General features: G+C 66.2%; 104 protein-coding genes (2 of these 104 running past the window's edge). 27 read left to right on the top strand and 77 right to left on the bottom strand.

Going from position 1 to position 112,079, the window contains the following annotated elements; all coding sequences use genetic code 11:
- Together ACF8NF_RS07845 and ACF8NF_RS07840 are read right to left on the bottom strand one after the other, a co-directional pair.
- Nucleotides 1-518, bottom strand: the beginning of a protein-coding gene (locus ACF8NF_RS07845; RefSeq protein WP_012203282.1) for an aromatic ring-hydroxylating dioxygenase subunit alpha. The gene continues 574 nt to the left of window position 1, outside the view; the window shows 518 of its 1,092 coding nt (coding positions 1-518); it begins with the start codon at nt 516-518; its stop codon lies off the left edge, out of view.
- A 126-nt stretch (nt 519-644) separates the two neighbouring features.
- Nucleotides 645-1,403, bottom strand: a complete 759-nt coding sequence (locus ACF8NF_RS07840; RefSeq protein ID WP_012203281.1) for a GntR family transcriptional regulator — start codon at nt 1,401-1,403, stop codon at nt 645-647.
- A 230-nt stretch (nt 1,404-1,633) separates the two neighbouring features.
- Between ACF8NF_RS07840 and ACF8NF_RS07835 the strand changes: the two genes are divergently transcribed.
- Nucleotides 1,634-3,526 carry an alpha/beta hydrolase family protein gene (locus ACF8NF_RS07835; protein WP_392450408.1) on the top strand — a complete coding sequence of 631 codons (1,893 nt, stop codon included), beginning with the start codon at nt 1,634-1,636 and terminating at the stop codon, nt 3,524-3,526.
- Nucleotides 3,527-3,578: 52 nt separating this feature from the next.
- Here ACF8NF_RS07835 and ACF8NF_RS07830 read toward each other — a convergent pair whose 3' ends face one another.
- Nucleotides 3,579-5,405 (bottom strand): ABCB family ABC transporter ATP-binding protein/permease, encoded by a 1,827-nt coding sequence (locus ACF8NF_RS07830; RefSeq protein WP_392450377.1) that lies wholly within the window; start codon nt 5,403-5,405, stop codon nt 3,579-3,581.
- A 41-nt stretch (nt 5,406-5,446) separates the two neighbouring features.
- On the opposite strand from ACF8NF_RS07830, the gene ACF8NF_RS07825 reads away from it, so the two are divergent.
- On the top strand, nt 5,447-5,923 hold the full coding sequence (locus ACF8NF_RS07825) for an acyl-CoA thioesterase (protein WP_012203278.1): 477 nt from the start codon (nt 5,447-5,449) through the stop codon (nt 5,921-5,923).
- A gap of 71 nt (nt 5,924-5,994) precedes the next feature.
- On the opposite strand, the gene ACF8NF_RS07820 is transcribed toward ACF8NF_RS07825, so the two are convergent.
- Nucleotides 5,995-6,660, bottom strand: coding sequence for a polymer-forming cytoskeletal protein (locus tag ACF8NF_RS07820; protein WP_016446423.1), 666 nt, complete (start codon nt 6,658-6,660; stop codon nt 5,995-5,997).
- A gap of 218 nt (nt 6,661-6,878) precedes the next feature.
- On the opposite strand from ACF8NF_RS07820, the gene ACF8NF_RS07815 reads away from it, so the two are divergent.
- Both ACF8NF_RS07815 and ACF8NF_RS07810 read left to right on the top strand, forming a co-directional pair.
- A complete protein-coding gene (locus ACF8NF_RS07815; protein ID WP_013804191.1) occupies nt 6,879-7,346 on the top strand; it encodes a MarR family winged helix-turn-helix transcriptional regulator in 468 nt (155 codons plus the stop codon).
- A complete protein-coding gene (locus tag ACF8NF_RS07810; RefSeq protein ID WP_392450376.1) occupies nt 7,343-8,722 on the top strand; it encodes an MATE family efflux transporter in 1,380 nt (459 codons plus the stop codon). The genes ACF8NF_RS07815 and ACF8NF_RS07810 overlap by 4 nt, the downstream gene beginning before the upstream one ends.
- Before the next feature lie 40 nt (nt 8,723-8,762).
- Here the strand turns inward: ACF8NF_RS07810 and ACF8NF_RS07805 are convergent, their stop codons facing one another.
- From ACF8NF_RS07805 to ACF8NF_RS07735, 15 genes are all read right to left on the bottom strand, one after another.
- Entirely contained in the window at nt 8,763-9,254 is a 492-nt protein-coding gene (locus ACF8NF_RS07805) for a thioesterase family protein (protein WP_043819902.1), read from the bottom strand.
- Nucleotides 9,248-10,042: an enoyl-CoA hydratase gene (locus ACF8NF_RS07800; RefSeq protein WP_392450375.1), complete on the bottom strand. Its 795-nt coding sequence runs from the start codon at nt 10,040-10,042 to the stop codon at nt 9,248-9,250. The genes ACF8NF_RS07805 and ACF8NF_RS07800 overlap by 7 nt, the downstream gene beginning before the upstream one ends.
- A gap of 16 nt (nt 10,043-10,058) precedes the next feature.
- Nucleotides 10,059-10,889 (bottom strand): acyl-CoA thioesterase II, encoded by an 831-nt coding sequence (locus tag ACF8NF_RS07795; RefSeq protein ID WP_016446427.1) that lies wholly within the window; start codon nt 10,887-10,889, stop codon nt 10,059-10,061.
- A 37-nt stretch (nt 10,890-10,926) separates the two neighbouring features.
- On the bottom strand, nt 10,927-11,829 hold the full coding sequence (locus tag ACF8NF_RS07790; protein ID WP_392450374.1) for an alpha/beta fold hydrolase: 903 nt from the start codon (nt 11,827-11,829) through the stop codon (nt 10,927-10,929).
- 191 nt (nt 11,830-12,020) lie between these two features.
- Entirely contained in the window at nt 12,021-13,217 is a 1,197-nt protein-coding gene (locus ACF8NF_RS07785; RefSeq protein WP_061287125.1) for an acetyl-CoA C-acyltransferase, read from the bottom strand.
- A 168-nt stretch (nt 13,218-13,385) separates the two neighbouring features.
- Nucleotides 13,386-15,788, bottom strand: coding sequence for a 3-hydroxyacyl-CoA dehydrogenase/enoyl-CoA hydratase family protein (locus ACF8NF_RS07780; RefSeq protein ID WP_017405914.1), 2,403 nt, complete (start codon nt 15,786-15,788; stop codon nt 13,386-13,388).
- Between the two features lie 54 nt (nt 15,789-15,842).
- Nucleotides 15,843-16,283, bottom strand: a complete 441-nt coding sequence (locus tag ACF8NF_RS07775) for a DUF2147 domain-containing protein (RefSeq protein WP_016446431.1) — start codon at nt 16,281-16,283, stop codon at nt 15,843-15,845.
- A gap of 80 nt (nt 16,284-16,363) precedes the next feature.
- Nucleotides 16,364-18,169, bottom strand: coding sequence for an acyl-CoA dehydrogenase C-terminal domain-containing protein (locus tag ACF8NF_RS07770; protein ID WP_016446432.1), 1,806 nt, complete (start codon nt 18,167-18,169; stop codon nt 16,364-16,366).
- Between the two features lie 62 nt (nt 18,170-18,231).
- The gene (locus tag ACF8NF_RS07765; protein WP_016446433.1) at nt 18,232-18,939 is read right to left on the bottom strand and encodes a TetR/AcrR family transcriptional regulator; all 708 of its coding nucleotides are present in this window, start codon (nt 18,937-18,939) and stop codon (nt 18,232-18,234) included.
- A 183-nt stretch (nt 18,940-19,122) separates the two neighbouring features.
- Entirely contained in the window at nt 19,123-19,818 is a 696-nt protein-coding gene (gene slmA, locus ACF8NF_RS07760; RefSeq protein WP_012203254.1) for a nucleoid occlusion factor SlmA, read from the bottom strand.
- A gap of 82 nt (nt 19,819-19,900) precedes the next feature.
- Nucleotides 19,901-21,388: an ATP-binding protein gene (locus ACF8NF_RS07755; protein WP_016451814.1), complete on the bottom strand. Its 1,488-nt coding sequence runs from the start codon at nt 21,386-21,388 to the stop codon at nt 19,901-19,903.
- 37 nt (nt 21,389-21,425) lie between these two features.
- Complete coding sequence (locus ACF8NF_RS07750; protein WP_016446445.1) at nt 21,426-22,145, bottom strand: response regulator transcription factor; 720 nt, start codon at nt 22,143-22,145, stop codon at nt 21,426-21,428.
- Between the two features lie 121 nt (nt 22,146-22,266).
- Nucleotides 22,267-23,157: an acetylglutamate kinase gene (gene argB, locus ACF8NF_RS07745; RefSeq protein WP_012203251.1), complete on the bottom strand. Its 891-nt coding sequence runs from the start codon at nt 23,155-23,157 to the stop codon at nt 22,267-22,269.
- A 109-nt stretch (nt 23,158-23,266) separates the two neighbouring features.
- Nucleotides 23,267-24,370: a glycosyltransferase family 4 protein gene (locus ACF8NF_RS07740; RefSeq protein ID WP_203401067.1), complete on the bottom strand. Its 1,104-nt coding sequence runs from the start codon at nt 24,368-24,370 to the stop codon at nt 23,267-23,269.
- 5 nt (nt 24,371-24,375) lie between these two features.
- Nucleotides 24,376-25,149 carry a glycosyltransferase family 2 protein gene (locus tag ACF8NF_RS07735; RefSeq protein WP_392408271.1) on the bottom strand — a complete coding sequence of 258 codons (774 nt, stop codon included), beginning with the start codon at nt 25,147-25,149 and terminating at the stop codon, nt 24,376-24,378.
- A gap of 348 nt (nt 25,150-25,497) precedes the next feature.
- On the opposite strand from ACF8NF_RS07735, the gene ACF8NF_RS07730 reads away from it, so the two are divergent.
- A complete protein-coding gene (locus ACF8NF_RS07730; RefSeq protein WP_392450373.1) occupies nt 25,498-29,289 on the top strand; it encodes a methyltransferase domain-containing protein in 3,792 nt (1,263 codons plus the stop codon).
- Here ACF8NF_RS07730 and ACF8NF_RS07725 read toward each other — a convergent pair.
- The 22 genes from ACF8NF_RS07725 to ACF8NF_RS07620 form a co-directional block, all read right to left on the bottom strand.
- Nucleotides 29,267-30,367 carry an acyltransferase gene (locus ACF8NF_RS07725; protein WP_154835777.1) on the bottom strand — a complete coding sequence of 367 codons (1,101 nt, stop codon included), beginning with the start codon at nt 30,365-30,367 and terminating at the stop codon, nt 29,267-29,269. The genes ACF8NF_RS07730 and ACF8NF_RS07725 overlap by 23 nt on opposite strands.
- Nucleotides 30,368-30,390: 23 nt before the next feature.
- Nucleotides 30,391-31,422 (bottom strand): acyltransferase family protein, encoded by a 1,032-nt coding sequence (locus ACF8NF_RS07720; RefSeq protein WP_392450372.1) that lies wholly within the window; start codon nt 31,420-31,422, stop codon nt 30,391-30,393.
- A gap of 7 nt (nt 31,423-31,429) precedes the next feature.
- Nucleotides 31,430-32,290: a bifunctional 2-polyprenyl-6-hydroxyphenol methylase/3-demethylubiquinol 3-O-methyltransferase UbiG gene (locus ACF8NF_RS07715; protein WP_043789924.1), complete on the bottom strand. Its 861-nt coding sequence runs from the start codon at nt 32,288-32,290 to the stop codon at nt 31,430-31,432.
- 42 nt (nt 32,291-32,332) lie between these two features.
- Nucleotides 32,333-33,232, bottom strand: a complete 900-nt coding sequence (locus ACF8NF_RS07710) for a bifunctional 2-polyprenyl-6-hydroxyphenol methylase/3-demethylubiquinol 3-O-methyltransferase UbiG (RefSeq protein WP_154835781.1) — start codon at nt 33,230-33,232, stop codon at nt 32,333-32,335.
- Between the two features lie 42 nt (nt 33,233-33,274).
- Entirely contained in the window at nt 33,275-34,336 is a 1,062-nt protein-coding gene (locus ACF8NF_RS07705) for an acyltransferase (RefSeq protein WP_392450371.1), read from the bottom strand.
- A gap of 3 nt (nt 34,337-34,339) precedes the next feature.
- Nucleotides 34,340-35,626, bottom strand: coding sequence for an ABC transporter ATP-binding protein (locus ACF8NF_RS07700; protein ID WP_392450370.1), 1,287 nt, complete (start codon nt 35,624-35,626; stop codon nt 34,340-34,342).
- Nucleotides 35,623-36,423, bottom strand: a complete 801-nt coding sequence (locus tag ACF8NF_RS07695) for an ABC transporter permease (protein ID WP_392450369.1) — start codon at nt 36,421-36,423, stop codon at nt 35,623-35,625. Before ACF8NF_RS07695 ends, ACF8NF_RS07700 begins: the two co-directional genes overlap by 4 nt.
- A 174-nt stretch (nt 36,424-36,597) precedes the next feature.
- Entirely contained in the window at nt 36,598-37,506 is a 909-nt protein-coding gene (locus tag ACF8NF_RS07690; RefSeq protein ID WP_392450367.1) for a peptidylprolyl isomerase, read from the bottom strand.
- 900 nt (nt 37,507-38,406) lie between these two features.
- Nucleotides 38,407-38,472 (bottom strand): hypothetical protein, encoded by a 66-nt coding sequence (locus ACF8NF_RS07685; RefSeq protein ID WP_392450407.1) that lies wholly within the window; start codon nt 38,470-38,472, stop codon nt 38,407-38,409.
- Between the two features lie 1,037 nt (nt 38,473-39,509).
- Nucleotides 39,510-39,941 carry a hypothetical protein gene (locus ACF8NF_RS07680; protein ID WP_392450366.1) on the bottom strand — a complete coding sequence of 144 codons (432 nt, stop codon included), beginning with the start codon at nt 39,939-39,941 and terminating at the stop codon, nt 39,510-39,512.
- A gap of 63 nt (nt 39,942-40,004) precedes the next feature.
- Nucleotides 40,005-42,503: a type II secretion system secretin GspD gene (gene gspD, locus ACF8NF_RS07675; RefSeq protein WP_392450365.1), complete on the bottom strand. Its 2,499-nt coding sequence runs from the start codon at nt 42,501-42,503 to the stop codon at nt 40,005-40,007.
- Between the two features lie 38 nt (nt 42,504-42,541).
- Nucleotides 42,542-43,228: a hypothetical protein gene (locus ACF8NF_RS07670; RefSeq protein WP_392450364.1), complete on the bottom strand. Its 687-nt coding sequence runs from the start codon at nt 43,226-43,228 to the stop codon at nt 42,542-42,544.
- Nucleotides 43,225-43,800, bottom strand: coding sequence for a type II secretion system protein GspM (gspM, locus tag ACF8NF_RS07665; protein WP_152547181.1), 576 nt, complete (start codon nt 43,798-43,800; stop codon nt 43,225-43,227). The genes ACF8NF_RS07670 and gspM overlap by 4 nt, the downstream gene beginning before the upstream one ends.
- The gene (locus tag ACF8NF_RS07660) at nt 43,797-45,041 is read right to left on the bottom strand and encodes a PilN domain-containing protein (RefSeq protein WP_392450362.1); all 1,245 of its coding nucleotides are present in this window, start codon (nt 45,039-45,041) and stop codon (nt 43,797-43,799) included. Before ACF8NF_RS07660 ends, gspM begins: the two co-directional genes overlap by 4 nt.
- The gene (locus tag ACF8NF_RS07655) at nt 44,996-45,736 is read right to left on the bottom strand and encodes a type II secretion system minor pseudopilin GspK (protein ID WP_392450359.1); all 741 of its coding nucleotides are present in this window, start codon (nt 45,734-45,736) and stop codon (nt 44,996-44,998) included. The genes ACF8NF_RS07660 and ACF8NF_RS07655 overlap by 46 nt, the downstream gene beginning before the upstream one ends.
- A gap of 50 nt (nt 45,737-45,786) precedes the next feature.
- The gene (locus ACF8NF_RS07650) at nt 45,787-46,449 is read right to left on the bottom strand and encodes a prepilin-type N-terminal cleavage/methylation domain-containing protein (protein WP_392450358.1); all 663 of its coding nucleotides are present in this window, start codon (nt 46,447-46,449) and stop codon (nt 45,787-45,789) included.
- Entirely contained in the window at nt 46,446-46,850 is a 405-nt protein-coding gene (locus tag ACF8NF_RS07645) for a type II secretion system protein (protein ID WP_265334597.1), read from the bottom strand. The genes ACF8NF_RS07650 and ACF8NF_RS07645 overlap by 4 nt, the downstream gene beginning before the upstream one ends.
- The gene (locus tag ACF8NF_RS07640) at nt 46,850-47,296 is read right to left on the bottom strand and encodes a GspH/FimT family pseudopilin (RefSeq protein ID WP_046240069.1); all 447 of its coding nucleotides are present in this window, start codon (nt 47,294-47,296) and stop codon (nt 46,850-46,852) included. Before ACF8NF_RS07640 ends, ACF8NF_RS07645 begins: the two co-directional genes overlap by 1 nt.
- Nucleotides 47,297-47,348: 52 nt before the next feature.
- On the bottom strand, nt 47,349-47,789 hold the full coding sequence (gene gspG / locus ACF8NF_RS07635; RefSeq protein WP_017405949.1) for a type II secretion system major pseudopilin GspG: 441 nt from the start codon (nt 47,787-47,789) through the stop codon (nt 47,349-47,351).
- A gap of 32 nt (nt 47,790-47,821) precedes the next feature.
- Nucleotides 47,822-49,039, bottom strand: a complete 1,218-nt coding sequence (locus tag ACF8NF_RS07630; protein WP_016446466.1) for a type II secretion system F family protein — start codon at nt 49,037-49,039, stop codon at nt 47,822-47,824.
- Complete coding sequence (gspE, locus tag ACF8NF_RS07625) at nt 49,032-50,738, bottom strand: type II secretion system ATPase GspE (protein WP_016446467.1); 1,707 nt, start codon at nt 50,736-50,738, stop codon at nt 49,032-49,034. The genes ACF8NF_RS07630 and gspE overlap by 8 nt, the downstream gene beginning before the upstream one ends.
- Before the next feature lie 199 nt (nt 50,739-50,937).
- Nucleotides 50,938-51,750, bottom strand: a complete 813-nt coding sequence (locus tag ACF8NF_RS07620; protein ID WP_016446468.1) for a type III pantothenate kinase — start codon at nt 51,748-51,750, stop codon at nt 50,938-50,940.
- Between the two features lie 185 nt (nt 51,751-51,935).
- Here ACF8NF_RS07620 and lysM point away from each other — a divergent pair, with 185 nt between their 5' ends.
- On the top strand, nt 51,936-52,406 hold the full coding sequence (gene lysM, locus ACF8NF_RS07615; protein ID WP_016446469.1) for a peptidoglycan-binding protein LysM: 471 nt from the start codon (nt 51,936-51,938) through the stop codon (nt 52,404-52,406).
- A 168-nt stretch (nt 52,407-52,574) separates the two neighbouring features.
- Here the strand turns inward: lysM and ACF8NF_RS07610 are convergent, their stop codons facing one another.
- The gene (locus tag ACF8NF_RS07610) at nt 52,575-53,333 is read right to left on the bottom strand and encodes a maleate isomerase (protein ID WP_016446470.1); all 759 of its coding nucleotides are present in this window, start codon (nt 53,331-53,333) and stop codon (nt 52,575-52,577) included.
- A 1-nt stretch (nt 53,334) separates the two neighbouring features.
- Nucleotides 53,335-54,309, bottom strand: a complete 975-nt coding sequence (locus tag ACF8NF_RS07605) for a tripartite tricarboxylate transporter substrate binding protein (RefSeq protein WP_016446471.1) — start codon at nt 54,307-54,309, stop codon at nt 53,335-53,337.
- A gap of 105 nt (nt 54,310-54,414) precedes the next feature.
- Between ACF8NF_RS07605 and ACF8NF_RS07600 the strand changes: the two genes are divergently transcribed.
- Nucleotides 54,415-55,350: a LysR family transcriptional regulator gene (locus ACF8NF_RS07600; RefSeq protein WP_392450356.1), complete on the top strand. Its 936-nt coding sequence runs from the start codon at nt 54,415-54,417 to the stop codon at nt 55,348-55,350.
- 22 nt (nt 55,351-55,372) lie between these two features.
- Here ACF8NF_RS07600 and ACF8NF_RS07595 read toward each other — a convergent pair whose 3' ends face one another.
- From ACF8NF_RS07595 to glyQ, 6 genes are all read right to left on the bottom strand, one after another.
- The gene (locus ACF8NF_RS07595) at nt 55,373-55,813 is read right to left on the bottom strand and encodes a rhodanese-like domain-containing protein (protein ID WP_012203223.1); all 441 of its coding nucleotides are present in this window, start codon (nt 55,811-55,813) and stop codon (nt 55,373-55,375) included.
- A 90-nt stretch (nt 55,814-55,903) separates the two neighbouring features.
- On the bottom strand, nt 55,904-56,842 hold the full coding sequence (locus tag ACF8NF_RS07590) for a M48 family metallopeptidase (protein ID WP_392450355.1): 939 nt from the start codon (nt 56,840-56,842) through the stop codon (nt 55,904-55,906).
- A 13-nt stretch (nt 56,843-56,855) separates the two neighbouring features.
- Complete coding sequence (locus ACF8NF_RS07585) at nt 56,856-57,596, bottom strand: 1-acyl-sn-glycerol-3-phosphate acyltransferase (RefSeq protein WP_016446474.1); 741 nt, start codon at nt 57,594-57,596, stop codon at nt 56,856-56,858.
- 150 nt (nt 57,597-57,746) lie between these two features.
- Entirely contained in the window at nt 57,747-58,316 is a 570-nt protein-coding gene (locus ACF8NF_RS07580; RefSeq protein WP_013804243.1) for an HAD-IIIA family hydrolase, read from the bottom strand.
- 167 nt (nt 58,317-58,483) lie between these two features.
- Nucleotides 58,484-60,595, bottom strand: a complete 2,112-nt coding sequence (gene glyS / locus ACF8NF_RS07575) for a glycine--tRNA ligase subunit beta (RefSeq protein WP_392450354.1) — start codon at nt 60,593-60,595, stop codon at nt 58,484-58,486.
- A 34-nt stretch (nt 60,596-60,629) separates the two neighbouring features.
- Complete coding sequence (glyQ, locus tag ACF8NF_RS07570; protein WP_277849383.1) at nt 60,630-61,568, bottom strand: glycine--tRNA ligase subunit alpha; 939 nt, start codon at nt 61,566-61,568, stop codon at nt 60,630-60,632.
- Between the two features lie 358 nt (nt 61,569-61,926).
- Between glyQ and ACF8NF_RS07565 the strand changes: the two genes are divergently transcribed.
- Nucleotides 61,927-63,039: an SPFH and helix-turn-helix domain-containing protein gene (locus ACF8NF_RS07565; RefSeq protein ID WP_016446478.1), complete on the top strand. Its 1,113-nt coding sequence runs from the start codon at nt 61,927-61,929 to the stop codon at nt 63,037-63,039.
- Between the two features lie 73 nt (nt 63,040-63,112).
- Nucleotides 63,113-64,288 carry a zinc ribbon domain-containing protein gene (locus ACF8NF_RS07560; protein WP_016446479.1) on the top strand — a complete coding sequence of 392 codons (1,176 nt, stop codon included), beginning with the start codon at nt 63,113-63,115 and terminating at the stop codon, nt 64,286-64,288.
- 12 nt (nt 64,289-64,300) lie between these two features.
- On the opposite strand, the gene ACF8NF_RS07555 is transcribed toward ACF8NF_RS07560, so the two are convergent.
- From ACF8NF_RS07555 to ACF8NF_RS07530, 6 genes are all read right to left on the bottom strand, one after another.
- Nucleotides 64,301-65,416 carry a TIGR03364 family FAD-dependent oxidoreductase gene (locus ACF8NF_RS07555; RefSeq protein WP_016446480.1) on the bottom strand — a complete coding sequence of 372 codons (1,116 nt, stop codon included), beginning with the start codon at nt 65,414-65,416 and terminating at the stop codon, nt 64,301-64,303.
- A gap of 33 nt (nt 65,417-65,449) precedes the next feature.
- On the bottom strand, nt 65,450-67,222 hold the full coding sequence (locus ACF8NF_RS07550) for a putative 2-aminoethylphosphonate ABC transporter permease subunit (RefSeq protein ID WP_016446481.1): 1,773 nt from the start codon (nt 67,220-67,222) through the stop codon (nt 65,450-65,452).
- Complete coding sequence (locus ACF8NF_RS07545) at nt 67,219-68,292, bottom strand: ABC transporter ATP-binding protein (RefSeq protein WP_016446482.1); 1,074 nt, start codon at nt 68,290-68,292, stop codon at nt 67,219-67,221. The genes ACF8NF_RS07550 and ACF8NF_RS07545 overlap by 4 nt, the downstream gene beginning before the upstream one ends.
- A 14-nt stretch (nt 68,293-68,306) precedes the next feature.
- A complete protein-coding gene (locus ACF8NF_RS07540; protein WP_016446483.1) occupies nt 68,307-69,350 on the bottom strand; it encodes a putative 2-aminoethylphosphonate ABC transporter substrate-binding protein in 1,044 nt (347 codons plus the stop codon).
- Between the two features lie 178 nt (nt 69,351-69,528).
- A complete protein-coding gene (locus ACF8NF_RS07535) occupies nt 69,529-70,269 on the bottom strand; it encodes a GntR family transcriptional regulator (protein ID WP_160852885.1) in 741 nt (246 codons plus the stop codon).
- 10 nt (nt 70,270-70,279) lie between these two features.
- Nucleotides 70,280-71,731, bottom strand: coding sequence for an NCS1 family nucleobase:cation symporter-1 (locus ACF8NF_RS07530; protein WP_338498409.1), 1,452 nt, complete (start codon nt 71,729-71,731; stop codon nt 70,280-70,282).
- Between the two features lie 213 nt (nt 71,732-71,944).
- Here ACF8NF_RS07530 and ACF8NF_RS07525 point away from each other — a divergent pair, with 213 nt between their 5' ends.
- Nucleotides 71,945-72,826, top strand: a complete 882-nt coding sequence (locus ACF8NF_RS07525; protein WP_016451843.1) for a LysR substrate-binding domain-containing protein — start codon at nt 71,945-71,947, stop codon at nt 72,824-72,826.
- A gap of 6 nt (nt 72,827-72,832) precedes the next feature.
- Here the strand turns inward: ACF8NF_RS07525 and rfbC are convergent, their stop codons facing one another.
- The 10 genes from rfbC to ACF8NF_RS07475 form a co-directional block, all read right to left on the bottom strand.
- The gene (gene rfbC / locus ACF8NF_RS07520; protein WP_392450350.1) at nt 72,833-73,381 is read right to left on the bottom strand and encodes a dTDP-4-dehydrorhamnose 3,5-epimerase; all 549 of its coding nucleotides are present in this window, start codon (nt 73,379-73,381) and stop codon (nt 72,833-72,835) included.
- The gene (rfbA, locus tag ACF8NF_RS07515; RefSeq protein ID WP_392450348.1) at nt 73,378-74,268 is read right to left on the bottom strand and encodes a glucose-1-phosphate thymidylyltransferase RfbA; all 891 of its coding nucleotides are present in this window, start codon (nt 74,266-74,268) and stop codon (nt 73,378-73,380) included. The genes rfbC and rfbA overlap by 4 nt, the downstream gene beginning before the upstream one ends.
- Nucleotides 74,269-74,309: 41 nt before the next feature.
- Nucleotides 74,310-75,212, bottom strand: coding sequence for a dTDP-4-dehydrorhamnose reductase (gene rfbD, locus ACF8NF_RS07510; protein ID WP_392450347.1), 903 nt, complete (start codon nt 75,210-75,212; stop codon nt 74,310-74,312).
- On the bottom strand, nt 75,209-76,279 hold the full coding sequence (gene rfbB, locus ACF8NF_RS07505; protein ID WP_392450346.1) for a dTDP-glucose 4,6-dehydratase: 1,071 nt from the start codon (nt 76,277-76,279) through the stop codon (nt 75,209-75,211). The genes rfbD and rfbB overlap by 4 nt, the downstream gene beginning before the upstream one ends.
- A gap of 163 nt (nt 76,280-76,442) precedes the next feature.
- Entirely contained in the window at nt 76,443-77,666 is a 1,224-nt protein-coding gene (fabB, locus tag ACF8NF_RS07500; RefSeq protein WP_016446491.1) for a beta-ketoacyl-ACP synthase I, read from the bottom strand.
- Nucleotides 77,663-78,187, bottom strand: a complete 525-nt coding sequence (gene fabA, locus ACF8NF_RS07495; protein ID WP_016446492.1) for a bifunctional 3-hydroxydecanoyl-ACP dehydratase/trans-2-decenoyl-ACP isomerase — start codon at nt 78,185-78,187, stop codon at nt 77,663-77,665. Before fabA ends, fabB begins: the two co-directional genes overlap by 4 nt.
- A gap of 178 nt (nt 78,188-78,365) precedes the next feature.
- Nucleotides 78,366-79,973: an apolipoprotein N-acyltransferase gene (gene lnt / locus ACF8NF_RS07490; protein ID WP_017404270.1), complete on the bottom strand. Its 1,608-nt coding sequence runs from the start codon at nt 79,971-79,973 to the stop codon at nt 78,366-78,368.
- 91 nt (nt 79,974-80,064) lie between these two features.
- Nucleotides 80,065-80,946, bottom strand: coding sequence for an HlyC/CorC family transporter (locus ACF8NF_RS07485; protein ID WP_016446494.1), 882 nt, complete (start codon nt 80,944-80,946; stop codon nt 80,065-80,067).
- Nucleotides 80,947-81,052: 106 nt separating this feature from the next.
- Nucleotides 81,053-81,778: a GNAT family N-acetyltransferase gene (locus tag ACF8NF_RS07480; RefSeq protein WP_016446495.1), complete on the bottom strand. Its 726-nt coding sequence runs from the start codon at nt 81,776-81,778 to the stop codon at nt 81,053-81,055.
- A gap of 135 nt (nt 81,779-81,913) precedes the next feature.
- A complete protein-coding gene (locus ACF8NF_RS07475; RefSeq protein ID WP_016446496.1) occupies nt 81,914-82,396 on the bottom strand; it encodes an Lrp/AsnC family transcriptional regulator in 483 nt (160 codons plus the stop codon).
- 374 nt (nt 82,397-82,770) lie between these two features.
- On the opposite strand from ACF8NF_RS07475, the gene ACF8NF_RS07470 reads away from it, so the two are divergent.
- Entirely contained in the window at nt 82,771-83,889 is a 1,119-nt protein-coding gene (locus ACF8NF_RS07470; RefSeq protein ID WP_392450345.1) for a Bug family tripartite tricarboxylate transporter substrate binding protein, read from the top strand.
- A 64-nt stretch (nt 83,890-83,953) separates the two neighbouring features.
- On the top strand, nt 83,954-84,865 hold the full coding sequence (gene phhA, locus ACF8NF_RS07465) for a phenylalanine 4-monooxygenase (protein WP_016446498.1): 912 nt from the start codon (nt 83,954-83,956) through the stop codon (nt 84,863-84,865).
- Here phhA and ACF8NF_RS07460 read toward each other — a convergent pair.
- Entirely contained in the window at nt 84,799-85,788 is a 990-nt protein-coding gene (locus tag ACF8NF_RS07460; protein WP_312840035.1) for a serine aminopeptidase domain-containing protein, read from the bottom strand. The genes phhA and ACF8NF_RS07460 overlap by 67 nt on opposite strands.
- A gap of 201 nt (nt 85,789-85,989) precedes the next feature.
- On the opposite strand from ACF8NF_RS07460, the gene ACF8NF_RS07455 reads away from it, so the two are divergent.
- From ACF8NF_RS07455 to ACF8NF_RS07440, 4 genes are all read left to right on the top strand, one after another.
- Nucleotides 85,990-87,690 carry an AMP-binding protein gene (locus ACF8NF_RS07455; protein WP_392450344.1) on the top strand — a complete coding sequence of 567 codons (1,701 nt, stop codon included), beginning with the start codon at nt 85,990-85,992 and terminating at the stop codon, nt 87,688-87,690.
- Nucleotides 87,691-87,771: 81 nt separating this feature from the next.
- Nucleotides 87,772-88,731: an MBL fold metallo-hydrolase gene (locus ACF8NF_RS07450; protein ID WP_343739783.1), complete on the top strand. Its 960-nt coding sequence runs from the start codon at nt 87,772-87,774 to the stop codon at nt 88,729-88,731.
- Between the two features lie 673 nt (nt 88,732-89,404).
- A complete protein-coding gene (locus tag ACF8NF_RS07445) occupies nt 89,405-91,705 on the top strand; it encodes a catecholate siderophore receptor Fiu (RefSeq protein ID WP_046983877.1) in 2,301 nt (766 codons plus the stop codon).
- 110 nt (nt 91,706-91,815) lie between these two features.
- Nucleotides 91,816-92,496: a Fe2+-dependent dioxygenase gene (locus tag ACF8NF_RS07440; RefSeq protein WP_016446503.1), complete on the top strand. Its 681-nt coding sequence runs from the start codon at nt 91,816-91,818 to the stop codon at nt 92,494-92,496.
- Between the two features lie 14 nt (nt 92,497-92,510).
- On the opposite strand, the gene ACF8NF_RS07435 is transcribed toward ACF8NF_RS07440, so the two are convergent.
- Complete coding sequence (locus ACF8NF_RS07435) at nt 92,511-93,074, bottom strand: DUF4124 domain-containing protein (protein WP_047217751.1); 564 nt, start codon at nt 93,072-93,074, stop codon at nt 92,511-92,513.
- 108 nt (nt 93,075-93,182) lie between these two features.
- Nucleotides 93,183-95,162: a lytic transglycosylase domain-containing protein gene (locus ACF8NF_RS07430; RefSeq protein WP_016446505.1), complete on the bottom strand. Its 1,980-nt coding sequence runs from the start codon at nt 95,160-95,162 to the stop codon at nt 93,183-93,185.
- A 15-nt stretch (nt 95,163-95,177) separates the two neighbouring features.
- Here ACF8NF_RS07430 and ACF8NF_RS07425 point away from each other — a divergent pair, with 15 nt between their 5' ends.
- Nucleotides 95,178-95,750: a 5-formyltetrahydrofolate cyclo-ligase gene (locus tag ACF8NF_RS07425; RefSeq protein ID WP_016446506.1), complete on the top strand. Its 573-nt coding sequence runs from the start codon at nt 95,178-95,180 to the stop codon at nt 95,748-95,750.
- Nucleotides 95,751-95,891: 141 nt separating this feature from the next.
- On the opposite strand, the gene queC is transcribed toward ACF8NF_RS07425, so the two are convergent.
- Entirely contained in the window at nt 95,892-96,650 is a 759-nt protein-coding gene (gene queC, locus ACF8NF_RS07420; protein ID WP_047217753.1) for a 7-cyano-7-deazaguanine synthase QueC, read from the bottom strand.
- Nucleotides 96,651-96,738: 88 nt separating this feature from the next.
- On the opposite strand from queC, the gene ACF8NF_RS07415 reads away from it, so the two are divergent.
- Together ACF8NF_RS07415 and ACF8NF_RS07410 are read left to right on the top strand one after the other, a co-directional pair.
- Complete coding sequence (locus ACF8NF_RS07415; RefSeq protein ID WP_016446508.1) at nt 96,739-97,431, top strand: glutathione S-transferase family protein; 693 nt, start codon at nt 96,739-96,741, stop codon at nt 97,429-97,431.
- A gap of 213 nt (nt 97,432-97,644) precedes the next feature.
- On the top strand, nt 97,645-98,898 hold the full coding sequence (locus tag ACF8NF_RS07410) for a multifunctional CCA addition/repair protein (RefSeq protein ID WP_392450343.1): 1,254 nt from the start codon (nt 97,645-97,647) through the stop codon (nt 98,896-98,898).
- A 25-nt stretch (nt 98,899-98,923) separates the two neighbouring features.
- Here ACF8NF_RS07410 and ACF8NF_RS07405 read toward each other — a convergent pair whose 3' ends face one another.
- A complete protein-coding gene (locus tag ACF8NF_RS07405; protein WP_392450342.1) occupies nt 98,924-100,876 on the bottom strand; it encodes a 7TM diverse intracellular signaling domain-containing protein in 1,953 nt (650 codons plus the stop codon).
- Between the two features lie 73 nt (nt 100,877-100,949).
- On the opposite strand from ACF8NF_RS07405, the gene ACF8NF_RS07400 reads away from it, so the two are divergent.
- Nucleotides 100,950-101,633, top strand: coding sequence for a response regulator transcription factor (locus ACF8NF_RS07400; protein WP_016451856.1), 684 nt, complete (start codon nt 100,950-100,952; stop codon nt 101,631-101,633).
- Between the two features lie 42 nt (nt 101,634-101,675).
- Here ACF8NF_RS07400 and trxC read toward each other — a convergent pair whose 3' ends face one another.
- Nucleotides 101,676-102,110: a thioredoxin TrxC gene (gene trxC / locus ACF8NF_RS07395; protein WP_016451857.1), complete on the bottom strand. Its 435-nt coding sequence runs from the start codon at nt 102,108-102,110 to the stop codon at nt 101,676-101,678.
- Between the two features lie 76 nt (nt 102,111-102,186).
- Complete coding sequence (locus ACF8NF_RS07390; protein WP_012203183.1) at nt 102,187-102,381, bottom strand: DUF2905 domain-containing protein; 195 nt, start codon at nt 102,379-102,381, stop codon at nt 102,187-102,189.
- A 133-nt stretch (nt 102,382-102,514) separates the two neighbouring features.
- Between ACF8NF_RS07390 and ACF8NF_RS07385 the strand changes: the two genes are divergently transcribed.
- A complete protein-coding gene (locus ACF8NF_RS07385) occupies nt 102,515-103,405 on the top strand; it encodes a hypothetical protein (RefSeq protein ID WP_392450341.1) in 891 nt (296 codons plus the stop codon).
- 26 nt (nt 103,406-103,431) lie between these two features.
- Here ACF8NF_RS07385 and ACF8NF_RS07380 read toward each other — a convergent pair whose 3' ends face one another.
- On the bottom strand, nt 103,432-104,445 hold the full coding sequence (locus ACF8NF_RS07380; RefSeq protein ID WP_016451859.1) for a class I SAM-dependent methyltransferase: 1,014 nt from the start codon (nt 104,443-104,445) through the stop codon (nt 103,432-103,434).
- Between the two features lie 116 nt (nt 104,446-104,561).
- On the opposite strand from ACF8NF_RS07380, the gene ACF8NF_RS07375 reads away from it, so the two are divergent.
- The 6 genes from ACF8NF_RS07375 (at nt 104,562) to ACF8NF_RS07350 (ending at nt 108,325) form a co-directional block, all read left to right on the top strand.
- Nucleotides 104,562-105,347, top strand: a complete 786-nt coding sequence (locus ACF8NF_RS07375; protein ID WP_016446515.1) for an SDR family oxidoreductase — start codon at nt 104,562-104,564, stop codon at nt 105,345-105,347.
- A gap of 42 nt (nt 105,348-105,389) precedes the next feature.
- Complete coding sequence (locus ACF8NF_RS07370; RefSeq protein ID WP_016446516.1) at nt 105,390-105,761, top strand: dihydroneopterin aldolase; 372 nt, start codon at nt 105,390-105,392, stop codon at nt 105,759-105,761.
- The gene (ttcA, locus tag ACF8NF_RS07365) at nt 105,755-106,726 is read left to right on the top strand and encodes a tRNA 2-thiocytidine(32) synthetase TtcA (protein WP_016446517.1); all 972 of its coding nucleotides are present in this window, start codon (nt 105,755-105,757) and stop codon (nt 106,724-106,726) included. Before ACF8NF_RS07370 ends, ttcA begins: the two co-directional genes overlap by 7 nt.
- Before the next feature lie 77 nt (nt 106,727-106,803).
- Nucleotides 106,804-107,499 carry a DUF4136 domain-containing protein gene (locus ACF8NF_RS07360; protein WP_016446518.1) on the top strand — a complete coding sequence of 232 codons (696 nt, stop codon included), beginning with the start codon at nt 106,804-106,806 and terminating at the stop codon, nt 107,497-107,499.
- A 146-nt stretch (nt 107,500-107,645) separates the two neighbouring features.
- Nucleotides 107,646-108,005: a type II toxin-antitoxin system RelE/ParE family toxin gene (locus tag ACF8NF_RS07355; protein WP_016451862.1), complete on the top strand. Its 360-nt coding sequence runs from the start codon at nt 107,646-107,648 to the stop codon at nt 108,003-108,005.
- Nucleotides 108,002-108,325, top strand: coding sequence for a DNA-binding protein (locus ACF8NF_RS07350; protein ID WP_012203174.1), 324 nt, complete (start codon nt 108,002-108,004; stop codon nt 108,323-108,325). Before ACF8NF_RS07355 ends, ACF8NF_RS07350 begins: the two co-directional genes overlap by 4 nt.
- Nucleotides 108,326-108,352: 27 nt before the next feature.
- Here ACF8NF_RS07350 and ACF8NF_RS07345 read toward each other — a convergent pair whose 3' ends face one another.
- The 4 genes in view from ACF8NF_RS07345 to ACF8NF_RS07330 are tightly spaced (at most 6 nt apart) and all read right to left on the bottom strand, a layout consistent with a single transcriptional unit that may run on beyond the window.
- Nucleotides 108,353-110,080: an ABC transporter ATP-binding protein gene (locus ACF8NF_RS07345; protein WP_288896816.1), complete on the bottom strand. Its 1,728-nt coding sequence runs from the start codon at nt 110,078-110,080 to the stop codon at nt 108,353-108,355.
- Complete coding sequence (locus ACF8NF_RS07340; protein ID WP_012203172.1) at nt 110,077-111,015, bottom strand: ABC transporter permease; 939 nt, start codon at nt 111,013-111,015, stop codon at nt 110,077-110,079. Before ACF8NF_RS07340 ends, ACF8NF_RS07345 begins: the two co-directional genes overlap by 4 nt.
- On the bottom strand, nt 111,012-111,977 hold the full coding sequence (locus ACF8NF_RS07335) for an ABC transporter permease (RefSeq protein WP_016446522.1): 966 nt from the start codon (nt 111,975-111,977) through the stop codon (nt 111,012-111,014). The genes ACF8NF_RS07340 and ACF8NF_RS07335 overlap by 4 nt, the downstream gene beginning before the upstream one ends.
- Before the next feature lie 6 nt (nt 111,978-111,983).
- On the bottom strand, nt 111,984-112,079 hold the 3' portion of the coding sequence (locus ACF8NF_RS07330; RefSeq protein ID WP_047326233.1) for an ABC transporter substrate-binding protein. The gene runs 1,497 nt beyond the window's last position; 96 of the gene's 1,593 nt are visible here — the last part of the coding sequence; the start codon falls outside the window, past its right edge — the gene reads right to left on this strand; its stop codon occupies nt 111,984-111,986.

Genomic DNA, 112,079 nt, shown 5'->3' with positions numbered 1-112,079 from the left:
TCGTCGATCTCGGCCTGGCCGATGGAGCTGGCGTGCACATAGGTCTCGTGCGTCAGGTCCATGAGGTTGTCGATCATCAGCCGGTAGTCGGCCTGGATGTGGAACATGCCGCCGCCATAGGCCCATTCGGGGTTGTCGTGCCAGGGCAGCTTCGGGATGAGCGCGGCATCGGCCAGCGCCTTGTCGCCGGGCCAGACCCAGATGAAGCCATGGCGTTCCTCGACGGGATAGCTGCGGATCTCGGGGAAGCCGCGCACGCGCTGGCCCGGCATGGCAATGGTCTTGCCGTCGCAGCCCATCTCCAGCCCGTGGTAGCCGCAGACCAGCTTGCCCTCGCAGACAAAGCCCAGCGACAGGGGCGCGCCGCGGTGCGGGCAGAAATCCTCCACGGCGGCAATGCCGTGCTGCGCGCGGTAGAACGCGATGCGCTCGCCGCAGATGCGACGGCCCAGCGGCTTGTCCTGGATCTCATCGGACGTGGCGGCCACGTACCAGGTGTTCTTGGGAAATGTGCTCATGGGGGTCTCCTTTATGGGTGGGGTCCGCAGTCCTTGGCGCTGCGGTGGCTGGGGCACGGGCGGCCGAGGCCGCCGGCGCACATCAAGGGCAGATCAAGCGCATATCAAGCGCGGGTCAGACTCGAATCAGGCTCGGATCAACTGCACGCCAGGAACCGCATGGCTGCCGGGCTCGCTCACGGCTTCGCGCAGGTTGCGGCGCGCAATGCGCGAGTGCTCCTTCATCAGCGCCTCGGCCCGCGCGCCTTCGCGTGCGGCAATGGCGTCCAGCACCTGGCGGTGCTGGTCCTGGGCCACCATCAGGCTGTGGCGCGCACGCGGGGATTCGGCCCGCGCCAGCACAAAGCCCGAAGGCGAGGCGAAGGGCATGCGCACCACGCGCTCCAGCTCGCGTTGCATGACGCTGCTGCCGGCCATGGAATGCAGCAGGTCGTGGAATTCGGAGTTCAGCGCCACATAGCGCGAGAAGGCCTCGTCGCCCCAGTCGGCCGTCTCCAGCACACGGTCGATGGCATCCAGGCAGCGCCCGGCCTGCGCCAGCAGCGGCTCGGCCACGCCGCGCTCGGCCGCCCAGCGCGCGGCCAGGCCTTCCAGCGTGCCGCGCAGCTCGATGGCATCGGCCACGTCGGCCTCGGAGAACAGCCGCACGCGGTAGCCGCGCCCGCCGGCCATGGCTTCGAGCAGGCCTTCCTGCTCCAGCCGCATCAGCGCGGCGCGCACCGGCGTGCGCGAGATGCCCAGGCGCTGCACCACGGTCAGCTCGGCAATGCGCTCGCCTGCGGGCAGTTCGCCCGCAAGAATCATCTCGCGCAGTTGCAGCTGGGCCTTGATGACCTGGGAATGGCTTTCCGCTTCGGAGGCGGCGGGGGCAAGCTGGGGGCTCATGGGGCTTTGTCTGGATGGAATGGCGTGAATGTATACATCCAAGGCGATTCATGGTGCACTTTTCCGCAAAAACACGGGAAAACACCAATCAAATGTATACAACCAATCCCAGCAAAGACAGTGGCCCGCCTGTTTGTATACATCGCCATGGCATCATGGCCGGCTCCCTTTTTCCCCTGCCGCTGCAACCCAGGAGGTCACCCTTGCCGACGTTTTCCCGACACCCCGCCATGGCCGCCCACATCCTCAACCTGGCACGGGATGCCAGCGCCGATGCGCAGGCTCCGCAGGCCTATCCGATCAAGGACTTCTTCCGCAATCCGGAACGCGGCTTCTTCCGCCTGGCCGATGACGGAAGCATGCTGGGCTTCATGCAGCCCGTCAGCGTGGACGGCCATCCGGCGCGCATGAATATCCATGTGCAGGCGCTGGAGGGCAGCACCCCTGTGGGCGAGCCGCGCCGCATCACGGCAGAGACCGAGCGCGACATCAGCAACTTCTTCTGGAAGGGCCCGGATGTGGTGCTCTACCAGAAGGACTTCGGCGGCGACGAGAACTTCCACGTGCTGGCGGTCAACGCGCGCAGCGGCCAGGCCACCGACCTGACGCCCTGGGAAGGCGTGCGCGCCAGCATCGAGGACGACCTGGAAGACGACCCCGACCATGTGCTGATCAGCCACAACCGGCGCGATGCCGAGGTCTTCGACGTGTACCGCGTGAACGTGCACACGGGGGCGGCGCAACTGGTGGCGCAGAACCCCGGCAACATCGTCGGCTGGCAGACCGACCACGCAGGCCGCGTGCGGGCCGCCGTGGCCAGCGACGGCCTGAACAGCGCCCTGCTCTACCGTGACGACGAGGCCGGCGAGTTCCAGCCCCTGATCACCACCGACTACCGCACCAGCGTCAGCCCGGCCTTCTTCACCTTCGACGACCAAAAGCTCTACGCCCTGTCCAACCGGGGCCGCGACAAGCTGGCCCTGGTGGTCATCGACCCGGCCCGGCCCGACGAGGAAGAGGAAATCTTCGTGCCCGAGGAAGTCGATCTGGGCGCGGCGGCCTATTCGCGCAAGCGCCGCGTGCTCACCCTGGCCGCCTACCAGACCGACAAGCCGCAGTACCGTTTCTTCGATGCCGAGACCGAAGCCCTGTACGGCCGGCTGGCTGCGCAGCTGCCCGGCTACGACTTCGCCATCCAGGGCGCCAACCGCGCCGAGGACAAGTTCATCGTCGCCGCCTTCAACGACCGCACGCCGGGCGCGCGCTACATCTACGATGCGGCCGCCGATGCGCTGACCAAGCTGGCCGACATCAACCCGGCCATTCCCGAGTCCGCCATGTCGCGCGTGCAGCCCGTCAGCTACACCAGCCGCGACGGCCTGACCATCCACGGCTACCTGACCTTGCCGGCCGGCCGAGAGCCCAGGAACCTGGCCTGCATCATCAACCCGCACGGCGGCCCCTGGGCCCGCGACGGCTGGGGCTACAACCCCGAGGTGCAGTTCCTCGCCAACCGAGGGTTCTGCGTGCTGCAGGTGAACTTCCGGGGCTCCACGGGCTATGGCCGCGCGTTCTGGGAAGCGGGATTCGGCCAATGGGGCCTGAAGATGCAAGACGACATCACCGATGGCGTGCACTGGCTGATCGACCAGGGCATTGCCGACCCTGCGCGCATCGGCATCTACGGCGGCAGCTATGGCGGCTATGCCACGCTGGCCGGCGTGGCCTTCACGCCCGACCTGTATGCGGCGGCCGTGGACTATGTGGGCGTGTCCAACCTGTTCACCTTCATGAAGACCATTCCGCCCTACTGGAAGCCGCTGCTGGACCAGATGCACGCCATGGTGGGCGATCCCGAGCGCGACAGGGAGCGCCTGGCCGCCACCTCGCCGGCCCTGCATGTGGACCGCATCAAGGCCCCGCTGTTCATCGCCCAGGGCGCGCGCGATCCGCGCGTGAACAAGGACGAGAGCGACCAGGTGGTGAAGGCGCTGCGCGAGCGCGGCGTCGAGGTGCAGTACATGGTCAAGGACAACGAGGGCCACGGCTTTCACAACGACGAGAACAAGTTCGAGTTCTACGAGGCCATGGAGCAGTTCCTGGTCACGCACCTCAAGCCCTGAAGCCGTCCAGGCACCCGGCCACCCGGCCGCCCGGTCCCTCGGCCGCCCCGCGCTACAGCACGGCGGGCTCTCCGCTTTGCTGCAGCGCCCACATGTCCGCATAGCGCCCGCCCGCCGCGACCAGCTGGGCGTGGGTGCCGCGCTCGACGATGCGGCCCGCGTCCATGACCAGGATCTCGTGCGCATCGACCACGGTGGACAGGCGGTGGGCAATCACCAGCGCCGTCTTGTTGCGCGCGGCGCTTTGCAGCTCGGCCTGGATGGCGCGTTCATTGGCCGAGTCCAGCGCCGACGTCGCCTCGTCGAAGATCAGGATGGGCGGGTCCTTGAGCAGGGTGCGCGCGATCGCCACCCGCTGCTTTTCGCCGCCCGACAGCTTCAGCCCGCGCTCGCCCACGCGCGTGGCATAGCCCTGGGGCGTGGCCTCGATGAAGTCGTGGATGCGCGCGGCGCGCGCGGCCGCCACCACCTGCTCGCGGCTGGCGCCAGGGCGGCCGTAGGCGATGTTGTATTCCACCGTGTCGTTGAACAGCACCGTGTCCTGCGGCACGATGCCCACGGCGTCGCGCACGCTGTCCTGGGTCAGCTCGCGCAGGTCGTGCCCGGCGATGCGCACATGGCCGGACTGCACGTCGTAGAAGCGGAAGATCAGCCGCGCCAGCGTGCTCTTGCCCGAGCCCGAAGGGCCGACCACGGCCACGGTCTTGCCGGCGGGAATGGTGAAGCTCACGTCCTTGAGGATGGGCCGCTCGGGGTCATAGGCGAAGTCCACATGCTCGAAGCGCAGCTCGGGCGGTGCGCCATGGGTCTGCAGCGGCTGGGCGCCGGGCGCGTCGGCCACCTCGCGTTCCTTGTCCATGAGGGTGAACATGCGCTCCAGGTCGGTCAGGCTCTGCTTGATCTCGCGGTAGATCACGCCCAGAAAGCCCAGTGGAATGTAGAGCTGGATCATGAAGGCGTTGACCATGACCAGGTCGCCCAGCGACAGGCGGCCATCCACCACGCCCTGCGTGGCCCGCCAGAGGATGGCGACCAGGGCCGTTGCGATGATCAGCTGCTGCCCGCAGTTGAGCAGGCTCAGCGTGCTCTGGCTCTTGAGGCGCACGCGGCGCAGCGCCTCCAGGTTCTCGTCGTAGCGCCGCGCCTCGAAGCCCTCGTTGCCGAAGTACTTGACGGTCTCGTAGTTCAGCAGCGAGTCGATGGCCTTGGTGTGCGCCGCCGACTCCTGGGCATTGGCCTCGCGCCGAAAGCGCGTGCGCCACTCGGTCACCGTGACCGTGAACGTGATGTAGAACACCAGCGCCGCCAGTGTGATGGCCGCGAACCAGATGTCGAAGCGCAGCGCCAGGATGCCCAGCACCAGCGCCATCTCGACGAAGGTGGGCAGGATGCTGTAGAGCGAATACGAGATCAGCGACTCGGTGCTGCGCACGCCGCGCTCGATGTCGCGCGTCATGCCGCCGGTCTGGCGCTCCAGGTGAAAGCGCAGGCTCAGCGCATGCAGGTGCTCGAAGGTGGACAGCGCAATCGCCCGCGAGGCACCCTGCGTGGCCTTGGCAAAGACCAGATCGCGCAGCTCGGTGAACAGCGAGCTGGAAAAGCGCAGCAGCCCGTAGGCCAGCAGCAGGGCCACGGGCACGACGAGCACGGCCCGGGCATCGCCGGCCTTCAGATCCAGCGCATCGACCAGGTGCTTCAACAACACCGGCACGCCCACGTTGGCGAGCTTGGCCCCGATCATGAAGCCCAGCGCCGCCAGCACGCGCCACTTGTATTGCCACAGGTAGGGCAGCAGGCGCCGCAGCGCGTTCCAGTCCCGCGACGGTGCCGGGGTTGGGACTAAGGGTAAATCCGTAGGGGAAGCGCTCTCGCGTCGCATGAAAGACAATTCTCGGTTGTTATATTGACCCGATTGTGCCCATGCCACCCCGCCCAGACCTCCCGCCCCATCCCTTGCCCGCAGACAAGGAGCTGGTTCTCAAGGTCATTCCCATGCCCGCCGATGTCAATGCCAATGGCGACATCTTCGGAGGCTGGGTGATGGCGCAGGTCGACCTGGCAGGTTCGGTGCTGCCCTCGCGCCTGGGCCAGAGCCGCATGGTCACCGTGGCCGTGAACGAGTTCATCTTCAAGCAGCCCGTGCGCGTGGGCGACATCCTGTCGTTCTACTCCAGCGTGCAGCGCGTGGGCCGCACCTCGGTCACGGTCGATGTCGAGGTCTATGCCGAGCGCTTTGCCGACCAGGGCCGCTTCGTCAAGGTGACCGAAGCCCTGCTGACCTACGTGGCCATCGATGGCCAGGGCAAGCCCCAGTCGCTGCCGGACAACGACCAGGTGCGTTCCTGGCGCGCAGCGGCCGAGCGCAATGCAGAACGCAAGCAGCAGCAGGCCGGCTGAACCCGCCCATCTGCAGCCATGAAAAAAGCGACCTTTGCAGGTCGCTTTTTCATTTCCGGCGCAGGGGTGGCTCAGGCCAGCGAGGGCGTGACGCGCGGCTGCAGCGAGGCGGCCGCGCTGGCCGCGGCCAGCGCAGCGGAGCTGCTGGCGGCGCTGTCGCTGGAGGCGGCCGACGAGGAAGACAGGCTGGAGGCGCTGGATGCCACAGCCGAACCCGACGAGGACGAGCGCGGCGAGGAGCCGGCCTCGATCTGGCCCGTGAGCTCGCCGCCCTCTTCGATCACCACCTTGCCGTAGCGGATCTTGCCGCTGACCTTGCCCGTGCCGTAGATGACCAGCTTCTCGCGCACGGTCAGCGTGCCGTCGAACACGCCATGGATCTCGGCGATGTCGATTTCGGCCGTGCCGTGGAAGGCACCCTGCTCGGCGATCTGGATCACGCGCGAGTCCATGGTGGCTTCCACCGTGCCTTCGACGACTAGCGTGTCGCAGTCGGTGATCTCCACGCCCTTGAGCTTGATATTGGGGCCTACGGTGAGCTTGCTGCCCTGGGAGTCCTGCGCCACGGCCGATGCCTGGCGCTGGGCGGTCGACGGACTTGTCACGCTGGAGCTGGGCGTGACGGCACCGGAGGGGCTGCCGCCCGTACCGGTGGCGCCTATGCCGCTACCCAGGGTGTTGCGGGAGGTGAAAGCATCGTTGTCGCGCTTGCCAAAGAACGGGTTCTGAACAGCCATGGGTGGGTCTCCTTCGGAAAAATCCGATGCTACGCACACGAACTGGCAACAAATGCCGGCATCTCGCAAGAAAAGTAACCAGATGGTTCTCCCGTTTCATGTGCTTGCAAGCCTTTCTCGATCACACACCGCGCATGCGCAGGTCGCGCAGCGGACATGCGCAAATCAATAGGTGCATCTACACTCATTTCCATTCCAGGCCACCTGCCCCACGCCCCATGACCTCCTCCACCTCAAGCGCCGCCAGTCCGGTCTGCACCTGCTTCATGGTGCGCAGCCTGTCGCGCAAGATCTCCCAGCTCTATGACGACACGCTCGCGCCCAGCGGCCTGCGCGGCACGCAGTTCAGCCTGCTGGTGCAGGCGCGCAATGCGCCCGACGGCCCGCCCACCGTCTCGGCCCTGGCCGAGCAGCTGCACACCGACCGCACGACGATGACGCGCAATCTGCGCACGCTGCAGCAGGCCGGCTTCATCGACCTGGTTCCCGGCGCGGATGCGCGCAGCCGCTGCGTGGTGGTCACCCCGGAAGGCCGCGCCCGCATCCGCGAGGCTGCCGCCCTGTGGCGCCAGGCCCAGCAGCGCGTGCGCGAGCTGTGCGGCAGCGAGCAGATCGGCGCGCTCGAAAGCCTGGTGCTGGGCATGCTGCCCGTGCTGGAAACCGCCACGCAGGAGAGCGCGGAATGAGCGCCGCCCTGCCCTCCGCAGCCCCGGGCGCTGCGGCCAGCGGGTCCGCGCATCCGTTGGTCAGCGGCCCCATCGCCTCCACCCTGGTGCGCCTGGCCGTGCCCAACATGGTGGCGCTGAGCATGTCGGTGCTGGTCGCCGTGGCCGAGACCTACTACGTGGGGCAGTTGGGAACCGTATCGCTGGCGGCCATGGCCCTGGTGTTTCCGCTGGCCATGCTCACGCAGATGATGAGCAACGGCGCCATGGGCAGCGGCGTGTCCTCGGCCATCAGCCGCGCGCTGGGCGCAGGCGACGGCGCGCGTGCCTCGGCACTGGCCCTGCACTCCATCGTCATCGGCACCATCGCAGGCCTGCTGTACTCGCTCATCTTCGTGCTGTGCGGCGCCACCTTCTACGGCTGGCTGGGCGGGCGCGGCGAGGTGCTGGCAGCGGCCACGGGCTTTGGCGCCGTGCTGTTCAGCGGCGCCATCCTGGTGTGGCTGTGCAATACGCTGGCCTCGGTGGTGCGGGGCACGGGCAATATGCGCATGCCGTCGGCCGTGATCTTTGCGGCCTCGCTGGTGCAGATCGTGGTGGGCGGCACGCTGGGGCTGGGCCTGGGACCCATGCCGCGCTGGGGCATGCCGGGCGTGGCCGTGGGCAACATCGTGGCCATGGCACTGGCCGTCGCAGTCTTCCTGGCCTATCTGCAATGGGGCCAGCAGCGCCTGCAACTGGACTGGCGCAGGCCCCGCCTGGCCTGGCCCATGTTCCGCGACATCCTGCGCGTGGGGGCCCTGGCCTGCCTGTCCCCCGTGCAAACGGCGCTGGCCGCGCTGCTGCTGACAGGCATGGTCGCCCGCCTGGGCCCGCTGGCACTGGCCGGCTACGGCATTGGCCAGCGGCTGGAGTTCCTGCTGATCCCCATGGCCTTCGGCGTCGGCATGGCCGCCGTGCCCATGGTGGGCATGGCCATGGGCGCAGGCCAGGTGGCACGCGCGCGCCGCGTGGCCTGGTCGGGCGGCGCCATGGCCGCCGCCCTGCTGGGCGTGCTGGGCCTGGTGGTCATGGTCTGGCCGCAGCTGTGGTCGGGCATTTTCACCGGCGACCCGGCCGTGCGCGCCTACGCCGACCTCTACCTGCGCACCGTGGGCCCGGCCTTCGGGCTGTTCGGCCTGGGACTGGTGCTGTACTTCGCCTCCCTGGGCGCAGGCCGCGTCTGGGCGCCCGTGCTGGCCGGCACCGTGCGCCTGCTGATCGTGGTGGTGGGCGGCGGCTGGCTCATGTCCAGCGGCCTGGGCAGCGCCCAGTCGCTGTTCATCCTCGTGGCCGTGGCCATGGCCGCCTATGGCGCAGGCACGGCCTGGGCTGTGTGGCGCGCGCGCTGGGGGTGAAGAAACGCAAAAAGAAGGCCCGCAGTCAGCGGACCATGCTTCAAGAAACGATATACGCCGCCGTCCCCGTGGACAGCAAGCTGCCATCGGCCCCCAGGAATTCCATGCGCGTGTTGGCCACGCGCGAACCCAGCCGCAGCACCTCGGCGCGCAGGATGAATTCGCTGCCGATGCCGGGGCGCAGGTAGTCCACGCGCAGGTCGATGGTGCCCAGGCGCGAGAAGCGGTGCAGGCGCTGCAGCGGTGCGTCGTCCATGTGCTTGGCGCCGATGGCCGCCATGACGGCCAAGCCGCCCATGGAGTCCAGGCCGGCGCTGATCACGCCGCCGTGGATGCGCTGGTAGGCGGCGTGGCCTATGAGCTCGGGCCGCATGGTGATGCGGCCTTCAACCCGCTCGGGCAGCACTTCGGTGATGCGCAGGCCCAGCACCTGGTTGAAGGCGATCTGGCGCTCGAACACCTCGCGCAGCCCGGCGATGAACTCGGGCTCGAACTGCACGGGCGCCTCAGAGGCCTTCGTGGATTTCAGCACTGGCTGAAGTCCGGCTTGCGCTTCTCCATGAACGCGGTGAACGCCTCCTTGGCAGCAGGCCCGCCCATCAGCTTGCCGAAGCTCGTTCCCTCCTCGGCCATGCGCTCGCGCACCAGGCCGGACTGGCCGGCCTTCATGAGGCGCTTGGTCTCGATCAGGGCCGACAGCGGCTTGGCGGCCAGCTTCCTGGCCTGGGCCTGGGCCAGCGCATTGCATTCGCTGGGCGGCACGACGCGGTTGACCAGGCCCACTTCCAGGGCGGCCTCGGCCAGGAAGGGCTCGCCCAGCAGCAGGGCCTCGGCCGCGCGGTGGTAGCCGAGCATCTGGGGCAGCAGCAGGCTGGAGGCCGCTTCGGGGCACAGGCCCAGGTTCACGAAGGGCAGCGAGAAAGCCGCGTTGTCGCCCGCATAGACCAGGTCGCAGTGCAGCAGCAAGGTCGTGCCGATGCCCACGGCCGGGCCGCAGACGGCGGCGATCACGGGCTTGGGAAAGGCGGCGATGTTGTGCAGGAAGCGCCAGACGGGGCGCTGCTCGCCTTCCGGCCTGGCGGAGCCGCCGGCCGACTGCTTGAGGAAGTCGGCAATGTCGTTGCCCGCGCTGAAGATGGCCATGTCGCCCTGGAAGACAACGCAGCGCACGGCGGCGTCTTCGCCGGCCTGGGCCAGAGCGTCGGCCATGCTGGCGTACATGGCCTCGGTGATGGAGTTCTTCTTGTCGGCGCGGTTGAAGGTGATGGTGCAGACACCGGCTTCGGTGTGCACGAGGATGTCCTGGGTGGTTTCGCTCATGATGGTCTTGCCTTGCTTATTCCTTGAAATACACGATCTGGTGGCTGCTCGCCAGCATCACGCCGGCCTCGCTCCACAGCTGGGCGCTCTGGTCGAAGAAGCCGTTGCGAAATTCCTGGCCGCGCGCCTGGGCCAGCAGGTGGCCCGTGCCTGCGGCGGCCAGTTCCTCGCGCCCCGCATGGAAGTAGACGGTGATGGACACCGTGCCCGCCGGGGTGCGCTGTGCGCGGCGCAGCCACACGCGCGGGAAGAATACGTCAGCCAGGCCGGCCAGCGCGCAAAAATCCAGTGCGCGCGGCGGCTCGTCGCGCACCCACAGGCGCGTGAGGCTGTCGGTCTCGCGGCCATCCCAGGTCTGGGGAATGATGCCGTCGAGAAAGCGCATGTCGTAGCGGTTGAGCCATTCCACGCCGCCCAGCGGCGGCACGCGCGGCACGGCGGCGGGCGACGGCACCTCGGGCATGGCCAGGTCGGTGCCGCCCCAGGTGCTGCGCCGCACGGCCGTGACGGCCGTGGCCGTGGTGACGACCTGGGCATCGCCATCCTGGTCGGGCTGGGTGATGGTCAGCAGCCAGTGCTGGGTGGAGCGGTTGGTGCGAACGGGGCGGGCCTCGATGTCGAAGCGCCCCGCGCCCAGCGCGGCCGCGTAGTTGACGGTGATGGACAGCGGATCGCCCAGGCACAGCGGATGCTGCTGGATGGCCCGCACCAGCGCGGCGGCGGTGATGCCGCCGTACGGGCCCACCATGTTCCAGTAGTCCTGCGTGGTCTGGCCCTGGTAGTGGCCCACGGCGCCGGTGGGCGTGAGCGCCACGGCCTGGTCGAGAGGATGGATGTCTGTGCTCATGGCAAACGAGTGTGATGGCAAGCGGCGCCCGCGTCCGTCAAGCCGGCGACTCTGCGGGTGAGGGAAAGCGCGGGTGGGCCGCGGCTGCCGGCGGCTTGGTCCAGCCCGAGAACACGTCCACGGCCCGGCCCCAGAGCGCGTCGCGCATATCGGCGCGGAAGAAACCGAAATGCCCTATGCGCCGCAACTGCAGGGCCTTGGGTTCGATGCGCTCGATGCGGCTGGGGGCATTGGCGTAGAGCGCGAACAGGTGCTCGGTGCCGCGCCAGGTCATGAGTTCGTCGTCGCTCATGGACAGCGCCATCACCGGAAAGCGCACGGCGGCGTAGCTGCGCGCGGCGGCCTCGCCCTCGGCACCCACGCTGTAGCGCGGATTCAGGCACCAGCGGCGCCACTGCAGCATGACGCCGGCCGGCAGGTCGCCCACCTTGCGCAGGCACCGGCCCGGAAAGTAGCCGCACAGGCGCGTGGCCACGGGCACCAGCACATGCCAGAAATAGGGAACCATGCGCTTGAGGCGGGGCGCATTGTCGCGCCAGTAGCCGCTGCCGGCCGCAATGCTCAAAAGGCCGTCCACCAGCTGCGGGGAGCGCAGCAGGCCCGGCAGCTGGGCGCCCAGGCTGTGGCCGATCAGGAACAGCGGCTGGTCCGGCAGCTGCGCCTTGGCATGGGCGATGACCGCCTCGTAGTCGCGCGCCCAGTCGCACAGGTCGGCACGCACCTGACGCAAAGAGCCTTGCAGGGAATCGCCATGGCCTCGGTAGTCAAAGCTGGTCACCCGATAGCCCTGGCCCGCAAGCCAGGTGGCAAAGGCCTCGTAGAAGGCCTGGCGCACCCCCATGGCCCCGCCGATGACCACGCTGGCGCGCGGCGGGGCAGCGGGCGTGTAGACGCGCAGCGCCAGCGTGGCGCCATCGCTGCTGAGTTGGTGTTGTTCCATGGCTGTCTCCTGGTCGGTGCCGCAATGTGCTGACACCAAGTCAAAAACCGGCGCGGCCCCACGCCAGGGACACCAAGGAAGGGCCTAGGCCGGCCGCGCCGCCCCGCACCGAGGGTGTCGTCCCCCTCCCTCGCGCAGCGAGTAGAGAGGCGCCGTGCAACGGGGGAAGCGGCAAAGCCGCTCAGGGGGTGCTACATCCTCTCGAAGATGCCGGCGGCGCCCTGGCCCATTCCGACGCACATCGTCACCATGCCGTAGCGCAATTGCTTGCGGCGCAACGCATGCACCACGGTAGCCGAGCGGATGGCGCCTGTGGCACCCAGCGGGTGGCCCAGGGCAATCGCGCCGCCCATGGGATTGACCTTGGCGGGGTCCAGGCCCAGCGTGTTGACCACGGCCAGCGACTGGGCGGCAAAGGCTTCGTTGAGTTCGAACCAGTCGATGTCGTCCTGCTTGAGGCCCGCATAGCGCAGCGCGGCCGGGATGGCCTCGATAGGACCGATGCCCATGATGGCTGGCGGCACGCCCTTGCTGGCATAGCTCACGAAGCGCGCCAGCGGCGTGAGGCCGAAGCGCTGCACGGCGGCGCCGCTGGCCAGGATCAGCGCGCCTGCGCCATCGCTGGTCTGCGAGCTGTTGCCGGCCGTCACCGAGCCGCGCGCCGCGAACACGGTGCGCAGCTTGCCCAGGCCTTCCAGGCTGGTGTCGGGGCGTGCGCCCTCGTCCAGCTCCACGGTGCGCGTGCGTACCACGGGTTCGCCCTTGGCCAGGTCCAGGCTCCGGTCAGTGACCTCGATGGGCGTGATCTCGTCCTTGAACTCGCCGGCCTGCTGCGCGGCCAGGGCACGGCGGTGCGACTCCAGCGCAAAGGCGTCCTGCGCATCGCGCGAGACCTTCCACTGCTGGGCCACCTTCTCGGCCGTCAGGCCCATGCCGTAGGCAATGCCCACGTCGCCATCACGCTCGAAGATGGACGGCGACAGCGAGGGCGCGTTGCCCATCATGGGCACCATGCTCATGCTCTCGACGCCGGCCGCGATCATCACGTCGGCCTCGCCCACGCGGATGCGGTCCGCCGCCATGGCCACGGCCGACAGGCCCGAGGCGCAGAAGCGGTTCACGGTGATGCCACCCACGCTGGTGGGCAGGCCCGCCAGCACGGCGCTGATGCGCGCCACGTTCAGGCCCTGCTGGGCCTCGGGGATGGCGCAGCCGCAGATGATGTCCTCGATGGCAGCCGGGTCCAGCCCCGGCACCTGGGCCAGCGCGGCCTTCAGCGTGGTCGCCAGCAGGTCGTCGGGACGGTAGTTGCGGAAAAAGCCCTTGTGCGACTTGCCGATGGGCGTGCGCGTGGCGGCGACGATGTAGGCGTCTTGGATTTGTTTCATGGAGATTGCTCCTCGATCTCAGTTATTCATCACCCCCGCAGCCCCCGAAAAGGGCGCGCCCCAGACAACTGGCGTGCTCCAGACCAGGGACAGCGAGCAAGGGCCGCCCCGCCGCGAGGCTGTCGTCCCCCTGGGGGGGAAGGCGCGAAGCGACTCAGGGGGGACATATCAATTCCGGACGGGCTTGCCGGTGTTCAGCATTCCGAGAATGCGTTCATGGGTCTTCGGATGGCCGATCAGGTGGCAGAACGCCTTGCGTTCGAGCTTCATCAGATAGGCCTCGTCCACCAGGGTGCCCGCATCCACGTCGCCGCCGCAGACCACGTTGGCGATCAGGCTGGCCACATGCTGGTCGAACTCGCTGATGAAGCCGCCGTCACGCATGTTGACCAGCGAGCCCTTGATGGTGGCCACCCCGCTGCGTCCCGCCACGGGGAAGCTGCGCGGCAGCGGCGCCCGCCAGCCGCCTGCGGCCATGGACTTGGCCTCGTTGATGGCGACGAAGAGCAGCTCGTCCTTGTGCGGCACGATGAGGTCGCTGTCCAGCAGGTAGCCCAGCTTGCGCGACTCGATGGCACTGGTGCCCACCTTGGCCATGGCCGCGGCCGTGAAGCCTTCGGTCAGGAAGGGCAGCAGGTCCTTGCCCGTGCTGGTGGCGGCGTTCTCTGCCGCGCGGCGCGCGATGTAGGTCAGGCCGCCCGCGCCAGGCACCAGGCCCACGCCGACTTCCACCAGGCCGATGTAGCTTTCCATATGCGCCACGCGGCGTGCGCTGTACACAGCCAGCTCGCAGCCGCCGCCCAGCGCCATGCCATGGATGGCCGCAACCACGGGCACCTGGGCGTAGCGGATGCGCAGCATCAGGTTTTGCAGCTCCTGCTCCACGCTTTCGATGGCGTCGGCGCCGCCGATCACGAAGGCCGGCATGGTGGCTTCCAGGTCGGCGCCCACGCTGAACGGCGCATCGCCCGACCAGATGACCATGCCCTGGAAGTCGGTCTCGGCCACGTCCACGGCCTCCATCAGCGCTTCCATGACTTCGGGGCTGATGGCGTGCATCTTGTTCTTGATGCTGGCGATCAGGATCTGGCCGTCCAGCGTCCAGGTGCGCAGCGCCTTGGATTCGGCGATCGTGGTACCTGCCGTCTTCCAGTCGGGCAGGCTGTCTTCGCCCAGCAGCTTCTCGGGGAAGATCTGGCGCTCGTAGACGGGCAGCACGCGGCGGGGCACGAACTGGCCCTTGGCAGGGCTCCACGAGCCCTGCGCCGTGTGCACGCCGCCGGCCTCGGCCACCGGGCCTTCGAAGACCCACTTGGGCAGAGGTGCCTTGCTCAATGCCTTGCCGGCATCGATGTCCTCCTGGACCATCTTCGCCACTTCCAGCCAGCCGGCTTCCTGCCACAGCTCGAACGGGCCCTGCTTCATGCCGAAGCCCCAGCGCATGGCCTGGTCCACGTCGCGGGCGGACTCCGCAATGCTCTCCAGGTGGATGGCCGCGTAGTGGAAGCTGTTGCGCAGGATGGCCCACAGGAAGCGGCCCTGCGCGCCCTCGGCATTGCGCAGCAGCTTCAGGCGCTCGGCTGCGGGCTTCTTGAGCATGCGGCCATAGACCTCGTCGGCCTTGCCGCCTGCGGGCACGTAGTCCTCGCTGTCCAGCTCGAACTGCAGGATGTCGCGGCCGACCTTCTTGTAGAAGCCCTTCTTCGCCTTCTGGCCGAGGTTGCCCAACTCGATCAGCTTGGCCAGCACGGGCGGCGTGCCGAAGCTGGCGTAGAAGGGATCGGTCTCGGCGCTGAGGTTGTCCTGCAGCGTCTTGATCACATGGGCCATGGTGTCCAGGCCCACCACGTCGGCCGTGCGGAAGGTACCGCTGGATGCGCGGCCCAGCTTCTTGCCGGTGAGGTCATCGACCACGTCGAAGGTCAGTCCGAAGTTCTCGACCTCCTTCATGGTGGCCAGCATGCCGGCGATGCCGATGCGGTTGGCGATGAAGTTGGGCGTGTCCTTGGCGCGCACCACGCCCTTGCCCAGGCCGCTGGTGACGAAGGCTTCGAGCTGGTCCAGCACCACGGGCTGCGTGGTCGGCGTGGCGATCAGCTCCACCAGCGGCATGTAGCGCGGCGGGTTGAAGAAGTGGATGCCGCAAAAGCGCGGCTTGATCGCGTCGGGCAGCGCCTCGGACAGCTTGGTGATGGACAGGCCCGAGGTGTTGGACGCCACGATGGCGTGCTTGGCCACATGGGGCGCGATCTTGGTGTACAGATCGAGCTTCCAGTCCATGCGCTCGGCAATGGCCTCGATGATCAGGTCGCAGCCCTTGAGCAGCTTGAGGTGCTCCTCGTAGTTGGCGGGCTGGATCAGGTCCGCGTCCTCGGCCACGCCGATGGGCGAAGGCTTGAGCTTCTTGAGGTTGGCGATGGCGCGCTCGGCGATGCCGCTTTTCGGGCCTTCCTTGGCAGGCAGGTCGAACAGCACCACGGGCACCTTGACATTGACCAGATGGGCCGCGATCTGCGCACCCATCACGCCAGCGCCGAGCACGGCGACTTTCTTCACATTGAATCGGGACATGGATGTTCCACAAGTGGGAGGAAGGAGGCCGCTGCGGCCGCCTTCCGGAATGGTTTACTGCACGCGCACCCAGGTCTGGGTGCGGCCAAAGGGGCCGATGGAGCCGCGCACCTCGAGCTTGGCGCCGCCCTCGATGGGCGTCAGGCGCAGGGTGTAGGTCTTGCCGTTTTCGGGGTCGAGGATCTTGCCGCCTTCCCAGACGTCCTTGCCCTCGGCCTTCTTGGCGCCGCGGATGATCTCCAGCCCCTTGAGCGGCTGGCCCTTGCGGTCGTCAGAACACTCGGTGCAGGTGGCGGCCGGATCAGCGCCCTTGCGCAGGATCTGCTCGATGCGGCCCGTGACCACGCCGTCGTTCTCGGCCACGCGGATCTCGGACTTGGCTTCGCCACTCTTGTCGTCCACGCTCTTCCACAGGCCCACGGGCGTCATCTGCGCCTGCGCCGCGACGGCCGTGAGGCCCAGCACCATTGCTGCCAGTGCTTGATATGCCTTCATTTCAAACCCCTTTCGCCTAGAAAGGCGCACAGACCACGCTGATGCGCACAGCCCGTGCTCCCATGTTGGAGTGAAGCCGTTCAGGCCAGCGCTGCGTCCGTGTCCATCAGGGACTTGCTGCCCGCGCGGGCCGTGCGCATCAGCGTCGCGGTCTCGGGGAACAGCTTGGCGAAGTAGAAACGCGCGGTCTGCAGCTTGGCCTGGTAGAACGGGTCGGTGTTGCCCTTGGCGATTTCACGCAGCGCCACCTGGGCCATGCGGGCGAAGAAGTAGCCGAACACCAGGTGGCCCGCCACACGCAGGTAGTCCACAGAGGCGGCACCCACCTCGTCGGGGTTTTGCATGCCCTTGAAGCCGATCTCGGTGGTGAACTTGGTCATCTGGTCGCCCAGGTAGGCGATGGGATTGATGAACTCGGCCATCTTCTCGTTGACGCCCTCTTCCTCCACCAGTTGCGCCACCAGCTTGCCGAACTTCTTGAGCGATGCGCCCTGGTTGCCCAGCACCTTGCGGCCCAGCAGGTCCAGCGCCTGGATGCCGTTCGTGCCTTCATAGATCATGTTGATGCGCGCATCGCGCACGAACTGCTCCATGCCCCATTCGGTGATGAAGCCATGGCCGCCATAGACCTGCTGGCTCATGGTGGTGGCCGTCCAGCCGTTGTCGGTGATGAAGGCCTTGACGATGGGGGTCAGCAGCGCCACCAGCTCGGCGCTGTCCTTGCGCACCTTTTCGTCTGGGTGGTTGAACTCCTTGTCGATCAGGAAGGCGCAGTAGGTCACCAGCGCGCGGCCGCCTTCGGCATAGGCCTTGGCCGTCAGCAGCATGCGGCGCACGTCGGGGTGGACGATGATGGGGTCGGCCGGCTTGTCCTTGGCCTTGGTGCCCGACAGGCTGCGCATCTGCAGGCGGTCCTTGGCATAGGCCAGGGCATTCTGGTAGGCCACCTCGGTCAGGCCCAGCGACTGGTTGCCCACGCCCAGGCGGGCGGCATTCATCATCACGAACATGGCCTGCAGACCCTTGTTCGGCTGGCCCACCAGGGTGCCGATGGCGCCGTCGATATTGATCTGAGCCGTGGCATTGCCATGGATGCCCATCTTGTGCTCCAGCGCACCGCAGAAGATGGGGTTGCGCTCGCCCAGCGAGCCATCGGCCTTGACCACGAACTTGGGCACCACGAACAGGCTGATGCCCTTGGAGCCCGGGGGCGCATCGGGCAGGCGGGCCAGCACCAGGTGGACGATGTTGTCGGTGAAGTCGTGCTCGCCAGCGCTGATGAAGATCTTGTTGCCGGTGATTTTGTAGGTGCCCTCGGGCGCGCCGGCCACGGGCTCGGCCTTGGTGCGCAGCAGTCCCAGGTCGGTGCCGCAATGGGGCTCGGTCAGGCACATGGTGCCGGTCCACTCGCCGCTGGTCAGCTTGGGCAGGTACAGCTTCTTTTGCTCTTCCGTGCCATGCACATGCAGGGCCTCGTAGGCGCCGTGCGACAGCCCGGGGTACATGGTCCAGGCCTGGTTGGCGCTGTTGAGCATCTCGTACAGCGCCGAGTTCACCGCAAAGGGCAGGCCCTGGCCGCCATAGGCCGTGTCGCAGGACAGCGAAGGCCAGCCGCCTTCCACGTACTTCTGGTAGGCCTCCTTGAAGCCCTTGGGCGTGGTGACCTCGTGGGTTTCCTTGTTCAGCACGCAGCCCTCGGCATCGCCGCTGATGTTCAGCGGAAACGTCACATTGGCCGCGAACTTGCCCGCCTCTTCCAGCACGGCGTTGATGGTGTCGGCATCGACCTCGGCATGCGCCGTCATCTGCCGGTAGTCATCCGTGACCTTGAACACCTCGTGCATGAGGAATTGCATGTCGCGCAGGGGCGGGTTGTAGCTGGGCATTTGTCTTCTCCTGTGTTGGCGGGGTTTGCAGTGGATGCGGTGAAAACGGTGAAACTGAAAAATCAGGTCGGGCTGGCGTAGCGCGCCAGAATGCTCTCGAAGCCGTCGATGGCGCGCTGCATGGAGCCTTCGTTGCGCAGGAAGCGCGCCTCGTAATGCAGGGCCAGGATCAGGCCGTGGATCTCGAACAGCAGCTGGTTCTCGTCCAGGTCGGCACGCAGGTCGCCGCATTCGCGGCACTGCACGATGGTGCGGCGCATGGCTGCGTGCCAGGTCTGGACCGAAGCCGTCAGCGCATCGCGCACCGGCCCCGTGCGGTCGTCGAACTCCACGGCGCCGCTGATATAGATGCAGCCCGAGTCCAGCTCGATGGAGGTGCGCTTCATCCAGTTGTCGAACAGCGCCCGCAGACGCGCCACGCCGCGCGGCGCCTGAAGCGCGGGAAAGAACACTTCCTGCTCGAAACGGTCGTGGTATTCATGCACCACGGAAATCTGCAGCTCCTCGCGCGAGCCAAAATGCGCGAACACGCCCGACTTGCTCATGCCCGTCAGCTCGGCCAGAGCGCCGATAGACAGGCCCTCAAGGCCAATGTGCGTGGCCAGGTTGAGGGCAGCCTCCACAATGGTGGCCTTGGTCTGCTGACCCTTGTGCAGCGCGCGGCGCGGCGCGGGCGCAGCCGCTTCGTGCACGGAAGAGCCGGCCTTGGGATCGGCATTGGAGTTGGTCGGAGAGCGAGCGGTGCGGCGTGGGGCGGAAACGCTGGACATGCGAAATTCTTGTTAAAACGAACGTTCGTGCTATTTTGCATGGAAAGCTTGTCGCGGCGAAGACATGCGGGGGAAAACACCTAGCAACCCGAAGCCCCCTCCACCGCGTGCCCATGAAAAAAGCCACCGGCACAAGCGGGTGGCTTTGCTGCAGAGCGGACCCTGGGGTCCGCTGGGCCATGTTCAGACCATCAAGGCCAGGCTGGCTTCCAGATGCTCGGTCGGCAGGCGGCGGAAACCCGAGCGCGCGTAGCGCTGCAGGCGGCCCAGCGCGAACGACGTCAGCACGCTGGCGGCGACCTGGGCATCGACCGTCGGGGCGGAGGAGCCCAGCGCACCGGCGGCGGGGCGCAGGCACTGGCGCAGCGTGGATTCGATGCGGTCGAAGAACTGGTTCATGCGGGCCTGCAGGCGCTCGTGCTCGAAGACGATGGCATCGCCCACCATGACGCGCACCATGCCGGGGTTACGCTCGCCGAACTGCAGCACCAGCGAGATCACGCGGCTGGCCTGGCGCATGCCATCCACTGCGGGACGCTCTTCCTCCGGCACATCCCGCCCGACGATCTGCTGCACCAGCGTGAAGACGGATTGCTCGATGAACTCGATCAGGCCTTCGAACATCTGTGCCTTGCTGGCGAAGTGGCGGTACAGGGCCGCCTCGCTGACGCCCAGGTGAGCGGCCAGCGCTGCCGTGGTGATGCGTTCTGCGCCGGGCTTTTCCAGCATGGCCGCAAGCGCCTGCAGGATCTGCTCGCGCCGCTCCCCGGGTTTGGGGCGTTTGCGCGCAGGCGTGGGGGCGGAAGCGGAGGCGGCTTCGTCGGAAACGACATCAGCGCCAGGAGCGGATAAAGGCGACAGGACTTCAGACTCGGACATAAGCAGATCAACTATTTGTAAGTAATTCTCTCACAGCCCTCGGCGGCAACTCCGCACAAAGCTGTCCCCATGAGCGCAACCGTCAGGATCGCGTCCCTGTTGGCTGCGCTGCTACTGTTTCCGAGAGCACGGCCGGCATTTGCAATGGAAGCTCCAAGCGTACCAGCAGGCCCTTGCCCTGCGCGCCGGCGCCAAAGGCCAGAGTGCCCTGGTGCAACAGGGCGATTTCATCGGCAATCGCCAATCCCAGCCCCGTTCCATCGCCAGACGCACCCTGGGCGCGGTAAAAGCGCTGCGTGATCTGCGAGCGCTCGGCCTCGGGCACGCCGGGGCCATCGTCCTCGATCTCCAGGAAGGCCCACCCTGGCGGCTCATCCGCGGACTGCCCCGCGCCATGGTACATGCCGCAGCGCAGCGTGACGCTGCCGCCGGGCGGCGTGTACTTGATGGCGTTGTCCACGAGATTGGACACCAGTTCGCGCAGCAGCCAGCTGTGGCCCCAGACACTGGCCGGAGCAACGTCAAGGCCGAAGTCCAGCCCCTTGGCGCTGGCCTGGTCGAAGAACATTTCCAGCATGCTTTCGCACAGGTCCTTGAGGTCCACCTGCTGCAGCGGCTGGACTTCGGCATTGCGGGCGTCGGCACGTGACAGCGCCAGCAGCTGGCGTGCCAGCTGCGAGGTGCGCCGCGTGGCGTCGCGCAATTGCTCGATCTGCGTCACGCTGAGCACCACCTGGGCCTCGGTGCCCTTGCGCCTCGCCTCGGCCTGGGCAGCCTGCGCGCTCAGCGCCCAGGCCTCGACCTGGGCCTGCAAGGCCGCCAGAGGCGTGCGCAATTGATGGGCGGCATCGGCCACAAAGCGCCGCTGGCCTTCGGCCTGGGCGTTGACCAGTGCAAACAATCGGTTGAGCGAGCGCACCAGCGGGCGGACCTCGGCCGGCGAGCTGTGCTCCGAGATGGGACTGAGGTCGCGCGGCGAGCGCCGCTCCACAGCCTGGGTCAGGGTCAGCAGCGGCCGGAAGGCCCGGCTGACCGACCAGTAGATGGCGATGCCAGCGCCCGCGATCAGCAACACGCTGGGCAGCAGCACATGCAGCAGCAACTGGCGCACCCATTGCTGGCGTACGTCGCCACCGTCGGCCAGCACGAGCACCATTTCACCGGCGCCATAGGTTTCGGCGCGCATGACGGCCACGCGGTAGGTCAGGCCGTCATGCTCCTGGCTGTGGAACTCGGCCAGCGGCGTGGAAGGCACATCGAAGCGGATCCAGGTGTCGCCGGCAACGACATGGCCCTGCAGGTCGCCCACGGCATATCCGACGTCGTTGCCGCGCTGGCGCAAGACTTCCTCGATGGCGGGCGTCAGCGCGACCAGCGGCGGCGTTCCCTCGGCAATCGACGGTGCCAGCACGGAGTCGGCCAGCGCGGGCAGCAGGCGCAAAAGGCGCTGGTCATGCTGGGTGGAGGCCTCGTCTGCCGAGCGGTAGCCGAACCAGCCGCCCATCAGCGCCAGCAGCGTCAGCGGCACCACCAGCAGCACCAGCAGGCGAAGTCGCAGATTGGCTGTCATGGGCGGTCAGCGCCTGGGGCCATGCGCCATGTCCGCATCAGGCAACGGTATGCGAGAGTTCCAGCCGATAGCCGAAGCCCCGGATGGAGCGCAGGGCCACGCCGTGCGGCTCCAGCTTGCTGCGCAGGCGAGAGACATAGACCTCGACCGCATTGGGCGTGATCTCTCGGTCCCAGCCCGTGAGCGCCTGCAGCAGCTTGTCCTTGCTGGCGGGCTTGGGCGCGTGGATCAGCAGGTATTCCAGCACGGTCCATTCGCGCGGGCCCAGGTCGATGGGCAGCAGCTTTCCCTCGCTCTCATCGTCTTGCGCAGGCTGGCGCGCGCCGGCGCGGCGGCCTGCCGTGTCCAGCTCGATGGGACCGAAGCTGAGGACGGCCGATGTGGCTGCCTGTGATCGGCGCAGCAACGCGCGCAGCCGGGCCAGCAGTTCAGGAAGCTCAAAGGGCTTGACCATGTAGTCGTCTGCGCCCTGGTCCAGGCCCTGCACGCGGTCCTGCAGCGCATCGCGCGCCGTCAGAATCAGCACGGGCATGGCCGAGCTCTCCACCGCGCTGCTGCGCAGGCGGCGCGTGAGCTCCAGCCCGTCGATACCGGGCAGGCCGATGTCGATCACGGCCAGGTCGAAGGCTTCCTGGGCCAGCACCTCCAGGGCGCGCTCGGCACTGCCGACCCAGTCCACGGCATACCCCGCATCGGACAGCCCCAGCTTGATGCCGCTGGCCACCATCACATCGTCTTCCACAAGAAGCAAACGCATATCAAACCTAAAAAACAAAAGCCGCCCAAAGGCGGCTTGCAGCAGACCGGCCCAGGCCGTCAGACCACGCCCGGGCCATGCGCGATGGTAACGCGAACCGCAAAGTCCGCGCCATCGGGCCTCAATGGCTGCGGATCATGGTGCCGTAGGCCTGGTCGGTCAGGATTTCCAGCAGCATGGCATGCGGCACGCGGCCATCGATGATGTGCACGGCGTTGACGCCGGCCTTGGCAGCATCTAGGGCGCCGCTGATCTTGGGCAGCATGCCGCCCGAGATGGTGCCGTCGGCGAACAGGGCGTCGATCTCGCGCGCCGTGAGGTCGGTCAGCAGGCTGCCAGCCTTGTCCAGCACGCCGGGGGTGTTGGTCAGCAGCACCAGCTTTTCGGCCTGCAGCACGGTGGCCAGCTTGCTGGCGACCACGTCGGCGTTGATGTTGTAGCTCTCGTTTTCCTCGCCAAAGCCGATGGGGCTGATCACGGGGATGAAGGCGTCATCCTGCAGCGCGCGCACCACGCTGGGGTCGATGGAGACGATGTCGCCCACCTGGCCCACGTCGTACTCGATGTTCGGATCCTTGTTGTCGACCATCTTGAGCTTGCGTGCGCGGATCAGGCCGCCATCTCGCCCTGTCAGGCCCACGGCCTTGCCACCGGCCTGGTGAATCAGGCCCACGATGTCCTGCTGCACCTCGCCGGCCAGCACCCATTCCACGACTTCCATGGTCTCCGCGTCGGTCACGCGCATGCCCTGGATGAACTCGCCCTTCTTGCCCAGGCGGTTCAGGGCCGTCTCGATCTGCGGCCCGCCGCCATGCACCACCACCGGATTCATGCCCACCAACTTCAGCAGCACCACGTCTTCCGCGAAGTCGGCCTGCAGGGCCGGATCGGTCATGGCGTTGCCGCCATACTTGATGACCATGGTCTTGCCATGGAACTTGCGGATGTAGGGCAGGGCCTGGGCGAGGATTTCGGCCTTGTCGCGGGGGGCAATCGAGAGGATATCGTTCATGGTGCTAGCCCGGGGGCGTGGAAGTAGTCAACAACAAGGCGGGCATTGTGCCGCAACTGCGCGGCAGTGTTGCATGCCCGGATGACGGAACGCCCATGGCGCCCGGTCATCATCCATTGTTCTGCATCCAGCCCGGCAGCTTGAAGCGCACGATGGCCAGATAGGCCACCACGTAGCTGACCACGAACAGCAGGCAGAACCCCACCAGGACCGGTGTATTGCTCCAGAACAGCAGCGCAGGCACCACGGTCAGCAGCGTGAAGGCCCACAGATAGGGGGAGGTCCGGTTATTGCGGCGAAGCATGCGCCGGGCCAGATCATCGTCGAACACGCCGCGCACGATGCGCCGATAGATGAGCTGGTGGAAATGCAGGGCATCCGCCATGCCCGGCGACATGCCGCGCATCAGCTTGCGGTAAATGGAAAACACCGTCTCCCAGACCGGATAGATCAGCAGCAGCATGGGAAACCATGGAGAGACTGCGGAATTGCGCTGCACCAGGGCGATGCTGGCCAGGGCAATCGCCAGGCCCCAGACATAGGCTCCGCCATCGCCGGCAAACATCATGCCGCGCGGGTAGTTCCAGACCAGGAAGCCGCAGGTGGCGGCGGCCAGCGTCACCAGCATGGCGGCCAGCGTGCGGTCGCCCACCTGCAAGGCCACATGGGCCAGCGCCAGGCAGATGATGGTGGCCACCATGCCAGCCAGCCCGTTGTATCCGTCGATGATATTGAAGGCGTGGGGCAGGCCCGTCAGGGCCAGGACGGCCAGGCCCATGCCCAGCCAGGGCATGGCAGGACCCAGCGCCTGTTCCAGCCAGGGCCAGCCGAGCCGAGGCACGGTGAGGCCGCACAGCAAAACAGCCAGCACGGCGCTCAGCAGTGTCAGCACCAGCCGGTAGCGCACGCTCAGGCGCTGCGAGACATCCTCGATGACGCCGCCGACCACGGCCGGCAGCATGGCAGCCAGGCATACGACGACCCACAGCTGCATGCGCAGCGACGAAGGATCTCCGCGCATGCTCAGCCAGGTGCCGACTCCCCAGGAGACAGCCAGCCCGAGGTACATGGGCACGCCCCCCAGCCGGGGCACCTCGCCCATGTGGAAACGCTGCGGCTTGTCGTATCCGTAGGAGGACGTTGCGGACCGCCGGGCCCAGCGCAGCAGCAGCGCACAGCCGATGAAGGAGACCATGAAGGCCAGTACCGACATCCAGATCACGATGGTTCTCCACGCAGGCTGCGCAGCGAGAGCGCTGCCTGCGGCAGGGCCCTGGCCTTTCGGTAGGCCGGGCGGCTCCACAGCCGCAGCAGGCTGGCCACGTGCCATGCGCCGTGGCGCAGGCTGCGCCGACTCGCCCTCTGGCCCGCATGGACCACAGGCAAACCGCCGCGCCTGAGTTCTCCGCCCAGCACCCGCAGGCGAAGGCACAGATCCACATCCTCACAATACATATAGAAACCTTCGTCAAACCCACGCAGTCGCAGCCAGCTGTCCCGGCCCAGCACCAGGCAGGCCGCATTCACCCATTCCACATGCCGCTCCACGCGCCCGCGCAGCTTGCGCCGCAGCAAATTCCACAGCGATGGCAGCTCCCGTTCGAAATCCTGCAGCGCGCCGTCTTCACCGATCTGGGGGGGATAGGCCAGGGCCAGTCCCGGACGGGCCACCAGCGCCAGAAGGTCTTGCAACGGCTCCTCCTGCTCGCTCCAGAACACATCGGGATTGATCACGCAGACAAACGGCTCCCATGCGCTCGCCAGCGCCCGGTTGTGGTTGCAGCCGAACCCCAGAGGCTGCGCATTGCGCCGGATCTCCAGAGCAAAGGGCCAGCCGGCCACGGGCGCCTGGGGCTCAGCCTCGGGAATGTTGAGCGTCAACACCACACGGGACACCGGCGCAAGGCGCGCCGAAGCCAGGCACTCAAGCAGCCTCTGGATATGAGCGCCATGTCCGTGGCTCACCACCGACACGACCAACGATGAACCCATCAATGCCGCCCTTCAGATCTTCAAATTCCCGCACGGGAATCACGCGCCGCAGAAACGGCGGCACAGAGTATTCCGCCGACGGCCTTCGTCAAGCGTCAGCGGCCATGCCGTAATGCAAAAAAATGCAACAGCCGCGCAATATGTCATTACCCGGCCATGCCATGCAGTCACTGCAGTGGCCGGCATTATGATGCGCGACAATCTGCCGCCCGGACTTCCGGGATTTTTTGCGCCCTGACGTGGGCGCAGCTTGCTGCCCGCTGCGGACTGGCCAAGGCCGTCTGGCATGAATGAATACGGCTGCGGCACCTGCTCCCAGCGGAGAGATTGCCCGGCACCCCTTTTCCTATGACCACACCCATTCCCGATCCCCACGTCTACCTGCGCACCGTCGATCTGAACGAGCGCACGTCGCTGTCCGTGCTGGCCGGCCATGTCCGGGCCCAGGCGCACATACTGGATCTGGGCTGCGGCAGCGGCGCGCTGGGCGCCTTTCTCGCCGAGCACAAGCAATGCGTCTGCGATGGCGTCACCCTGAGCCAGGAAGAGGCACGCCATGCCGCGCCCTTCTACCGCCATGTCCATGTGGCCGACCTGGAGGATTGCGATCTGGACCAGCTCTTCGGCGATGCGCGCTATGACTACATCGTCTGCGCCGACGTGCTGGAGCACCTTCGCCAGCCCGAGCGCATCCTGGCTGCATGCCGCAAGCGGCTGACGCCCGAAGGCCGTCTGCTGATCTCCGTGCCCAATGCAGGCTACAGCGGCCTGGTGGCAGAACTGCTGCATGGCGAATTCCGCTACCGCGAAGAAGGCCTGCTGGACCGCACCCACCTGCGTTTCTTTACGCGGCGCTCGCTGTCGCGCTTTCTGGCCGAGCAAGGCTGGCAGGTGGACGACATCGACACCATCGAACGGGCGCTCCCCGAATCCGAATTCCGCGTCGCCTACGACAGCCTGCCCCCTGCCGTTGCCCGCCACCTGCTGGCCACGCCCGATGCACTGGCCTATCAGTTCATCGCCAGTGCCGCCCCGGTGGCCCAGGCACAGGCCATCGAGCCGCCGGTGAACTATCCACAGGCACATGCCCTATTCACGGCACAGCTCTACATGGCACGCGCTGGCCGCTATGACGAGGAAAGCAAGCTCTCCACCACGGGCATCATTGGCCAGGCACGCCAGACACTGCGCTTTGCGCTGCCCGACCACAACACTTCACTGAGCCATCTGCGTCTGGACCTGGCCGACCGGCCGGGCTTCATACACCTGCACCGGCTGGCCTTGCTCGATGCGCAAGGCGCCGTCGTCTGGCAATGGCTGCCCGAGGATTCGGACGCCGCCCTGCTGGGGCAACGCCCGCATCATCAGCTCGTGTGGAATGGACTTCATCCGGCAGGCGCCTTCTCGCTGATGCTGCTTCTGACCGGCGATGACCCCTGGTTCGAACTGCCCATTCCCGCAGAAACCCTGGCTGCACTGCGTGGCGCCTCGCTGGAGATCGAGATGGGATGGCCCATGTCGGCCGACTATCTGGCGCTGGCGGGCGCCGTGCAGCCGCTTGAACGGCAGATCGCGCAGGAGCGCAGCCGGGCCAATGATCTGCAGGATCAGTGGCACACACAGCGCATGCGGCTTGAGCAGCAGCACGCGCAGGATGTCCAGCAACTGGAAGAGCGAAGCGCTGCGATCCATAGGCTGCAGCACCGCAACGCCCTCCTGGAAGACAGCCACCAGTCGCAGAGCAAGGAGCGCGCCATCTGGCAGCAAGAGGCCACCCGCGTGCAGCGGGACTTCGCGCGCCTGGAGCAGCACCTGCGCGATATCGAGAACTCCACCGTCTTCCGGGCCACGCGCCCTCTCGTCCACGCCAAGATGCGCATTGACCGCCTGCTGGGCCGCACGCCCGTGCCTGCCCCTGTCCTCCACACACCCGTGCCCCAGCCGATGCCGCAGCAACCCGTCGATGTGATCGTGCCCGTGTACCGCGGCCTGGACGACACGCGCAACTGCATCGAATCCGTTCTGGCCAGCCCCTGCCGCACGCACTGGCAACTCGTGGTCATCAACGATGCCAGCCCGGAGCCCGAAGTCACGGCCTGGCTGCGCGAGAAGGCTGCGCAGGAGCCCCGCATCACTTTGCTGGAGAACGAGGAGAACCTCGGCTTCGTCGGCACCGTCAACCGCGGCATGGCGCTGAACACCGCCCATGACGTGCTGCTGCTCAACAGCGACACCGTGGTTGCCAATGACTGGCTGGACCGCATCCGCCAGGCTGCCTACGGCGATGCACGCATCGCCTCCGTCACGCCGTTTTCCAACAACGCCACCATCTGCAGCTACCCGCGCTTTTGCGAGGGCAACGACCTGCCGCCCGGCATGGACACGGCCGCCATCGACGCACTGTGCGCGCGCACCAACCCCGGCCAGGTGGTGGACGTGCCGACCGGCGTGGGCTTTTGCATGTACATCCGCCGCGACAGCCTGAACGCCGTCGGCCTGTTCGACACCGAGCACTTCGGCAAGGGCTATGGCGAGGAAAACGACTTCTGCCAGCGTGCCGCAGCCGCTGGCTGGCGCAACCTGCATCTGCTGGACACCTTCGTGCTGCACACAGGCGGCGTGAGCTTCGGAGAAAGCAAGAGCCCGCGTGAACGTGCCGCCATGGAAACCCTGCGCAGGCTGCATCCGCGCTACGAAGCCGATGTCATGGCCTTCGTCCAGGCCGACCCTGCGCGCACGGCACGCCTGGCGCTGGATGTGGCACGCCTGCAGGCCGAGGCAGCGCAGCAGCCCGTGGTGCTGGCCGTGCTCCACGATCGGGCGGGCGGCACCGTGCGCCATGTCCGCGAACTGGCGCAGTTCCTGCAAGGCAAGGCACTGTTCCTCATGCTGTCCCCAGCCGCAGGTGGAGTCGTGGTCCTGCGCCGTGCCGAAGAGAAGGAAGCCTTCGAGCTCGCCTTCCGCATCAACGACCAGATGGAGGAGCTGGTGCAGGCCCTGCGCCAGCTGGGCGTGGTGCACGTGCACTACCAGCATCTCCTGGGCCACAGCGAAGCCATCCTGGACCTGCCCGCACGCCTGGGAACGGCCCATGACTTCACGGCCCATGATTTCTACACCTACTGCAAGAATATCTCGCTGACCGGCATCGACAACCGCTACATCGTGCCGCCCCGCGCGGGCGAATGCGGCTGCTGCGAACCAACGGACACAGCCCCCTATGCCGGCACCGTGGCCCAGTGGCGCCACCGCAATGCGCTGCTGCTGAACAACGCGCGCCATGTGCTGGCCCCCAGCCAGGACACAGCCAGCCGGATCGCCGGCTTCGTGCCCGGGGCACGCGTCCAGGCCGTTGCCCACACCGACATGCCGGCACAGTTGCCGACCCCAACGGCACGCACATTGGCCGCCACGGCCCCACTCAAGATCGTCGTGCTGGGAGCCATAAGTGCCATCAAGGGGGCCGACGTGCTTGAAGCCGTGGCTATCGAAGCAGCCAAACGCGGAGCTCCTGTGGAATTCCATCTGCTCGGCTATGGCTACCGCAGCCTGCAGACCCAGCCACGCGCACGCCTGACGGTGCATGGTGGCTACAAGGAAGAGGAACTGCCTGCGCTGCTGGAGTGGCTGCAGCCCGACCTGGCCTGGTTCCCCGCCCAATGGCCGGAGACCTACAGCTACACGCTCAGCGCCTGCCTGGCCGCCGGACTGCCCATCGTCGCGCCCGACATAGGGGCCTTCCCCGAAAGGCTGGCAGGCCGCGACTGGTCCTGGGTCATGCCCTGGGACGCCAGCACCGCCCAATGGCTGGACTTCTTCGCGCAAATACGCGAACGCCACTTCATTGAAGGACAGCTGCCGCAGCAACCGGCCGCAACAGGGAGTGCCGCCGCCCAGCCGGGAGCGGCTTTCTATGGCGACGCTTATCTGGAGGGACTGCAGCCACGTGATCTGGCCTTGCTACAGCCTCTGGATGCGGCTTTCCTGGGCGTACACCGCCTGCAACGTCATGACCATGCTGCAAGATCGGGAGCACTGATCCTGCTGGCCCATCTGCGCTCGCTACCCATCCTGCGCGGCGTGGCCAGGCGCATTCCCGCGCACTGGCAACGACGGGTCAAGAATTGGCTGCAGGCCTAGGCGCCGCCCCTCCAATGGCAGGCCAGCGTTTCAACCAACGCTTGGCCGCCTGAATGCAGGGGCGTTCCACACAATGCCAGGACAGCAGGGCCAACGCCAGAATCAGCCCCAGAGACAACAGCAAGCTGACCCACAGCGGCCACACCCTGCGCAGACACAGTTCAACGACGGCTTGCTGCACAGGGAAAGCGTAGATGTATACGCCATAGGACAAATCTGCACGCCAACGGCTACCAGCCTTCGGATTGCCCACGAAGGCCACATAGAACGTCCCGCAGGCAATCAGGGCCCAGACGGCAACCTGCCGCCAAAGCGCAGCGTCAGTCAGCAATGCGCATACGATGGCGCCCAATGCAATGGCAGCCATCCATGCACGGGGACGGACGCGGTAGGCTGCCATCGTGCTGCCCAGAAAAAACGGCACGCCAAAGCCACAGAAATCCCGCCATCTGAACAACTCGGCCACTGTACCACCTGTGGCTGCCAAGGCTTCATCCCACCCTCCGCTGCGGGCAAGCTGCCAAGCAATCGCCAGCAGGAAAGCCGACAGGGGGTAAATCCAGCGGCGTCCTCTGGCAAACCATGCCAGCGACGCCAGCAGCAGGTACATGAAAAGCTCGTAGCGTATGGTCCACAGTGAGCCATTGACCGCGCGCGCGAACGGGTTTGACTCGAACACACCTGGAAGGGTCTGGACGGTCGCCAAGCCCATCACATTGTTCAGGAAGTTGATCCAGGTTCCTCGCGCAGCCCAGTATTCAGTGGACGGCATCGTGGTGACGGCCCAGCCCAGCACAAAAACCGAAAACGCGACAGCTACCGCCAGACCTGGGAAGATGCGCATCAAGCGCTTCAGCCAAAAGGCGCGCCACATGGGTGCCCGCATCCAACTCTCGCAAACCAGATAGCCGCTGATAAAGAAGAACACATAAACCGCCAACGACCCCAGGCTATGGCCCGGAAATGGCACGGGCAGATGGAGTCGATACAGGAAATCTCCGTGCGCCGCGAAGACGGCCAGAGCCGCCGCAAGGCGCAGTAGATCAAAGCGGTTGCCGATGCTTTGGGAATTCTCCATGCAACACTAACCCCCTGCCAAACTCAAAAACGATGCGCCAGACGTTTGAAACGCAAGGCGGGAGCCTCTACCAGATGCCAGGAGGCATAACCGGCAACCAACGCCAGCATGAGCGCGGCCAGAAGGCTCCAGGCAAACGGCAAGTGTGGCCACATCGCCTGCACTGCCTGCTGTATCGGGCATCCCAATACATAGATGCCATATGAAGGGTCTCCTGCCCGGTGCAGCCAGGAAAAGACAGGGGCGCGCAAAGATCCAAGATAGACCAGAAGCGGGGGAAGCAGCAGCAGCCCTGCCGTATGCTGAAGCTTCAACCCGAAGAACAGCCCGGCAGACAACGGCAGCAGTACCAGCACCATCACACCGCCGTGCTCAGCAAACCGCTGTTGCCACAAGGCAAGCAGGCTGCCGAAGGCAAAGTAGGCAGGATACTCAAACCAATGCCGCATTGACCCTGTCAGGTCCGCATTTCTCATTGCCAAAAAGAAGGCCAGATAGGCCAGAAGCACGGTACATGCCAATGGCCTCCAGCGGAAAACCCCCAGGGCGCCAGCACCCACAAGGACGGCGTAGCACAACAGCTCCAAGGGAATCGTCCATAAGGGGCCATTCATCAGTCCTGCCAGTGGATTTGCAGGGAACACGCCAGGCATCACGACATAGGCTTTGACCAGCAAGAGATTGCGCCAATGCGCCAGCGTTTCCGGATGAATCAGGAATTCGCCCAGTGGCAACGACGTGAAGATGGGACCGAACAGAAATACGCTCAACAAGACGGCGACAAGCATGCCTGGCCAAAGTCGCAGCAGCCTTTTGAAAACGAATGCCAGAACCCGGGGATCGCGCAACCAGCTCAATGTGACAAGAAAGCCGCTGATGCTGAAAAAGGTCATCACGGCCACTCCGCCCACCATGTCTGCGTGCAGCCACCCGGGAGGCTTGGTGCCCGTGATGTGGAAGTGATGGCTGAATATCACGGCAGACGCTGCAGCCATGCGCAACACATCGAAGCCATTGTGATGCGCAGGCCGCGCCGTGAGGCCAGGAGCACTCATAGCGAGCTCAGCTCTTGCCCAACAAAAGCAAAATCTCGTTGTTGCGCAGCCACTCCTCAGGGTAGCGCCCCGCCAGCGCCTCGGGAATGGCCATGTCCACCTGGCGCCGCTCCTCACGCAACACCTCAAAGCCGGCCTGACGAGCGATATCGACCAGTTCGTCTGCCGTCAACCGGTTCAGCGCCTGGTACTCCTTGAAGACAAAGCGCTTGTAGCCATCGACACCGAAATCGGCAAAGCCGAAGTCCACCTCGGCGGCGTCCAGCGGACCTTCATGCTTTTCGATGATGCTCCACAACTCCTCCTCCGACGCCAGCAAGTGGTGCCAGGGCACATCGTCGTAGCGGCGCAGGTGCGAGCCCCAGGGAGAATGAAACAAGGGCTCGATCTGCAGGAAGAACACGCCTCCCGGGCGCAGGCAAGCATGCAGGTCGGACAGGATCGGCAGCACCTTGTCGCGCTGCACATGCTCGAAGGTGGACCAGCTGAGCAATCCGTCATAGTTCGCATGCCGGCCGGCCAATGGCGAATTCGGCACGATGGTCTCGAAGCTCAGCGCAGCGGGAATGCGCGACATGCCCAACTGCTCGCGTGCAATGCGGGGCAGCTTGGCGTATTCCTGACGGATATCGATGCCATGGATGGAGGTTGCGCCATGGCGCAGCACCAAAGCCAGATCGGTGATGCCATCGCCGCAACCGAAATTCAGCAACCTGGCCTTGGACAAATCCAATGACTGTCCGAGCCAGTCATGGGCCAGATCCGCTGCATAGTTGAAATGCGCACGAAACCACTCATCGGTGATCTTGCCGGCGTCCCATGGCGCCAGGCCCAACAGCCGTTCCTGCAAACGCAGCATCCAACTCATGCAATCGTCCTCTCTATTCTGTCTACAACCCTGTCAACACGCTCACAGCCGCTGAAGCACATAGGCATCCTGGTGGTTCCAGAAATGCACAAGTGATCGATGGCGCAGCGCATCGGTGCCCCAGGTCTCGGCAATACGGTCCAAGACGAATTGCTCGGAAGTGAACGCCGTTCCATACTCATTGGCATCGATGGCATGCGACTCGCTGGACGGGGCAAAGAAAAATCCCTCGTCATCCAGCTTCACGCTGTCGAAATCTGCGGCCTTCATGCCGTGCGTGCTGAAAACCAGCAACCCGCCAGGAGCCACCGCATCGCGCAACACCTGCAGCCAGCGCGTCCAGGTCGAGCGCGGCAGATGGCTGAACAGCGAGAGCACGAACACCAGTTCGTACTGCTGCGGCCAGCGTACCTGCTCCGGCACGCTGGCCGACGCAAAGCCCTTCACGCCGAAGGTCTGCTGCGAAAAATCCACAGCATCGACCACGATGTCCGAGACCGTGACCCGTTCCGCCCCCAGCGCCTTGACCAGGTGCCGCGTAAAGCGGCCGTGACCACTCGCGAACTCCAGGACGCTGGCCGTGCGCAGCAAAGGCTTGTCCACGGCTTCCAGCAGCAGCATCAGCTCCGACAGCGTGCGCCAACCGTCGGCGAAGTAGTCGCGCAGGGGATTCAGGCTGGAAGGGTGGCCGCAGAAAAATCCGAAGATATCGTCCTGGGGCGAAATCCGGCACTCCAGCCCCATGATGTTGGAGAACGAGCCCACAAGGCCATGGGCCTCAATCAGTTCATGCGCCTGAAGCAGCGTATCGCGCTCGCTGCGGGCCCGCACCAGGACCTGGGCTGCTCCAGCCAAGTCTCCTTGAACCAAAAGCTGCTGCGCCTCAAGCAACAGTCGCTGTCCTTCACTGGTTATCGCGGGGGAAGAATTCGTTGTATTCATCGGTATATCAAAAATTGCGAGAGATCGGCTTTGCGGCCGACCTCAGCTCACCAGGCGCCTCAACCCGGGAATCGAAAAAAGAGTCAGCGAGGTCAGGGCAGACAAGGCAAACACCACCACCGTCAGTACTGGCCAGTATCCGCCTGCCTGCGGCAGGCCATAGCCCCAGCGCGCCAGCATGTCGATCCAGAACGGGTGGATGGCATAGATGCCCAGGGTCGCCTTGCCCAGGTGGTTGACCCAGGCGGGCACGGCTTGGGGCGGCAGGCGCAATGCCAGCAAAAACACCGAGAAAGTCAGCAGCATCGCAAAGGGGCTGCGGTTGCTGTAGAAAAGCACGAAGGCCCAATCCTTGAGCACCGGATAGGCCACCGCCACGCCAACCGCCATGCCCGCAATAGCCAGCACTACAACGGCCACAAGCTGCCAGGTGGCAACGCGCACCGGACGCCGCAGCAGATAGTAGCCACCCAGGAAATAGACCACAAACAAGGGTGCCAGACCGATGAAACTGGCATGTGATGTCTTTTGCAGCGTCTGAGCGATGGAGGCAAACCAGGTCATTCCTGCCGCCACCATCAAAAGGTGGCGCCAGCCTGGCCCCTCCCCCACGCCCAGGACCGCGTAACGCATGGCCGGCATCATCAGATAAAGGCCTAGCATCATGTACATGAACCACAGGTGGTACCAGGGGCTACCCAGCACAACATCCTGCACGATACCGGGCCAGGTAATGCCACCCCACATCCATTCACGCCAGGCGAAATAGAACACCGACCAGAACAGCAGTGCAGGCAGCAGGCGGGACAATCGCTGGCCGACAAAACCCCAGGGATCACGCTCTGCAGGACGCGCCAGCAATACGGCTCCCCCGACCATCACGAACATCGAGCTGCCGAAACGCCCTGCCGCATCGCCAATATTGGCCACCCACCAGCCAAGGCTGTGCACGTCTACCTGAGAGACCCGCAGAACCGCCGTGTGCACCATGATCACGGCGAAGGATGCCAGCACCTTGAGCAGATTCAGGCGCGGATCGACACCTCTGCTCGCCTCGCCGGTGGATGAAGCGTGGTGCTGCAATTGTGTCGACTCCTGCGCCATCATTCAGCTCCAGTGGTGAGGAAGGCGTACCAGCCCAGGCAGCGGCTTTGGAAAGATGAAGCGCAAATGCAGGAACTGGAACCACTCGTCATAGACGGCCAAGCCTGTCTCGTCGAACAGGAAGGCACTGATCACATAATCACCGCTGTGCAGCGGCAGATCAGGAAAGGTCAGCACCGTCTGCCAGGTTCCATCCGCCAACTTGCGCGGGAACACACCATCTTCATGGGTTGCCAGCGAGGTGATTCCCACCCCCTTGGACTGTTCGATCATGAAGCCTATGTGCGGGCGTTCGTTGCCGCGCCCACGCGCCGTGATGGTCACGACCAGGTCCTGGCTCTGCAGCAGACCAGGCTGATCACCCACGGGCTCGGCCAGATCCTTCACATCCACAGAGAGGATGCAGGCCGTGCCGCTGTCGACGGCAGCTACAGGCCCAGATGACGGAGCCTCCGCTTCACACACCTTGGCATCCTCTCTACCTCCCAAGGTTTCGGATACAGCTGCACCGTTCAATGCCTGCTGCTCGCGCTCCTGGCGCTCCCGGGTGTGCATATCGTAGGCAGCAAGCACCTGCTCTGTATCACCGAACTGCGCCACCTGCCCTCCGCGCAGCCACAGCGCAGCATCGCAGAGATGGCGAATGTGATATGGACTGTGGGAGCAGAACAGGATGGTGCAGCCGCTGTTGCGGAACGCCATGATGCGCTCTATGCATTTCTTCTGGAAATGCTGGTCGCCCACAGCCAATGCCTCATCGATGATCAGCACATCGGGTTGCACCGCCGTCACCAACGCGAAAGCCAGGCGCACTGCCATGCCTGACGAATAGGTCTTGACCGGGCGCTCCATCGCCTCGCCCAGTTCGGCGAAGGCAGCGATCTCAGGCTCCAGCTCGCGCATGCGTTCGGGACTGATGCCGATCAGGCTGCCGCCGAAATACAGATTGTCCCGGCCGCTGAAATCAGGGTGGAAGCCCGCGCCCAACTCAAGGATGGCCGTCACCCGGCCCACCCGCTCTATCGTCCCGCAACTCGGCTGCAAGGTGCCCGCCAGCAGCTTGAGTAGCGAACTCTTGCCTGCGCCGTTGTCGCCAATCACGCCAATGCACTGGCCGCGGCGCAGCTCGAACGATACATCGCGCAGCGCCCAATGGCTGCGGTGCGTGGCAGCGCCCGTCAGCAGCGCCTTGAAACGTGCACGCGGTGACGGATAGAGCTTGTATTCCTTGCCCAGGTCACGCACGCGCAGGACCAGATCTTCGGGCAGCTCGACATGCTTGGCGTTCATAGCCAGTCCACCAATTGATCGCGGCTACGCCGCACCAGGCCGTTGAGCAGTATGGCCAGCACCAACAGCCATGCGGCAAGCGCCACCCACACGGAGATCTGAGGCCACAGCCCCTGAAGCAATACGTTCTGGTAACCCAGCACCAGGGCCGTCATGGGGTTGGCCCAGAGCACCCAGCGCCACCGCTCGGGGAACAAGGCCAAGGGAAACAGAATGGGCGACAGATAAATCCCCACCGACAAAAGGAAAGTCACCAGCTGGCCTACGTCACGCAGCGCCGCCGTCAAGATGGCCAGTGCATAGGCCAGCAGTGCGCACAGCAGCAATTGACCCAGCAACAGTGGTGCCAAGGCCAGCATCGATGCGTTCAATCCATGCTGCGGCAGATAGGCCAGAGCCACCAGCACGAGCAACGGCCCGAAGATCACGCTGCTGGCCAAGACGGCCCGCAGGGGGAACAGCACAGGCGGCAAAGGGTTCTTCTGCAGGATGCCGCCCGCCTCAATGAGACTGTTCATGCCGCGCGACGTGGCATCGCAGAACGCCATCCAGGGCAAGGCGCCCACGACCAGGAACGCACCTACGGCATGCGTGGGCGCGTTGTCCCCCAGGCGCATGGAGAACACCACGTCAAAGACAAGATAGTAGGCAGCCACCGTGAGCAGCGGCTGCAGATAGGGCCAGAGCACGCCAGCGGCCGTGCCTGCATGGCGAGCCGCCACCTCGCGCCGGGTCATCACCCACAGCAGGCTGCGGGCCTGCCACAGCGCGCGGCATTCGCCGAGTAGAGAGTACATGCGTTGTAAAGCAAAAGCGCTGCGCCCCAGAAACGGTGACGCAGCACTTCATTCATGCCAAACCTGCGATTTTCGCGCATTACACACGTGATGTGTCACTGCTACATGGGTAGCTTGCGCAAAGATTGTCAGTTTTTGCAGCCGCAAGACAGTGCCACGCGGCCCCTGTGGCGCTCAGCGCTTGCCTAGACCCGCGCTGAAGGCGCGAATTGCCTCGGCATCAATCTTGCCCTTACCTTGCAGCTTCTCGACTTCTGCATCGATTGCATCCTGCACGGCCTTGTTGCGCACTTCGGTCAGCAGCTGCTCCCTGACCTCGGAATAGGGCTTCACACCGGCAGGACGGCGCTGCTCAAGGCGAAGGATATGGTAACCAAACTGGGTCTTGACCGGCTCGCTGAGCTCACCAGGGGTCTTGAGTGCAAAGGCCACTTTGTCGAATTCGGGAACCATGCGCCCAGGCTCGAAAAACCCCAGATCTCCACCCTTGGCTCCGCTGCCCTTGTCCGCAGAATTCTCCTTGGCCAGTTCGGCAAAGTCAGCACCCTTCTTGAGCTGGGCCAGCAGCTCATCTGCCTTGGCTTTTGACTCTGGCTCAGCGCCAGCAATCAGAATGTGGCGCACATGAACCTGATCCAAGTGCTCAAAGCGCGCGGGGTTCGCGTTGTAGACATTGCGAGCCTGCGCCTCTGCCAACTGGTCAGGCAGCTTGTGCTTGACCTGCATCTGCTGCAGCCACGCATCCGACAGAACCTTGTCCCGCGCCAGCTGCAATGCAGCTGCAACATCGACCTGCTTCTGCAGACCTTGTGTTTGCGCCTGATCCGCTAACGCACGACGCACATAAAGATTGGAGACAACCTGCTCAACCTTCTTGGGATCGGCGAGCAACTGGCTGCGCAGCGGCTCCGGAACGCGCTGGGCATCCGCAGTCACATCAGCCGCAGTAATCCTGACACTTCCCTCCATCAGGGCCTTGCCATCGTCGGCCCAAGCCGAGGAGCTCAACAGGCCACCCGCAACCAGGGCGACAGCTATCGAAGCTCGTGGCAGGAAAGGAAAAACAGACTTGGTCACTTGCATGGTTGGTATGTTCTCTCGATACAAATAAAAAAAGCGGGACTTGCGTCCCGCTTTTTTGAGTGCTACTTAGATTCTAAGTTGCTTGCTTGCGCAAACAAAATTATTGAGCAGCAGCAGGGCGCACATAGCGGTGGGGCCACGTGATGCCGTAGGTACCGGAGAAGTTAGCACCAGCGCCGGGGTTCGTCAGCTTCAGGAAAGCGGAGCCAACCACGGGCAGGCCAACGCCACCATTGGTCACGTCCACATTTGCCCAGCCACGTGTGAAGGCGGAGTTGCCAGTGTCTTGACGAGCAACCGTAGCACCCAGCACCGAGGCGCCAGTGTCAGCGAAGCTCAGAACGCTGGTTTCACCGCAGAAACGGGCTTGTGCAACTTCACCAGGCGACAGGATAGCGCCGGATTCGATAGCTTGCTCTTCACGGCCGTAGAAGGCTTGACCAGCGGCATTCACGCAGATCTTGGCATCCGCACGTGCAGCAGTCACTTCCGTGTTGCCGTCGTGGAAGAAGGCAATAGCATCGCCATTACCCAGGATACCTTGCGAGAACACGCGCACTGCAGCCACGCTAGTATCCGAACCCTTGTAGTCCAGAGCCACGCTGTAGCGACGTGTGGGCATGGAGAACACCCAGTCAGTCTTGCCGGACACGCTGGCGTCATTGGCGTACTGGTTCATCACGCTACGGGTAGCCAGAGCGCGCGACAGCGAGCCAGCTTGGTCCAGAGGCGCAGTGGCAACAGTAGCAGCAGCCAGGTAAGGCGTCGACATGTCAGGCAGGTCGTACAGACCTGCAGTGATCACGGCGGTATTGATCGGGTTGCTGATCGCGCCTGCGGTGTTCTTGTTGGTACCAACAGTAGCACCCGTACGGAACAGCGGGTCAGCTGTAACGTTGTTCACTGTCGCGGTAGCCGAAGCAGCCGTCGCCTTCTGAGGGAACAGAACATAGTTGCCGCGAGCAGCAGCGCCAGTGTTGTCCACAGCCGTCAGAGCGGTAGCAGCGCCCGAGAAGGTCGTGGTCTGGGGCACATTCATGATGTACCAGTCAGCCATCAGGCCGGTCGTGGGAGTCGCCAGACCCTGACCAGCAGCATCAGCTTGATTGATCCAGTCCGTGTTCAGAACAGCGGGGTTCAGAACTGTGCTGTCGCATGCGGCCACGCCAGAGCCGTTGTGCTTCACGGTCTTGTACAGAGCCGACTCAGTACCACGCACAACTGCGTTCGGAATGTCAGCCATGTTGAAGATTTCAACGTAGCCTTCACGCGTACCGGCAGCCTTGCCTTCGGTCGACAGCTTGGGGTTCAGACGGTTGGTGCTGGCCTTGAAAGTGCCGATACCGTTGGCTGTCTTGCCGGTCAGGGCGGGCAGCGTGCAGGTGTTGTCGGAGCTGGTCAGTTGCAGGATGCCATCGGCACCTTGCGTGACGGCAGCGGTCCACACGTCTTGGGGCGACAGGAAGACTTGGAAGTCCATCAGGTCGTCAGAGTTGGCGGCGCCGCGGAAACGCACCTTGACGGCCTTGCCGTTCTGGGTGTCGGTGTTCACCAGGTGCAGAACGGTCATGTTGCCGTTTTGCGCGTTGAAGTAAGGCACCACCAGGTTGTGGCCCGTGCCACCTTCGGACACCACGAAGTCCGTAGCGTTGGAAGCACCCAGCACAGTAGCGGAAGGAGCAGCGCCGGTACCGACGATCACACCAGCCGAAGCCGCGCCTGCGAAGCCCAGGCCACCAACCATGGCAGCAATGCTCAGGGCCAGAACATTTTTCTTCATAAGAACTATCTCCAGTAAAAAAGATAAGGTAGTTGCAACCACCACGATTGATCGCCGAGGAATCGTAGCACAGCCAGTTCAGCCCCTCTGTGGCTTTTTAGAGGCGCTCAAGAGCAGTTTTGCGAAAAAAACAACACTTGTCTGACTTTGCGCCGGTATACAGGGACGGCGAATTATCCCTGATATTTACTTTTGTGCACAAGGAAAGCCATGCAGGCGGGGCTCAAGGCAGGAACAGCCACCACTGCCCATCCTCGCTCACCCAGGTCTCGGTGACGCTCATTGGCACCTGGGCATTGCTCATCATCGGCACCAGAGCCGTGAAGTTACGCCTGACCACGCAGCGCGTTGGCTCACACGTGGCTGACACCAACTCCCCTCCCTGGAGCGTCGTGGCGGCTCCGTTCTCAAGACGGAATCGGTCCTTGTCCTTGAGAGCACGGTATGAGGGAGGCAAGTACCCGTAGGCCTTGTCCACATCTCCGGCCTGACGGGCCTTCAGATATTCCGACGAGCGCTTGGTCACGGCGCCCTCCGGCCCCTGACTCGAGGTCGTGGCGCAGCCACCCAGCACTGCGGCACAGACCAATCCCACACCACACACCAGCCAGCGCGATCGGCGCTCGGTCAAGGAAGTGAATGTCGAGTTTTTCATAAGGTTTTTTCTCTCCAAAAAAGAGGGTTGGAGGCTCATGCCCCCCGGAATGTTCCGAATCCTTCAACGCATAGCTGGCGTGAGCGGTCCGACCTCCACCGAGGCCTTTGACGAACCGCTAGAAGTTACGGAAGACGAGGATGGCGACTTCAGAATGGGCGTCAAAGCACGCATCTGCTCACGCAGTTCATCGCTGACCTCCCGCACGTCGATGTCCGTTCGTACGACACGAGGGGTGATGATGACGATCAGCTCGGTGCGGGCTCCAGAATTATTGGTTGAACCAAATAGATTACCAACGACAGGCAGGTCGTACAGATAAGGAATACCGGAGCGACCTTCACTCGAGTTTTCTTGGATCAACCCCCCCATGACGATGGACTCACCCGAACGCACAGCCACACGACTAGAGATCTGGCGCTGCAGGAAGGAGCGCTGCTGCGTCACTTCATCCTTGCTGCCGACATCAGTGACCGACTGGTTGACAGTCATAGTCACAAGGTTGCCAGCATTGACAGAGGGGATCACCTGCAGGTTAACGCCTGTATCCTTGTACGCAAAATTATCCGTGGCAGTTCCTGAGGTACCTGTGATCGTGGTTCCTGACTTGTAAGGTTGCTGCGTTCCTACGGCAATTGCGGCCACATGGTTGTCAAGCACCATCAAAGTGGGGCTGGCCACCACCTTCACCTGGGTCTTGCCCGCCAATGCTGTGAGAACAGCCTTGATGTTGCCCAGCGAGTTCTTGAGCGTGTAGTTAAAACCCTGGCCCAGAACAATAGCCCCCGCAGTACCCGTTCCGCCAAGCCCGCCGGTCGAATTGATGTTGGTACCACCGGTGACGCCCGTGGCAGCGGCCAGCAGACCTCCGTTCCCGCTGTAGCCTTTATTGCCCACGTCGCCACTGAACGACCACTGCAGGCCATACTGAAGCTGGTCATTGAGCGTTACTTCGACGATGCTTGCCTCGATCAACACCTGGGTGGGCGGCAGGTCCAACTTCTTGAGTGACGCCTCAATGCGCTCGTACTCTGCGGGCGTGCCCCAGACAAGAACAGAGTTGTTGAGTTCATCCGCCATGACCCGGACGCTGCCCAAAGTGGCAGTGACCGAGCCTGTACCTTGGCCGGTACCCGTCTGGTTGCCGAACCCGGATGTCATGCCGGACCCAAACCGCTGACCCGAATTCGAGCCGAAGCCACTATTGCCGAAGCTGCTGCTGCTGCCAAAACCGCTGTTGCCGAAACTGCCGCTGCTACCGAAGCCGCTGCTGCCGAAGCTGCCGCTACTGCCAAAGCCGCTATTGCCGAAGCTGTTGCTACCAAAGCCCGAGGCTCCTGAAGTGGACGTTCCCAGTCCGGGGGCGACTCCACTGTTCGCAGTACTGCCAGAGGAAGCGCCGCCAAAGATGCCCGCCAGAACACCGGCAAGGTGCTTGGCATTGCCGTTCTGAACACGGTAGATGTTCAATTGCGGCTGCGATCCACCCGAGCCGGGCTGGTCCAGCTTGGCCAGCCAGCGCCGTGCTTCGTCGAGATAGGCGGCACGCGGAGTGATCACGATCACGCTGTTGAGCCGCTCGATGGGGATGATGCGCAGTGCGCCAAACATAGGATTGCCTTCAGTCAACGCCGTCGCAGCGCCTGCCCCCGCAGCCGTTGCTGCGACGGTACCAGGCCGGACTGCCCCTGCCGCCGCGCCAGGCGCAGCTGCCGCGGACGCCCCTCCTCCATTCATGACTTGCAGCGCAAGACTGACTTCCTGGATGGACACGTACTTGAGAGGAAAAACGCCCACCGACATGCCTTCAAGAAGGTTCACATCGAATGTGCGCACCATATCCAGCCAACCCTCGGCCTGTGCCCGCGACCCCGCCATAACAAGCAGATTGCGAATGTTATCCACACGCAAGATGGCATCGCTAGGCACCATTGGCCTCAGGATAGCCGCCATCTCGTTAGCGCCTATATATTGCAAAGGCACGATGATGGCTCCGTAGCCCGGCGCCAAGGGCGTAGCGGGCGACGCCTGCCGAACCGTCGCACCGATGCTCTTGAGGGCATCAACCCGGCCCACGTGGTAGGTGCCACGTGCGTCGCGCACCATTGCCATGCCGTTGGCCTGCAATGCCGTCTCCAGCAGGTTGAGCGCCTGATCGGCCGGAATGTTGTTGCGTGTACTGAGGGTGACCGTGCCCGCGATCGGTGGATGAAGCACATAGTCCAGCGAAAGGATGTCGCCCATCACGGTGCGTACGACCTGCGCAAGCGGTGCATCCTCGAAATTGAGCTTTACAGGGGAGCCAGTCACCGGGGGCAAGGCCTTGGCCTCGCCCAGCAGCTTCCCAGTGCCCTCAAGAATCCGTGGCTGAGGCGTTTGTGCTGAGTCCTCGGGCTTCTTGCTCCCGGACTCCTCACCCTCCGGTAGAAAGACATAGCTTTCCTGAGCCAGATCGCTGCGGAAATGATTGACGAAATTGTTCTTGGGCTGCGCGCAGGCCAGCAGCAACTGGCACACGGCCAGTGCCAATACAGTTTGAATAGGACGATTAGGCAGTTGCATAACTTTTCTTGACTGATTGTTGGGTTCCTGGCGCCTCATCAACGCACGATTCCACCGCCCAGAGATGCGCCCTCTTCGGGAGGTGCAGAAGGCGCGGTCTGCCCAGCCTCACGAGCGTCCCCGGGCGAGGGTGCCTGCCCCGAAGAAGACCCTGGGTAATTGGGTAGCCGTCCACCACGGGCGCCGGCGGCAGGCATGGCAGGGCCTTTCTCAAGCGCAGCCCTTGTCAACTGCAGCCTGCGCTGCACGCCATTGCGCTCCAGTTCAATCTCACGCCCCTGCACACGCAGCAGCTTCCAACCGCCTAGGCTCTGCCCCACCATCAAACGCTGTTCCTTGCCGTCGTACTGCACGATGGCTCCAGTGACTGCGCCATCAAATAGTCCTGAAACCTTGGCCATGGCCCACTGATCCGGCTCTGGCGGAGGCTCTTGCTTTTTTGGAGGAGGCGGCGGTGGAGGAGGCGGAGGGGGCCTGCGGCTGAGGGCAAACAGGGGCCTATCCTGCATCTGAAGCAACAATTGCTCTTCCTTGCGAGCCTCAGGAGGCACACGCTCGATCTGCTTGGGAAGCAGCGCTTCGATATCCACCTTGACAGGTTCTGGCGGTTCCCATTGGCTATTTTTGATCTGCAGTTGCGGAGTGAACCAGGCCCAAGCCAAGGCACTTCCGAGCAGTACTTGGGCGGATGTCGTGGCCCAGCCCAGCCAGTTGATCTGCTTCACGATGTCTTGCTCCGGAGAATGCTGAAGGTGAATTGCGCACTCAGCCGGGGAGCCGCCTTGGGGTTGGCGTTCTGCAGGCCTGCCTGCAGATTGAACTCGACGTCGTCCAGCCAGACGGTAGGCGAGATGTCACGCAAAGACATGAGCGCCAATTGAATGGCGGGCCACTCACCTTCGGTGGACATAATGACGTCAATACGCTCGTAGGGACCCTCTTCCGGATTGGGACGGACCTGACTGCTCACAATGGATAAGCCCGCTCGATCCATCGCCGTACGCAGCCTCTGCTGTATGGCATTGCCGGTCTGGGTGGTGTCATTTTCTCCGGGATATATGTGATTGGCCTTGACATCAGCAACGCGCTCCAACGCCTGCTGGATCTCAGCCTCCTGCTGCTGCATGCCCAGCAGCCGGGCATAGCGTGGCTCCAGAGTAGCCAGTTGCTCTTCGGCCCATTGGTGTTTTGCGTACACCCACAGGCCCACCAGAACCAGCGGAAGCAGCAGCAATCCAGCCAACAGGGCCAGGATTGCTCCTTGCCGCCAGGCCAGCCTAGATTTCATTTTTGTCATGCGCCTTCCTTCGGAGCGTTCTGCCCGTCGGACTCATCCGGCGCTGCTTTGGGCTCTTCCGGCAAGACATTCAAACCAAGGATCGCCGGATCGATTACAGCTTCCAGCGTGAAGCTCTCCTTGCTGGAGCGCGAGGCACGCGTCACGGCGCTGGGCAGGCGCACCTCACGGAAGCCGGGCTCGCGCGACAGCAATCCGACCACCTCGGAGGTATTGTCGCTCAGGCCCTGTACGCTCAATTTCGTGCCTTTGATCTGCACCCGCTGCACTGCAGTGTCGTCGGGCAGCACCCTGGTCAGTGCAGCCATCACCCGCACATGATCGACCTGCTGCTGCTGACGCGCCAACAGTTCTGAAACGCTTTCCGCCTCCGCTACCAATCCCTGCCGCTTGGCCACTACCTCTGACGTGGACTTGGTCAGCTTGCCGAGCTGGTTGACGGCGTCTAGGGCTCGCAACCTCAGTTGCATCGTCGGCGTGACGGCCAGCCCAAGCGCCAGTACCGCCGCACTGAATAGGCCTGCTCCCAGCCAACGCCGCTGCCTTGCTTCGCTCGCCAGCCTGCGCTTCTCGCCAAAGCCGGGCAGCATGATCGATGCGGCACCGGTACTAATCCAGACTTCAGGCTCTACCCCTTGGGGCAATCGCGCCTGCTGCTCGCGCAATTCCTCCGCCACCAAATCACGCGAAGTGATCACGACATCCACCTGCTGTGTAGCGGACGAGTCAGCGCCGGGGCGCACAGCATAAGCCCACAACGTACGGTCTTCCCCAAACGGCGACATCATCTGCACATCAAGCAACACTGCCCCCTGAAGTGCCTTGGGCGACATGGATGGGAGGTGCAAGGTGCGCAACAACGCATTGTCGGCAGACAGAAGAACGGCCGCATACGCAAGCTCCCTCTGCTCACCTGCCTGCGTGCTCCCATCCCAATACAGGCGATCTGAACGGACCCAGGCAACAGCGCCAGGACCCGCGTCGGCACTCAAAATCTGGATCGGGCTGACCGGCAAGGTGCGGCGAAGCAACGGCAGTCGCTCCAGATGCCGCAAAGCATCGCGCACCTGGCCACCCAGAAAACCCAGATCAAGGCCGAACAGCTTTGCGTCGGAAGTCAGCAACGACATATGTCCCGCCACCTCATCAAACTTTGTGCCATGTTGAAATTCTTCCTTTCTTGGCAAATGGGACGCTACATGCGCCCCCTCCAGGCCTGGGATGCCGAGAGAATGATCCATGGCAGGCGCCCCGGCCGGCCTCCGCCTTCCAGATCCACCTGACGCACGACCAAGGCATCCCCCGCTCCTTCGAAGGGCACCTTGGCAATGAATGAAAACCGGGGGCTTCCTATACCTTGTTGCGAGGCCATGCCACCCTCTCCAAGCCATAGTCGCAATGGCTCAGGCGCCGCCGCAGGATTGATACCGCCTCGCCCATCGGAATCTGCGACGATGAAGTCGCGGATGCTCGCCAGGATTCCGTAGGTCATGCCGGGCACCTGCAGCAGGTCTTCCGGAGCGTCCCAGGCCGGGCGCAACGGCCGTGTCCCACCCGACACCAGTCGCGCCTGGACGATGGCCTGAGCCAAAGCATCCGCAGCGCCACCATCAAGACCTGCCGCGCGGGAAAGCAGCAGAGATAGAAGGGCTGGCTGAGCATCATTGATGTTGACCAAGCCGCTCCAGGGAGTGATGGAAACCTCTATTATCCTGCCCCCCAGCGATACGGGCACGACCGTGTACTCACGAAAATCCAGGGGTTTGAGCACCATGCGTTGCAATAGCTGATAAATAGCGGCCTCCCCTATGGCCCGTCCTTCCGCCATTTGGCGAGCAACTCCCGCCACCGCAGCCTCACGCCGCACTACACCACCTAGACTATTGGCAAAAATTGCCAACGCCGCCACGATCCAAAGCACCAGAACCAGCGCCATGCCACGCCCTCTGCGTGCAGACCAAACAGCTTTGGAGCCAACGTATCTCACTAGAACGAACCTCCGCCCAGCACGGCACCGCCGGAGCTTTCGGGATTCGAACCCGCCGGAATACGCATGGCAATAATTGTCAAGGGCCATGGGCCGCGATCCGTCTCCACCTCGATCTGTACGGCAGATGGCAGTTCCTTGTCGTTGTCCTTCTCGGGGCCCCATTGCGGCTGCCAATGTGCCACACCCAACCGGGCGTTCTGGTAACGCAAGGCAAAAGCAGTGACGCCACGATCAAGCACATAAGACTGGCTTTGGGCCCAGTCAGGCTCGACATCCTGGCCCTGCCATGGTGCGAAGCGCAGCACCAGCGCATCGCCTTCGACAGACAGTTGAAAATGGGTGCGCCCGCCCGCACCGAAGCGTGCAGGCATGATGCCCAGCCAGCGCATTCCCTGGGGCCCGCCCTGGAAGAACAGCTCGCTTTCCCCCTGCTTGCGAATGCCTGCCAGCCGCCTTACACCCGAGGCCTGACCCATGACCGAGCGCAGAAAACCAACGGACACGCGCAGATGGTCCATTCGATCAAGGCGCGCATCGACACGCTCCTGCGTCTGCGATACCGTGGACATCACCGATGCCAGGCCCAGCGTGAGCATGGACAGCAGAACCATGGCGACCAGAAGCTCGACCAGAGTGAAGCCTTGCTGGCGCGCCTTCATCGCGTCACCTCACCTGGCTGCAAAGGCCGCTGGGGACGCAGGGTTTCATACAGCCAACTGCGCCCCTCCGCCGTGATGGTGATGCGCAAGGTATGCAATGGCACCGCTCTCTCTGGTAAATCGCTGACAGGAAATGGTGCCGAGGCCACTTGCCAGGCATAAGGGCCGTCCTGCCCAGATGTTTGCACTCCGGCAGCGTCAACCATTGGAAATGCATCCATCAACGAATCTGCCAGCAGGGCTGCCCCCTGAGCTTGTTCGAGCTTTGCGACGCCACGCGCCGATCCACCCACGGCGCGATAGATCATCGCAACCGAGATAGCCATGATGGTCAACGCCACCAACAGCTCCAGCAAGGTCATGCCCCGCACCCGGGTGCGGGCTCCAGCGCGCCGACGCACTACAGGGCCTCTTTGGTGACTTGGCCGGACAGCCAGTCCACACGCAGACGCACGCCGCTGCCGCTTTGCGCGCGGGCGAGCGAAATGCTGCCGCCCGTGGCACCGCCCTCGGGCAGGAAGACGATGGTCTGGCTGCCGTCAGGCAGGGCCATGCCGGCTGCCGTGGTCAGTTGCACCGTCAGGCTGTCGGGCAGCTTGGCCGTGGCCTGTCCGGCGATACCGTACTGCCTGCTATTCGTATTGACAGCGAATGCCACGGGCATGCCCTGCAACGTGGCCTGCTGGCGCGCCTTGCGCAGCAGGGCCGTCACGTCCTGCACCGTCTGCCGATAGTCCACGGCATCGCGCAGCTTGCCCATGGCAGGCGGCACGATGCCGATGATCGCGGCAAGGATGCCGAAGACCACCAGCAACTCGATCAGCGTGAAACCATGGGCGCGCTTCAAGACTCATTCCCGGCACGGAGGCAGCGTTGCACTACGGCGTCAGACCAGCAACTTACTTGGTGTTGCGGATATCGGAGGCCTCGCCCTCGCCACCAGGTGTGCCGTCGGAACCCAGCGAGAGGATTTCCAGGTCGCCATTGGCAGCCGGGTAGGTGTAGCGGTAAGGGTTGTTCCAGGGATCATTCGGCACGCCACCCTTCAGGTAAGGGCCTGCCCAGCCGGCGACGCCAGCGGGCTGCTTGACCAGCGCATCCAGGCCTTGCTGCGAGGTGGGATAGCGGCCCACGTCGAGCTTGTACAGCTCCAGCGCCTTTTCGATGTCGGCAATCTGCACGCCGGCCGTCTTGGTCTTGGCTCCGCCCAACTGGTTCAGCACCTTGGGGCCGACCAGGCCGGCCAGCAGGGTCAGGATGGCCAGCACGACCAGCAGTTCGATCAGCGTGAAGCCACGCTTGCGGGCGCGGGAGGACAGTTGCTTTTGCATGCGCATCATCTTCTACATACCTTTCAGACAATTCAGATTCATCAGACGGCCAGATCGTTGACGGACAGGATTCCGAGCAGGATCGACACGATGATGGAGGCGATAAGGATACCGAGGACCAGGATCAGCGCCGGCTCCAGCATGGTCAGGAGGCGTTTGATCGCGTTTTCGACCTCGCGGTTCAATATGTTGGACAGCTCCAGCATCATGTCGCCCAGGCGGCCGGTTTCCTCGCCCACCCGCACCAGATTCAGGGCCAGGGGCTCGAATTCTCCGGTTTTCTGGGCAGCATGGGCCATGCGATGGCCTTCCTTGACCATGGGACCCATTTTTTCCAGGCGCTCGCGGATGGCGACGTTGGAGACCGTGTCGCTGGCAATGCGCAGTGCGGTCAGCAGCGTGACGCCGTTACCCAGCAGCGTGCCCAGCGATCGGCTGAACAAGGTGAGCTGGTACTTGCGCACCACGCCACCCAGGCCCGGCAGGCCCAGCAGCCACGATTGCCAGGTCTGGCGGCCCTTGGGGCTCTTGGCCCAGCGGGAAAAGGCCCAGCCCAGCGCGCCCAGCACGATGAACACCGCCCAGCCGTAGCTGCGAAACGCATGGCCCAGCCCCATCACGAACTGCGTGGGAAGGGGCAGCGCGTCGCCCATGTCGTTGAAGAGCTGCTCGAACTGCGGGACCACGAAGCCCAGCATGGCCACCAGGGACAGCACGGCCACGCCCAGCAGGATGGCCGGATAGATGGTGGCCGAGACCACGCTGTCGCGCAGGGCACGCTGGCGCGCCATGTGTTCCACCAGCCGGTTGAGCACGCCCGACATCTGGCCGCTGGCCTCGCCCGAGCGCACCATGTTGATATAGAAGTCGCCGAACAGGTCATGGTGCTTGCCCAGCGCCTGGCTCAGCGGCATGCCGGCCTTGACGCTGTCGAGCACGGACTGGAGCATGGCCTGCATCTGCACCTTGTGGCTCATCTCCACCAGGACCTTGAGCGCATTGTCCAGCGACAGGCCGGCACGCATCATGATGGCCAGTTCGGTGGTCATGCCCTGGATGTCGTCGGCCTTGATGCGGCCTTTCTTGAGCGCACGCGCCGCCAGCGGCACATTGCCCAGGCTTGCGGCTTCCTCGACCTTGATGGGCGACAGGCGGCTCTTGCGCAGGTGCACCACCACCTCGGCCACGGCCGCAGCGGAAAAAGTGCCCTTGACCATCTGACCGCGGCTGTCCACGGCCTCCCAGCTGTAATCAGGCATCGCTCTGGTCCTGGGTCACGCGCAGCACTTCGTCGAGCGTGGTGACGCCCGAAGCCACCTTGCGCAGGCCGTCGTCGTAGAGGCTCAGCATGCCGCTCTTGGCGGCCATGGCATGCAGGGCGTTGGCATCCTGGCCTTCGATGATGGCGCGGCGCAGCGGCTCGTCGATGACCATGAGTTCGTGGATGCCGGTACGCCCCTTGTAGCCCGTGCCGCGGCAGTGCTCGCAGCCGACGGCGCGGTAGATGGGCGAGCCCTCGCGCAGAAAGCGCTTGAGGCCGCTGCCCTCGATGGCGGCTGTCGGCAGTGTGTCGGGCTGCTTGCAGCGCGAGCACAGCGTGCGCACCAGCCGCTGGGCCAGCACGCCGTTGACCGAGGAGGTGATCAGGTAGCTCTCCACCCCCATGTCGCGCATGCGGGTGACGGCGCCTGCGGCGGTGTTGGTGTGCAGCGTGGACAGCACCAGGTGACCTGTCAGGGCGGACTGCACGGCGATCTGCGCGGTTTCTCCGTCACGCATTTCGCCGATCATGATGATGTCCGGGTCCTGGCGCAGGATGGAGCGCAGGGCGTTGGCGAAGGTCAGGTCGATCTGGGGATGGACCTGGATCTGGTTGATGCCGTCGAGCTGGTATTCGACCGGATCCTCGACGGTGATGATCTTGTTGGAAACCGCGTCGATCTTGGACAGGGCTGCATACAGCGTGGTGGTCTTGCCAGAGCCCGTGGGGCCCGTGACCAGCACAATGCCGTGCGGCTTGGCCAGCAGCGTGTTGAATTTCTCGAGCGTGTCCGCCTCGAAGCCCATGCTTTCCAGGCGCAGCCTCACGCTGGCGCGGTCCAGCACCCGCATGACGATGCTCTCGCCATGCACCGTGGGCGCGGTGGAGACCCGCAGGTCCAGTTCGCGGCCCTTGGCGCGGGTCTTGATGCGGCCGTCCTGCGGCAGGCGGCGCTCGGCAATGTCCAGATGGGCCAGCAGCTTGACGCGCGAGCCGACGGCGGCGCTCAGGCGCGGCGGCACGAGTTCGGCCGCGTGGATCACGCCGTCCATGCGGTAGCGCACCTGCAGGCCGGCTTCAAAGGGCTCGAGGTGGATGTCGGAGGCGTGCAGCTCGATGGCGCGGGAAATGATGCCTGTGACCAGGCGGATGACGGGCGCCTCGCTGGCCAGGTCCTTCAGATGTTCGACGAAGTCGCCACCCGTGGCGTCCGATTCCCAGTCCTGGCCTTCTTCCCCTTCGGGTTCCTGGCCTGCTTCGGACAGTGCCTTGCGGATGTCGGCCTCCAGCGCCAGCACGGGCTTGATCTGCAGCCCCGTGGCCAGGCGCAGCGCCTTGGTGATGAAGGGGTCCTGCGGCACGGACATGGCCACTTCGAGCACGCCGTCCTGCAGCGAAATCGGGCAGACGCACTGCGCATCCAGAAAACTGGCCAGCAGGCCAGGCACGTCGGGCAGCAGGTCGGGAAACTCTTCCGCACGCAGCCAGCGCATCTGCAGCTGCTCGGCCAGCGCCTGGGCCACGTCGGTTTCCGCCACCACACCCAGCTGTACCAGCACCTGGCCCAGGTAGCCGCCCAACTCCTGCTGCGCCTGCAGGGCGTTTTGCAGATCGCGCTCGTTCAGCTTGCCGGCGGAAAGGAGGCGTTCGCCCAGCCGCCCCTTGATCGGGGCTTCGACAGCGGCAATCGGTTCCATGAGGTGATTGGTGGAAGACATTGCCGCGGATTATCCACTGTCGCCGCATCCCCCGCCAAAGGCATAGCATGCGACACCCAGGGGCGCCGCCTTCCCGTCATCAACTGTTACGCGCGCAATCGTGCGGCGCGATGCTGCGCTGCACGATGAAAAGTGGCCTCAGGCGGTTTGAGGCGTTGTCAGGTGGTTCAAGGCGGCTTCAAGCCGCCTTCACCGCCTCCGCGGGCAGGCCGCTGGCATCACCCCAACGGCGCTGGGCCATGACCAGCAGCCCCTCGAAGATGAGGTTGTCCACCAGTTCGAAAGGCCGCGTCATGCTGGGCACCATCTTCCAGCCGGCGCCGCCGGCCATGACGCAGGCAGGCTCCATGCTGCAGTGCATGTAGAGATGCTGGTACATGCGCTCCACGGCACCGGCGATGGCGTAGGTGCCGCCGCTGGTCAGGGCGTCGCTGGTGTTGGTGGGAAATGGCGTGACCGCGCCCGTGGGCACATGCAGGCCGGCCGTGCCGCTTTCCAGGGCGCGCAGCATGATGCCGTGGCCCGGAAGAATCAGCCCGCCCATGAAGTGGCCATGCTGGTCCAGCGCGTCCACGGTGACGGCCGTGCCGACCATGACCACGATCAGGGGCCGCTCGGGGCCGCGCTGCAGGATGTGCTGGCGCGCACCGATCATGGCCACCCAGCGGTCCGCACCCAGGCGCGACGGAAAATCGTAGCCATTGGTGACGCCGGCCTCGGCTGCGCTGGGCACGGCCCACTGCGGCTCGAAATCCCAGCCCAGCATCATGTCGATCTGGTCGTGCACGCGCCGTCGTGCCGTGTCGCCAGCCACCACGCAGCCCAGCATGCGCGTGGGCGTGGGCAGGTCGCTCCACGGCCCTTCGGCCAGGTGCTCGATGTGCTCAAGGAACTCGGCGCCGTGCGCCAGCAGGGCAGCGCCAGGCCGATGCGCGTCGTACATCGCCCATTTCAAGCGGGTGTTGCCGATGTCTATGGCCAAAAAAGTCATGGGCGGGATTATCGGAGTTTTCCGGAGGATAGCGTCAGCCATGGACGACAACTGAGTGAGGACGTGAACGCAAGAATGGCGCAAATGTCAAAAATCCGGGAGCGCTCCTGCCCGGCAGCGCGCGCTGCCACTGTTAGGCGTTACATTGGCCTTTCCGATTTTCCACCCACCAACAGGAGTCACCCATGGGACTTTTCAGTTTCATCAAGGAAGCCGGCGAAAAGCTGTTCGGCGGCAGCGCCGCACAGGCAGCCGAGCCTGCGCAAGACCTGAATGCCAAGGCGGCCAAGGCCATCGAGACCTATATCGGCACGCAGAACCTGGGCGTCAGTGACGTGAAGGTGCAGTTCGACGGCTCGCAGGGCAAGGTCACGGTGCTGGGCACGGCACCTACCCAGGCGGCCAAGGAAAAGGTGACGCTGTGCTGCGGCAACGTCTCCAGCGTGCAGTCCGTGGACAACCAGATGACGGTGACCAACCCCGAGCCCGAAGCCCAGTACCACGACGTGGTGCGCGGCGACACGCTGTCGGCCATTGCCAAGAAGTTCTATGGCGATGCCAACAAGTACCCGGTGATCTTCGAGGCCAACAAGCCCATGCTGAGCCACCCCGACAAGATCTACCCTGGCCAGAAGCTGCGCATTCCGGCAATCTAAGCCCCCCTGAGCGGCGTCGCCGCTTCCCCCTGAGGGGGACGACACCCTCGCGGCGGGGCGGCCCTTGCTCGGTGTCTCTGACCTGGCTCATGCCAGTTCTGGATGCCGCGAATTAGACCTACCCCGCTCCGAGAAAGGCCGCAATAGCGGCCTTTCTCAATGAAAGCTTCAGTATTTACCGCTCAACAGCGCACCGAATCCCGGAACGGCTGTCGGCAAGCCCAGGCGCTTGAGCATCATGAACGTCGTGGCCACCGAGGAAGACAGTACCGGCAGGCCCACGCGGTCCTCGATGGGCTGCACCGAGGCCAGCGAGGGCATCTGCACGCAGGCCGAGGCGATGACCGCGTCGGCATTGGCCGTGTTCAGGCGCCGCGTGATCTCGATGGGTGCGCGCGCATCCTGGGCGCCCACCTGCAGGTTGTCGGCAATCTCCAGCGAGATGCTGTCCACCACTTCGATGCCTTCGTTCTCTATGTAGTCGATGACCAGCTGCGTCAGCGGCTTCATGTAGGGCGCCAGCAGCGCCACCTTCTTCGCGCCGATGGCGTGCAGGCCATCGACCAGGGCGCCGGCGCTGGTGACCACAGGCGCGGGGCCGCCGTTGTCCACGGTGCGCTGGTGCAGGCGCGTCTCGGAGACACGGTGGTAGCCGCGCCCCATGCTCATGATGGCCACCAGGCAGGCATAGCCGAGCACATCGACACGCGCATCCGACAGTTCCAGCGCGCAGCGGTCGCTGTCGCCGTCCATGGCAGCCAGCTCCTCCTTGGTCACATGCTTCATGCGCATGCGGCTCGAGTGAAAGGTGAAACGCTCGGGCGCCAGGGCCTCGCGGGCCCGCAGGATGGCGGGGATCTCGGTCTCCATCGTGGTGTTGGAGCTGGGCACGATCTGCCCGATACGGAAATGGGTTTTGGCTGTCATGTCAATCCATCGTGATGTGGTTGGCCTTGATGACCTTGCCCCAGTGGTCCGTCTCGCGCTGGACCAGGGCGGCCAGCGCCTGCGGGCCGAGGAATCGCGGCTCCACGCCCTGCAGGGCCGCGCGCTTTTGCACGTCAGGCGACTCCAGGGAGGTCTTGAGCGCGTCCGACAGCCTGGCGATGGCGTCGGGCGGCGTGCCCGCAGGTGCGAACAGGCCGACCCAGGCTTCCAGCTCGAAGCCCGGCAGGCCCGCTTCTGCGGTGGTGGGCACATCGGGCAGCATGGGATGGCGCGTCTTGCTGGTCACGGCCAGGGCCCTGAGCTTGCCCGTCTGCACATGGCCCAGCACCGAAGGCGGCGTGGTGATGAACATCTGCACCTGGCCGCCCAGCACGTCCTGGATGGCCGGGCCGGACCCCTTGTAGGGCACGTGGGTGATCTGGGTCTGGGTCACCTGGGCGAACACGGCCGTGCCCACGTGCGACAGCGAGCCATTGCCCTGCGACGCATAGTTGACCTTGCCCGGGTTCTTGCGCAGGTAGGCAATGAATTCCTGCAGACTGTTCGCCGGCACCGAAGGATGGACGGCGATCACATTGGTGGCGGCCACGATCAGTCCCACGGGCACCAGCTCGGACTGGGCCCAGGGCAGCTTGGGAAACAGCGCCGGATTGCCCACGTGGTAGGCCGAATACGAAGCCAGCAGCGTGTAGCCGTCCTTGGGTGCCCTGGCCACCATCTGGTAGGCAATGTTGCCGCTGGCCCCGCCCCGGTTGTCCACCACGACCGACTGCCCCAGCAGGCGCGACATCGGATCGGACGCCAGGCGTGCCGCCGTGTCCACCACGCCGCCGGGCGGATTGGGGACCACGAGGGTGATGGACTTGGCTGGAAAGGCCTGGGCCTGGACGGTTCCTGCGCCCAGCAGGGCGGCCGCTGCCAGGCCGGCGGCCTGCAGCACAATGCGTCGATTCATGCTTGTCTCCATGTTCTCTTTGTACCGGCGCATTCTTGCGGGCCTGCTCGCGGTCGAACAGCCGTATCTCGTTGATCCATCCTTCGTCTCTGGTGGAGGATGCGAATGATCAACCTGCACCGATTCGATCTGCTGACGCTGCGCCTGTATGTGGCCGTGGTCGATGCCGGCAGCCTGACGGCGGGCTCGCGCACGCTGGGGCTGTCACTGGCAGCCGCCAGCAAGCGCGTGGCCGAGCTGGAGCAGCACTGCGGCGTGACCCTGCTGGTGCGCAGCAAGCGCGGCGTCACGCCCACGCCCGCCGGCCAGAGCATGTACCACCATGCCGTGGACGTGGTGGCCCGGCTGGAACATCTGGCCCTGGCCATGGACGACTTTCGCAGCGGCGCCACGGGCCAGTTGCGCCTGTGGGCCAACAACTCGGCGTTCGCAGGCTTTCTGCCCCGGCTGCTGGCCGACTTCATGGCGGCCCACCCGGGTGTCTCGGTGGACCTGGAAGACGCGCTGAGCGAGGAGTCCGTGCGCGCCGTGCTCAGCGGCGTGGCCGAGCTGGCCATCATCGGGGAGAACACGCCCCTGGAAGGGCTGAGCACCCAGGTCTGCGATGTGGACGAGCTGGTGCTGGTCATGCCGCGCGGCCATGCGCTGGACACGGACGACGTGTCCCCCGTGCCCCTGACCACCGTGCTGGACCACGACTTCGTGAGCCTGGCCCGCTCCACCTCGCTGATGCGGCGCATTGCGGCCGAGGCCGAATCCATCAACCGGCCCGTGCGGATCCGCATCCAGGTGCGCAGCTTCGATGCCATGTGCCACATGGTCTCGGTGGGCCTGGGCCTGGCCATCCTGCCGCGCGCGGCCACCGCGCCGCACCTGGCCGCGCGGGCACTGCGGCTGCGCCCGCTGGGGGCGCTCAACACCCGGCGCCGGCTGCTGCTGGCCATGCGCTCGCAGGCCACGCTGTCAGGACCGGCCCAGGCCCTGGTGGACATGGTGGCCGCCCGGGCGGCGGCGCTGGGGTTCGCGCAGCCGCAGCGCTGAGCGACGACAGGCTGGCGCCGGCTTACTGGCGCCAGGGCAGGCCGCGCAGGCGCCAGCCGCCGACATGGCCGCGCTGGCCGCTGGCGTCCACATCGCCCTCGAAGCCTTCGAGGATGTTGTAGGCCTCGATGCCCAGTTGCGCTGCGCGCTGGGCAGCGGCCACCGAGCGCACACCGCTGCGGCACAGCAGGACCACCTTGCCGCCCTCAGGCACGGCGGCGCGCAGCTGGCTATCGAAATCGGGGTTCATGGCCATGGACGGCCACTGCTTCCAGGCCACGGCCACGGCGCCGGGTACGCGGCCCACCCACTCGCGCTCGGCATCGGTGCGCACGTCCACCAGCGCGGCTTCGCCGGATTGCAGCCATTGCCAGGCAAGTTCGGGAGGAATGTCGCCGGCATAGCCCTGTGCGGGCTGGACGGTCAGGGGAATGGCTGCGGGAACGGGAGCGTTTGCGGACATGGATGGGCTTTCTTGATAGGACGCGGTTGTGTGCCCGGCAAGAATAACCGTCCAGCCCGACTGGCGCCGCCTCGCCGGTGCCCGAGTCGCCTATTCCCAGGGCGGCAGAAGCCTGTCGCGCAGCACCTGGCGCTGCGCCTCCCAGCCCGGCATCACGCTGGCCACCGTGGCCCAGAAGCGCGGGCTGTGGTCCATGTGGCGCAGGTGGGACAGCTCGTGCACGACCACGTAGTCGATGACCTCGGGCGTGTGCTGCATGAGCCGCCAGTTCAGGCGGATGGCCCCTGCGGTGTTGGCGCTGCCCCAGCGCGTGCGCGCGCTGGTCAGGCGCAGGCTGGTCCATTGCACGCCCAGCAGCGGCGCATGGCGCTGCAGGCTGGCCGTGAACCAGGAGCGGGCCTCGCGCAGCATCCAGGCCTGCACGCAGGCACGCACCTCGGCAGCCGATGCGTCTGGCGCCAGGGGCAGGTGCAGGGACTGGCTGCCGTCGGCCGCCTGTTCGCGGTGGACCTGGCGGGTGCGCAGCGGCTGGGCTTCGCCACCGGTGAGAAGCAGTGCCAGGGGACGCCCCAGATAGTCGATCTCGCCGCCGTGCTCCCACCGGATGCGTGCCGACTGCTGGGCCCGCTGGCGCTGCCCGGCCTCCTGGAGCTTGCGCAGTATCCAGCCCGACTTCGCATCCAGTGCATGCCCGATGGCCGTCATGCTCACCCATGCGGGCGCGCTGACCACCAGCCCCTGCGTGCCGATGGTGAAGCCTATGGTGCGCCGGCGCGACCGCTGCAACCGATAGTGCAGCACCTGCCCCTGGAGAACCGCCTGCTGGTTGGCTTGCGGATGAACGAAGGAACTGTGCGCGGAGCCGGCGGGCGGGGTGGGTGCAGGTGCAGGTGCAGGTACAGGTACAGGCAAAGCCTGCGGCGCTTCGGGTTGAGCGGATCGCTCACGGCGCGGCCTCAGCCCGCCGTCCTTTCTTTCCACGGCGGGCGGCACCAACCAGTCCCAGGAACGCTGTGCCGTGTCCGCCATGCCGACTCCTGCCTCAGGCGCGGTAGGCCTCGGGGTCGAGGCGCTGCATCTCGGATTCGATCCAGTTTTCGACTTCCACCATCAGCTCCTCGTGCTTGCGGCCCACGGAAGGGATGGGCTTGCCTATGGAGACATCGACCACGCCCGGGGTCTTGATGAAGGCCTTGCGCGGCCAGCACTTGGCCGAGGTGACGGCAATGGGCACCACGGGCACGCCGGTCATGATGGCCAGGCGCGTGGCGCCGGTCTTGTACTCGCCGCGTTCGCCGCGCGGGATGCGCGTGCCTTCGGGGAACATGATGACCCAGGTGCCCTGGGCCAGCAGGCGCCGGCCCTGCTCCACGACCTTGTGGAATGCGCGCGAGCCGTGCTTTCGGTCGATATGGATCATGTCCATGCTGCCGATGGACCAGCCGAAGAAGGGCACCATGAGCAGTTCCTTCTTGAACACATAGGCCAGCGGGCGCGGCATGATCGCCGGCATGAGGAAGGTTTCGTAGGTGGATTGGTGCTTGACCAGCAGCACCACGCCCTGCTTGGGATCGGTGGGCAGGTTCTCCATGCCCTGCACGCGGTGGCGCACGCCCATGATCACGCGGGCGCTGTCCACCGACAGCTTGAGCCAGGCGCGCGCCACGGCATAGACGCGGCGCGGCCCGCCGCCCAGCCAGCGCGTGAGCAGCACGGCCAGGGTGTAGGGGATCACGGTGATGCCCATCCAGAGCATGTGGAGGGTGGAGCGGATCAGGGACATGGCGGCAGTGTGGTGCAGAAAGCGGCGCAGGGGCCGGGCGGCAGGCCCGGGCCTTGCGCCCTCAGGAATCGGAATTCACAAAGATAGCATTGTGCGCAGGACGGCAGGCCGGCGGCGCATGGGCAAAGCGCCATTCGGGCGTTCAGGCGTTCAGGGAGCGGGTGCGGCATCTGCCGGAACCAGCGCATCGGCCAGCGCGGCCAGGCTGGCATGGCGCTGGGTGCCGGGCGGCAGTCCAGGCGGCAGCGCCCCGTCCAGAGACACTCCGGCGCTGGCGCCCGTGCATACCAGGTGCAGGCGCGCGCCCATGGCGGCGCCGGCCTGCAGGTGGGCCACGCAGGAGCCGACCACCCACAGCTGATGCCCCTCGACGCCGAAGCGCTCGGCAATCTGCTCGAACAGCGCCGTGCCGGGCTTGCGGCAATGGCATTCCTCGTCCGGCGCATGGGGGCAGTAGAAAACCGCATCGACGCGCGCGCCTGCCGCCGCCATTTCGCGGTGCATGCGCGCGTGCACGGCATTGAGCTCGGTCACGTCGAACAGACCCCGGCCCAGGCCCGGCTGGTTGGTGGCGACCACCACATGCCAGCCCGCCCGGTTCAGGCGCGCCACGGCTTCCAGCGCACCGCGCTGGGCCTTCCAGGCCTCGGCCGAGCCGATGAACCCCTCTTCACCGATCTGGTTGAGGGTTCCGTCACGGTCCAGGATCGCAATTTTCATGGTCGGGTCCCAAGAATGTCAGAACTCAATTGCGCGCGTCCCAAGACGAGGGACACCGAGGAAGGGCCTAGGCCGGCCGCGCCGCCCCGCACCGAGGGTGTCGTCCCCCTCCCTTGCGAAGCAAGTAGAGAGGGGGAAGGCGCGAAGCGCCTCAGGGGGTGCTCCATTCACGCCAGTCGCGAAAGGTCCGCCACGCGGTTCATGGCTTCGTGCAACGTGGCCAGCAGGCCCAGGCGGTTGGCCTTGAGCGCCGGGTCTTCGGCGTTGACCATCACATGCTCGAAGAAGGCATCGACCGGGGCGCGCAGCGCGGCCAGGGTCTGCAGGCTGGCCGTGTAGTCGCCGGCAGCAAACTGCTGCTGCGCCTTGGGCGCCACCGATTGCAGGGCTGCGTACAGGTCCTTCTCTGCCACCTCGGCCAGCACGGCCGCGTCGACCTGGGCCTGCACCGCCTGGTCGGCCTTCTTGAGGATGTTGCCCACGCGCTTGTTGGCGGCGGCCAGGGCCGGTGCCTCGGGCAGCTCGCCGAAGGCGCGCACGGCTTCCAGGCGCTTTTGCACGTCGGACAGGCGCTGCGGGCGCAGGGCCAGCACCGAGTCCACTTCCTGGGCCGAGAAACCCTGCTCGCGCAGGTTGCCGGCCAGGCGGTCGTAGATGAAATCGGCCAGCTGGAGCGTGGCGTCCTCGATCTTGTCGCCGAAGGCGGGCAGCACGCTGACCAGCAGGGTTTCCAGGTCCAGCGCCAGGTCCTTCTCGACCAGCATGCGGATCACGCCCAGGGCGTGGCGGCGCAGCGCGAAGGGGTCGCGGTCGCCCGTGGGCAGGTTGCCGATGCCGAACATGCCGACCAGGGTTTCCAGCTTGTCGGCCAGGGCCACGACCACGCCGGCGTTGCCGCGCGGCAGTTCGTCGCCCGCAAAGCGGGGCTTGTAGTGGTCCTCGATGGCATCGGCCACGGCCACGTCCAGGCCGTCGTTGAGCGCGTAGTAGCGGCCCATGGTGCCCTGCAGTTCGGGAAACTCGCCCACCATGTCGGTCACGAGGTCGGTCTTGGCCAGTTGCGCGGCCAGGTCGGCCTGCTGGGCCAGGCCCGTGTCGCCCAGCTGGCGGGCAATGCTCTTGGCGATGGAGCGCACGCGCTCCACGCGCTCGCCCTGGGTGCCGAGCTTGTTGTGGTAGACCACCTTGCCCAGCCCGTCCACGCGCGAGGCCAGGGTCTTCTTGCGGTCCTGGTCGAAGAAGAACTTGGCGTCAGCCAGGCGCGGACGCACCACGCGTTCGTTGCCGCCGATGACGGCGCTGGCATCCTGGGGGCTGATGTTGCTGACCACCAGGAACTGGTGGGTCAGCCGGCCGGCGGCGTCCAGCAGCGGGAAGTACTTCTGGTTGGCCTTCATGGTGAGGATCAGGCATTCCTGCGGCACGTCGAGGAATTCCTTCTCGAACTCGCAGACCAGCACATTGGGGCGCTCGACCAGGGCCGTGACTTCGTCCAGCAGGGCCTCGTCCTCGATGGGACGGACACCGCCGCCCACGCGCTCGGCAGCGGCCTGCAGCTGACGCGCGATCTCGGCACGGCGCTCGGCGAAGCTGGCGATGACGGCGCCTTCCTCGCGCAGCTGCGCGGCGTAGTCATCGGCGGAGCGGATGACCACGGGATCGACCGCCGCCTCGAAGCGGTGGCCATGCGTGGCCGTGCCGGCCGTCAGGCCCAGGGCCTTGACGCCGATCAGCACCTCGGTGCCGTGCAGCACCACCAGGCCGTGGGCCGGGCGCACGAAATGGACGCTGCTCCAGCCGTCGGCCAGCTGGTAGCGCATGACCTTGGGGATGGGCAGCCTGGCAATGGCTTCGTCCAGCGCCTTTTGCACGCCGTCGGCCAGCATCACGCCGCGCACGGTGGAGGCGTGGAACAGGGCCTCGGCCTTGCCTTCGCCCTGGCGGGTCAGGCTGGCAACGGCTTCTTCGCCGGCGCCCAGGGCGGCCAGCTTCTTGATCAGTGCGGGCGTGGGCTTGCCGTCGGCGTCCAGGCCCACGGAGACGGGCATGAGCTTTTGCGACACGGCCTTGTCCTCGGCCTGGGGCAGCACTTCGGTGATGTGGGCGGCCAGGCGGCGCGGCGAGGCATAGGCCGTCAGGCGCGCTTCGCTCGATGCCAGCAGGCCCTGGGCCTTGAGCTGCTCGAACAGCACGCCGGCAAAGGCGTCGCCCAGCTTTTGCAGCGCCTTCGGGGGCAGCTCTTCGACAAACAGTTCAACAAGAAGATTCGATGCGTTCATGGTCTGGTGTTCTCTCGGTGCAGCGGTGTCCGCCTCAGGCGGCCTTCTTGCCCTGTTGTTCGGCGGCCTTGGCCAGCTCGGCCAGCACTTCGTCGGCATGGGCCTTGGGCGCCATGGGGAAGCCCAGGCGCGCACGGCTGTCCATATAGGCCTTGGCCACGGCGCGGGCCAGGTTGCGGATGCGGCCGATGTAGGCGGCACGCTCCGTCACGCTGATGGCGCCGCGCGCATCGAGCAGGTTGAAGGTATGGGCGGCCTTGAGCACCTGCTCGTAGGCCGGCAGCGCCAGCTGTTCGCCGATCAGGTGGTTGGCCTGCTTTTCGTGGGCGCTGAAGGCGGTGAACAGGAATTCGGCGTCCGAGTGCTCGAAGTTGTAGGTGGACTGCTCCACCTCGTTCTGGTGGTAGACGTCGCCGTAGCTCAGGCCGTCGGTCCAGGTCAGGTTGTAGACGTTGTCCACGCCCTGCAGGTACATGGCCAGGCGCTCCAGGCCATAGGTGATCTCGCCGGTGGCGGGCTTGCAGTCGATGCCGCCGACCTGCTGGAAGTAGGTGAACTGGGTCACCTCCATGCCGTTGAGCCAGACTTCCCAGCCCAGGCCCCAGGCGCCCAGCGTGGGGTTTTCCCAGTCGTCCTCGACAAAGCGGATGTCGTTCTTCTTGAGATCGAAGCCCAGGGCCTCGAGCGAGCCCAGGTACAGCTCCAGGATGTTGTCGGGCGCGGGCTTGAGCACGACCTGGAACTGGTAGTAGTGCTGCAGGCGGTTGGGGTTGTCGCCGTAGCGGCCGTCCTTGGGGCGGCGGCTGGGCTGCACGTAGGCGGCCTTCCAGGGCTCGGGGCCCAGGGCGCGCAGGAAGGTCGCGGTATGCGAGGTGCCCGCGCCCACTTCCATGTCATAGGGCTGGAGCAGCGCGCAGCCCTGGTCGGCCCAGTAGGACTGCAGCTTGAGGATGATTTGTTGGAAAGTGAGCATGACTTGTTTCAGGCGTCGCACGCAGGCCGGGGCCGCGCCGGTGAATGAGAGGCGGCTCGCGCCGCGCAAACGACGATTTTAAGGCGCCGCCCGGCCCTGCGCCGTGGCGCGGGCCTGCGGCCCCACGGCAGACGCTCCACAGGGCGATCTGCATCAAAAAACGGAGCAGGCGACACATGCCGGCAAAGGCCGTGGCGCGCGAAGCCCCGAAAGCCCACCTTGCACGACGCATCCGGATCATTTTTTGACAATTCACCGGGGCAGCGGCCGGTGGCCGTTCTCCCCGCCGCCATGCACGCCGCCTAGAATGGCCCATTGACCTTTTTTGTCGTGGACCACCACCGTTTCGGAGCCTGCCATGAACCTGATGAACATCATCACCAAGCAACTGATAGAGATCATCGAGTGGACCGATGACTCGCGCGACACGCTCTCCTACCGCTGGCCCGACGACGACAAGGAAATCAAGAACGGCGCCCAGCTCATCGTGCGCGAGTCGCAGCAGGTGCAGTTCGTCTCGGCCGGCCAGTACGCCGACCTGTTCAGCCCCGGCAAGCACACGCTGACCACGCAGAACATTCCCATCCTGTCCACCATCCAGGGCTGGAAGTACGGCTTCAACTCGCCGTTCAAGTGCGATGTCTACTTCATCAACACGCGGCTGTTCACGGGCAACAAGTGGGGCACCTCCAACCCCGTGATGGTGCGCGACCAGGACTTCGGCGCCGTGCGCCTGCGCGCCTTCGGCACCTATGACTTCCGCATCGTCGAGCCGGCCAAGTTCCTCAAGGAAGTGGCGGGCACGGACCAGAACTTCCGCATCGACGAGTTCGCCGACACCATGCGCTCGCGCATCATCAGCGTGTTCACCGAGTCGCTGGCCAAGGCCCGGGTGCCCGTGCTGGACGTGGCCCAGCGCTATGGCGAGCTGGGCGATGCGCTGCTGCCGCTGATCAACCCGGCCATGACGGACAAGTACGGCCTGGAGATCACCAGCTTCGTGCTGGAGAACGTGTCCGTGCCGCCCGAGGTGGAGCAGGCCATCGACAAGCGCTCCAGCATGACGGCCATCGGCAACCTCAACGACTACGTCAAGTACCAGATGGGCCAGGCCATGACCACGGGCGGCGAAGGCGCTGCCGCAGCCACCCTGCCCGCCACCATGGCCATGGGCTTCGGCATGGCGCAGGAGATGATGAAGAGCATGCAAAACGGCGGCGGCGCCGGCGGCGCACCGGCCGGCCAGGCCTCCGACCCGTTCTCGCCTGCCGCCGCCCAGGCCGCCCAGGCGCCGGCAGCACCCGCCGCCGGTGGCCTGCAGGTGCTGACTCCGGCACAGGCGGCCCAGGTGCTGGGTGTCAGCGAGGCCGATGTGCTGGCCGAGATCCAGGCCGGCAACCTCAAGGCGCGCCAGATCGGCAGCCAGTGGCGCATTGCGCAAGCCGCACTCGATGACTTCCTGCGCGGCTGACATTTCCGTGGTTTGACCCTTTGCGGCGCCAGGCCCTGCCTGGCGCCGCGTCCCGTTTTCCAGGACCGATGCCGTGAGCGCGCCCTCCTCCAGTTCCTCCAGCACCTCGACTTCCCCCGCCTCCGGTTCCTGGGAGGCCGCTGCCGCCGCGCCGGCCATGGTGCGCAAGCACCCCTGCCCCGAATGCGGCGCCAACCTCGAATGGAATGCCCAGGCCCAGGCGCTCAAGTGCCCGTACTGCGGCACCACGGTGCCCTGGAGCGAGGAAACGCGCGAGGAACTGGGCCGCGATGTGGTCGAGCAGGACTTGGCCGAGGCGCTGCGCAACCCCAAGTCCGGCCGGGGCTGGGGCACGGAGGACCGCTACGAGGTCCAGTGCCAGAACTGCCGCGCGATCTCGGTCTTCGTGAACCGCACCGTGGCCAAGCGCTGCGACTTCTGCGGCTCGCCCTCCATCGTGGCCCACGAGGGCCAGGGCGATGCCATCACGCCGCAGAGCATCCTGCCCTTCAAGATCAGCGACGGCCAGATCCGCGACCGCATACGCCAGTGGTACGGCAGCCGCTGGTTCGCGCCCAACCGCCTGAAATCCGCCGCGCTGACCGACACGCTGCACGGCGTCTACCTGCCCTACTGGACCTTCGACGCCCACGCCAGCGCCGACTGGCAGGCCGAGGCGGGCTTCTACTACTACACCACCGAGTCCTACCGCGACAGCAACGGCAACGTGCAGACGCGCCAGGTGCGCCATGTGCGCTGGGAGCCGGCCTCGGGCAGCCTCGCCCATTTCTTCGACGACGAGCTGGTGCCCGGCACCGTGGGCGTGCACGCCAACCTGCTGCGCCAGGTGGAGCCCTTCCCCACCACCACCGACCTCAAGCCCTACACGCCCGAGTTCGTGCGCGGCTGGACGGTGGAGCGCTACCAGATCGACCTGGGCAAGGCCGCGCAGGTCAACGTGCAGGACATGGACGAGCAGCTGCGCGCCCTGTGCGCGCGCCAGGTGCCCGGCGACACCTACCGCAACCTGCAGATGCAGCGCGAGTACCAGGGCCGCACCTTCAAGCACATCCTCGTGCCGGTCTGGCTGGTGGGCTACACCTACGGCAGCAAGACCTTCCAGATCATCGCCAACGGCTACACGGGCCAGATCGCGGGCGAGCGCCCCTACAGCGCCCTCAAGATCACGCTGGCCGTGCTGGCCACGATCATGGTGCTGGCGCTGCTGTGGGTGATGTTCGGCAAGTAGGCCGGCTGCCGCTCACCACGCGCTCCAGACCTCCTCGGCCAGACCGAACGCCGTGCTGGCGCCGGACCCACCCGTCACAGCGACCACGCGCGTGGCCTCGTCGGGCGCATGCACCACGCAGGGCGCGTCCTGCGCGCTCGGGTAGACGCCCACCCAGCGCTCTACCACCTGCGCATCGCGCAAGTGCAGGGCCTCGTTCATGTGGCGCAGCATCAGCCGGTCCACGGCTTCGCTGGCAAAGGGCGGGGGCGCTGCGCCGTAGTGGTGGGAGTCGCCCACCACCAGGCTGCCGTCGGCGCTTTGCACGGCGATCAGGTGGATGCCGTGGGCCAGGCTCTCGCCCTCCTCCCGCTCCAGTTCGGCGCGCAGCACGGCGGCTTCGGGCAGGGCGCTGTAGCCCTCGTATCTGACCATGCTCAGGTCCCCCATGACCGAGCCCTTGAGCCGAAAGCCCGGCTGCGGCCGCACGCGCAGCATCTGCAGCTGGCACAGCTGGATGCGGTGCGGCGTCCACAGGCCGGCGAACAGGCCGCCCGGGTCGGCGTTGTTGCAGACCACCACGCGTTCGCCGTGGTAGCTGGCGCGGGCGCTGCGCACCCGGGGTGCCGCCACCTCGAGCACGGCCTCGCCGAAGCGGAAATCCACGCCCATGGCCCGCTCCAGCCACTGCGCCAACCTGGCAATGGCCGTGCGCGACTCCACGCGCAGCTCATGCGGGCTGTAGAGCACGGCGCTGAGGTCTTCGGTGCGCAGTGCCGGGTGGCGTTCGGCGGCCTGGGCCGGCGTGAGCAGCTCGCAGCGCTCGCCCATGGAGGTGCTCAGAAAGGCGTGGAGCACGGCCTCGGCGCTGGCCCGGCGCGCCGTCAGCCACAGGCCGCGGTGCACGACCTCGATGCCGGCCTGCGGCGCGATCTCGGCCCAGGTATCGCGCGAACGCATGGCCCGCTGCCAGTGGGCGCCCGCCTGCTGCCCCGTGACAGTGACAAAGCCGAAATTGCGGATGGAGGCGGAGATGCAGGCCGCGTCGCGCTCGATGACGAGCACGCTGCGGCCACGGCGCGCAGCCGCATAGGCGTGGGCCAGGCCGACAATGCCGGCCCCCACCACGATCAGGTCGTAGTTCTTCATGGGAGAAAACAGAGGAGAGGGAAAGGAAAAAAGTCAGCGCTGGCGCCAGCGCTGCGTGCGCCGCTGCACCCAGGCATCCAGCGCCGCGATCAGCAGCCGGCCCGCAGCGGCCGTGGCAAAGATCAGCGTGGCCATGGCGGCGGCCGGCGCGGTGTCGCCCGCGTCGTCCATGGCCAGCACGGCCACCGAAGCCAGCGTGGTCTCGGGCGAGTACAGGAACACCACGGCCGACACCGTGGTCATGGCGTTGACGAAGAAATAGCCGGCCACCTGCATGACCACGGGCAGGCATACCGGCAGGTGCACGCGCCACAGCAGCGTCCAGAAGGCCACACCCATGGAATCGGCCACGCGCTCGTACTCGGCATCGAGCTGCTGCAGCGCGGCCAGTTGCGTGATGTGCGCCACCGAGAAGAAATGCGCCACCGAACACAGCACCAGGATGGCCATGCTGCCGTACAGGAAGTGCAGCGGATTGCCCTGGGCATTGAAGAACAGGATGTAGCCCAGGCCCAGCGCCAGCCCCGGCACGGCCATGGGCAGCGTGGCCACGGCATGCAGCCACTGGCGCGTGCGCGCCCAGCGCACGGGCTTGGCCACCAGGTAGGCGGTCACAAAGCTCAGCACCGCGCCCAGCACGGCCGTGGCCAGCGCCATGGACAGCGAGTTGCCATAGCTGGCCCAGCCGCCGCCGTCCATCATGTCGAAGCGGTAGTTCTTGAATGTCAGCGTGAGGTTGTAGGGCCAGTAGCTGACCAGGGAGGCCAGCACGGCCGTGCCCATGACGGCCAGCAGCGCCAGCGCCACCAGCGCGCAGTAGGCGAACAGCGCGCGGTCCAGCGGCGCATGGGGCTGGGGCACCAGCGGCACGGAGCGCACGCCCATGGTGGCCGCCTGGCGCGCACGCAAATGGCGCTCGGCCGCAAAGGCTAGGCCGGCCGGCACCAGCAGCAGCATGGCCACCACCGCACCCATGGACAGGTTTTGCTGGCCGATGACCTGCTTGTAGATGTCGGTGGCCAGCATGGCCGTGTTGCCGCCAATGACCTTGGGCACGCCGAAGTCGGTCACCACGAGCACGAAAACCACGATCCAAGAAATCATCAGCCCGTAGCGGCTGGCCGGCAGCGTGACCTGGCGGAAGCTGCGCCAGCGGCTGGCGCCCAGCGTGGCGGCCGCCTCGTACAGGCGCGCATCGCCCGAGGCCAGCGTGGTGCACAGGATCATCAGCGCATGCGGAAAGGTCCAGAGCACCGAGCCCACGATGATGCCGAAGGGCCCGTAGGCCGAGCCCCCCTGCAGCCAGCCCTTGAGCAGGCCCTGGCTGCCGAACAGGTAGATCAGGCTGATGGCCATGAGCAGCGAAGGCGCCAGCAGCGGCACCAGGGCCAGCGCGCGGAACCAGCGCGCCAGCGGCATGCAGCTGCGCACCACGCCATAGGCGTAGGCATAGGCCAGCAGCACGCAGACCGTACTGCTCACGGCCGACAGCCACAGGCTGTTGAACAGCGATTGCGCCACGCCCGGCATGCGCGCATAGGTGATGAACTGGGCCAGGCCCGTGAAGCGGCCCGTGTCGTCCCAGAAACTCCTGCCCAGCAGGCTGGCCACCGGCAGGGCGATGGTGACCAGCAGCCAGGCCAGTGCGCCCAGCACCAGGGCGCCCAGCCACCAGCGCTCCCAGCCTGCGCTGCGCCCCTGCGGACGCACGGGTCCTGCAGGCGCGCTGCGGCGGGCGCAAGCGGAGCGGTCCACCGGCAACGGCACCGGCACGGAAACGGCCGTGTCCATGGGATGCGCGCTCATGCGGCCTTCCTCGCATCGGGCGCCGCCAACGGCTGCAGCGCAGCGGCGGGCAACTCCATCAGCACCTCGCCCTGCAGCCAGTCGGGCAGGCCCACGTCGTGGCGCAGGGGCCACTGGGCGTCAACCTGGCACTGCAGCGTGGGGCTGTACAGGCGCACCAGGGCCATCGATCCGAGGAAGGAGGTCTCCACCACGCGGGCGCGCAACAGGTTGGGCAACGCCGTGGGCTGGGCCGGGTGCAGCACCACGCTTTCCGGACGCACGCCGACCAGCAGCGCGTCGCCACGCTCGAAGCCGGCCAGCGCACAGCGCAGGCTGGCTTCGCCGATGCGCACCTGGTCCGCCCCCTCGGCCGTGGCCGGCAGCAGGTTCATGCGGCCCACGAAACCGGCCGCGAACTGGCTCACGGGCTGGGCATAGAGCTGCTCGGGCGAACCCTGCTGCTCGATGCGGCCCTGGTGCATGAGCACCACGCGGTCGGCCATGGACAAGGCCTCTTCCTGGTCGTGCGTGACCATGATGGAGGCGATGCCCAGCTGGCGCTGCAGCTGGCGGATCTCGCTGCGCAGCTCGGTGCGCACCTGGGCATCGAGCGCGGACAGCGGCTCGTCGAGCAGCAGCAGGCGCGGCCGGGGCGCCAGCGCGCGGGCCAGTGCCACGCGCTGCTGCTGGCCGCCCGACAGCTGGGCCGGGTAGCGCTGGGCCTGCGCGCCCAGACCCACCAGGGACAGCATCTCGGCCACGCGCTCGCGCGCCTGCGCCGCAGGCTGCCCGTTCAGCCCGAAGGCCACGTTCTGCGCGGCCGTCAGGTTGGGAAACAGCGCATAGCTCTGGAACACCACGCCGAAGCCACGGCGCGCGGCCGGCCAGCGCGTGATGTCATCGCCCTGGAACAGCACCCTGCCCTCGTCAGGCATGTCGATGCCGCAGACGATGCGCAGCAGCGTGGTCTTGCCGCAGCCCGAAGGGCCGAGCAGGCTGACGAACTCGCCCGCCTCCACGTTCAGGTCAATGCCGCGCAGCACCTGCTGCTCGCGGTAGCGCTTGGCGATATGGTCTATGCGCAGCATGGCGTGGCTCCGGCTTACTTTTTCTCTGCCTTGGCTTCGTAGCGGCGGCTCCACTCGGCCAGGATGCGCTCGCGGTTGGCCGCGGCCCAATCGAAGTCGTTCTTCGCCAGCCGCTTTTCGAGGTCGGCAGGAATGAACTCCAGCTTTTCCTGCGCCTCGGGCAAGGCCAGCACGGCGAAGTTGGCGGCGTAGAGCTTGTTGGCCTCGGGCGTGACGGCCCAGTCGGCCAGGGCCTTGGCGGCTTCCTGCTTCTTGCTGGTCTTGAGGATGGCCGTGGCCTCCACATCCCAGCCCAGGCCTTCCCGGGGGAAAACGATGTCGATGGGCGCACCGTCCTTCTTGGTCTTGCTGGCGCGGTACTCGAAGCTCAGGCCCACGGGAAACTCGCCGGCCCCCGCCTGGCGGCAGGGCTTGGAGCCGCTGTGCGTGTACACGCCCATGTTCTGGTGCAGGCCGTCCATGTAGGCCCAGCCCTTGTCCTCGCCCATGATCTGCAGCCAGGCCGCGACCATCAGGTAGCCCGTGCCGCTGGAGGCCGGGTGGGGCATGGTGATCGTGCCCTTGAACTCGGGCCTGACCAGGTCGGCCCAGCTGGCGGGCACAGGCAGCTTGCGCTTGCCGGCCTCCACGGTATTGAAGCAGATGGCCGACGACCACAGGTCCATGCCCACCCAGGTCGGCTGGGCGCGCGGATCGCGCATGTTGGCGCGCACCTTGTCCAGGCCCTTGGGCGCATAGGGCTGCAGCATGCCCTGCTTGTCCAGCAGCATCAGCGAGGTGGCGGCCACGCCCCAAATCACGTCGGCCTGGGGATTGGCCTTTTCGGCCAGCAGGCGGGCCGTGATGATGCCCGTGCTGTCGCGCACGAACTTGAGTTCGATCTCGGGATGGGCCTTCTCGAAGCCGCTCTTGTAGGCCTTGATCTGGTCGGCCTCCAGCGCGCTGTAGACCAGCAGCTCGGTCTTGGCCGCGTGGGCCAGGGTGGCGAAGGAGGCGACGGTCAGCGCCGCAGAGGCAATGGCAAGGCGGCGGCCCAGGGAGGCAAGGGTGTGGCGCATAGCGTGTCAGTTCCGTTGTGGGTTCGTGGACAGGCGGCAGGGTCGCCACCTCTGACACCCACTGTAGAAAGCGCAGGTGAAACGTCCGTGTCACACAACGGAAATTTGGCGAAGCGGGTATTGGCGGATTTGGGTGCCCTCCGCCCCTCGGCGCCCCCTCGCCCCGCTCCCGCCTTCTTCAGCGGCGCGGCTTTACCCTGCCCGGGCGCTCAGCCTGGGCCGTCTGCGGCTGCAGCGCATCCAGCAGCCGGTCCTGCAGGCGCGCGCGGTGGGCAAGGTTCTCATCCAGCCGCGCGGCCAGCGCGTCGATGTGATCGCGCATCAGTTGCTCGGCGCGCGCCATGTCGCCGGCCGCCAGCGCATCGACGATGGCCTCGTGGTCGGCATTGGAGTGCTGTGCCTCGGTCTGCGACTGGTACAGCGCAGACACCAGGGTGGTGCGCGCCGACAGGTCGGCCATCATGGCCGTGAGAAAGCGGTTGCCCATCTGCTCGGCCAGGCAGACGTGGAAGTCGGCCAGCAGCACGCTGCGCTGGCCGGCGTTGTCGGCCTCGGCGATGGCGCCGCGCTCCTGGGCCACATGCTCGCGCAGCGTGCGTATGGCCGCCTGCAGCGGCCGGCCCGCGTCGCGCAGCATGCCGGACTCCAGCACGCGGCGCGCGGCATAGGTTTCCTGGGCTTCCTCGAACGAGGGCTCGACCACGTACCAGCCCTGGCGCGAGCGCACCTCGACGAAGCCGCGCGCCTGCAGCTGCATCAGCGCCTCGCGCACCATGGTGCGGCTCACGCCGAAGACCTCGGCCAGCTCCTTTTCGCCCAGGCGTTCGCCAGGGCGCAGCTTGCGCTCGACGATGGAGCGCATCACGCGCTCGGCGATCAAGGCCGGCCCGGTGGCCGGCGCATCCTGCGGCTCGGACATGGCGGCCTCCTCAGGCTGCGGCCGGAATGCGGCGCGGGCGCAGCGTGGCCATCACCCAGTACACGCCGCCGCCGATCAGCACGCCGAAGAACCAGCCGTAGGTGCCCCACCAGACCGGCAGCAGGCTGGTGAAGTTGGGCAGGATGGTGGAGAACACGCTGCCGATGCCGGTGGCAATGAGCGCGTTGACGTTCCAGCCGCCCTCGTAGCGGTATTCGCCATGCTCGTCATACAGCGCCGCCACGTTGATGTTGCCCTTGGCCACCAGGTAGTAGTCCACCAGGATGATGCCCAGCAGCGGCCCCATGGTGGCGCCGATGGCGTTCACGAAGTGGGCAGCGCCGCCCTCCCATGGTGCAAAGGGGTAGAGAGCCAGGGCGATCAGTGCGGCGATGTATCCGCCGCGCTTGAAGTCGATGCGCTTGGGAAACACGTTGGAAATATCGAAGGCCGCCGAGACGAAGTTGGCCACCACGTTGATGCCCAGCGTGGCCACGGCAAAGGTGACGGCGGCCAGCAGGGCCAGCACCCAGCTGTCGAACTTGGCCGAGATCTGCTCGGGGTGCAGCAGCACCTCGCCATAGACCTTGAAGGCCGCAATCGTGGTGATGCCGGCCACCAGCGAGAACGCGATCAGGTTCACGGGCAGGCCCCAGAGGTTGCCCTTGGCGACCGCTTCCTTGTTCTTCGCATAGCGCGAGAAATCGCAGAAGTTCAGGTACAGCGCCGCAAAGTAGGTGATCCAGGTCGCGCCCACGGCCATCAGCGCCCAGAAGCTGCCCGGCGCGCCGCTCACCCCCGCATCCTTGGTCTTGTCCAGCAGCACATCCATGGGAATGCCGTGGTCGAAGCTGAAGCCGCCGGCCTTCACGCACAGGCCGATGGCCAGCACCAGCATGGCGATCCACACGGCAGGCCCGGCCCAGTCCTGGAATCGCCGCACGGTCTCCATGCCCCTTTGGATGATCAGCAGCTGCAAGGCCCAGATGACCACGTAGCAGATCACCTCCAGACCCGAATGGCCCAGCCAGTGCGTGGTCTGGTGGAAGGACAGCAACGCCTCATTGCGCACCAGCAGCGCCACCATGGCGCCCGAGGCGGCCGCCGTCTGCGCCCCGTACCAGAAGCAGGCCACGATGGCTCGCACCAGGGCAGCCAGATTCGCGCCCCATACCCCGAAGGACGCACGCGCCAGCACCGGATAGGGCACGCCGGTCTTCTCGCCCGCATAGCCCACCAGGTTCATCAAGAAGAAGATGACCAGGGAGCTGATGCCGATGGCGATCAGAAAATTGACGAAGCTGCCGCACAGCAGAAACAGGCTGGCCGCCAGGTAGTAGCCCCAAAGGCTGTGCACGTCCGAAGTCCAGACGTTGAAAATGCTGAAGGCGCCCCAGCGGCGGTCCTTGGTGGGCGCCAGGTCTTCGTTGTAAAGACCCGGCGAGGGATTGCGAATATCCATTGCTGCGCTCCTTGATCACGAGCAATCACTGACACAAGACCAGCCGAGACCCATGAATCAGCTGGCACACAAACTGGCACGCAAACTGGTATGCAAGAAGTGTGCCTTCAGGCGCAGGAGTTGTTTCCAGGGACATACCCGGCCACGCCGGCCCTGCGCATCACGGCGCCATGTTGAAATGGCGCCAGGCATTCCTGACCCCAACACCCCGCCATGTTCGTCACGCAGCTCAAGTCCTTCTTCTGGGTGGCCCGCCTGGGCAGCATCACGCAGGCGGCACGCCAGCTTTCGCTGAGCCAGCCCACCGTGACCACCCAGATCCGCGCGCTGGAAGAGCACTACGGCGTGGAGCTGTTCCATCGCCAGGGCGGGCGCCTGTCCATCACCGATGCCGGGCTGCGCCTGCTGCCCCAGGTCGAGCAACTGCTGCTGCAGACCATCCAGCTGGAGTCGGCGCTGCGCCATTCGGGCGATGCCAGCCAGGGCCAGCTGCGCATCGGTGCGACGGCGCCCTACTACGTGCTGGACATCGTCAAGCGCTACCAGCGGCGCTTCGAGCGGGTGGAAGTGGCCATCGTGGGCGGCAACTCGCGCCAGATGGTGCAGGCGCTGGTGGACTACCAGGTGGACCTGGCGACCTCATCGCACCTGGAAGGTGATCCGCGCCTGCTGCGCGTGGAACTGGGCCAGGACCCGCTGGCCCTGCTGGTGCACCGCAGCCACAGGCTGGCGCAGCGCACCATGGTGCAGGCGTCCGATCTGGTGCAAGACACGCTGATCCTGCGCGAGCGCGGCTCCATGACGCGCCAGCTCACCGAACAGATGCTGGCCGCCGCCGGCCTAGCACCGCGCCACGTCATGGAAATCGCCAGCCGCGAAGCCATCCGCGAGGCCGTGATCCGCGACATGGGCATCAGCGTCTTCGCCCGGCATGAAGCCTCGGCCCACCCCGACATCGTCGTCCTGCCCTTCGCAGGCCCCGTGCCGCGCCTGCCCGAGTACCTGTACTGCCTGCGCGAACGCCGCCAGGCCCGGCTGATCGCCGGCTTTCTGGAGGAGGCCGTGCCGGGCGGGGTGCTGCCGGACCAGATGTGAACTGGCTCAGGCCAGCTCGGCATCCGCCAGCAGCGGCTGCCTGAGATCCTTGTCCGACAGCGACAGCTCCACATCGAGCTGCGGCCACTGCACGCCGATGGCCGGGTCGTCCCAGGCAATGCCGCGATCGGCCTGGGGCGCGTAGAAGGCCGTGGCCTTGTAGAGGAAGTCGGCGCTGTCGCTGAGCACCATGAAGCCGTGGGCAAAGCCTGGGGGCACCCACAGCTGGCGGTGATTGTCTTCCGTCAGTTCGGTTCCCACCCATTGGCCGAAGGTCGGCGAGCCCTTGCGGATGTCCACGGCCACATCGAACACGGCGCCGCGCACCACGCGCACCAGCTTGCCCTGGGCATGGGGAGGCAGCTGGTAGTGCAGGCCGCGCAACACGCCTTTCTTGCTGCGGCTGTGGTTGTCCTGCACGAACTGGTGGTCCGTGCCCGTGGCCTGGTTGAAGGCCTGCTGGTTGAAGCTTTCGAGGAAGAAGCCGCGATCGTCACCAAAGACCTTGGGCTCAATCAGCATCACCTCGGGAATGGCCAGGGGTGTTGCCTTCATGCGTGCACCTTTTCCTTGAGGATCTGCAGCAGGTACTGGCCGTAGCCGTTCTTGGCCAGGGCCTGGCCCAGCGTCTCGAGCTGGGCACGGTCTATCCAGCCCTGGCGGAAGGCGATCTCCTCGGGGCAGGAGACCTTCAGGCCCTGGCGCTGCTGCAGCGTGGCGATGAACTGGCCGGCCTCCAGCAGGCTGTCGTGCGTGCCCGTGTCCAGCCAGGCATAGCCACGGCCCATGAGCTCCACATTGAGCTGGCCCTTGTCCAGGTACAGGCGGTTGAGGTCGGTGATTTCCAGCTCGCCGCGCGCCGAGGGCTTGATGGACTTTGCCAGTTCCACCACCTGGCTGTCGTAGAAATACAGGCCCGTGACCGCGTAGTTGCTCCTGGGCTGCCTGGGCTTTTCCTCCAGGGAAAGCACACGGCCCTGGGCGTCGAACTCGGCCACGCCATAGCGCTCGGGGTCCTGCACATGGTAGGCAAACACCGTGGCGCCCTCGCTGCGCGCGTCAGCGCGTTCGAGCAGGCGGGGGAAGTCGTGTCCGTAGTAGATGTTGTCACCCAGCACCAGGGCGCTGGGGGCGCCGGCCAGGAAGTCTTCGCCGATCAAAAAGGCCTGGGCCAGTCCATCCGGGCTGGGCTGGACGGCGTACTCCAGCTTCAGGCCCCACTGCGAGCCGTCACCCAGCAATTGCTCGAAGCGCGGCGTGTCCTGCGGGGTGCTGATCACGAGGATTTCTCGGATGCCCGCGAGCATGAGGGCGCTCAGCGGGTAGTAGATCATGGGCTTGTCGTAGACCGGCAGCAGCTGCTTGCTGATGGCCAGCGTGGCAGGGTGAAGGCGGGTGCCGGAGCCGCCAGCGAGGATGATGCCTTTGCGTTGCGCGTTCATGGGGTGGGTCCTGTCGTTCGTGCTGAGTCGCGAGACCGCGCTCAGATGATTTCCTGCAGCATGCGGTCCACGCCGGCCTGCCAGTGCGGCAGGCGCAGGCCGAAGGTCTGCTGCAGCCGCTCGGTGTTCAGGCGGGAATTGTGCGGACGCTGCGCCGGGGTGGGAAAGGCGCTGGTGGGCACGGCAGCTATGCGCTGCACCTTCCAGGGCCGGTCGGGTGCGAGTTCGCGGGCGCGGGCGATCACATGGCTGGCGTAGGCATGCCAGGTGGTCTCGCCACCGGCCACCAGATGGTGCAGGCCTTCGCCGCCGAACTGGCGCAGCACCTGGCGGATGGCATGGGCCGTCACGTCGGCGATCAGGTCTGCCCCCGTCGGCGCGCCCCATTGGTCGTCGATCACGCTCAGCACCTCGCGCTCCTGGGCCAGGCGCAGCATGGTCTTGGCGAAGTTGCCGCCGCGCGCCGCATAGACCCAGCTGGTGCGAAAGATCAGGTGGCGGCAGCCCGAAGCCTGGATCAGCTGCTCGCCTTCGAGCTTGCTGCCGCCATAGACGGACAGCGGCGCCGTGGCCTCGGTCTCCGTGCGCGCAGCGCTGCCGCTGCCGTCGAAGACGTAGTCCGTGCTGTAGTGCACCAGCAGCGCGCCGGTCTGCGCCGCCTCGCGGGCCAGCACCTGGGGAGCCAGCGCATTGAGCAGCCGCGCCTGTTCCGGCTCGCTTTCGGCTTTGTCCACGGCCGTGTGGGCGGCGGCATTGACGATGACATCGGGACGCAGAGCGCGCACGGTCCGTGCGAGTTCATCGAGGCGAGAGAGATCGCCGCACAGGCCCTGGCCACCGGCGTCGCCCTGGCGGTCCAGCGCAATCAACTCGCCCAGCGGCGCCAGGCTGCGCTGCAGCTCCCAGCCCACCTGTCCATTGCGGCCCAGCAGCAGCAGCTTCATGCGCCGGCTCCCTCCGTGTACTGGCGGCTGACCCATTCGCGGTAGGCGCCGGACTGCACATCGGCCACCCACTCGGGATTGTCCAGGTACCACTGCACGGTCTTGCGGATGCCGGTCTCGAAGGTCTCCGCGGGCTTCCAGCCCAGTTCGCGCTCGAGCTTGCGCGCGTCGATGGCATAGCGCCGGTCGTGACCGGGGCGGTCCTTCACATAGGAGATCTGGGCAGCGTAGCTGGTGCCATCGGCCTTGGGGCGCAGCTCGTCGAGCAGCGCGCAGACGGTGTTCACGATCTCGACGTTGGGCTTTTCGTTCCAGCCGCCCACGTTGTAGGTCTCGCCCAGCTTGCCGGCCTCCAGCACGCGGCGGATGGCGCTGCAATGGTCGCGCACATAGAGCCAGTCGCGCACCTGCATGCCATCGCCATAGATGGGCAAAGGCTTGCCGGCCAGGGCGTTGACGATCATCAGGGGGATCAGCTTCTCGGGGAAATGCAGCGGGCCGTAGTTGTTGCTGCAGTTGGTGGTCAGCACGGGCAGGCCGTAGGTGTGATGCCAGGCGCGCACCAGGTGGTCGCTGGCGGCCTTGCTGGCCGAGTACGGGCTGTTGGGTTCGTAGTTATGGTCTTCGGTGAAGGCCGGTGCCGCTGGCGCCAGGCTGCCATAGACCTCGTCGGTGGAGACATGCAGGAAGCGGAAGGCCGCCCTGGCCTCGGCATCCAGCGCGCTCCAGTAGCCGCGCACGGCCTCGAGCAGGCGGAAGGTGCCGACCACGTTGGTCTGGATGAAGTCCTCTGGGCCGTGGATGGAACGGTCCACATGGCTTTCGGCCGCAAAGTTGACCACGGCGCGCGGCTGGTGCTCGGCCAGCAGGCGGGCCAGGACTTCGCCATCGCCGATGTCGGCCTGCACGAAGACATGGCGCGCATCGCCCTGCAGGCTCTCCAGGCTCTTGAGGTTGCCCGCGTAGGTGAGCTTGTCCACGTTGAGCACCGGCTCATCGCCGGCAGCCAGCCAGTCCAGCACGAAATTGGCGCCGATGAAGCCGGCGCCGCCTGTGACAAGAATCATGGTTCAACCTTGCAAAATTTCATTGTTCTTGGTTCGGGGTTCAGGCAGCAGCCTGCAGTGCTGCCTCCCGCGCGACCTGGGCATTGTCGGCGCTCACCAGTGAAAAAACCCGCAGAGGCGGGCTTTTTCCTTCAGGACACGCCTTTTACACACCAGGGCGTATTCACTGGCCCTGCCAGCGGCGCAGCACCAGCGAGGCGTTCGTGCCACCGAAGCCGAAGCTGTTGGACAGCACGGTGTTCAACTGGGCATCGCGTGTGCGCGTGACCAGGGGCATGTCGTTCAGCGCGGGATCGGGCGTGTCCACGTTGACCGAACCCGCGATGAAGCCCTTGTTCATCATGATCATGCAGTAGATGGCTTCCTGCACGCCGGTGGCGCCCAGCGAGTGGCCGGTCAGCGACTTGGTGGAGGAGAACGGCGGCACCTGGTCGCCGAACAGCGCGCGCATGGCGCGCACTTCCTGCATGTCGCCCACGGGCGTGGAGGTGCCGTGGGTGTTGATGTAGTCCACGCCGCCTTCGAGGCCTTCAAGGGCCTGCTGCATGCAGGCGATGGCGCCGTCGCCCGAGGGCGCGACCATGTCCTCGCCATCGCTGGTGGCGCCAAAGCCCACGACTTCGGCCAGGATGTTCGCACCCCGGGCCTGGGCGTGCTCCAGGCTTTCCAGCACCACCGCGCCGCCGCCACCTGCGATCACGAAACCGTCGCGGTGGGCGTCATAGGCGCGCGAAGCCTTTTCGGGCTGGTCGTTGTACTTGCTGGACATGGCCCCCATGCCGTCGAACAGCAGTGCCATGCCCCAGGACAGCTCTTCGCCGCCGCCGGCAAACATCACATCCTGCATGCCCCAGGCGATCTGCTGCGCCGCTGCGCCGATGCAGTGCGCCGAGGTGGAGCAGGCCGAGGTGATGGAGTAGTTGATGCCCTTGACCTTGAAGTTGGTCGCCAGGCAGGCGGACACCGTGGAGCTCATGCAGCGCGTGACCTGGTAGGGCCCGACGCGGCGAATGCCCTTTTCGCGCAGCGTGTCGGCCGCCTCGATCTGGTTGGCCGGCGACCCGCCGCCCGAGCCCATGATCAGGCCGGTACGCGGATGGCTGACCTGCTCGGGAGCCAGGCCGGCCTGGGCGATGGCATCTTCCAGCGCGATCTGCGCATAGGCAGCGGCATCGCCCATGAAGCGCAGCTGCTTGCGATCGATACGTGCCTCGACGTCGATCTCCGGCACACCGGCCACCTGGCTGCGCATGCCCAGTTCGGTGAACTTCGGCATGGCCTTGATGCCCGTGCGCCCCTCGCGCAGCGAGGTCTCCACGGTATCGAGGTCGTTGCCGATGCACGAGACAATGCCCGCGCCGGTGATGACTACGCGACGTTTGGTCATGCTGCCGTTCCCTGGCCTTCACCCTCGCGCAGGAACAGGCCCACGCGCAGGTCATTGGCGACGTAGATTTCCTTGCCGTCGGCCAGCAGGCGTGCATCGCCGATGGCCATGTTGAGCTTGCGCTTGATCACGCGCTTGATGTCGATTTCGTAGGTCACGAGCTTGACGTCAGGACCCACTTCGCCCGTGAACTTGACTTCGCCGGCGCCCAGCGCACGGCCCCGGCCGGGAAGGCGCAGCCAGGTCAGGTAAAAGCCGATCAGTTGCCACATGGCGTCCAGACCCAGGCAGCCGGGCATGACGGGGTCGCCCCGGAAATGGCAGTCGAAGAACCAGAGATCAGGCTTGATGTCGAGTTCGGCGACGATCTTGCCCAGGCCGTGGGCGCCACCATCCGTGTCGATGTGCGTGATGCGGTCGAACATCAGCATGGGAGGCAGTGGCAGACGCCCGCTGTCTGCGGAAAACAGCTTGCCTTCGCCCGAAGCGATCAGTTGCTCATACGAAAAAGAATCGGCCATTGTCTAACTTGCTCCACGGCGGCACTGACGCCACCTCTATCTCTGAATGGGTGCGGCCCGCAGCGGACCATGCAGCCGCGCATTATCGGGGCTGAACGTTGCCAGACTGCAACAAAACCCCGAGGCCGCATCAAAACTCTGCCACAAAAGCCACGCCGACCCAGGTCGCGGGACTTGGCTACAGCCCCTGAACCGAGGCCCTGCGGCGGCCGATCCAGGCCACCAGCAGCACCGCCGCAGCAGCGGCGCACAGCGGGACCAGACCTGCTGCATTCACCCAGCGCGCAAACGGTGTCAAGGCCTCGCGGCCCTGCACACTGGCCTCAAGCACCGCGCGCTCGTAAGGCACCAGCGCGTGCGTCACCACGCCCCGGTGGTCGATGGCCACCGTGGCGCCGGTATTGGTGGCGCGCAGCATGGGGCGCTCGAACTCCAGCGCCCGCATGCGGCTGATGGCCAGATGCTGGTCGATCGCCACGCTGTCGCCAAACCAGCCGATGTTGCTGAAATTCACCAGCACCGTGGGCGCCGTCGCTGCATTGCCGAAATGTGCACCCAGCTCTTCGCCAAACAAATCCTCGTAGCAGATGTTGGGTGACAGCCGCTCGCCAGCCCAGGCCATGGAAGGCTGGCCCAGCGCGCCGCGGTTGAAGTCGCCCAGCGGTATGTTCATCATCTGCGTGAACCAGCGAAACAGCGGCGGGATGAACTCCCCGAAGGGCACCAGATGGTGCTTGTCGTATTGGTAGTCCTGGATCTGGCCAGGCTGCCAGCCCACGACCGAGTTCGTATAGCCGGCCTCTTCCGAGCCCAGCGGAATGCCCAGCAGCGCCGCCTGCCGGCCTCCCTTCTTCAGATACGGTTCGCGCAGCAGGTCCAGGTATTCCTCGGGCAACTGCTGGGGCAGCAGGGGCACGGCCGTCTCGGGTGCGACCACCAGCTGCGCCGTGGCCGCGCGCAGCTCCCGCCCGTACCAGCCCAGGGCCAGCGGAATGCCGCTGCCGGCCTCGAACTTCTCATCCTGCGGGATATTGCCCTGCAGCATGGCCACGCTCAGCGCTGGCCGTTCGGCCGATGGTGCATTGATGGCGGCATCGCGAAGCCACCACAGCCCGCCCCAGGCCAGAACCAGGGCCGCCACAGTGGCCGCGCACCGTGCAGGCCGAAGGGCTTGTCCGCCCCGCGAACCGGCCGCCAAGGCGGCCAGCCAATATGCCAGCCAGGACGCCACCGCCCCCGTGCCGTAGACGCCGATCCAGCGCGGCAGCACCGACAGGGGCCCTTCGACGTGGGCATAGCCCCCCGCGCCCCAGGGAAAGCCGGTCCACAGCCAGCCACGCGCCAATTCGGCCAGCAGCCAGACGGCGGCGAACAGCAAGGCGCCGCCCGCCGTGCTGGTGGGGCGCAGCTTGTGCCAGCCCCAGGCGGCCACCGCGTAGTAGCTGCCCAGGAAGGCCGCAAGCGCCAGCACGGCGGCAACGGCCAGCGGCGCAGGCAGGCCGCCATAGACATGCATGGAGATGAACAGCCACCAGAAGGTGGCCACCAGCCAGGCGGTGGCATAGAGCATGGCCCGCCCCGCCGCCTGGGCCGGGCGCTGTGCCGTCTGCAGGGCGCGTGCCAGCACGGCCAGCGACAGAATCTGCAGCCACCACAGCGGGCGGCCATAGCCGCCGACCAGGCTCAGCGGCCCGTCGCCCTGGCCGCGCGCCCAGGGCCAGGCCAGCGACAGGGCCTGGGCTGCACCCGCAAGCAGCAGCAGCACGCCCACGGCGAGCCGGCCCATGCGCCGGCCGTCTTGCGAAAAAGCGGAAGAACTGGACAGGGGCATCGGCCAGGTACGGGAGAGATGTCGGTGGGGATAGAAAGGGGCAGCCTCAGCTGCGCAGCAGACTGTCGGCTGCGGGATCGCGCACCACCTTGAACCAGCGCACGGCGCCGCCCTTGGTGTGCAGCACGGTGAATTCCAGGCCGGCCAGATGGATCTGCTCGCCGCGCTTGGGCACATGGCCCATTTCGTGGGCGATCAGGCCTCCGATGGTGTCGAACTCATCTTCGGGATCGCGGGCATGCAGGGCGACCTCGAAGGCTTCGTTCACATGCTCGATGGTGGTGTCGCCCGCCACGCGGTAGCTGTTGTCGGCCAGGGCGAAGATGTCGCCCTCGTCCTCGGGGATGTCGAACTCGTCCTCGATCTCGCCGACGATTTCCTCCAGCACATCCTCGATGGTCACCAGGCCTGCCACGCGGCCGAACTCGTCGATGACCACGGCCAGATGGTTGCGGTTGCCCCGGAACTCGCGCAGCAGATCATTCAGGCCCTTGCTCTCCGGCACGAAGGCGGCGGGGCGCAGCAGGGCGCGAATGTTCAGGTCCGGTGAACGCTGCAGCTTGAGCAGGTCCTTGGCCAGAAGGATGCCGATGATGTTCTCGCGCTCGCCCTGGTAGACCGGGAAACGCGAATGTGCAGTGGTGATCACCTGGTGCAGCAGCTCATCGAACGGAGCGTCGATGTTGACCAGGTCCATGCGAGGGGCTGCGACCATGACGTCGCCGGCCGTCATGTCGGCCATGCGTATCACGCGTTCGAGCATGACGCGGGACTCGGGGCCGATGACCTGGTTGTCCTCGGCGTCGGCCAGGGTCTCGATCAGCTCGTCAGGAGAGTCAGGGGCCGGGTGGATGAACTCGGCCACCTTTTGCAGGAAGCTTCGCTTGCTTTCCTTCTCGGAAGAGCGCGCAGGATGGGGGTCGGACACTGTCTTGGAGTGCAGGACGTGCGGTAGTGAAACAAGCCGCAAGGATAGCGGATTGCTCCGTCACCCCTGCATGCGCTGCGCCAATTCCCTTTGCGGCGTTTTGCGCCTATTCGCCGGCCTGGTGGCGGCCATCCTGCACGCCACGGCGGATTTCCTGCACGTCGGCCAGGAAATCCCAGAACTGCTTGGCCTGCTTCTTGAGCTGGTAGTCCACCTCGCCGATGTGCTCGGTCATCAGCGACGCCATGTGCGTGTCGATGCCGGCGGGCGGCAGCTGCAGGTAGGCCTCGGACTCGGAGCCATCGCGCTTGATGGTGGCGCCGGCCTTGCGCGCAATCTTGAGCATGGCCGTGTTCTCCGACAGCGCGTGGATGAACATCATGGACACGCCCTTGGTGCGTGCATGGATCACCGCGCGGTTGAACAGGCGCCCGCCGTAGCCGCGGCCGCGTGCCTGCTTGAGCACGGAAACGCCGAATTCGGCGCAGCTCTTGTGCTCGGGATGCGAGGCAAAGGCCAGATGCGCCATGGCGATCAGCTCGAGCCGGCGGTTGTAGATGCCGAAGATGTCGTCGCGCTCGAAATCAAGCTGCATCGCATAGCGGCGAACCTGCTCGTCGCTGGCGGCATAGCCGAAGCGCAGGTAGCGGTCGCCTTCATCGAGCTTGAGCAAATGCGCCACCACGCGTTCGCGGTGGGACGGGCCCAGCGAACGAATGGGCACCATGGACGCGGAGCGCCCATCGGGACGGTGCGGCTGGCCTGCGCTCGCACGCAACATGTCCCGGCCGGCCTGCCAGGACGCCTTCAACCAGTCTTTGGATGCATTCATGGCTCAAATATAGGTAAAAACCCGAGGTCGAGCAACGAAGATATTGCAATGCAACAAAACCGTAAGGTTTTGGCATGCAAACCAATTCCCCCTCCCTGCAACACCCGACGGCCTGGCGCCTGTCGAGCCCGAAGGCTACAAAGGCACGGCCGTGGTCACCTTGACGCGGTCCATCACGAAGCTGGTCTTGCAATCCTGCACGCTGGGATGCTTGAGCAAGGTGTCCATGACGAAGCGCGTGTAGTGCTGCATGTCGGCCACGACCACACGCATCAGATAGTCCATCTCCCCGGTCAGCGACACGCACTCCACCACTTCGGGCCAAGTCTGCACGCTGGCGCGGAACACGTCCATGGGGTTGCGCTTGCTGGTCTCGGTGTACTTCTCCAGGCGCACGTTGAGATAGGCGGTCAGCCCCAGGCCCACGGTCTCCGGCTGGACCAGGGCCACATAGCGGTCGATCACGCCGCTGTCTTCCAGGCGCTTGACCCGGCGCAGCACGGCACTGGGAGACAGGCCGACCTGCTCCCCGATGACGTCATAGGTTTCCCGGCCGTTGGCCTGCAGGCGGCGCAAAATGGCCCGATCCAGTTTGTCGATGGTGTGCGTGGCGCTCATGGCGGTGGACTCGTAAATAAGTACGGATTTCTTCAGGGTTAACCCGAATTAACCAGTTAAATTGCGATAAACAAAAGAATTCCGCAATTTTCATGCATTCCGCATTTTCCCACCAAGGGCAAACGGCAAAAAGCTGAAGCCCCTCCCGCCTACAGTGACAGCACTGATCGCAAGCCCGCAGGCCATGCCTGGGGCGCCCGAAACACTGTCCTGCACAAAAAGGCCGGAGACCCCCATGAAAGCCCCGCTGAACCTGGCCCAGTTCCCCGCCCGCGCACAGACGGCCCGGCGCGCGCAGGACATGGGCGCGTGCGGCCTCAGCGGCAGTCGGCGCTGCCTATACTGCGGGGATCGCCTCCATTTCGCTTCACGCCATGACGCCCCGCCACGACGCCACCCGCGCCATGCCACGCCATGCCCGTGCATCTGCGCCAGTACGTGCACCTGCGGCAGCCGGCCCGCAGCCGTCGGCCCGGATGGCGCGGCGCAGCCTGCTGGCGGCCCTGGCCGCCCTGCCCTGGCTGCCGGCTTCGGCACAGCCCCAGCCGCCCCAGCCGCCCCCGACAGCCTTGACAGCCCCGGCGCGCGACGCGAAATCCGACGCCCTGACCCTGATCGTTCCCTATGCAGCCGGCGGGCCCCTGGACCGCACGGCGCGTCCTCTGGTCGAGGCCAGCTCCGCGAAGCTGGGGGCCATCCACATTCTTTACGTGCCGGGCGAAGGCGGCGCCAAGGGCTCGAACATGGTGGCCCAGGCCACGGCCCAGGACCGCTTGCTGCTGATGGGCGCGGCCGCCACGCACGCCGTGCTGCCCTGGCTGCAGCCCCAGCTGGGCTACGACCCGCTGCGCGACTTCCAGCCGCTGGTGCTGGTGGCGCGCATGCCCAATGTGCTGGTGATGCGCAGCGATCTGGCGCGCCAGTGGCGCATACGCACGGCGCTGGACCTGCAGCGCTTTCTTGCCAAGCACCGCCAGCCGCTGCGCTATGCCTCGGGCGGGCCGGGCAGCAGCGGGCACCTGTCGGGCGAGATGTACCAGATGCTCACGCGGCTGCCGCTGCTGCATCTGCCGTTTGGCGGAACGCAGCCGGCGCTGTCGGCCCTGCTCGACGGATCGGCCGATCTGCTGTTCGACAGCCTGGCGTCCTCGCTGCCGCACATCCGTGCAGGCCGGCTGCAGGCCCTGGCCGTGACCACGCTGGAACGCGTGCCGCTGCTGCCCGAGGTGCCCAGCCTCAACGACACGGTACCGGGCTTCAACCTCGCCAACTGGTTCGGCCTGTTCGCGCCTGCCGGCTGGCCCGCCGACCTGGCCCAGCGCCATGCCGCCGTGTTCTCGAAGGCCATGCGCAGCAGTCCGGTGCAGGAAACGCTGACCGCCATGGGCGTGCTGCCCGAAGACCTTCAACTGCAGGAGTTCGCGCGCTTTGTGCGCTCCGAGCACAGCAAATACGGCCTGCTGGTGCAGGCCGCCCGAATCCGCCAGCTCTGAGCCGCGCAGGTGCCTTGCCTGCCCCCGGCCCGGGGCAGCAATGACAAGATCCCTGGAGAGCACCATGATGAGCACCGCAGCGACCCCCACCTCGTCCCACGCCCCCGCCCACGCCCCCGGTGTGGCACCCGTGGTCTACGGCCAGGCCGACCGCCCCCCGCGCGGCGACTACAGCCGCGCCAGCGACGACTACACCTGCGCGCAGGACTACGACGCCTACACCGAGGCCGACCACGACACCTACCGGCGCCTGTACGAACGCCAGTCCGCCCTGCTGCCGGGACTGGCCAGCCAGCACTTCATCGACGCCCTGCCCTCGCTGGGCGCCAAGGACCGGATTCCGCGCTTCGAGGAAGTCAACGAGCGCCTGCGCCGCGCCACGGGCTGGGAGATCGTCGGCGTGCCGGGCCTGATTCCCGAGGTGCCCTTCTTCTCGCTGCTGGCCAACCGCAAATTCCCGGTCACGGACTGGATCCGCAAGCCCGAGGAGTTCGAGTACATCGTCGAGCCCGATGTCTTCCATGACCTCTTCGGCCATGTGCCGCTGCTGTTCAACCCCGTCATCGCCGACTATATCCAGGCCTATGGCCAGGGCGGGCTCAAGGCCGCCGAGCTGGGCGCCTGCGAGATGCTGTCGCGCCTGTACTGGTACACCATCGAGTTCGGGCTGATCCGCGAGCAGGGCGGCCTGCGCGCCTACGGCGCGGGCATTCTGAGTTCTTCGGGTGAGCTCAACTACTCGGTGCGCAGCCCCGAGCCGCAGCGCCTGCCGCTGTCGCTGGAGCGCGCCATGCGCACGCTCTACAAGATCGACACCTACCAGCACACCTACTTCGTGATCGACGACCTGCAGCAGCTGTTCGACCTCACGGCCGCCGATTTCGAGCCGCTGTACCGCCAGCTGCGCGATCAGCCGACCATCGCGGCCGATGCGCTGCTGCCCGGTGAAGTGGCCCTGCAGACTTCCGCGTCCTGAAGCCGCTCGCGCAGCTCCAGGCAAAAGCGCCAGACGCGCTCGTCGAACACCAGCTGCACATGGGCCACGTCGTCCAGGCGGTACGCGTGCTGCCCTGGCAGCGTGGCCACGGGGAAGGGAAAGACGATGTTGTCGCAACAGCTCCACCAGCAGCTGAAGGCCACCTCGGGCGGCGGCGGCCCCAGGCGCTGCAGCCAGGGACTGTCCTCGCGCATCTGAAGCGCCGGCAGGCCATGGGCGAAGCGCGCCATCCAGGTGCCGCGGTGCGGCGTGGCCAGGGTCACCACATGGGCAGCCAGTTGCCGGCGCTCCTGCGCGGACAACCGGCCCAGCCAGGCACGCACCACCAGCCCGCCCATGCTGTGGGCCACGATCAGCGGCGCCCGCCCCGTGGCCTGGGCCATGCGGCGTGCGCAGGCATCGAGATCAGCCACCATGGCGTCGATGGATGCGCCGTGCGCCGGCTCCAGCGTCATGGCCGCGCAGGCAATGCCGCGTTCCTTGAGCCGCCGCAGCCATGGCGCCCAGACCGCGCGATTGCAGAAGAAACCGTGGACCAGCACCATGCCGACCTGGCCTGTGACCGGGCTTGCGTTTTGACCTGCGGCCGGGTCACCTGGCCAGCCATCGGCCTCGGCATGGACCCGGAAGGGCAGGCGCCAGCCAAACACCTGCACGGCCAATGCCCACTCGGCGAGCCAGGCTGCCGCCACCGTGCGCCAGGCGGGCACGGGTGCGCCGGCCTTGCGCACCACGCGGCGCATCAACACCATCTGCAAGCCCAGATGCAGGCCCGGCCAGCACAGGCCCGGCAGCGCTCCTGCCAGCGCCAGCCCGCGCGATTCCGGCCACCACCATGCCAGCCAGGCCATGGCGCCGGCAAGCGTGCCCAGCGCCACCATTTGCAGAATGCGTGCGTTCACGGCAGCCCGCCCTCCCTGAAAAAAACGCCAACGTAGCACAGAGCGGCCGCACTTTCGTGGGGACGCCGGCCCCTGCCTAGGACAACCCCGCGTAGACCGCAAAGCACCCGCCTGACCAGAATCAGCCGCAGCGGTGGCCGGCCGACCGGCGCCTGCCCCTTTGCCGTTCCCCTGTCTCACCAGCAACCCAAGGTACCCTGCATGGACGCTGCGCCCTGGCTCAAGAACTATCCCGCCGATGTGCCCCATGAGGTGCATCCCGAGCAATACCGCTCGCTCACGCATCTGCTGGAGGAGGCCTTCACCCAGCATGCGGACCTGCCCTTCTCGGTGTGCATGGACCGCTGGATGAGCTACCGCGAGCTGGACCAGCTGTCCACGCGCCTGGGCGCCTGGCTGCAGGGTCTGGGGCTGGAGCCCGATGCGCGCGTGGCCATCATGCTGCCCAATGTGCCGCAGTTCGCCGTGAGCATGGCGGCCGTGCTGCGCGCCGGCTACACCTGCGTCAACGTCAATCCGCTGTACACCCCGCGCGAGCTGGAGCACCAGCTCAAGGACTCGGGCGCCACGGCCATCTTCATCCTGGAGAACTTCGCCCACACCCTGGCCGACGTGATCGAGCGCAGCGCCATACGCCATGTCTGCGTCACGGCCATGGGCGATCTGCTGGGCGGCATGTATGGCAGCTGGATCACCTTCGCCGTGCGCCACCTGGCCAAGATGGTGCCGGCCTACAGCCTGCCGCTGGACGGTGAGGGCAGCGCCGTGCGCGAGGTCACGACCTTTTCCCAGGCGCTGGCGCGCGGCGCCCAAAAAGAGCTGCGCCCCAGCCAGGCGGGACTGGATTCGGTGGCCTTCCTGCAATACACGGGCGGCACCACCGGGCTGTCCAAGGGTGCCGTGCTCACCCACCGCTGCATCGTGGCCGCCACGCTGCAGGCGCATGCCTGGTTCACGCCGGCCCTGCACGGGCGCGTCAGCGCGCAGGACACGCACATCATCGCGGCGCTGCCGCTGTACCACATCTTCGCCCTCACGGTGAGCCTGTTCGCCATGCGCATGGGGGCCAGCCTGAGCCTGATCCCCAATCCGCGCGACATCCCCAAGTTCGTCAAGGTGCTGCAGAAACGGCCCTTCCACATCCTGCCGGCCGTCAACACCCTGTTCAACGCCCTGCTCAACAACGCCCAGTTCCGCGAGCTGGACTTCTCGCAGCTGCGCGTGTCGCAGGCCGGGGGCATGGCCGCCAGCGAGGGCACGGCGCGCCAGTGGCAGCAGGTCACGGGCAGCGTGATGATCGAGGGCTGGGGCATGAGCGAGACCTGCGCCATCGGCACCAACAACCCCGTCACCGCCACCTCCTTCAGCGGCACCATCGGCCTGCCGCTGCCGGGCATCTCCATCGCCATCAAGGACGACGAAGGCCGCGATCTCCCGGCCGGCGAGGCCGGCGAGCTGTGCATCAAGGGCCCCAACGTCATGCGCGGCTACTACAACCAGCCTGACGAGACCGCCAAGGCCTTCACGGCCGACGGCTACATGCGTACCGGCGACATCGGCGTGATGGACCAGGAAGGCTACACCCGCATCATCGACCGCAAGAAGGACATGATGGTGGTCAGCGGCTTCAACGTCTATCCGAACGAACTGGAGAACGTGATCTCCATGTGCCCCGGCGTGCTCGAATGCGCGGCCGTGGGCGTGGCCGACGAGCGCCAGGGCGAGGCCATCAAGGTCTACGTGGTGCGCAGCGACCCGGCGCTGACCGAGGACCAGGTCATGCGCTTTTGCCATGACCAGCTCACCGGCTACAAGCGCCCGCGGCAGGTGGAGTTCCGCGACGAACTGCCCAAGACCAATGTAGGCAAGATCCTCAGGCGCGCCCTGCGCGATCCCGCCTGAAATCCGGACAGCCGCAGCTGTAGCCCACGCGTCAGCCGTGGCTGCCTGCGGCTGTTAGCCTTGGGAAAGGCTTCTCCCCCCATGACCTCCTTCGCCCCCACAAGCGCCACCGCTGCGCTGCCCCCCGGCATGACCGTGCTGGAGCGCGGCTGGCTGTCGGCCAACAACATCGTCTTCGCGGCCGACCCTGCCGATCCGCAGGACGACGGCGCAGCCGTGGTCGATACCGGCTACGTCAGCCATGCCGATCAGACCGTGCTGCTGATCGAGCAGACGCTGGCTGGCCAGCCGCTGGCGCGCATCCTCAACACCCATCTGCACAGCGACCACTGCGGCGGCAATGCCGCACTGCAGGCGCGCTGGCCGCAGGCCCGGACCTATGTCGCGCCGGGGCAGGCCGAATTCGTGCGCCACTGGAATCCCGAGGCGCTGAGCTACACACCCACCGGCCAGGAATGCCCGCCATTTGCGCTGACCGGCGTACTGCAGCCCGGCGCCAGCGTGCGGCTGGCCGGGCGCGACTGGCAGATCCATGCCGCGCCGGGGCATGACCCGCACTCCATCATCCTGTTCGAGCCTGCCAGCCGCACACTGATCTCGGCCGATGCGCTCTGGGAAAACGGCTTCGGCGTGGTGTTTCCCGAAATCGAGGGCCTGCAGGCCTTCGAGGAAGTGGCCGCCACGCTGGATGTGATCGAGGCCCTGGCCCCGCTCACCATCGTCCCCGGCCACGGCGGCGTTTTCACGGGCGTGGCCGCGGCGCTGGACACGGCGCGCCGCCGCCTGGACGGCTTTGTGCGCGCCCCCGAGCGCCATGCCCTCTACGCGGCCAAGGTGCTGCTCAAGTACCGGCTACTGGACTGGCAGCGCGTGCGCACCACTGAACTGCTGGCTTGGCTGGACGCCACGCCCTACTTCGGCATGCTGCATGCAGGCTATTTCAGCCACGAGACCGCCGAGCACTGGAGCCGCACGCTGGTGGATGCGCTGGTGCAATCGGGCGCGGCGCAGCGCGAGGGCGAATGGGTTCACAACGCCTGAACGAAACAGATCCGCGATAGGCGCAAACCACGCCAATCACATCACCGGCCGCAAGCACTGCGCGGCTGCGGCACCACGGGCAGCATCTTCATCGACCGCGTGCGCAACCTGGGCAGCCCGATGCGCGACACCTTCAACATCGAGGACATCGAGATCGTCAAGGGCGCCTCGGGTTCCGAGTACGGGCGCAGGCGCCCTGGCGCCCGCCAATCTCTACGATCCCGGCGTCAGCGATGCGATCACGGGCCAGGACATCCGCTATGCCGGCCAGATCAACGAAGGCCACACCAAGACCCTTGCGCTGTACGCCTTCATGGCCTGGGAGCTCAGCGCGAACCTGAGCCTGCAGCTGAACGTCTACAACCTCGCCAACCAGCGTTACATCGCCAGCCTGAACAGCGCGCGGCGCGCGCCACATCCCGGGTGGGGCGCGCTTGGCCAGGCTGGTCGCCACGCTGAAGTTCCGAGACCGGGCTGTTGCTGGGCGGCAACGGCCATCCATTCACTTATCAGATTATTCTTATATTTTTATTAGGAATCATTACCATTCTCAATCCAGGCAAAACTGCCTGATCCAGCCAGCACCGGCAAGCCAAGACAGCTCTCCAGCCGCCCGCGCAACGCCGGCCAGCAAGCCAGCATGTTCACTGCCCATCCCGCTTTCCGTTCAACCATGGCGAACTCCAACTCGTACATCAAAAGCCGCAAACACGACAGCGCTGGCCGCTCGCCGTCGGCCGGCATCATCGCTGCAGCCGCGGCCCTGGCCACCCTGGGCCTGCCGGCCGTGGCCCAGACACAGACGCCCAGCGCCAGGACCGCGCCCAGCCTCAAGGAAGTGACCGTCGAAGGCTCGCGCAGCACCGGCTACGAACCCGCACAGGTCTCCTCCCCCAAGTTCACGCAGCCGCTGGTGGACACGACGCAGACCATCTCCGTCATCAAGGAGCAGGTGCTGCAGGAACAAGGCGCCACCACGCTGACCGAGGCGCTGCGCAACGTGCCCGGCGCCGGCACCTTCTACGCGGGCGAGAACGGCAACACCAGCACGGGTGATGCCATCTACATGCGCGGCTTCGACACCTCCAACAGCATCTATGTGGACGGCGTGCGCGACGTGGGCTCCATCTCGCGCGACGTGTTCAACACCGAGCAGGTGGAAGTCACCAAGGGCCCGGCCAGCACCGACTACGGCCGCAGCGCGCCCACCGGCGCCATCAACATGGTCACCAAGCAGCCCAGCCTGGCCGACAGCTTCGGCGCCTCGCTGGGCGCGGGTTCGGGCAGCTACAAGCGCTCCACCGTGGACTGGAACAAGAGCCTGACCGGCATGGGCGGCGCGGCCTTCCGGCTCAACGCCATGGTGCAGGACGCCGGCGTCGCCGGCCGCGACCGCGTGGCCAATGACCGCTGGGGCATCGCACCGTCGTTCGCCTTCGGACTGAACACCGACACGCGCACCTACCTGAACGTGCTGCACGTCAAGCAAAGCAATGTGCCGGACGGCGGCGTGCCCACCATCGGCCTGCCCGGCTACAGCAACACCGATGCGCGCCTGAACGCGGGCCGCCCCGTGGACCCCAGCCGCTTCTACGGCACCAGCGCCGACCACGACGACGTGACGGCCGACATGGTCACGCTGCGCGTGGAGCACGACTTCACGCCCGACACCACGCTGCGCAACACCACGCGCTGGGGCCGCACCAAGCAGGACTACCTGCTCACGGCCTTCATGACGCTGTCCAGCAACAACAGCAGCAATCCCGCCGACTGGACCGTGTCACGCAGCCTGCCGACCTTCAAGAACCAGGTCAACGACATCGTCACCAACCAGACCAACCTGACGACCAAGCTGGCGACAGGCAGCGTGCGGCACGAGCTGAGCACCGGGGTGGAGATCACGCGCGAAAAGCAGAGCAACTACGGCACGGGCACCACGGGCGCCTGGCCCAATGCCAGCCTCTATGACCCGCAGGTGCCCAGCTCCGGCCTGAACTGGTCGCGCAACGGCGCCGACAGCAAGGGCTCGACCGACACCTTTGCGCTGTACGCCTTCGACACGCTCAAGTTCAACGAGCAATGGCAGGCCAACGCCGGCCTGCGCCTGGACCGCTACAAGACGCAGTACGACGCACGCGCCGTCTGCGGCGGCCGCAGCGGCCCGGCCTGCGGCAGCAATCCTGCAGGCACCGTGCTGCCCAGCGCCGTGGGCCTGGAGGCCTCCGACACCCTGCTGAGCTGGAAGATCGGCGGCCTCTACAAGCCCGCGCCCAATGGCAGCGTGTACGTGAACTACGCCCTGTCGCAACAGCCACCGGGCGGTGCCAACTTCACGCTGTCCACGGCCGCCAACAACGCCAACAACCCCAACATGGACCCGCAAAAGGCCAAGACCGCCGAACTGGGAACCAAGTGGGAGCTGATGGACAAGCGCCTGCTGCTGACAGGCGCGCTGTTCCGCACCGAGATCACCAACGAGATCGTCACCAACCCTGACGGCACCGTGGGACAGACCGGCAAGAAGATCGTGCAGGGCCTGGAGCTGGGCGCCACGGGCCAGATCACACCCGCCTGGGGCGTGACTGCCGGCTACACACTGCAGGACACCAAGGTGGACACGGGCGCCACCGTGGCGCAGGACGGCTCCAGCGGCCTGACCTATACGCCCAAGAACGCCTTCTCACTGTGGACCAGCTACCAGTTCCCGTTCGGCCTGACGCTGGCTGGCGGGGCGCGCTACTCGGGCGGACTCAAGCGTGGCACCGACGGAGCCGTGGGCACGCCCAACTTCACCGATGCCTACTGGGTCTTCGACGCCATGGCCAGCTACCGCATCAACAAGAACGCCGACATCCAGCTGAACTTCTACAACCTGTTCGACAAGGAGTATGTGGGCGCCATCAACAAGAGCGGCTACCGCTATTTCCCGGGCACGCCGCGCTCCGTGCGCGTGTCCGCGAACTTCCGCTTCTGAGTGAATGCAAGACGGGCCGCCGCGCCGGCCTTGCCGCGCGCAGAGCGCCGACAATCCCAGTACCGCCCCGGCCCCGCCGGGGCTTTTTCCATGCGAGGAGGACCCGCACCATGATGCTGCACATTCCCGACGTGCTCACGCGCCAGCAGGTCACTGCGATCCGCACAGCCATCGACGCCGCCGACTGGGTGGATGGCCGTGCCACGGCGGGCAGCCAGGGCGCCCGGGTCAAGCGCAACCGCCAGTTGCCCGAAGACTCGCCCGTGGCACTGGAGCAGGGCCGCACCATCGAGCAGGCGCTGGCGGCCAATGCGCTGTACTTCAGTGCCGCCCTGCCCGCGCGCACCATGTCGCCGCTGTTCAACCGCTACGCGGACAGTGAAACCTATGGCCTGCACGTGGACGGTGCGGCGCGGCGCCTGCCAGGCGCGCAGCAGTGGATGCGCACCGATGTGTCCTGCACCCTCTTCCTCTGCGATCCCGAGGACTACGATGGCGGCGAGCTGGTCGTGGTGGACACCTACGGCACGCACGAGGTCAAGCTGCCGGCCGGCGATCTCATCCTCTATCCCTCCACCAGCCTGCACCGCGTGGAGCCCGTCACCCGGGGCGAGCGCGTATGCGCCTTCTTCTGGGCACAGAGCATGGTGCGCGACGACACACGCCGGGCCATGCTGTTCGAGATGGACCAGACCATCCAGCGCCTGCGCGAGAAGCTGGGCGAGACCGATGAAACCCTCAGCCTCGCGGGCCAATATCACAACCTGCTGCGCATGTGGGCCGAGACCTGAGGGATCGGATCCCTTCAGGGCTTGTGCTTTTCCGCGCAGCCGATCAGGTGGTTGTAGCTGTTGGACATGCACTGGTACATGGCCTTGGAGCGGCCCGTGGAGGCCTGGCAGTCGGCCACCGTGGCGTGCGTGCGCGCCTCGCGGAACTTGCCCGCGGTTGCATCGAACTGCGCCTGCGTGATGTAGCCGCCCTTGAGGTTTTTCTGGCCGTTCTCGACCATGGTGTCCACCTGGCTGCGGATGTTGTCCACGGCGGCTGCGCAGTTCAGCGGCACCTCCTTGGAATCGACCTTGCTCAGGCCCTTGGCCACGCCGTCCGCCAGCTCGCGCACCTGCTTGGGCAGCTTCTTCGTGCCGTCGGGATTGCGCTCTTCGCCAAACCGGCCCGAGCCTGCGCCCGAGCTGCCATTGGGCGAGACCTTGATCTGGCCGGCATCGGCCTGGTCGACGGGCAGCTGCGAACCGTAGTGCGTGCGCCCTTCGGCATCCACCCATTTGTAGACGGGCTGCGCCGCCGCCGTGCACGCCCATGCAAGACCCAGCGCGACCCAGGCCGCGCGGCTCCCTGTTGTTGTCATTCTTGAAACCCCTGCGGTATCCGGGGCCGCGGCATGCGGCCCGCCAGTCGGTAACCAAGTGTAGCGCCGACAGGCATCGCCGCACCCCGCAGGAATGTCAAGTGCGGCTCAGGGCAGATCCTTGCTGGGGTCGGGCGTGGCCGCATCACGCGGGCCGATGGTGCCCAGGCGGCTCTTGAGCGACTGGGGCTGGCCCGTGATCAGCGCCGCGTAGTTGGTGGTGTTGGACAGCACCTTCTTCACATAGTCGCGCGTCTCGGTGAAGGGCACGTTCTCGGCCCAGATGGCGGCGTCGAGCACCGGGCCGTTGCGCCAGTTGCGCGGGCGGCCGGGGCCGGCGTTGTAGCCGGCCGCAGCCAGCGCCATGGAGCCGTCGAAATCGTCCAGCGCCAGCTTCAGATAGGCGGTGCCTATGGTGATATTCACATCGCGGTCATTGATCATGGACGGGGAAAAGTCCGTCATGCCGATCTTGCGCGCCGTCCACCGGGCCGTGGCCGGCATGACCTGCATCAGGCCCGAGGCGCCCACGCCCGAGCGCGCATCCATGATGAAGCGGCTTTCCTGGCGGATCAGTCCATAGACGTAGGCCGGGTCCAGCCCGATGGAACGCGAGCGCGCCAGCACCGTGTCGTGGAAGGGCATGGGAAAGCGCTGGCTCCAGTCGGCAAAGCTGCGGGTGCGCTCGCTGGTGTTGATGCAGCGGTCCCAGACCTGCTGCTGGCAGGCCAGGTCGGCGGCAGCCAGCAGTTCGCGGTCGTTCATGCCGCCGGCCTGGTGCAGGTTGGTGGCGTAGTTCCATTCACGCACGCCTTCGCTGCGCAGGCCGTTCTGGATGGCGTAGAGGCCGCGCACCAGACTGGGGTTGGCGCGGGCGGCGGCCTTCTCCTGTGCCGTGGGCGGCGCAGGCGGCGGTGGGGCCGTCACGCGCTGGCCGATGTCCTCCAGCGCCAGCTGCTCGTAGAAACTGCCGGGGCCGGCCATGTCCTCCAGCAGCTGGCGCGCCTCGGAGCGCTCCTGCTCGCTGGGGCGGCCCGACAGCAGGGCGCGGGCCTTCCAGTAGGTCCACGTGTGTTCGGTGCGCTCAGGCCCCATGGCGTCGATGGCGCGGCGCACCGTGCGCCAGTCGCCTGCACGCAACGCGGCACGCACCTTCCAACCCAGCAGTTCGTCGCTGAGATCGCCGTCCTTGCGCACCTTGCCGAAATAGGCCGCAGCCTCGGGCTGCAGCTTGAGCGCGGCCTGCTTGCCGATCACGCCCCAGGCCCAGTTGTTCTCTTCGGCCGTCAGCCGGGCACCCCAGCCGCCTTCCAGCTGGGTGGCCGCCGCCGCCGGGTCGCTGGACGCCATGCGGATCAGCGCCAGCAGCGCCAGTTCCTTGGGCACGGCACCGCGCACGCGCGTCTGCCCGGCAAGGTATTTCGCCGGCGAGGCGAACACCTGCGCCACCTGGGGCAGGGCCTCGGGCGCGACGATGGCCACGGCATCGCGCGTGGCCTTCTGGCGATTGGCCTCGGCCGACTGGCGTGCCTTGCGCCAGACTTCGGGCTCGCTGATCTGCTTGGCTGCGTACAGCTCGCCGGCAGCATAGGTGCAGCCGTCGTCGGCGTCGCGCTGGGCCCACCACAGGTCGCGGACCTGCTGGCCAAGATTGGCAGCAGGCTGGCCCTTGAGGTTGTCGATCAGCAGGGCATAGCAGTTGACGGAACGGTCATCGCGCATGCGAAACGCCCCGTGCACCTGATCGAACATGCCCCAGTCGCGCCGCTGCCCCAGCAGCAGCAGCCAGTCATTGCGCAGCCGGTCTTCCTGGTAGGTGCCGGGCCAGCGCTTGAAAAACCCCAGAATCTCGTCGGCACTGGCTTCTTCGAGCCGGGCCTTGAGTTCCCAATAGGCGGCCCAAGGTTCGAGCACATGGCCACGCGCAGAAGGCAGCAGCTGCGTGAGCTTGGCCTTGTCGCCCTTGCGAAAGGCCTGCTGCATTTCCAGCAGGACGTCGTCGCCACGGTTTTGCGCCAGCGCAGGCGTGGCTGCGGTGGTCCAGAGGGAAGCCGCCAGAAGCGGTGTCAAAATCTTCAGCCAGTGCATGGAGGAAATTATCTGATGGACAAAGCAGCCCTGCGCCGCAGCTTGATAGACCAGCGCCTCAACCTTCCCGACCGATTGCAGCGCGCCGACGCGCTGCAGCAGGTCATGCGCTTTTGGCTGATACAGCGGCCCGACAGCATCATCGGCGCCTATTGGCCGATCAAGGGGGAGTTCGACCCGCTGCCAGCGCTTCACCGGTGGAAGGAAGATGGCGAGCTACAGGGTACCCCACAAAGACGCCGCATCGGATTGCCGGTGATCGACAAGCAGCGTAAGACACTCAGCTTTCACGCCTGGTACCCGGGCTGTCCCATGGAAGAGGACGCCTATGGCATCCCCAAGCCCAAGGACACCGAAACCCTCACCCCCACCCTGCTGTTCGTGCCCTGCGTCGGCTACGCGGCCGGTGGCTACCGCCTGGGCTATGGCGGCGGTTTCTACGACCGCACCCTGGCCGAGCTGCAGCCCAGGCCCTTCACCGTGGGCCTGGGCTACGGCTGCGGCTATGTGGACGAGTTCGAGCCCGAGCCGCATGACCTGCCCCTGGACGCCATCTTGAACGACCACGGAGTCGTCTGGCCGGTGTAGAACAAGCACCCCCTGAGGCGCTGCGCGCCTTCCCCCTCTCTGCCCGCTTCGCGGGGGAGGGGGACGACACCCTCACTGCGGGGCGGCCCTTGCTCGGTGTCCCTCGCTTTTGGCCGCGCCGGTTTCTAGCGCTGTGCTTCTTTAGTTTGCTGTCTCGCGCTGCGCCTGCCATTGATGCCAGCCGCGGGCTCGCAGGTCGCAGGCGGGGCAGGTACCGCAGCCGTAGCCCCAGTCGTGCAGCGTCTCGCGCGTGCCCTGGTAGCAGGTGTGGGTGTCGCGCTGGATGAGGTCCACCAGGGTGTCGCCACCCAGGTCGTGGGCCATTTGCCAGGTCTGGGCCTTGTCTATCCACATGAGCGGGGTTTCGATGCGCAGGCGCCGCTCCAGGCCCAGGTTCAGGGCGAGCTGCATGGCCTTCATGGTGTCGTCACGGCAGTCGGGGTAGCCGGAGTAGTCGGTTTCGCAGACGCCGGTGACGATGACCGACAGGCCGCGACGGTAGGCCAGCGCGCCGGCCAGGGTCAGGAACAGCAGGTTGCGGCCGGGCACGAAGGTGTTGGGCAGGCCGTCGGCCTGCATGGCGAAGGCCACGTCCTCGGTCAGGGAGGAGCCGCCGATCTGCTGCAGCACGTCCAGCGAGAGAACATGGTCGTCACCCAGACGCGGTGCCCATTCGGGAAAGTCCCTGGCCAGCCGCTCGCGCACCTGCTGGCGCACCTGCATTTCCACGCTGTGGCGCTGGCCGTAGTCGAAACCCAGGGTCTCGACGCGCTCGTACATCGACAGTGCCTGCGCCAGGCAGGTGGTCGAATCCTGGCCGCCGGAAAACAGGACCAGCGCAGCCGTGTGGCGCCCCGCTGGCGCCTGGGGGGAAGAGCTATCGTTTTGCATGGCACGCATTAGAGCGCGCCCAGGCAGCGCCCGGCTCCTACATGGGTTTTCCTGCCATGCTTGCTAAGCTGTAGGGCCTATCGCGGAGGTTGCGGCCATGCTCACGCTCTATATCGGCAACAAGAATTACTCATCCTGGTCCATGCGCCCCTGGGTGCTGATGCGCCAGGCCGGCATTGCTTTCGAAGAAGTCATGCTGCGCTTTGACAGCTTCGACGAGCAGTCCGCCTTCAAGCAGCGCGCCCGCGCGCTGTCTCCCTCGGGCCGCGTGCCCGTGCTCATGGATGAAGGCATGGCCATCTGGGACAGCTTGGCCATCTGCGAGTACCTGGCCGAGAAATTCCCTGAAAAACACCTGTGGCCGACCCTGGCCCTGAACCGCGCCCGCGCGCGCAGCCTCTGTGCCGAGATGCACAGCGGCTTCGGCGCGCTGCGCTCGCTGTGCCCAATGAACATCGAGGCCCAGTTGCCCGAGGTCGGCGCGCGGCTGTGGGCCGAGCGCGCGGACCTGCGCGACGATGTCCAGCACCTGTCCGAGCTGTGGCAGCCGCTGCTGTCCACGGCCAGCGGCCCCATGCTGTATGACCAGTTCAGCATCGTCGATGCCTTTTTCGCGCCCGTGTGCATGCGCCTGACGACCTACGAGCTGCCGCTTGCCCCGGCCATCGACGCCTACGTGCGCCGCGTGCGCGCCTTGCCGGGCGTGCAGGACTGGGTGCAGGGCGCACTGGCCGAGCACGATTTCCGGCCGTTCGAGGAGCCCTACCGCAGCGCGCCTGCGGCCGGCTGAGCGGCGCACCAGCAAAAAGTCGGAGCACTGCTGCGCTGGGGTGGGCGCGGCCTGCGCAATGCCGCGGTTGCGGAGCCAGTGCAGCGGCCGTCCGGCTGGCGCTGCTTGAGTTCGTCTCCAGAAAGAATCCGGAAGAAAGCATGCGCTCGGCACTCCATCGGTGCGTGGAGGCAGCCCGCCATCATGTCACCGCCCAGGCCCTACCATTGCGGCATGAGCGAATTTCAGGTGTACATGGTGGGCGGCGCGGTGCGCGACCGTCTTTTGGGGCGGGCCGTGCATGACCGCGACTGGGTGGTGGTCGGCGCCACGCCCGAACAAATGTCCGCGCGCGGCTTTCTGCCAGTGGGGCGGGACTTCCCGGTCTTCCTCCATCCCGAGACGCACGAGGAATACGCGCTGGCGCGTACCGAGCGCAAGAGCGGCCTGGGGTACCGGGGTTTCGTCGTGCAGGCGGCGCCCGATGTCACGCTGGAGCAGGATCTGGCCCGGCGCGACCTGACCATCAATGCCATGGCCGCTCCTGCGGACTGGGATGGTGAAAGCGCCATCACCGATCCCTACCACGGCCAGGCCGATCTTCAGGCCCGGGTGCTGCGCCATGTGACCGGGGCCTTCCGCGAAGACCCGGTGCGCATCCTGCGCGTGGCGCGCTTTGCGTCACGTTTCCACGAATTCACGGTGGCGCCGGAAACCATGGCCCTGATGCGGGAGATGGTGGCCGCCGGCGAGGTGGATGCCCTGGTGCCCGAGCGCGTGTGGCAGGAGATCAGCCGTGGCCTGATGGAGCGCCGCCCCTCGCGCATGTTCGAGCTGCTGCGCGAGTGCGGTGCGCTGTCCGTGCTGCTGCCCGAGCTGGAGCGGCTGTGGGGCGTGCCCCAGCGCGCCGAGTACCACCCCGAGGTCGATACCGGCGTGCACGCCATGATGGTGCTGGACATGGCCGCACAGCTCGACGCCCCCCTGCCCGTGCGATACGCCTGCCTGGTGCACGACCTGGGCAAGGGAACGACGCCGGCCGATGTGCTGCCGCGCCACATAGGCCATGAGCAGCGCAGCGCCCGGCTGGCCGAGAAAGTGGGCGAGCGTCTGCGCGTGCCCACGGACTGCCGCGAACTGGGCGACGTGGTGGCGCGCGAGCACGGCAACATCCACCGCAGCGGCGAACTCAACGGCGCCGCCATCGTCCGCCTGCTGGAGCGCTGCGACGCCATCCGCAAGCCCGCGCGCTTCGAGCAGGCGCTCATGGCCTGTGAGTGCGATGCACGCGGAAGACTGGGTTTCGAAGACCGGCCCTATCCCCAGCGTGCCCGCCTGCGCGATGCGCTGGCCGCAGCGCTGTCCGTCTCCACCTCTGACATCGCCGCCCAGGCCACTGCGCGCGGCAAGCAGGGCAAGGCCATCGGCGAAGCCGTGCAGGCGGCGCGCGCACAGGCCGTGGCAGATTGGCTGGCGCAGGCGGCCTGAGCGCAAAGGCCGCCACACACGGGAATCAGGCTCGCGCCACGGGCAGGACCAGTCGCAGGCACACGGGCTGCTCGCCTCCTGCCGTCAACAAGGCCACGCTGCCGCCCAGCCGCTCGGCGATGCGCCGCACCAGGTACAGCCCCAGCCCGGCGCCGGGCCGGTGCTGGGCGTTGCGGCCACGGTAATACCTTTCGAACAGCTGGTCCTGATCCGCCTGGGCAATGGGCTCTGCCGGATTCGAGACCTGGATCTCCAGACCCTCGCCCTGCCTGGTCACGTCCAGGCGGACCGATTCGCCCTCGGGCGTGTGGCGGTCTGCATTGGCCAGCAGATTGCGCAGCGCGATGCGCAGCAGGCCGGCATCGGTGATCAATTGCTGCGTGCCCCCGCCCAGTTGGCAGACGATGCGGCCGGGCGCAAAGTCCAGGCACAAGCCATCCACCAGCGCATGCAGGTCGCAGGGCTGCAGGCGTGGCTCGGCATGGGGCTGGGGGTCGGCCATGCGGTCGTCGGCCAGGCAGTCGTCCACCAGGGCCAGCAGGCGCTGGGCGGCTTCGCGGATGTTGCGGCTGCGTGCCAGCGTCTTGTCGGGCGGTGCCGCCAGATTGCGCGCCAGTTGCTGCGCACTGGTCAGGATGATGGCCAGCGGCGTGCGCAGCTCGTGCGAGACCATGGCGACAAAGTCGCGCTGCTCCTGGCGCACCCTGCGCTCCAGCGCCAGCGCCTCGCTGAGTTCGCTTTCGCGCAACTGTCGCTGCCGCAGTTCCGCCTCCAGCCGGACCTGCTCGCGCTCTCGAATGCGGCGCCTGCGCTCGTATCCGCCGATGATCCAGCCACTGAGCAGCAGCATGTGCGCCATGGTGCCCAGCGCGGACGCATGCGTGGACACCAGCGCGGTCAGCGCGTTCATGGGCAGCCAGCCCAGGTTGCGCAGGAAAGAGATCAGCACGCCGGCATAGAAGATGCCGAACGCCAGCATGAAGAACCGTGCCGGGGCATGGCCGCGCCGCCACAGCCAAAGGGCGAATGCGAGAAAACCCACGGACAGCGGCAGGGTGATGGCCTGCACCGGGACCATGCCCGCCGAGTAGTGCCCCGACACCACCAGCAGCATGCAGCACAGGCTGAACAGCCACAGCAGCGGCACGATCTGGCGCACCAGCCGCGGATACAGCGATGCCAGCTCCAACTGCCTGCAGGCCAGTTGCATGGAGATCGCCAGGGCGCCGGCAATGCCGCATCCCAGCAGGCGGTCGCTCCAGAAACCCGGCAGGCCCGTCAACTGCTGCACCAGCCCCAGCGATACCACCTCATTGAGCACGCAGACGCTGAGATAGGCCAGAAACAGGCCGCTCACCGGAGCCCGCGTGCCCAGCCAGAACACCAGTTGCACGCCAATCAACAGCAGGTACAGCCCGAAGTACAGGCCGAACGAGAGGGCCTCGCGCCGCGTATGGTTGTCGAACGCCAGTCGCTGCCACAGATCGATACGGGTGACGAGCGCGTTGCGCGCACGCAGGCGCACCAGCAACTCGTATGACCCGGCGGCAGCAGGTTCGAACTGGAATGCGGGACTGCGGTAGTCCACCGGCCAGGCGTGACGCGAAATCTCTTCGCCACTGCGCCCCAGCAGCTGCCAGGGGTCGCCAGGCCGGCGCACATGGACCTCCACCTCATCGAGCAGGGCATTGCCCAGCAACAGCATCCAGCTGCCGGGCTGCTGCACCTGCAGCGGCATGCGCAGCCAGACCGCCGCCTGCGTGAAACTGGCGTTCAGGTGCCCTGGCATCGCCTTCCACCCGGGCGCCAGGTCGGCCTGCCGGACATCGAGCAGGCCCGAAGCGTCATCGAGCCGCTGCCACTGCCCTGCGGTCTCCTGCATGGGCACATCGGGGTCCAGCACGAGGGTCCGGGCCTGGAGCAGCAGTGGGCACAGCAGCCAGGCCAGCACGATGAGGGTTGCACGGTAATATCGCATCTGAAGTCCACCACGGGGCCGCCAGCGTACACCAGCTGTCTGCGCTGTCACCCGCCTGCCCTCCTCCCAGTCCATGCTTGATGTGATCCTGCTCGAAGACGAGCCCGTGCTGCGCCATGAACTGGGCGAGTTCCTCGAATCCCTGGGCTATGCACCGCAGTGCGTGGCCAGCCTGCAGGAGTTCGACCGCCATTTCGATGCGCGGCGCCACCGGCTGGCCATCATCGACATCGGCCTGCCCGACGGCAACGGCCTGGCGCTGATCCAGCGCCTGCGCCAGCAGGGCCAGCAACTGGGCATCATCGTCTTCAGCGCGCTCAACAGCAGCGCCAACCGCATCGACGGCCTGGAGATCGGCGCCGACCACTACCTGGGCAAAGGCTGCGATCTCGACGAGCTGGAAGCCACCCTGGCCGCCCTGGTGCGGCGCCTGGGCCTGCAGCAGCGCCAGGCGCCGTGGCTGCTGCAGCTTGGCCCCAGCCGCCTGCAGCCCCCCGCTTCGCCCCCTGTGGCGCTGTCACACCAGGACCTGCTGGTGCTGCACTGCCTGATGGGCAAGGCAGGGACCAGCGTCAGCCGCCGCCAGATCGTGCAGGCGCTGGGTGGAGACTATCTGGTCTACGACCAGCGCCGCCTGGACACCCAGATGCGCCGGCTGAGGCGCAAGGTGCAAGAGGCCAGCGGCCAGCAGCTGCCTGTCAAGACGCTGCGCAACAGCGGCTATTGCTTCTATCTGCCGGGTGAAGTGCAGGCCTGAGGGTGGGCCTGAAGGCACCCGGTCCTTGTGGCCCGGCAACCATCAGACGACCGAGCGCACCCAGCGCACGATCTCGCCGGCAGGCAGCGCGCCGGAGACACGGGCGATCTCGCGTCCTTCCTTGAACACCACCATGGTCGGGATGCTGCGGATGTTCCAGGGCGCGGCAGCGTGGGGGTGCGCCTCGGTATCGAGCTTGGCCAGTTGCACGCCGGGCGCCAGCGCCTGAGCCGCCTGTTCGAAGGCCGGAGCCATCATGCGGCAGGGGCCGCACCAGGGGGCCCAGAAATCGACCACCACGGGCACCTGGCTGCGCCCCACATGCCTGGCGAAGCTCTGCGCATCCAGCGCCACGGGCTGGCCGGTGACCAGCGGTTGATGGCAGCTGCCGCAATCAGGCGCGCTACCCAGCTGATCGACCGCAATGCGGTTGGTGGTGTGGCAATGGGGGCAGACGAAATGCAGCTTGTCGGACATGGGCGGCCTCTTGTTGGCGAGTCATGGGGGCAATTGCATGCATATACGGGCGCTGCGCCCATGCTTCAAGCCATGCTCAGACCAGCTTGGCGATCAGGGCGGCAATCACGCTGAGCAACACGGTGCTGGCAATGGGCAGAAAAATCACGCGGCCGAACAGGCGAAAGCGGAAGTCGCCCGGCAGGCGGCCCAGGCCTATGCGTTCCAGCCAGGCGTGCAGGCCATTGAACAGCAGCAGGGCCAGAAAGATGACGAGGAGCCAGCGGATCATGGCGCCGAGTGTACGGCGGCGCGGGACCGGGCCATACAGAGTACACCGCGTCATGCACACGACATATGGACTGCCTACATTGCCGCTGTCCCCCCCTCTTCATCGCCTCCAGGCCGACCACCACGAATTCGCCATGCAACGCAACCGCCGCCTTCTTCTTGCCGCAGCCCTGCCCGCCGCCTTGCTGATGACCGCCTGCGCCAGCGCACCTGCGCCGGCAGCCCGACCCGGCGCCATCGACAACAGCGCCCTGCAGCGCAGCGACTTCCGCGCGCACCAGGCCACCTATGGCCTGGTCTACCGCCTGCCGGCCGATGCCACGGCCATCATGGACAGCCAGGTCGCACCCGTGGTGCACGAGCAGTTGCTGCGCCTGAAGCTGGTGGCCGAGGCCAACACCTTCAATCTGCCCCATGTCACCGTGGTGCATATCCATAGCGCCGACCCCTCCACGCCGCGCAAGATGCTGGCGGCCCTGCCGGCGCTGCCGCCCGTGCTGCAGGACGTTCACCTGAAGAATTTCTACACCACCGAGGCCGCCAAGGGGGCCGGCAAGCCCTGGTGGCTGGACCTGGGCATCGTCAAGTCCGGCCCGGCCTACGAGGCCATGATGGACTTCAACACCCGCGCCACCGCCGCCATGGCGCCGCTGCGCGACGGCCCGCTGCCGCGCGTGACGGGACCCGTCTATGCCCGCATGAACGACTCTGCCAAGGCCATGGTGCAAAGCGTGGGTGTCAGCGGCATCAACCAGGTGCAGGCCGGCAAGGAGGTGCGCAGCCACAACCCGCACAACACCCTGGTCTACAGCGAAGCCACCTTCACGCCCGAGATCGAGCGCGCCATGGGCGAGACCGCCGCGCGCCTGAACCGCATCCTGCCCGGCGGCTTCACGACCACGTTCGAGAACCTGTCCATCGTGGAGCTGGGTTTCTCGGGCAACGTCACGCGCGAGATCTACCGCATCAACCTCAAGGACCAGACGGCCTACGAGGTGAGCAACGGCCGAAGCGTCCAGCGCTGAGGCCGGGGCAGAGCTCTGGCCGGCGGCTACAGGCGGTGCGTGCGGTCGCCGCGCACAAAGCCCATGGCGTCCCAGGGCTCCACGCCCTTGGCCAGGCCGATGACCTTGAACAGCTCGCCCATCTCGTGCTCCATCATCAGCTTGGTGGCCATGGCGCGCGGGCCCTGGGCCAGTGCGTCGAGCTTGGGGCCCAGGCCGCAGTTGATGAGGAAATGGGCCTGCGAGGTATAGCCCAGCACCTCGAAGCCCGCCTCCTGCGCTGCCACGGCCGTGCCCGTGAAGTTCACATGGGCCGTGATGTCCTTGAGGCCGACATCGGCCAGCGGATCGTCGTCCACCTTGTGCAGCCGGTGGCACACCAGGGTGCCCATGTGGCGCTGCGGGTGGAAATACTCGGATTCGCCAAAGCCGTAGTCGATGAAAAATGCCGCGCCGCGCGCCATGCGCTCGCCCAGCGTGCGAATGAAGGCCTCGCCCTGCGGGTGGATTTCGGTCAGGTAGTCGTGCTCGCCCTCGATGTCCATCGGCGGGCGCAGTGGCGTGGGCCTGTCTTCCCAGCCCAGGCTGCCGTCCGGCTGCAGCACCACGCCGCGCTCATGCCAGACACCTGCCTTGCGCACCAGCAGCTGCACGGGCATGGCATCCAGCACCTCGTTGCCGATGACCACGCCTTCGAGCCTATCGGGCAGGGCATCGGCCCAGTGCACCAGGCCTTCGTACTTGACCAGCCTGAGCTGCTGTCGCGCACGCAGCGTGCCCGACAGGTCGACGATGGTGTAGCGGTCCGGCCGCACGCCCAGGGCCGCCAGCTCGTCCAGCACCTGCAGCGCCAGCGCGCCCGTGCCGGCGCCAAACTCCCAGACTTCGCGGGTGTGCGTGCGCTGCAGCGCCTCGGCCACCTGGGCGGCCAGCAACTGGCCGAAGACAGGGGACATCTCGGGCGCGGTCACGAAATCGCTGCCCGACGATGGCATCAGCCCGAACTTGGCGGTGTCATTGGCGTAGTAGCCCAGGCCCGGCTCGTACAGCGCCAGGGCCATGAAACGGTCGAAAGCCAGCCATCCGCCCGAGGACGCAATCTCTTGCGCAATACGGGTTTGCAGGGCGGCCGTTAAAATTGAGGGTTCTGTCGTCACGATCCGTACATTGTCCTCGAATGTCCTCACCTGCCCGAACACGCACAGTTTTGGTGACCGGCGCGGCCCGCCGCCTGGGGCGCGACATCGCGCTCGCGCTTGCCAGCGCCGGTTGGCAGGTGGCCGTGCACTACCGCGATTCCCACGACGAGGCGCTGGAGACGGCCGCCACCTGCGCTGAGCTGGCCGGCGACAGCGCCGCCCTGGATGCCGATTTCTTCAACGAGGACTCGGTGCGCTCCCTGGTGCCGCGTGCCGTTGCGCACTTCGGCCACCTGGACGCCGTGGTCAACAACGCCTCTCTGTTCGAGCATGACGACGCCGGCAGCTTCAGCTACGTGGCCCTGGAAGCCCACCTGCGCAGCAACACCGGCGCGCCCATCCTGCTGGCCCAGGCGCTGCATGCCCATATCGAGGACCGCGTGGCGGCCGGCGAGGAGCATGCCAGCGGCGCCGTGATCAACATGCTGGACCAGAAGCTCTGGAACCAGAACCCCGATTTCCTCAGCTACACGCTGTCCAAGGCAGCGCTTGAGGCCGCAGGGACCATGCTGGCGCTGGCCCTGGCGCCGCGCGTGCGCGTGGTCGGCGTGGCCCCGGGCCTGACGCTGACCAGCCACATGCTGAGCCAGGAGCGCTTCGAGGCCCTGCACCGCCTCAGCCCGCTGGGCCGCTCGTCCAGCGCGGCCGACGTGGCCGCCACCGTGTGCTTTGCGCTGGACAACCAGTCCATCACGGGCACCACGCTGCTGGTCGATGGCGGCCAGCACCTGCAGCGCTTCGAGCGCGACTTTTCCATGATGTAGGCGCCTGCCCGCGCCCATCCCCACACTCCACGGCTTTTCCCCATGAACTCCGCCACCGGACAACAGATCCTGACGCTCACGGGTTTGCGTTTCGACGCCAACCTGGGCATCCTCGCCCACGAAAAACAGATGCCCCAGCCCATCCAGGTCGATGCCGAGCTGAGCCTGGGCACGCAGCCGCTGGCTCCGCGCGACGACGACATCCTGCATGTGCTGGACTACCGCAAGGTGCGCCAGATCATCATCGATGAATGCACGGCCGAGCATGTGAACCTGCTGGAGAGCCTGATCGGCAAGCTGGCCCAGCGCCTGATGCAGCTGCCCGGCGTGATGGGCGTGCGCGTGAAGATCGCCAAGCTCGAAATTTTTGACGACTGCGAAGTGGCCATTCGCGTCGAGACAGGACAATGGTGAACCCCATGAACGCAGTGACCGACAACCCCTGGCTGGCCGAAGAAGCCGCCGCCGACGCCCCCGCAGACACCGCAGGCGGCAACCGCATCAAGATCGAGCGCGAGCAGATCAAGCTCGAAAAGCGCCTGTGCCGCGAGGTGGGCCGCGCCATCACCGACTTCAACATGATCGAGGAAGGCGACAAGATCATGGTCTGCATGTCGGGCGGCAAGGACAGCTACACGATGCTGGACGTGCTGCGCAAGCTGCAAAAGCGCGCGCCCGTCAAATTCGAGCTGGTGGCCGTGAACCTCGACCAGAAGCAGCCCGGCTTTCCCGACCATGTGCTGCCCGAGTACTTCAAGAGCATCGGCGTGGACTACCACATCGAAACGCAGGACACCTACAGCGTGGTCAAGCGCGTCGTGCCCGAGGGCAAGACCACCTGCGGCCTGTGCTCGCGCCTGCGCCGCGCCATCCTGTACAAGGTGGCCGACGAGCTGGGCTGCACCAAGGTGGCCCTGGGCCACCACCGCGACGACATCGTGCAGACGCTGATGCTCAACATGTTCTACGGCGGCCGCATGAAGGGCATGCCCCCGAAGCTGGTCTCGGACGACGGCAAGCATGTGGTGATCCGCCCGCTGTGCTACGTGCCCGAGAAGGACACCGTGCGCTGGGCCCAGTACCAGAACTTCCCCATCATCCCCTGCAACCTCTGCGGCAGCCAGGACGGCCTGCAGCGCGTGGCCGTGGGCGAGCTGCTGCGCGAGTGGGACAAGAAATTCCCGGGCCGCGTGGAAAGCATGTTCCGCGCCATGGGCCACATCGTGACCACGCACATGATGGATCCCGAGCTGCACGACTTCAAGAACGCCAAGGCCACCGGCATTGCCGACCCCAACGGCGACATGGCCTTCGACCATGAAGAGATGCCAGTGTCCGCATCGCTGCCCGGTCTGCAGGTGGTACAACTGTCGTCCTGACGGCTGAACCTATAACAATCGCCCCACTCCAACCAAGGCCCGTGCAAACGGGCCTTTTTTCGACCAAGGAGTACACCATGAAGCTGCGCTGCATCCATGTCCTGGCCATCGTGGCCACGGCCTTGCTCACCGGCTGCGCCAGCGTGCGCGAAGTCCAGAGCACCGTCCAGAGCTATTCCACGCTGGGCGCCCTGCCCGCGCCGCCCACCTACCGCCTGGAGGTCCTGCCCTCGCAACGCGAGGCGCAGACGCATTTCGCTGCCATCGAATCCCAGGCCCAGCAGGCCCTGGGCCGCGTGGGCCTGCAGCGCGACGACTCCCGGGCCAGCCTGATCGTGCAGATCGGCGCCGACGCTCGCTATGCGCGCGACTACGCCGCCTGGCCCTACTACGACCGCTGGGGCGGCCCGCGCTGGGGTTGGGGCCTGGGCTACGGGCGCGGCTGGGGCATGGGCTTTGGCGGCAGCTTCATGTTCGACGGCCCGCCGCTGGAGTACTACCGCGCCGTCAGCATCGTGATGCGCAACGCCACCACGCAGCAGATCGTCTACGAGACCTCGGCCCAGCGCCAGGATGTGTGGACCGACGACCCGGCCATCTTCGGCATCCTGTTCGACGCCGCGCTCACCGGCTTCCCCAACCCGCCCAAGGGCTCGCGCGTGGTGCGCACCACCATCGGGCCGGTGCAGCAGGGTGGCGCGCCGGCGCAGCCGCCGGCCCAGGCGGCGCCTGCAGCGCAGGCAGCACCGGCCACGCCAGCACCCGCCCGGTGAGCCATCGTGTCTCAGAAGCAAAGGCCTGCATCCGCAGGCCTTTTTTAGGTCCATCGCTGTCATTCGTTCCTGGGAACATGAGAACGCTGTAGGTCATGTGGACAGCGCCTTGCAGCGTTGGTAACTCATAAGTTACCATCCAATCCATGCGAATCCAGCTCCAGGAGTACATCCGCGAAGACGGCAGCAGCGCGTACCAGACATGGTTCAACGGGCTGGATGGCCAGGCGGCCGCCAAGGTGGCCGTCGCCATGGCCCGCATGGAGTTGGGCAACACCTCCAATATCGAATGGTTCCGGGGTATTGGCGAATACAAGATCGACTGGGGCCCGGGCTACCGCATCTATCTCGCCAAGGACGGGGAAAGATTGATCATCCTGTTCGGGGGCAGCACGAAAAAGGGCCAGCAGAAGGCCATCGACGAAGCCGTGGCCCTGCACAGCGAATACAAGGCTCGCAAGAGGCAACGCCCCTCGGACAATGCCAAAAAAGGAACGAAGCCATGACGCTCACCCGCGATTTCAAACAAACGGTCATTCAGCGCATTGAGCGCGACCCTGCTTTCGCACAGGCGCTGCTTGATGAGGCGGCCACTCTTTTTCTGAGCGGTGAGCCAGAAACGGCACGCCTCGTCCTGCGCGATCTCGTCAACGCAACGGTGGGATTCGAGACGCTGGCCGACCTCACGCACAAGCCGAGCAAGAGCCTGCACCGCATGCTTTCGCCGAAAGGCAACCCCAGCATGGACAATCTTGCCGCGATCTTTGCCGCCATCAAGAACTGGCTTCAGGTCCGGTTCGACGTGCGGGTCGTTGCCGCGACCTGAACGCCAGGCCATGACAGTGCACTTTGCTCAGTGCACATGCTCCATATCAGGCACGGCAGCCATCAGCGCGCGCGTGTACGGATGCTGCGGCGCATCGAGCACGGCGCCGGCCTCGCCGGTCTCGACCAGGCGGCCGCGCTGCATGACGCCGATGTCGTCGCACATGTGGCGGATCACGGCCAGGTTGTGGCTGATCAGCAGATAAGTCAGGCCGAACTCCTCCTGCAGGTCGCGCATGAGGTTGAGCACCTGGGCCTGGACCGAGACGTCCAGCGCCGAGGTGGGTTCGTCGCAGATGATGAACTCGGGCCGGCTGGCCAGGGCGCGCGCAATGGCGATGCGCTGGCGCTGCCCGCCCGAGAACTGGTGCGGGTACTTGCGCGCATCGTCGGGCTTCATGCGCACGCGGCGCAGCGCCTCCTGCACGCGCTCGGCCGTCTCGTCCTTGCCGGCCGTCAGGGCCAGCACCTGCAGGGGTTCGGCAATCAGCTCCTGCACGGTCCAGCGCGGGTTCAGGCTGGCATACGGGTCCTGGAAGATCATCTGGAAGCGCCGGCGCATGGCCACGGTCTGGGCGGCCGGGCTCCACTTGTCCACGCCGTCGAACAGCACGGTGCCGCTGGTGGGCGGCGTCAGCCCGGCCACCATGCGCGCCACCGTGGATTTGCCCGAACCGGACTCGCCGACCAGGCCGAAGGTGGAGCCCCTGCGGATCGAAAAGCCGACGCCGTCCACGGCCTTGAGGATCTTTTTGTCCTCGCGCGCCAGCAGCCGGGCCAGCCAGCCGCTGGACAGGTCGAACTCCTTGCACAGATCCCTGACCTCCAGCAGGGCAGCCGCGGGCTCCTGCGCTCCGGCCCCGGGCTGCCAGGGCACGGCGGGCGCGGCCGGGCCGCCGCCCACCTCGGGCACGGGCAGGCGCTGCACGCGGTGGTGCACGCTGGGAATGGCGCCCATCAGCACCTGGGTGTAGGGCTGCTGCGGCGCGTCCAGCACCTGGCGCACGGGGCCGGTTTCCAGCACGCGGCCCTGGTACATGACCATGACGCGGTCGGCCGTCTCGGCGATGACGCCCATGTCGTGCGTGATCAGCATGGCGGCCGCGCCGCGCTCCTTGCACACACGGCGCAGCAGGGCAATGATCTGCGCCTGCACGGACACGTCCAGCGCCGTGGTGGGCTCGTCGGCAATGATGAGTTCGGGCTCGGCGCACAGCGCCAGGGCGATGGCCACGCGCTGGCGCATGCCGCCCGAGAACTGGTGCGGATACTGGGCCATGCGCTCGCGCGCCTGCGGGATCTCCACCTCTTCGAGCAGGGCCAGCGCGCGTGCCTCGGCTTCCTTCTCGGAGACGGGCAGGTGCGTGCGGATGGTCTCCACCAGGTGCCGGCCCACGGTATAGACCGGGTTCAGGCTGGTCAGCGGGTCCTGGAAGATGGAGCCTATGCGCCGGCCGCGTATGCGCCGCAGGTCCTCGCCGCGCAGCGTGTCGATGCGCTCGCCGCGCAACTGCACCGTGCCGGCCGAGATGCGGCCCGGCGGCTCGATCAGGCCGATCACAGCGGCGCCCGTCATGGACTTGCCCGCGCCAGACTCGCCGACCACGCCCAGGATCTCGCCGGGCGCAATGTCGAAGGACACATCGTCCAGCACCTGCACGGGGCCCTTGTAGGTGTCGAAGGTGACGGACAGGCCGCGAACGCTCAGCACCGCAGGCTGTGCGGGGGGCTGCCCGGATTCTTGTGTCGTGCTCATTGCAGCTTGGGGTTCAGTGCGTCGCGCAGCCAGTCGCCGACGAGGTTGACGGACAGCGCCAGCGCCAGCAGCACCAGCGAGGGGAACAGCAATATCCACCACTCGCCCGAGAACAGGAAGCCCTGGCCGATGCGGATCAGCGTGCCCAGCGAAGGCTGGGTGGGCGGCAGGCCCACGCCCAGGTAGGACAGCGTGGACTCGGCCACGATGGCATGCGCGAAGCTGATGGTGGCGATCACCAGGATGGGCGCCAGCAGGTTGGGCAGGATGTGGCGCACCAGGATGGCCACGCGGCTGCGGCCTATGAGCTGGGCCGCCAGCACGTAGTCCTTGTGCTTTTCCACCATCACCGCGCCGCGCACGGTGCGTGCGTACTGCACCCAGTCGGACAGGCCGATGGCCACGATGATCACGAAGACCGCCATGTCGTCGCGGTAGCCCTCGGGCAGCAGGCCGCGTGCGATGCCGAAGACCAGCAGCGCCACCAGGATCACGGGAAAGGTCAGCTGCACATCGGCGATGCGCATCATCAGCGTGTCGAACCAGCCGCCCGCATAGCCGCAGACCAGGCCCAGCGGCACGCCGATCAGCAGGGACAGCCCCACGGCCGACACGCCCACCAGCACCGACATGCGCAGCCCGTAGAGGATGGCGCTCCACACATCGCGGCCCTGGTCGTCCGATCCCAGCGCGTACAGCGTGCCGCTGGTGCCTGCCTGGCCCGGCGGCGTGAAGGCATCCATCAGGTCCAGATTGGCCGGGTCGAAGGGGTTCTGCCACGCCAGCCAGGGCGACAGCAGCGTGGCCGCCACGATCAGCGCCAGCACCAGCGCCGCCGCCTGCACCAGGCGCGAGCGTGCAAACGCGCGCTTGACCGGCGAGTCGCTGGCGCGCCAGCCCGTGGGAGGGATTGCTTGTTTGGCGGAATCGGTCATCGGTTTCTCAAGCGGGGGTCCACGATCACGTACAGGAAATCGACGAGCAGGTTGATGCCCACGTACAGCAGCGCGATGAACATCAGGTAGGCGGCGATCAGCGGCACGTCCACGCCCTGGATGGAGGAGATGAACAGCAGGCCCACGCCGGGCCACTGGAACACGGTCTCGGTGACGATGGCAAAGGCGATCAGCGAGCCGATCTGCAGGCCCGCAATGGTGATCACGGGAATCAGGGTATTGCGCAGCGCATGGCCGAAGTACAGGTCGCGCTCGCGCAGCCCGCGCGCGCGGCCGAAGCGCATGTAGTCGGCGCGCAGCACCTCCAGCATCTCGGCGCGCACCAGGCGCATGATCAGCGTCATGTTGTAAAAGCCCAGCGTGATGGCCGGCAGGATCAGCGCCGACCAGCCCGAAGCCGTCAGCAGCCCGGTCTCCCAGCCGCCCAGCTTCACCGTCTCGCCGCGCCCGAAGGACGGCAGCCAGCGCAGCTCCACGGCAAACAGGTAGATCAGGGCGATGCCGATCAGGAAGGTGGGCAGGGACACGCCCACCAGCGACACCGTCATGATCGAGCGGCTCAGCCATCCCTCGCGCCGTATGGCCGTGTACACGCCCAGCGCCACGCCGATGACCAGGGCGAACAGCGCCGCCGTCATCGCCAGCTCCAGCGTGGCGGGCAGGCGCTCGGCAATGATCTCGGTCACGGGGCGCTTGAGCCGGTAGGAGATGCCCAGGTCGCCCTGCAGCACCTTGCCCACGTATGCCAGGTACTGCAGCGGCACGGGCTTGTTGAAGCCCAGGCTTTCCGTCAGCGCCTCGCGCTCGGCAACCGTCGCGTCCTCGCCCAGCAGGCTGATCGTGGGATCGCCGATATGGCGGAACACCATGAACGAGACAAAGGAGACGGCCAGCAGGACCAGGGCGGACTGGCCCAGCCGGCGCAGCAGATGGACCAGCATCGGCGCTTACTTCTTCTCGAACTTGACGAACTTGAAGTGCAGCGCGTTGTCCGGGTGCACGGGCACATTGAGCCGGGGCACGGACGCGAAGTGGATCACCTG

It is taken from the genome of Delftia sp. WSY_22 (assembly GCF_043104185.1).
GTDB classification, from domain to species: Bacteria; Pseudomonadota; Gammaproteobacteria; order Burkholderiales; family Burkholderiaceae_C; genus Comamonas; species Comamonas tsuruhatensis.
This window is presented reverse-complemented; position numbering and strand designations above follow the sequence as displayed.

What these genes read in the sequence shown, in the direction of transcription:
- ACF8NF_RS07400 (WP_016451856.1), top strand. Translation starts at nt 100,950, where the DNA reads ATGCTTGATGTGATCCTGCTCGAAGACGAGCCCGTGCTGCGCCATGAA.
- ACF8NF_RS07440 (WP_016446503.1), top strand. Translation starts at nt 91,816, where the DNA reads ATGATGCTGCACATTCCCGACGTGCTCACGCGCCAGCAGGTCACTGCG.
- ACF8NF_RS07830 (WP_392450377.1), bottom strand. Translation starts at nt 5,405, where the DNA reads ATGCGACGCGAGAGCGCTTCCCCTACGGATTTACCCTTAGTCCCAACC.
- ACF8NF_RS07820 (WP_016446423.1), bottom strand. Translation starts at nt 6,660, where the DNA reads ATGGCTGTTCAGAACCCGTTCTTTGGCAAGCGCGACAACGATGCTTTC.
- glyQ (WP_277849383.1), bottom strand. Translation starts at nt 61,568, where the DNA reads ATGCTCACTTTCCAACAAATCATCCTCAAGCTGCAGTCCTACTGGGCC.
- ACF8NF_RS07785 (WP_061287125.1), bottom strand. Translation starts at nt 13,217, where the DNA reads ATGAAACAAATCCAAGACGCCTACATCGTCGCCGCCACGCGCACGCCC.
- ACF8NF_RS07415 (WP_016446508.1), top strand. Translation starts at nt 96,739, where the DNA reads ATGCTCACGCTCTATATCGGCAACAAGAATTACTCATCCTGGTCCATG.
- rfbD (WP_392450347.1), bottom strand. Translation starts at nt 75,212, where the DNA reads ATGAAGCTGCTGCTGCTGGGCCGCAATGGACAGGTGGGCTGGGAGCTG.
- ACF8NF_RS07555 (WP_016446480.1), bottom strand. Translation starts at nt 65,416, where the DNA reads ATGAAGAACTACGACCTGATCGTGGTGGGGGCCGGCATTGTCGGCCTG.
- rfbB (WP_392450346.1), bottom strand. Translation starts at nt 76,279, where the DNA reads ATGATTCTTGTCACAGGCGGCGCCGGCTTCATCGGCGCCAATTTCGTG.
- ACF8NF_RS07715 (WP_043789924.1), bottom strand. Translation starts at nt 32,290, where the DNA reads ATGAGTTGGATGCTGCGTTTGCAGGAACGGCTGTTGGGCCTGGCGCCA.
- ACF8NF_RS07650 (WP_392450358.1), bottom strand. Translation starts at nt 46,449, where the DNA reads ATGAAGGCGCGCCAGCAAGGCTTCACTCTGGTCGAGCTTCTGGTCGCC.
- ACF8NF_RS07375 (WP_016446515.1), top strand. Translation starts at nt 104,562, where the DNA reads ATGTCCTCACCTGCCCGAACACGCACAGTTTTGGTGACCGGCGCGGCC.
- ACF8NF_RS07815 (WP_013804191.1), top strand. Translation starts at nt 6,879, where the DNA reads ATGACCTCCTCCACCTCAAGCGCCGCCAGTCCGGTCTGCACCTGCTTC.
- ACF8NF_RS07740 (WP_203401067.1), bottom strand. Translation starts at nt 24,370, where the DNA reads ATGTCGGTACTGGCCTTCATGGTCTCCTTCATCGGCTGTGCGCTGCTG.
- ACF8NF_RS07565 (WP_016446478.1), top strand. Translation starts at nt 61,927, where the DNA reads ATGAACCTGATGAACATCATCACCAAGCAACTGATAGAGATCATCGAG.
- ACF8NF_RS07530 (WP_338498409.1), bottom strand. Translation starts at nt 71,731, where the DNA reads ATGGATATTCGCAATCCCTCGCCGGGTCTTTACAACGAAGACCTGGCG.
- ACF8NF_RS07545 (WP_016446482.1), bottom strand. Translation starts at nt 68,292, where the DNA reads ATGCTGCGCATAGACCATATCGCCAAGCGCTACCGCGAGCAGCAGGTG.
- ttcA (WP_016446517.1), top strand. Translation starts at nt 105,755, where the DNA reads ATGGTGAACCCCATGAACGCAGTGACCGACAACCCCTGGCTGGCCGAA.
- ACF8NF_RS07360 (WP_016446518.1), top strand. Translation starts at nt 106,804, where the DNA reads ATGAAGCTGCGCTGCATCCATGTCCTGGCCATCGTGGCCACGGCCTTG.
- ACF8NF_RS07680 (WP_392450366.1), bottom strand. Translation starts at nt 39,941, where the DNA reads ATGAAAAACTCGACATTCACTTCCTTGACCGAGCGCCGATCGCGCTGG.
- ACF8NF_RS07700 (WP_392450370.1), bottom strand. Translation starts at nt 35,626, where the DNA reads ATGAACGCCAAGCATGTCGAGCTGCCCGAAGATCTGGTCCTGCGCGTG.
- ACF8NF_RS07435 (WP_047217751.1), bottom strand. Translation starts at nt 93,074, where the DNA reads ATGACAACAACAGGGAGCCGCGCGGCCTGGGTCGCGCTGGGTCTTGCA.
- rfbC (WP_392450350.1), bottom strand. Translation starts at nt 73,381, where the DNA reads ATGAAGGCAACACCCCTGGCCATTCCCGAGGTGATGCTGATTGAGCCC.
- ACF8NF_RS07770 (WP_016446432.1), bottom strand. Translation starts at nt 18,169, where the DNA reads ATGCCCAGCTACAACCCGCCCCTGCGCGACATGCAATTCCTCATGCAC.
- ACF8NF_RS07810 (WP_392450376.1), top strand. Translation starts at nt 7,343, where the DNA reads ATGAGCGCCGCCCTGCCCTCCGCAGCCCCGGGCGCTGCGGCCAGCGGG.
- ACF8NF_RS07730 (WP_392450373.1), top strand. Translation starts at nt 25,498, where the DNA reads ATGACCACACCCATTCCCGATCCCCACGTCTACCTGCGCACCGTCGAT.
- ACF8NF_RS07630 (WP_016446466.1), bottom strand. Translation starts at nt 49,039, where the DNA reads ATGCCTGATTACAGCTGGGAGGCCGTGGACAGCCGCGGTCAGATGGTC.
- gspD (WP_392450365.1), bottom strand. Translation starts at nt 42,503, where the DNA reads ATGCAACTGCCTAATCGTCCTATTCAAACTGTATTGGCACTGGCCGTG.
- ACF8NF_RS07750 (WP_016446445.1), bottom strand. Translation starts at nt 22,145, where the DNA reads ATGCGTTTGCTTCTTGTGGAAGACGATGTGATGGTGGCCAGCGGCATC.
- ACF8NF_RS07340 (WP_012203172.1), bottom strand. Translation starts at nt 111,015, where the DNA reads ATGACCGATTCCGCCAAACAAGCAATCCCTCCCACGGGCTGGCGCGCC.
- ACF8NF_RS07800 (WP_392450375.1), bottom strand. Translation starts at nt 10,042, where the DNA reads ATGAGCGAAACCACCCAGGACATCCTCGTGCACACCGAAGCCGGTGTC.
- ACF8NF_RS07720 (WP_392450372.1), bottom strand. Translation starts at nt 31,422, where the DNA reads ATGAGTGCTCCTGGCCTCACGGCGCGGCCTGCGCATCACAATGGCTTC.
- trxC (WP_016451857.1), bottom strand. Translation starts at nt 102,110, where the DNA reads ATGTCCGACAAGCTGCATTTCGTCTGCCCCCATTGCCACACCACCAAC.
- ACF8NF_RS07525 (WP_016451843.1), top strand. Translation starts at nt 71,945, where the DNA reads ATGTTCGTCACGCAGCTCAAGTCCTTCTTCTGGGTGGCCCGCCTGGGC.
- ACF8NF_RS07585 (WP_016446474.1), bottom strand. Translation starts at nt 57,596, where the DNA reads ATGTCCCTGATCCGCTCCACCCTCCACATGCTCTGGATGGGCATCACC.
- ACF8NF_RS07775 (WP_016446431.1), bottom strand. Translation starts at nt 16,283, where the DNA reads ATGAAGGCATATCAAGCACTGGCAGCAATGGTGCTGGGCCTCACGGCC.
- ACF8NF_RS07480 (WP_016446495.1), bottom strand. Translation starts at nt 81,778, where the DNA reads ATGAATGCATCCAAAGACTGGTTGAAGGCGTCCTGGCAGGCCGGCCGG.
- ACF8NF_RS07445 (WP_046983877.1), top strand. Translation starts at nt 89,405, where the DNA reads ATGGCGAACTCCAACTCGTACATCAAAAGCCGCAAACACGACAGCGCT.
- ACF8NF_RS07590 (WP_392450355.1), bottom strand. Translation starts at nt 56,842, where the DNA reads ATGGCGGACACGGCACAGCGTTCCTGGGACTGGTTGGTGCCGCCCGCC.
- ACF8NF_RS07705 (WP_392450371.1), bottom strand. Translation starts at nt 34,336, where the DNA reads ATGGCGCAGGAGTCGACACAATTGCAGCACCACGCTTCATCCACCGGC.
- fabB (WP_016446491.1), bottom strand. Translation starts at nt 77,666, where the DNA reads ATGACCAAACGTCGCGTAGTCATCACCGGCGCGGGCATTGTCTCGTGC.
- gspE (WP_016446467.1), bottom strand. Translation starts at nt 50,738, where the DNA reads ATGGAACCGATTGCCGCTGTCGAAGCCCCGATCAAGGGGCGGCTGGGC.
- ACF8NF_RS07735 (WP_392408271.1), bottom strand. Translation starts at nt 25,149, where the DNA reads ATGGGTTCATCGTTGGTCGTGTCGGTGGTGAGCCACGGACATGGCGCT.
- ACF8NF_RS07840 (WP_012203281.1), bottom strand. Translation starts at nt 1,403, where the DNA reads ATGAGCCCCCAGCTTGCCCCCGCCGCCTCCGAAGCGGAAAGCCATTCC.
- ACF8NF_RS07595 (WP_012203223.1), bottom strand. Translation starts at nt 55,813, where the DNA reads ATGTCCGCAAACGCTCCCGTTCCCGCAGCCATTCCCCTGACCGTCCAG.
- ACF8NF_RS07535 (WP_160852885.1), bottom strand. Translation starts at nt 70,269, where the DNA reads ATGTCCGAGCCGCAGGATGCGCCGGCCACCGGGCCGGCCTTGATCGCC.
- argB (WP_012203251.1), bottom strand. Translation starts at nt 23,157, where the DNA reads ATGAACGATATCCTCTCGATTGCCCCCCGCGACAAGGCCGAAATCCTC.
- ACF8NF_RS07410 (WP_392450343.1), top strand. Translation starts at nt 97,645, where the DNA reads ATGAGCGAATTTCAGGTGTACATGGTGGGCGGCGCGGTGCGCGACCGT.
- slmA (WP_012203254.1), bottom strand. Translation starts at nt 19,818, where the DNA reads ATGTCCGAGTCTGAAGTCCTGTCGCCTTTATCCGCTCCTGGCGCTGAT.
- ACF8NF_RS07725 (WP_154835777.1), bottom strand. Translation starts at nt 30,367, where the DNA reads ATGGAGAATTCCCAAAGCATCGGCAACCGCTTTGATCTACTGCGCCTT.
- lnt (WP_017404270.1), bottom strand. Translation starts at nt 79,973, where the DNA reads ATGGGCCGGCTCGCCGTGGGCGTGCTGCTGCTGCTTGCGGGTGCAGCC.
- ACF8NF_RS07405 (WP_392450342.1), bottom strand. Translation starts at nt 100,876, where the DNA reads ATGCGATATTACCGTGCAACCCTCATCGTGCTGGCCTGGCTGCTGTGC.
- ACF8NF_RS07835 (WP_392450408.1), top strand. Translation starts at nt 1,634, where the DNA reads ATGGCCGCCCACATCCTCAACCTGGCACGGGATGCCAGCGCCGATGCG.
- ACF8NF_RS07710 (WP_154835781.1), bottom strand. Translation starts at nt 33,232, where the DNA reads ATGAATACAACGAATTCTTCCCCCGCGATAACCAGTGAAGGACAGCGA.
- gspG (WP_017405949.1), bottom strand. Translation starts at nt 47,789, where the DNA reads ATGATGCGCATGCAAAAGCAACTGTCCTCCCGCGCCCGCAAGCGTGGC.
- ACF8NF_RS07540 (WP_016446483.1), bottom strand. Translation starts at nt 69,350, where the DNA reads ATGCGCCACACCCTTGCCTCCCTGGGCCGCCGCCTTGCCATTGCCTCT.
- ACF8NF_RS07825 (WP_012203278.1), top strand. Translation starts at nt 5,447, where the DNA reads ATGCCACCCCGCCCAGACCTCCCGCCCCATCCCTTGCCCGCAGACAAG.
- ACF8NF_RS07355 (WP_016451862.1), top strand. Translation starts at nt 107,646, where the DNA reads ATGCGAATCCAGCTCCAGGAGTACATCCGCGAAGACGGCAGCAGCGCG.
- queC (WP_047217753.1), bottom strand. Translation starts at nt 96,650, where the DNA reads ATGCGTGCCATGCAAAACGATAGCTCTTCCCCCCAGGCGCCAGCGGGG.
- ACF8NF_RS07470 (WP_392450345.1), top strand. Translation starts at nt 82,771, where the DNA reads ATGACGCCCCGCCACGACGCCACCCGCGCCATGCCACGCCATGCCCGT.
- ACF8NF_RS07390 (WP_012203183.1), bottom strand. Translation starts at nt 102,381, where the DNA reads ATGATCCGCTGGCTCCTCGTCATCTTTCTGGCCCTGCTGCTGTTCAAT.
- ACF8NF_RS07695 (WP_392450369.1), bottom strand. Translation starts at nt 36,423, where the DNA reads ATGTACTCTCTACTCGGCGAATGCCGCGCGCTGTGGCAGGCCCGCAGC.
- ACF8NF_RS07475 (WP_016446496.1), bottom strand. Translation starts at nt 82,396, where the DNA reads ATGAGCGCCACGCACACCATCGACAAACTGGATCGGGCCATTTTGCGC.
- ACF8NF_RS07605 (WP_016446471.1), bottom strand. Translation starts at nt 54,309, where the DNA reads ATGAATCGACGCATTGTGCTGCAGGCCGCCGGCCTGGCAGCGGCCGCC.
- lysM (WP_016446469.1), top strand. Translation starts at nt 51,936, where the DNA reads ATGGGACTTTTCAGTTTCATCAAGGAAGCCGGCGAAAAGCTGTTCGGC.
- ACF8NF_RS07790 (WP_392450374.1), bottom strand. Translation starts at nt 11,829, where the DNA reads ATGGAACAACACCAACTCAGCAGCGATGGCGCCACGCTGGCGCTGCGC.
- ACF8NF_RS07690 (WP_392450367.1), bottom strand. Translation starts at nt 37,506, where the DNA reads ATGCAAGTGACCAAGTCTGTTTTTCCTTTCCTGCCACGAGCTTCGATA.
- ACF8NF_RS07430 (WP_016446505.1), bottom strand. Translation starts at nt 95,162, where the DNA reads ATGCACTGGCTGAAGATTTTGACACCGCTTCTGGCGGCTTCCCTCTGG.
- ACF8NF_RS07780 (WP_017405914.1), bottom strand. Translation starts at nt 15,788, where the DNA reads ATGTCCCGATTCAATGTGAAGAAAGTCGCCGTGCTCGGCGCTGGCGTG.
- ACF8NF_RS07425 (WP_016446506.1), top strand. Translation starts at nt 95,178, where the DNA reads ATGGACAAAGCAGCCCTGCGCCGCAGCTTGATAGACCAGCGCCTCAAC.
- phhA (WP_016446498.1), top strand. Translation starts at nt 83,954, where the DNA reads ATGATGAGCACCGCAGCGACCCCCACCTCGTCCCACGCCCCCGCCCAC.
- ACF8NF_RS07450 (WP_343739783.1), top strand. Translation starts at nt 87,772, where the DNA reads ATGACCTCCTTCGCCCCCACAAGCGCCACCGCTGCGCTGCCCCCCGGC.
- glyS (WP_392450354.1), bottom strand. Translation starts at nt 60,595, where the DNA reads ATGAACGCATCGAATCTTCTTGTTGAACTGTTTGTCGAAGAGCTGCCC.
- ACF8NF_RS07370 (WP_016446516.1), top strand. Translation starts at nt 105,390, where the DNA reads ATGAACTCCGCCACCGGACAACAGATCCTGACGCTCACGGGTTTGCGT.
- ACF8NF_RS07655 (WP_392450359.1), bottom strand. Translation starts at nt 45,736, where the DNA reads ATGGCGCTGGTTCTGGTGCTTTGGATCGTGGCGGCGTTGGCAATTTTT.
- fabA (WP_016446492.1), bottom strand. Translation starts at nt 78,187, where the DNA reads ATGGCCGATTCTTTTTCGTATGAGCAACTGATCGCTTCGGGCGAAGGC.
- ACF8NF_RS07600 (WP_392450356.1), top strand. Translation starts at nt 54,415, where the DNA reads ATGATCAACCTGCACCGATTCGATCTGCTGACGCTGCGCCTGTATGTG.
- ACF8NF_RS07455 (WP_392450344.1), top strand. Translation starts at nt 85,990, where the DNA reads ATGGACGCTGCGCCCTGGCTCAAGAACTATCCCGCCGATGTGCCCCAT.
- ACF8NF_RS07610 (WP_016446470.1), bottom strand. Translation starts at nt 53,333, where the DNA reads ATGACAGCCAAAACCCATTTCCGTATCGGGCAGATCGTGCCCAGCTCC.
- ACF8NF_RS07385 (WP_392450341.1), top strand. Translation starts at nt 102,515, where the DNA reads ATGCAACGCAACCGCCGCCTTCTTCTTGCCGCAGCCCTGCCCGCCGCC.
- gspM (WP_152547181.1), bottom strand. Translation starts at nt 43,800, where the DNA reads ATGACAAAAATGAAATCTAGGCTGGCCTGGCGGCAAGGAGCAATCCTG.
- ACF8NF_RS07660 (WP_392450362.1), bottom strand. Translation starts at nt 45,041, where the DNA reads ATGGATCATTCTCTCGGCATCCCAGGCCTGGAGGGGGCGCATGTAGCG.
- ACF8NF_RS07580 (WP_013804243.1), bottom strand. Translation starts at nt 58,316, where the DNA reads ATGAAAATTGCGATCCTGGACCGTGACGGAACCCTCAACCAGATCGGT.
- rfbA (WP_392450348.1), bottom strand. Translation starts at nt 74,268, where the DNA reads ATGAACGCGCAACGCAAAGGCATCATCCTCGCTGGCGGCTCCGGCACC.
- ACF8NF_RS07550 (WP_016446481.1), bottom strand. Translation starts at nt 67,222, where the DNA reads ATGAGCGCGCATCCCATGGACACGGCCGTTTCCGTGCCGGTGCCGTTG.
- ACF8NF_RS07620 (WP_016446468.1), bottom strand. Translation starts at nt 51,750, where the DNA reads ATGACTTTTTTGGCCATAGACATCGGCAACACCCGCTTGAAATGGGCG.
- ACF8NF_RS07795 (WP_016446427.1), bottom strand. Translation starts at nt 10,889, where the DNA reads ATGAGCACAGACATCCATCCTCTCGACCAGGCCGTGGCGCTCACGCCC.
- ACF8NF_RS07335 (WP_016446522.1), bottom strand. Translation starts at nt 111,977, where the DNA reads ATGCTGGTCCATCTGCTGCGCCGGCTGGGCCAGTCCGCCCTGGTCCTG.
- ACF8NF_RS07765 (WP_016446433.1), bottom strand. Translation starts at nt 18,939, where the DNA reads ATGTCCAGCGTTTCCGCCCCACGCCGCACCGCTCGCTCTCCGACCAAC.
- ACF8NF_RS07380 (WP_016451859.1), bottom strand. Translation starts at nt 104,445, where the DNA reads ATGGCCCTGGCGCTGTACGAGCCGGGCCTGGGCTACTACGCCAATGAC.
- ACF8NF_RS07350 (WP_012203174.1), top strand. Translation starts at nt 108,002, where the DNA reads ATGACGCTCACCCGCGATTTCAAACAAACGGTCATTCAGCGCATTGAG.
- ACF8NF_RS07755 (WP_016451814.1), bottom strand. Translation starts at nt 21,388, where the DNA reads ATGACAGCCAATCTGCGACTTCGCCTGCTGGTGCTGCTGGTGGTGCCG.
- ACF8NF_RS07345 (WP_288896816.1), bottom strand. Translation starts at nt 110,080, where the DNA reads ATGAGCACGACACAAGAATCCGGGCAGCCCCCCGCACAGCCTGCGGTG.